General features: G+C 72.4%; 116 protein-coding genes, 3 tRNA genes and 5 pseudogenes (2 of these 124 cut by a window edge). 76 read left to right on the forward strand and 48 right to left on the reverse strand.

What is annotated here, in order from left to right:
* The 6 genes and pseudogenes from KRR39_RS22230 to KRR39_RS25345 form a co-directional block, all read left to right on the forward strand.
* A protein-coding gene (locus KRR39_RS22230) for a glycosyltransferase family 4 protein (RefSeq protein WP_216939540.1) crosses the window boundary here: on the forward strand, positions 1–120 show its 3' end. It extends 1,146 nt beyond the left edge of the window; the window shows 120 of its 1,266 coding nt (coding positions 1,147–1,266); its start codon lies off the left edge, out of view; the stop codon is at positions 118–120.
* Complete coding sequence (locus tag KRR39_RS22235; protein ID WP_216939541.1) at positions 117–1,445, forward strand: protein kinase family protein; 1,329 nt, start codon at positions 117–119, stop codon at positions 1,443–1,445. The genes KRR39_RS22230 and KRR39_RS22235 overlap by 4 nt, the downstream gene beginning before the upstream one ends.
* Positions 1,442–4,684: an ABC transporter transmembrane domain-containing protein gene (locus KRR39_RS22240; protein ID WP_216939542.1), complete on the forward strand. Its 3,243-nt coding sequence runs from the start codon at positions 1,442–1,444 to the stop codon at positions 4,682–4,684. Before KRR39_RS22235 ends, KRR39_RS22240 begins: the two co-directional genes overlap by 4 nt.
* A 665-nt stretch (positions 4,685–5,349) precedes the next feature.
* Positions 5,350–6,162 (forward strand): phosphotransferase family protein, encoded by an 813-nt coding sequence (locus KRR39_RS22245; RefSeq protein ID WP_216939543.1) that lies wholly within the window; start codon positions 5,350–5,352, stop codon positions 6,160–6,162.
* A 130-nt stretch (positions 6,163–6,292) separates the two neighbouring features.
* Positions 6,293–8,734, forward strand: a pseudogene (locus tag KRR39_RS25340) (alpha-mannosidase); the annotation flags it as partial.
* A gap of 268 nt (positions 8,735–9,002) precedes the next feature.
* Positions 9,003–9,215 (forward strand): glycosyl hydrolase-related protein, encoded by a 213-nt coding sequence (locus tag KRR39_RS25345; RefSeq protein WP_254185782.1) that lies wholly within the window; start codon positions 9,003–9,005, stop codon positions 9,213–9,215.
* On the opposite strand, the gene KRR39_RS22255 is transcribed toward KRR39_RS25345, so the two are convergent.
* Entirely contained in the window at positions 9,212–9,970 is a 759-nt protein-coding gene (locus tag KRR39_RS22255; RefSeq protein WP_216939544.1) for a DeoR/GlpR family DNA-binding transcription regulator, read from the reverse strand. The two genes, KRR39_RS25345 and KRR39_RS22255, sit on opposite strands and share 4 nt — an antisense overlap.
* 240 nt (positions 9,971–10,210) lie before the next feature.
* Between KRR39_RS22255 and KRR39_RS22260 the strand changes: the two genes are divergently transcribed.
* The 7 genes from KRR39_RS22260 to KRR39_RS22290 all read left to right on the forward strand — a co-directional run bounded on the left by KRR39_RS22260 (position 10,211) and on the right by KRR39_RS22290 (position 18,162).
* Entirely contained in the window at positions 10,211–11,764 is a 1,554-nt protein-coding gene (locus tag KRR39_RS22260) for a sugar ABC transporter ATP-binding protein (RefSeq protein ID WP_216939545.1), read from the forward strand.
* A 267-nt stretch (positions 11,765–12,031) separates the two neighbouring features.
* The gene (locus tag KRR39_RS22265) at positions 12,032–12,781 is read left to right on the forward strand and encodes an ABC transporter permease (RefSeq protein WP_302053607.1); all 750 of its coding nucleotides are present in this window, start codon (positions 12,032–12,034) and stop codon (positions 12,779–12,781) included.
* 81 nt (positions 12,782–12,862) lie between these two features.
* A complete protein-coding gene (locus tag KRR39_RS22270; protein WP_436972009.1) occupies positions 12,863–13,909 on the forward strand; it encodes a substrate-binding domain-containing protein in 1,047 nt (348 codons plus the stop codon).
* Positions 13,910–14,000: 91 nt separating this feature from the next.
* Positions 14,001–15,023 carry an NAD(P)-dependent alcohol dehydrogenase gene (locus tag KRR39_RS22275; protein WP_216939547.1) on the forward strand — a complete coding sequence of 341 codons (1,023 nt, stop codon included), beginning with the start codon at positions 14,001–14,003 and terminating at the stop codon, positions 15,021–15,023.
* Between the two features lie 34 nt (positions 15,024–15,057).
* Positions 15,058–16,785, forward strand: a complete 1,728-nt coding sequence (locus KRR39_RS22280; protein WP_216939548.1) for a dihydroxyacetone kinase family protein — start codon at positions 15,058–15,060, stop codon at positions 16,783–16,785.
* Between the two features lie 34 nt (positions 16,786–16,819).
* Positions 16,820–17,362 carry a ribose-5-phosphate isomerase gene (locus KRR39_RS22285; protein WP_216939549.1) on the forward strand — a complete coding sequence of 181 codons (543 nt, stop codon included), beginning with the start codon at positions 16,820–16,822 and terminating at the stop codon, positions 17,360–17,362.
* Between the two features lie 29 nt (positions 17,363–17,391).
* Entirely contained in the window at positions 17,392–18,162 is a 771-nt protein-coding gene (locus KRR39_RS22290) for an SDR family oxidoreductase (RefSeq protein ID WP_216939550.1), read from the forward strand.
* 64 nt (positions 18,163–18,226) lie between these two features.
* On the opposite strand, the gene KRR39_RS22295 is transcribed toward KRR39_RS22290, so the two are convergent.
* Both KRR39_RS22295 and KRR39_RS22300 read right to left on the reverse strand, forming a co-directional pair.
* Positions 18,227–18,820, reverse strand: a complete 594-nt coding sequence (locus KRR39_RS22295; RefSeq protein ID WP_216939551.1) for a malonic semialdehyde reductase — start codon at positions 18,818–18,820, stop codon at positions 18,227–18,229.
* A gap of 165 nt (positions 18,821–18,985) precedes the next feature.
* Positions 18,986–19,062, reverse strand: a tRNA-Asp gene (locus KRR39_RS22300).
* 272 nt (positions 19,063–19,334) lie between these two features.
* Here KRR39_RS22300 and KRR39_RS22305 point away from each other — a divergent pair.
* The 3 genes and pseudogenes from KRR39_RS22305 (at position 19,335) to KRR39_RS25350 (ending at position 20,914) form a co-directional block, all read left to right on the forward strand.
* Positions 19,335–20,063, forward strand: a complete 729-nt coding sequence (locus tag KRR39_RS22305; RefSeq protein WP_216939552.1) for a GDSL-type esterase/lipase family protein — start codon at positions 19,335–19,337, stop codon at positions 20,061–20,063.
* Between the two features lie 265 nt (positions 20,064–20,328).
* Positions 20,329–20,688, forward strand: a pseudogene (locus KRR39_RS26400) (SGNH/GDSL hydrolase family protein); the annotation flags it as partial.
* A 28-nt stretch (positions 20,689–20,716) separates the two neighbouring features.
* A complete protein-coding gene (locus tag KRR39_RS25350) occupies positions 20,717–20,914 on the forward strand; it encodes an SGNH/GDSL hydrolase family protein (protein WP_254185352.1) in 198 nt (65 codons plus the stop codon).
* A gap of 94 nt (positions 20,915–21,008) precedes the next feature.
* Here KRR39_RS25350 and KRR39_RS22315 read toward each other — a convergent pair.
* Positions 21,009–21,081 (reverse strand) — tRNA-Glu (locus tag KRR39_RS22315).
* Between the two features lie 107 nt (positions 21,082–21,188).
* Between KRR39_RS22315 and KRR39_RS22320 the strand changes: the two genes are divergently transcribed.
* Complete coding sequence (locus tag KRR39_RS22320; RefSeq protein ID WP_216939554.1) at positions 21,189–21,539, forward strand: metallopeptidase family protein; 351 nt, start codon at positions 21,189–21,191, stop codon at positions 21,537–21,539.
* On the opposite strand, the gene KRR39_RS22325 is transcribed toward KRR39_RS22320, so the two are convergent.
* The 6 genes from KRR39_RS22325 to KRR39_RS22350 are packed head-to-tail and all read right to left on the reverse strand — an operon-like array spanning position 21,530 to position 25,247.
* Positions 21,530–21,865 carry a fluoride efflux transporter FluC gene (locus KRR39_RS22325; protein ID WP_254185353.1) on the reverse strand — a complete coding sequence of 112 codons (336 nt, stop codon included), beginning with the start codon at positions 21,863–21,865 and terminating at the stop codon, positions 21,530–21,532. The two genes, KRR39_RS22320 and KRR39_RS22325, sit on opposite strands and share 10 nt — an antisense overlap.
* On the reverse strand, positions 21,862–22,287 hold the full coding sequence (locus tag KRR39_RS22330) for a FluC/FEX family fluoride channel (RefSeq protein WP_216939555.1): 426 nt from the start codon (positions 22,285–22,287) through the stop codon (positions 21,862–21,864). Before KRR39_RS22330 ends, KRR39_RS22325 begins: the two co-directional genes overlap by 4 nt.
* Positions 22,284–23,210, reverse strand: a complete 927-nt coding sequence (locus tag KRR39_RS22335; protein WP_216939556.1) for an ATP-binding protein — start codon at positions 23,208–23,210, stop codon at positions 22,284–22,286. The genes KRR39_RS22330 and KRR39_RS22335 overlap by 4 nt, the downstream gene beginning before the upstream one ends.
* Positions 23,207–23,872: an ion channel gene (locus KRR39_RS22340; RefSeq protein WP_216939557.1), complete on the reverse strand. Its 666-nt coding sequence runs from the start codon at positions 23,870–23,872 to the stop codon at positions 23,207–23,209. Before KRR39_RS22340 ends, KRR39_RS22335 begins: the two co-directional genes overlap by 4 nt.
* Positions 23,873–23,881: 9 nt before the next feature.
* On the reverse strand, positions 23,882–24,439 hold the full coding sequence (locus KRR39_RS22345; RefSeq protein ID WP_216939558.1) for a GNAT family N-acetyltransferase: 558 nt from the start codon (positions 24,437–24,439) through the stop codon (positions 23,882–23,884).
* Entirely contained in the window at positions 24,429–25,247 is an 819-nt protein-coding gene (locus KRR39_RS22350) for a DUF1206 domain-containing protein (RefSeq protein WP_216939559.1), read from the reverse strand. Before KRR39_RS22350 ends, KRR39_RS22345 begins: the two co-directional genes overlap by 11 nt.
* Before the next feature lie 105 nt (positions 25,248–25,352).
* Between KRR39_RS22350 and KRR39_RS22355 the strand changes: the two genes are divergently transcribed.
* Complete coding sequence (locus KRR39_RS22355) at positions 25,353–27,032, forward strand: alkaline phosphatase D family protein (RefSeq protein ID WP_254185354.1); 1,680 nt, start codon at positions 25,353–25,355, stop codon at positions 27,030–27,032.
* An 18-nt stretch (positions 27,033–27,050) separates the two neighbouring features.
* Here the strand turns inward: KRR39_RS22355 and KRR39_RS22360 are convergent, their stop codons facing one another.
* A complete protein-coding gene (locus tag KRR39_RS22360; protein ID WP_216939560.1) occupies positions 27,051–28,424 on the reverse strand; it encodes a mycothione reductase in 1,374 nt (457 codons plus the stop codon).
* Between the two features lie 191 nt (positions 28,425–28,615).
* Here KRR39_RS22360 and KRR39_RS22365 point away from each other — a divergent pair, with 191 nt between their 5' ends.
* A complete protein-coding gene (locus tag KRR39_RS22365; RefSeq protein ID WP_216939561.1) occupies positions 28,616–30,109 on the forward strand; it encodes an NAD(P)/FAD-dependent oxidoreductase in 1,494 nt (497 codons plus the stop codon).
* Positions 30,110–30,162: 53 nt separating this feature from the next.
* On the opposite strand, the gene KRR39_RS22370 is transcribed toward KRR39_RS22365, so the two are convergent.
* Positions 30,163–30,594 carry a DUF5709 domain-containing protein gene (locus tag KRR39_RS22370; protein ID WP_216939562.1) on the reverse strand — a complete coding sequence of 144 codons (432 nt, stop codon included), beginning with the start codon at positions 30,592–30,594 and terminating at the stop codon, positions 30,163–30,165.
* Between the two features lie 46 nt (positions 30,595–30,640).
* Positions 30,641–31,765, reverse strand: coding sequence for a glutamate--cysteine ligase (locus tag KRR39_RS22375; protein WP_216939563.1), 1,125 nt, complete (start codon positions 31,763–31,765; stop codon positions 30,641–30,643).
* A 48-nt stretch (positions 31,766–31,813) separates the two neighbouring features.
* On the opposite strand from KRR39_RS22375, the gene KRR39_RS22380 reads away from it, so the two are divergent.
* The 3 genes from KRR39_RS22380 to KRR39_RS22390 all read left to right on the forward strand — a co-directional run bounded on the left by KRR39_RS22380 (position 31,814) and on the right by KRR39_RS22390 (position 36,000).
* On the forward strand, positions 31,814–32,701 hold the full coding sequence (locus tag KRR39_RS22380) for a DNA-methyltransferase (protein ID WP_216939564.1): 888 nt from the start codon (positions 31,814–31,816) through the stop codon (positions 32,699–32,701).
* 79 nt (positions 32,702–32,780) lie between these two features.
* The gene (locus KRR39_RS22385; protein ID WP_216939565.1) at positions 32,781–34,832 is read left to right on the forward strand and encodes an EAL domain-containing protein; all 2,052 of its coding nucleotides are present in this window, start codon (positions 32,781–32,783) and stop codon (positions 34,830–34,832) included.
* A 94-nt stretch (positions 34,833–34,926) separates the two neighbouring features.
* Positions 34,927–36,000, forward strand: coding sequence for an NAD(P)H-binding protein (locus KRR39_RS22390; RefSeq protein ID WP_216939566.1), 1,074 nt, complete (start codon positions 34,927–34,929; stop codon positions 35,998–36,000).
* A 36-nt stretch (positions 36,001–36,036) separates the two neighbouring features.
* On the opposite strand, the gene KRR39_RS22395 is transcribed toward KRR39_RS22390, so the two are convergent.
* The gene (locus tag KRR39_RS22395; protein WP_216939567.1) at positions 36,037–36,546 is read right to left on the reverse strand and encodes a PaaI family thioesterase; all 510 of its coding nucleotides are present in this window, start codon (positions 36,544–36,546) and stop codon (positions 36,037–36,039) included.
* Positions 36,547–36,622: 76 nt separating this feature from the next.
* Between KRR39_RS22395 and KRR39_RS22400 the strand changes: the two genes are divergently transcribed.
* The 4 genes from KRR39_RS22400 (at position 36,623) to KRR39_RS22415 (ending at position 39,388) form a co-directional block, all read left to right on the forward strand.
* Positions 36,623–37,183, forward strand: coding sequence for a CGNR zinc finger domain-containing protein (locus KRR39_RS22400; protein WP_216939568.1), 561 nt, complete (start codon positions 36,623–36,625; stop codon positions 37,181–37,183).
* A 46-nt stretch (positions 37,184–37,229) separates the two neighbouring features.
* A complete protein-coding gene (locus KRR39_RS22405; protein ID WP_216939569.1) occupies positions 37,230–38,153 on the forward strand; it encodes an AEC family transporter in 924 nt (307 codons plus the stop codon).
* Between the two features lie 293 nt (positions 38,154–38,446).
* The gene (locus KRR39_RS22410; RefSeq protein WP_216939570.1) at positions 38,447–38,758 is read left to right on the forward strand and encodes a hypothetical protein; all 312 of its coding nucleotides are present in this window, start codon (positions 38,447–38,449) and stop codon (positions 38,756–38,758) included.
* Positions 38,759–38,863: 105 nt separating this feature from the next.
* Entirely contained in the window at positions 38,864–39,388 is a 525-nt protein-coding gene (locus KRR39_RS22415) for an LURP-one-related/scramblase family protein (RefSeq protein WP_216939571.1), read from the forward strand.
* 16 nt (positions 39,389–39,404) lie between these two features.
* Here KRR39_RS22415 and KRR39_RS22420 read toward each other — a convergent pair.
* Positions 39,405–39,477 (reverse strand) — tRNA-Lys (locus tag KRR39_RS22420).
* Between the two features lie 224 nt (positions 39,478–39,701).
* On the opposite strand from KRR39_RS22420, the gene KRR39_RS22425 reads away from it, so the two are divergent.
* The gene (locus tag KRR39_RS22425; RefSeq protein ID WP_302053525.1) at positions 39,702–40,061 is read left to right on the forward strand and encodes an HU family DNA-binding protein; all 360 of its coding nucleotides are present in this window, start codon (positions 39,702–39,704) and stop codon (positions 40,059–40,061) included.
* A gap of 55 nt (positions 40,062–40,116) precedes the next feature.
* Here KRR39_RS22425 and KRR39_RS22430 read toward each other — a convergent pair whose 3' ends face one another.
* Positions 40,117–40,548, reverse strand: a complete 432-nt coding sequence (locus KRR39_RS22430; RefSeq protein WP_216939573.1) for an SsgA family sporulation/cell division regulator — start codon at positions 40,546–40,548, stop codon at positions 40,117–40,119.
* Between the two features lie 238 nt (positions 40,549–40,786).
* Positions 40,787–41,527 carry a hypothetical protein gene (locus KRR39_RS22435; protein WP_216939574.1) on the reverse strand — a complete coding sequence of 247 codons (741 nt, stop codon included), beginning with the start codon at positions 41,525–41,527 and terminating at the stop codon, positions 40,787–40,789.
* Positions 41,528–41,987: 460 nt separating this feature from the next.
* On the opposite strand from KRR39_RS22435, the gene cspE reads away from it, so the two are divergent.
* Entirely contained in the window at positions 41,988–42,191 is a 204-nt protein-coding gene (cspE, locus tag KRR39_RS22440; protein WP_135078682.1) for a transcription antiterminator/RNA stability regulator CspE, read from the forward strand.
* Between the two features lie 171 nt (positions 42,192–42,362).
* Entirely contained in the window at positions 42,363–42,584 is a 222-nt protein-coding gene (locus KRR39_RS22445) for a hypothetical protein (protein WP_254185355.1), read from the forward strand.
* A 33-nt stretch (positions 42,585–42,617) separates the two neighbouring features.
* Here the strand turns inward: KRR39_RS22445 and KRR39_RS22450 are convergent, their stop codons facing one another.
* From KRR39_RS22450 to KRR39_RS22460, 3 genes are read right to left on the reverse strand one after another with little or no spacing between them, the layout of a single operon-like run.
* The gene (locus KRR39_RS22450) at positions 42,618–44,888 is read right to left on the reverse strand and encodes a heavy metal translocating P-type ATPase (protein ID WP_216939575.1); all 2,271 of its coding nucleotides are present in this window, start codon (positions 44,886–44,888) and stop codon (positions 42,618–42,620) included.
* Complete coding sequence (locus tag KRR39_RS22455; protein ID WP_216939576.1) at positions 44,888–45,088, reverse strand: heavy-metal-associated domain-containing protein; 201 nt, start codon at positions 45,086–45,088, stop codon at positions 44,888–44,890. The genes KRR39_RS22450 and KRR39_RS22455 overlap by 1 nt, the downstream gene beginning before the upstream one ends.
* A 28-nt stretch (positions 45,089–45,116) precedes the next feature.
* A complete protein-coding gene (locus KRR39_RS22460) occupies positions 45,117–45,407 on the reverse strand; it encodes a metal-sensitive transcriptional regulator (RefSeq protein ID WP_216939577.1) in 291 nt (96 codons plus the stop codon).
* A gap of 136 nt (positions 45,408–45,543) precedes the next feature.
* On the opposite strand from KRR39_RS22460, the gene KRR39_RS22465 reads away from it, so the two are divergent.
* The 3 genes from KRR39_RS22465 to KRR39_RS22470 are packed head-to-tail and all read left to right on the forward strand — an operon-like array spanning position 45,544 to position 47,173.
* On the forward strand, positions 45,544–46,161 hold the full coding sequence (locus KRR39_RS22465) for a DUF47 domain-containing protein (protein ID WP_216939578.1): 618 nt from the start codon (positions 45,544–45,546) through the stop codon (positions 46,159–46,161).
* A 2-nt stretch (positions 46,162–46,163) separates the two neighbouring features.
* The gene (locus tag KRR39_RS26610; RefSeq protein ID WP_436972010.1) at positions 46,164–46,298 is read left to right on the forward strand and encodes a hypothetical protein; all 135 of its coding nucleotides are present in this window, start codon (positions 46,164–46,166) and stop codon (positions 46,296–46,298) included.
* Positions 46,298–47,173, forward strand: coding sequence for an inorganic phosphate transporter (locus KRR39_RS22470; RefSeq protein ID WP_436972066.1), 876 nt, complete (start codon positions 46,298–46,300; stop codon positions 47,171–47,173). Before KRR39_RS26610 ends, KRR39_RS22470 begins: the two co-directional genes overlap by 1 nt.
* Positions 47,174–47,577: 404 nt before the next feature.
* Here the strand turns inward: KRR39_RS22470 and pstB are convergent, their stop codons facing one another.
* The 6 genes and pseudogenes from pstB to KRR39_RS25360 form a co-directional block, all read right to left on the reverse strand.
* Complete coding sequence (gene pstB / locus KRR39_RS22475) at positions 47,578–48,357, reverse strand: phosphate ABC transporter ATP-binding protein PstB (RefSeq protein WP_216939579.1); 780 nt, start codon at positions 48,355–48,357, stop codon at positions 47,578–47,580.
* 24 nt (positions 48,358–48,381) lie between these two features.
* Positions 48,382–49,509 carry a phosphate ABC transporter permease PstA gene (gene pstA, locus KRR39_RS22480; protein ID WP_216939580.1) on the reverse strand — a complete coding sequence of 376 codons (1,128 nt, stop codon included), beginning with the start codon at positions 49,507–49,509 and terminating at the stop codon, positions 48,382–48,384.
* Positions 49,506–50,447 (reverse strand): phosphate ABC transporter permease subunit PstC, encoded by a 942-nt coding sequence (pstC, locus tag KRR39_RS22485; protein ID WP_216939581.1) that lies wholly within the window; start codon positions 50,445–50,447, stop codon positions 49,506–49,508. Before pstC ends, pstA begins: the two co-directional genes overlap by 4 nt.
* 106 nt (positions 50,448–50,553) lie before the next feature.
* A complete protein-coding gene (pstS, locus tag KRR39_RS22490) occupies positions 50,554–51,666 on the reverse strand; it encodes a phosphate ABC transporter substrate-binding protein PstS (RefSeq protein WP_216939582.1) in 1,113 nt (370 codons plus the stop codon).
* A gap of 144 nt (positions 51,667–51,810) precedes the next feature.
* The gene (locus tag KRR39_RS25355) at positions 51,811–52,389 is read right to left on the reverse strand and encodes a SixA phosphatase family protein (protein ID WP_367303764.1); all 579 of its coding nucleotides are present in this window, start codon (positions 52,387–52,389) and stop codon (positions 51,811–51,813) included.
* A pseudogene (locus KRR39_RS25360) lies at positions 52,350–52,718 on the reverse strand (NUDIX hydrolase); the annotation flags it as partial. The gene KRR39_RS25355 and the pseudogene KRR39_RS25360, both read right to left, overlap by 40 nt.
* 44 nt (positions 52,719–52,762) lie before the next feature.
* Here KRR39_RS25360 and KRR39_RS22500 point away from each other — a divergent pair.
* Positions 52,763–53,839: a hypothetical protein gene (locus KRR39_RS22500; protein WP_216939583.1), complete on the forward strand. Its 1,077-nt coding sequence runs from the start codon at positions 52,763–52,765 to the stop codon at positions 53,837–53,839.
* Between the two features lie 68 nt (positions 53,840–53,907).
* Here the strand turns inward: KRR39_RS22500 and KRR39_RS22505 are convergent, their stop codons facing one another.
* Both KRR39_RS22505 and KRR39_RS22510 read right to left on the reverse strand, forming a co-directional pair.
* Entirely contained in the window at positions 53,908–54,891 is a 984-nt protein-coding gene (locus KRR39_RS22505) for a hypothetical protein (RefSeq protein ID WP_216939584.1), read from the reverse strand.
* Positions 54,892–55,006: 115 nt separating this feature from the next.
* Complete coding sequence (locus tag KRR39_RS22510; protein WP_216939585.1) at positions 55,007–57,247, reverse strand: RNA degradosome polyphosphate kinase; 2,241 nt, start codon at positions 57,245–57,247, stop codon at positions 55,007–55,009.
* Positions 57,248–57,335: 88 nt separating this feature from the next.
* Between KRR39_RS22510 and KRR39_RS22515 the strand changes: the two genes are divergently transcribed.
* On the forward strand, positions 57,336–58,397 hold the full coding sequence (locus KRR39_RS22515; RefSeq protein WP_216939586.1) for an alpha/beta hydrolase: 1,062 nt from the start codon (positions 57,336–57,338) through the stop codon (positions 58,395–58,397).
* On the opposite strand, the gene mshD is transcribed toward KRR39_RS22515, so the two are convergent.
* Positions 58,398–59,318, reverse strand: a complete 921-nt coding sequence (gene mshD, locus KRR39_RS22520) for a mycothiol synthase (protein ID WP_216939587.1) — start codon at positions 59,316–59,318, stop codon at positions 58,398–58,400. It lies immediately after the preceding gene.
* 39 nt (positions 59,319–59,357) lie between these two features.
* Between mshD and KRR39_RS22525 the strand changes: the two genes are divergently transcribed.
* Positions 59,358–59,615, forward strand: coding sequence for a hypothetical protein (locus KRR39_RS22525; protein ID WP_216939588.1), 258 nt, complete (start codon positions 59,358–59,360; stop codon positions 59,613–59,615).
* 3 nt (positions 59,616–59,618) lie between these two features.
* Here the strand turns inward: KRR39_RS22525 and KRR39_RS22530 are convergent, their stop codons facing one another.
* Positions 59,619–60,329, reverse strand: a complete 711-nt coding sequence (locus tag KRR39_RS22530; protein ID WP_216939589.1) for a response regulator transcription factor — start codon at positions 60,327–60,329, stop codon at positions 59,619–59,621.
* Positions 60,330–60,427: 98 nt separating this feature from the next.
* Between KRR39_RS22530 and KRR39_RS22535 the strand changes: the two genes are divergently transcribed.
* The 5 genes from KRR39_RS22535 to KRR39_RS22555 all read left to right on the forward strand — a co-directional run bounded on the left by KRR39_RS22535 (position 60,428) and on the right by KRR39_RS22555 (position 63,377).
* Positions 60,428–60,730 (forward strand): MoaD/ThiS family protein, encoded by a 303-nt coding sequence (locus tag KRR39_RS22535; protein WP_216939590.1) that lies wholly within the window; start codon positions 60,428–60,430, stop codon positions 60,728–60,730.
* A 216-nt stretch (positions 60,731–60,946) separates the two neighbouring features.
* A complete protein-coding gene (locus KRR39_RS22540) occupies positions 60,947–61,390 on the forward strand; it encodes a thioredoxin family protein (protein ID WP_216939591.1) in 444 nt (147 codons plus the stop codon).
* A 293-nt stretch (positions 61,391–61,683) separates the two neighbouring features.
* Positions 61,684–62,163 (forward strand): DUF4395 domain-containing protein, encoded by a 480-nt coding sequence (locus KRR39_RS22545; RefSeq protein ID WP_216939592.1) that lies wholly within the window; start codon positions 61,684–61,686, stop codon positions 62,161–62,163.
* A gap of 57 nt (positions 62,164–62,220) precedes the next feature.
* On the forward strand, positions 62,221–63,081 hold the full coding sequence (locus KRR39_RS22550) for a sulfurtransferase (RefSeq protein ID WP_216939593.1): 861 nt from the start codon (positions 62,221–62,223) through the stop codon (positions 63,079–63,081).
* Positions 63,081–63,377, forward strand: a complete 297-nt coding sequence (locus tag KRR39_RS22555) for a DUF1416 domain-containing protein (protein ID WP_216939594.1) — start codon at positions 63,081–63,083, stop codon at positions 63,375–63,377. The genes KRR39_RS22550 and KRR39_RS22555 overlap by 1 nt, the downstream gene beginning before the upstream one ends.
* A gap of 97 nt (positions 63,378–63,474) precedes the next feature.
* On the opposite strand, the gene KRR39_RS22560 is transcribed toward KRR39_RS22555, so the two are convergent.
* Entirely contained in the window at positions 63,475–64,431 is a 957-nt protein-coding gene (locus KRR39_RS22560; protein ID WP_216939595.1) for an SDR family NAD(P)-dependent oxidoreductase, read from the reverse strand.
* A gap of 637 nt (positions 64,432–65,068) precedes the next feature.
* Here KRR39_RS22560 and KRR39_RS22565 point away from each other — a divergent pair.
* Positions 65,069–65,617, forward strand: coding sequence for an NADase-type glycan-binding domain-containing protein (locus KRR39_RS22565; RefSeq protein WP_436972011.1), 549 nt, complete (start codon positions 65,069–65,071; stop codon positions 65,615–65,617).
* Positions 65,618–65,623: 6 nt separating this feature from the next.
* Here KRR39_RS22565 and dtd read toward each other — a convergent pair whose 3' ends face one another.
* Positions 65,624–66,055 (reverse strand): D-aminoacyl-tRNA deacylase, encoded by a 432-nt coding sequence (gene dtd / locus KRR39_RS22570; protein WP_216939597.1) that lies wholly within the window; start codon positions 66,053–66,055, stop codon positions 65,624–65,626.
* A gap of 59 nt (positions 66,056–66,114) precedes the next feature.
* Between dtd and KRR39_RS22575 the strand changes: the two genes are divergently transcribed.
* Positions 66,115–66,954, forward strand: a complete 840-nt coding sequence (locus KRR39_RS22575; protein WP_216939598.1) for a beta-keto acid cleavage family enzyme — start codon at positions 66,115–66,117, stop codon at positions 66,952–66,954.
* Here KRR39_RS22575 and KRR39_RS22580 read toward each other — a convergent pair.
* Positions 66,951–67,313 (reverse strand): DsrE family protein, encoded by a 363-nt coding sequence (locus KRR39_RS22580; protein ID WP_216939599.1) that lies wholly within the window; start codon positions 67,311–67,313, stop codon positions 66,951–66,953. The two genes, KRR39_RS22575 and KRR39_RS22580, sit on opposite strands and share 4 nt — an antisense overlap.
* Positions 67,314–67,442: 129 nt before the next feature.
* Here KRR39_RS22580 and KRR39_RS22585 point away from each other — a divergent pair, with 129 nt between their 5' ends.
* Genes KRR39_RS22585 through KRR39_RS22600 form a run of 4 tightly spaced genes read left to right on the forward strand, consistent with a single transcriptional unit; the run spans position 67,443 to position 69,889 of the window.
* Positions 67,443–67,937, forward strand: coding sequence for a heme-binding beta-barrel domain-containing protein (locus tag KRR39_RS22585; RefSeq protein ID WP_216939600.1), 495 nt, complete (start codon positions 67,443–67,445; stop codon positions 67,935–67,937).
* A 57-nt stretch (positions 67,938–67,994) separates the two neighbouring features.
* Positions 67,995–68,438, forward strand: a complete 444-nt coding sequence (locus KRR39_RS22590; protein ID WP_216939601.1) for a Fur family transcriptional regulator — start codon at positions 67,995–67,997, stop codon at positions 68,436–68,438.
* Positions 68,439–68,498: 60 nt separating this feature from the next.
* The gene (gene ygfZ, locus KRR39_RS22595) at positions 68,499–69,464 is read left to right on the forward strand and encodes a CAF17-like 4Fe-4S cluster assembly/insertion protein YgfZ (protein WP_254185356.1); all 966 of its coding nucleotides are present in this window, start codon (positions 68,499–68,501) and stop codon (positions 69,462–69,464) included.
* Complete coding sequence (locus KRR39_RS22600; protein ID WP_216939603.1) at positions 69,461–69,889, forward strand: VanZ family protein; 429 nt, start codon at positions 69,461–69,463, stop codon at positions 69,887–69,889. Before ygfZ ends, KRR39_RS22600 begins: the two co-directional genes overlap by 4 nt.
* 579 nt (positions 69,890–70,468) lie before the next feature.
* Here the strand turns inward: KRR39_RS22600 and KRR39_RS22605 are convergent.
* Positions 70,469–70,672: a hypothetical protein gene (locus KRR39_RS22605; protein ID WP_216939604.1), complete on the reverse strand. Its 204-nt coding sequence runs from the start codon at positions 70,670–70,672 to the stop codon at positions 70,469–70,471.
* 164 nt (positions 70,673–70,836) lie between these two features.
* Between KRR39_RS22605 and KRR39_RS22610 the strand changes: the two genes are divergently transcribed.
* The 4 genes and pseudogenes from KRR39_RS22610 to KRR39_RS22620 all read left to right on the forward strand — a co-directional run bounded on the left by KRR39_RS22610 (position 70,837) and on the right by KRR39_RS22620 (position 73,612).
* Positions 70,837–71,487, forward strand: coding sequence for a hypothetical protein (locus KRR39_RS22610; RefSeq protein ID WP_216939605.1), 651 nt, complete (start codon positions 70,837–70,839; stop codon positions 71,485–71,487).
* Positions 71,488–71,602: 115 nt separating this feature from the next.
* A pseudogene (locus tag KRR39_RS26405) lies at positions 71,603–71,773 on the forward strand (GDP-mannose 4,6-dehydratase); the annotation flags it as partial.
* Positions 71,774–71,891: 118 nt separating this feature from the next.
* A pseudogene (locus KRR39_RS22615) lies at positions 71,892–72,647 on the forward strand (GDP-mannose 4,6-dehydratase); the annotation flags it as partial.
* A complete protein-coding gene (locus KRR39_RS22620; RefSeq protein ID WP_216939606.1) occupies positions 72,644–73,612 on the forward strand; it encodes a GDP-L-fucose synthase family protein in 969 nt (322 codons plus the stop codon). The pseudogene KRR39_RS22615 and the gene KRR39_RS22620, both read left to right, overlap by 4 nt.
* A 2-nt stretch (positions 73,613–73,614) precedes the next feature.
* Here the strand turns inward: KRR39_RS22620 and manA are convergent, their stop codons facing one another.
* From manA to cysD, 3 genes are read right to left on the reverse strand one after another with little or no spacing between them, the layout of a single operon-like run.
* Complete coding sequence (gene manA, locus KRR39_RS22625) at positions 73,615–74,859, reverse strand: mannose-6-phosphate isomerase, class I (protein WP_216939607.1); 1,245 nt, start codon at positions 74,857–74,859, stop codon at positions 73,615–73,617.
* A 35-nt stretch (positions 74,860–74,894) separates the two neighbouring features.
* Entirely contained in the window at positions 74,895–76,145 is a 1,251-nt protein-coding gene (locus KRR39_RS22630; protein WP_216939608.1) for a sulfate adenylyltransferase subunit 1, read from the reverse strand.
* Positions 76,145–77,059, reverse strand: coding sequence for a sulfate adenylyltransferase subunit CysD (gene cysD, locus KRR39_RS22635; RefSeq protein WP_216939609.1), 915 nt, complete (start codon positions 77,057–77,059; stop codon positions 76,145–76,147). Before cysD ends, KRR39_RS22630 begins: the two co-directional genes overlap by 1 nt.
* 132 nt (positions 77,060–77,191) lie before the next feature.
* Between cysD and KRR39_RS22640 the strand changes: the two genes are divergently transcribed.
* A complete protein-coding gene (locus KRR39_RS22640; RefSeq protein WP_216939610.1) occupies positions 77,192–78,505 on the forward strand; it encodes a UDP-glucose dehydrogenase family protein in 1,314 nt (437 codons plus the stop codon).
* Between the two features lie 12 nt (positions 78,506–78,517).
* Here the strand turns inward: KRR39_RS22640 and KRR39_RS22645 are convergent, their stop codons facing one another.
* Both KRR39_RS22645 and rfbB read right to left on the reverse strand, forming a co-directional pair.
* A complete protein-coding gene (locus KRR39_RS22645) occupies positions 78,518–79,267 on the reverse strand; it encodes a hypothetical protein (RefSeq protein WP_216939611.1) in 750 nt (249 codons plus the stop codon).
* Positions 79,268–79,273: 6 nt separating this feature from the next.
* The gene (gene rfbB / locus KRR39_RS22650; RefSeq protein WP_216939612.1) at positions 79,274–80,263 is read right to left on the reverse strand and encodes a dTDP-glucose 4,6-dehydratase; all 990 of its coding nucleotides are present in this window, start codon (positions 80,261–80,263) and stop codon (positions 79,274–79,276) included.
* Between the two features lie 20 nt (positions 80,264–80,283).
* Here rfbB and rfbA point away from each other — a divergent pair, with 20 nt between their 5' ends.
* Entirely contained in the window at positions 80,284–81,150 is an 867-nt protein-coding gene (rfbA, locus tag KRR39_RS22655) for a glucose-1-phosphate thymidylyltransferase RfbA (RefSeq protein ID WP_216939613.1), read from the forward strand.
* 15 nt (positions 81,151–81,165) lie between these two features.
* Here the strand turns inward: rfbA and galE are convergent, their stop codons facing one another.
* Entirely contained in the window at positions 81,166–82,170 is a 1,005-nt protein-coding gene (gene galE, locus KRR39_RS22660) for a UDP-glucose 4-epimerase GalE (protein WP_216939614.1), read from the reverse strand.
* Positions 82,171–82,333: 163 nt separating this feature from the next.
* A complete protein-coding gene (gene rfbD, locus KRR39_RS22665; RefSeq protein WP_216939615.1) occupies positions 82,334–83,197 on the reverse strand; it encodes a dTDP-4-dehydrorhamnose reductase in 864 nt (287 codons plus the stop codon).
* 31 nt (positions 83,198–83,228) lie between these two features.
* On the opposite strand from rfbD, the gene KRR39_RS22670 reads away from it, so the two are divergent.
* Positions 83,229–83,846: a dTDP-4-dehydrorhamnose 3,5-epimerase family protein gene (locus tag KRR39_RS22670; protein ID WP_254185357.1), complete on the forward strand. Its 618-nt coding sequence runs from the start codon at positions 83,229–83,231 to the stop codon at positions 83,844–83,846.
* 58 nt (positions 83,847–83,904) lie between these two features.
* Here KRR39_RS22670 and KRR39_RS22675 read toward each other — a convergent pair whose 3' ends face one another.
* Together KRR39_RS22675 and cysC are read right to left on the reverse strand one after the other, a co-directional pair.
* On the reverse strand, positions 83,905–84,891 hold the full coding sequence (locus KRR39_RS22675; protein WP_216939617.1) for a sulfite exporter TauE/SafE family protein: 987 nt from the start codon (positions 84,889–84,891) through the stop codon (positions 83,905–83,907).
* On the reverse strand, positions 84,888–86,168 hold the full coding sequence (gene cysC, locus KRR39_RS22680; RefSeq protein ID WP_216939618.1) for an adenylyl-sulfate kinase: 1,281 nt from the start codon (positions 86,166–86,168) through the stop codon (positions 84,888–84,890). Before cysC ends, KRR39_RS22675 begins: the two co-directional genes overlap by 4 nt.
* A gap of 125 nt (positions 86,169–86,293) precedes the next feature.
* Here cysC and KRR39_RS22685 point away from each other — a divergent pair, with 125 nt between their 5' ends.
* From KRR39_RS22685 to KRR39_RS22730, 10 genes are all read left to right on the forward strand, one after another.
* Entirely contained in the window at positions 86,294–87,253 is a 960-nt protein-coding gene (locus KRR39_RS22685) for an asparaginase (protein WP_216939619.1), read from the forward strand.
* Between the two features lie 355 nt (positions 87,254–87,608).
* Positions 87,609–88,223 carry a hypothetical protein gene (locus tag KRR39_RS22690; protein WP_216939620.1) on the forward strand — a complete coding sequence of 205 codons (615 nt, stop codon included), beginning with the start codon at positions 87,609–87,611 and terminating at the stop codon, positions 88,221–88,223.
* 64 nt (positions 88,224–88,287) lie between these two features.
* Positions 88,288–90,012: a DUF4012 domain-containing protein gene (locus tag KRR39_RS22695; protein ID WP_216939621.1), complete on the forward strand. Its 1,725-nt coding sequence runs from the start codon at positions 88,288–88,290 to the stop codon at positions 90,010–90,012.
* Positions 90,013–90,118: 106 nt separating this feature from the next.
* Positions 90,119–90,505, forward strand: coding sequence for a helix-turn-helix domain-containing protein (locus tag KRR39_RS22700; protein ID WP_216939622.1), 387 nt, complete (start codon positions 90,119–90,121; stop codon positions 90,503–90,505).
* Position 90,506: 1 nt separating this feature from the next.
* Positions 90,507–91,019: a hypothetical protein gene (locus KRR39_RS22705; RefSeq protein WP_216939623.1), complete on the forward strand. Its 513-nt coding sequence runs from the start codon at positions 90,507–90,509 to the stop codon at positions 91,017–91,019.
* 159 nt (positions 91,020–91,178) lie between these two features.
* The gene (locus KRR39_RS22710; RefSeq protein WP_216939624.1) at positions 91,179–91,469 is read left to right on the forward strand and encodes a DUF2516 family protein; all 291 of its coding nucleotides are present in this window, start codon (positions 91,179–91,181) and stop codon (positions 91,467–91,469) included.
* A gap of 111 nt (positions 91,470–91,580) precedes the next feature.
* Positions 91,581–93,053, forward strand: coding sequence for a sugar transferase (locus KRR39_RS22715; RefSeq protein WP_216939625.1), 1,473 nt, complete (start codon positions 91,581–91,583; stop codon positions 93,051–93,053).
* Between the two features lie 54 nt (positions 93,054–93,107).
* Positions 93,108–94,112 (forward strand): DNA topoisomerase IB, encoded by a 1,005-nt coding sequence (locus KRR39_RS22720; protein ID WP_216939626.1) that lies wholly within the window; start codon positions 93,108–93,110, stop codon positions 94,110–94,112.
* A gap of 94 nt (positions 94,113–94,206) precedes the next feature.
* Positions 94,207–95,196 carry an ATP-binding cassette domain-containing protein gene (locus KRR39_RS22725; protein ID WP_216939627.1) on the forward strand — a complete coding sequence of 330 codons (990 nt, stop codon included), beginning with the start codon at positions 94,207–94,209 and terminating at the stop codon, positions 95,194–95,196.
* The gene (locus KRR39_RS22730) at positions 95,193–96,038 is read left to right on the forward strand and encodes an ABC transporter permease (RefSeq protein WP_216939628.1); all 846 of its coding nucleotides are present in this window, start codon (positions 95,193–95,195) and stop codon (positions 96,036–96,038) included. Before KRR39_RS22725 ends, KRR39_RS22730 begins: the two co-directional genes overlap by 4 nt.
* A gap of 12 nt (positions 96,039–96,050) precedes the next feature.
* Here the strand turns inward: KRR39_RS22730 and KRR39_RS22735 are convergent, their stop codons facing one another.
* Positions 96,051–96,806 carry an SDR family NAD(P)-dependent oxidoreductase gene (locus KRR39_RS22735; protein WP_216939629.1) on the reverse strand — a complete coding sequence of 252 codons (756 nt, stop codon included), beginning with the start codon at positions 96,804–96,806 and terminating at the stop codon, positions 96,051–96,053.
* Positions 96,806–97,990 carry an acyl-CoA dehydrogenase family protein gene (locus KRR39_RS22740; RefSeq protein WP_216939630.1) on the reverse strand — a complete coding sequence of 395 codons (1,185 nt, stop codon included), beginning with the start codon at positions 97,988–97,990 and terminating at the stop codon, positions 96,806–96,808. Before KRR39_RS22740 ends, KRR39_RS22735 begins: the two co-directional genes overlap by 1 nt.
* A gap of 78 nt (positions 97,991–98,068) precedes the next feature.
* Between KRR39_RS22740 and KRR39_RS22745 the strand changes: the two genes are divergently transcribed.
* From KRR39_RS22745 to KRR39_RS22765, 5 genes are all read left to right on the forward strand, one after another.
* Positions 98,069–98,644, forward strand: coding sequence for a TetR/AcrR family transcriptional regulator (locus KRR39_RS22745; protein WP_216939631.1), 576 nt, complete (start codon positions 98,069–98,071; stop codon positions 98,642–98,644).
* Positions 98,645–98,833: 189 nt separating this feature from the next.
* Positions 98,834–99,562, forward strand: coding sequence for a (Fe-S)-binding protein (locus tag KRR39_RS22750; protein ID WP_216939632.1), 729 nt, complete (start codon positions 98,834–98,836; stop codon positions 99,560–99,562).
* Complete coding sequence (locus KRR39_RS22755) at positions 99,559–101,070, forward strand: lactate utilization protein B (RefSeq protein ID WP_216939633.1); 1,512 nt, start codon at positions 99,559–99,561, stop codon at positions 101,068–101,070. Before KRR39_RS22750 ends, KRR39_RS22755 begins: the two co-directional genes overlap by 4 nt.
* Positions 101,063–101,674, forward strand: a complete 612-nt coding sequence (locus tag KRR39_RS22760) for a LutC/YkgG family protein (protein WP_216939634.1) — start codon at positions 101,063–101,065, stop codon at positions 101,672–101,674. Before KRR39_RS22755 ends, KRR39_RS22760 begins: the two co-directional genes overlap by 8 nt.
* Positions 101,675–101,683: 9 nt before the next feature.
* Positions 101,684–102,076, forward strand: coding sequence for a VOC family protein (locus tag KRR39_RS22765; RefSeq protein ID WP_216939635.1), 393 nt, complete (start codon positions 101,684–101,686; stop codon positions 102,074–102,076).
* Between the two features lie 4 nt (positions 102,077–102,080).
* Here the strand turns inward: KRR39_RS22765 and KRR39_RS22770 are convergent, their stop codons facing one another.
* Complete coding sequence (locus KRR39_RS22770; protein ID WP_216939636.1) at positions 102,081–102,518, reverse strand: hypothetical protein; 438 nt, start codon at positions 102,516–102,518, stop codon at positions 102,081–102,083.
* A 113-nt stretch (positions 102,519–102,631) separates the two neighbouring features.
* A complete protein-coding gene (locus KRR39_RS22775; RefSeq protein WP_216939637.1) occupies positions 102,632–103,216 on the reverse strand; it encodes a TetR/AcrR family transcriptional regulator in 585 nt (194 codons plus the stop codon).
* 125 nt (positions 103,217–103,341) lie between these two features.
* Between KRR39_RS22775 and lipP1 the strand changes: the two genes are divergently transcribed.
* From lipP1 to KRR39_RS22800, 6 genes are all read left to right on the forward strand, one after another.
* Positions 103,342–104,262, forward strand: a complete 921-nt coding sequence (lipP1, locus tag KRR39_RS22780) for a LipP1 family hormone-sensitive lipase (protein ID WP_216939638.1) — start codon at positions 103,342–103,344, stop codon at positions 104,260–104,262.
* On the forward strand, positions 104,259–105,761 hold the full coding sequence (locus KRR39_RS22785) for a long-chain-fatty-acid--CoA ligase (protein ID WP_216939639.1): 1,503 nt from the start codon (positions 104,259–104,261) through the stop codon (positions 105,759–105,761). Before lipP1 ends, KRR39_RS22785 begins: the two co-directional genes overlap by 4 nt.
* A complete protein-coding gene (locus KRR39_RS25370; protein WP_254185358.1) occupies positions 105,758–106,198 on the forward strand; it encodes a hypothetical protein in 441 nt (146 codons plus the stop codon). The genes KRR39_RS22785 and KRR39_RS25370 overlap by 4 nt, the downstream gene beginning before the upstream one ends.
* A complete protein-coding gene (locus KRR39_RS25375) occupies positions 106,140–106,781 on the forward strand; it encodes a zinc-binding dehydrogenase (RefSeq protein ID WP_254185785.1) in 642 nt (213 codons plus the stop codon). Before KRR39_RS25370 ends, KRR39_RS25375 begins: the two co-directional genes overlap by 59 nt.
* A gap of 121 nt (positions 106,782–106,902) precedes the next feature.
* Complete coding sequence (locus KRR39_RS22795) at positions 106,903–107,085, forward strand: hypothetical protein (RefSeq protein WP_216939640.1); 183 nt, start codon at positions 106,903–106,905, stop codon at positions 107,083–107,085.
* Positions 107,082–107,228 (forward strand): hypothetical protein, encoded by a 147-nt coding sequence (locus KRR39_RS22800; RefSeq protein ID WP_216939641.1) that lies wholly within the window; start codon positions 107,082–107,084, stop codon positions 107,226–107,228. Before KRR39_RS22795 ends, KRR39_RS22800 begins: the two co-directional genes overlap by 4 nt.
* 118 nt (positions 107,229–107,346) lie before the next feature.
* Here KRR39_RS22800 and KRR39_RS22805 read toward each other — a convergent pair whose 3' ends face one another.
* Complete coding sequence (locus KRR39_RS22805) at positions 107,347–108,777, reverse strand: LLM class flavin-dependent oxidoreductase (protein WP_216939642.1); 1,431 nt, start codon at positions 108,775–108,777, stop codon at positions 107,347–107,349.
* Positions 108,778–108,880: 103 nt separating this feature from the next.
* Here KRR39_RS22805 and KRR39_RS22810 point away from each other — a divergent pair, with 103 nt between their 5' ends.
* Both KRR39_RS22810 and KRR39_RS22815 read left to right on the forward strand, forming a co-directional pair.
* Positions 108,881–110,176: an MFS transporter gene (locus KRR39_RS22810; protein ID WP_216939643.1), complete on the forward strand. Its 1,296-nt coding sequence runs from the start codon at positions 108,881–108,883 to the stop codon at positions 110,174–110,176.
* Positions 110,173–111,011: the 5' portion of a M20 family metallopeptidase gene (locus KRR39_RS22815; protein ID WP_216939644.1), read on the forward strand. Its footprint extends 271 nt past the window's final position; 839 of the gene's 1,110 nt are visible here — the first part of the coding sequence; its start codon is at positions 110,173–110,175; its stop codon lies beyond the right edge, outside the window. Before KRR39_RS22810 ends, KRR39_RS22815 begins: the two co-directional genes overlap by 4 nt.

A 111,011-nucleotide genomic window follows, 5' to 3' on the forward strand; every position in this document is an offset into this window, starting at 1 on the left:
ACCAGGCTGGGCGCGGCCGCCCGGCAGACGGTGGAGCGGGGCTACGACACCGACGAGGCCGCCTCCTGCCTCGAACGGGTGCTCAGGGCCGGCGCCCCGGTCCCGGAGGCCGCCCGATGACCACCGCGCCACGCGGTCTCGCCGGGCCGGCCGCCGCCCTGGGACCGGCACGACCCGAGGCGGACCGGTTCGCGGAGATCCTGCGCCCGCGGGTGATGGGTCCACGGCTGGCCGACGCGCTCGGCGGCCGGGTGCGCACCTGCCACGTGCTGGATGCGAAGTACGAGCCGGGCGTCCGGGCGACCGTGCTCTACGAGCACGACGGGGCCTGGGTCCGCGGCGACCTCGTCGCCGAGGGCGACGTCGGGGTCGGCCGGGCTCTCGTCGTGGCGCCCGGGCTCCGGATCAGCGTCTTCCCGGAGGACCCGGACCTGCCGAGGCTGCCACGGGTCATGGACCCCGCCCACCTGGGGCCGGCCCTGGCCGACGCCCTGCGGGGCACGGCGCTGCCGGACGCTCCGCACGGCGTCCGGTGCCGCACCGCGCCGATCCGCTACCGGCCGGGCAGACGCGTCACCCTGCGGGTCGACCTCGTCGGTGCGGCCGGTGCGGCCGGTGCGTACGTCGCGAAGGTCTACCACGACGCCCGGAAGGCGGCCGCCGTCGTCGCGGAGGCGCCGGCCCTGGCGGAGCACGCCGGCACGTGCGACGTGCTCCGGATCCCCGCCACGGTCGCCCACCTGCCCGCGGACGGCGTGGTGGTCCAGGCAGCCGTGGCCGGCCGACCGCTCGAGGCGCTGCTGGGCCGGTCCCTCGCCACGCCCGGCGGGGTGGCGGCGGCGACGGAGGCCACGGTGCGCACCGCCCGCGCGCTGGCCGACCTGCACCGGATGCCGCCCGACACCGGGCGGGCGCGGTCGGCCGACGCCGAGGTGGAGCGGTTCGCCCACCGTGCGCTGGGCGTCGCCGGTGCCGATCCCCGGACGGGCGCCGCGCTCGTGCGGCTCGCGGACCGGCTGCGGACCGCCCGGGAGCAGGTGCCGGGCGCCGTCCCGGGCACCGTGCACGGGGACTTCAAGCCGAGCCAGGTGCTGCTGGGTCGCCGGCACGTGCTGCTGATGGACCTGGACCACCTGGCGGTGGCGGACCAGGCTATGGACGTGGGCACGTTCCTCGCCTCGCTCCGCCAGCTCCCGCTGCGGAGCTCGGGCGCGGACCCGTGCCGCCTGGGTGAGGTGCTCCCGGTTCTGCGAGCAGCGTTCCTGGCGTCGTACCTCGAGGCCCGGGGGTGCGAGGTCTCGCCTGCCCGGATCGGCTGGCAGGAGGCGGTAGCGCTGGAGCGCAAGGCGCTGCGGGCCTGGGCGCGGGCGCCCGGTTCGCCGGTCGCGCTCGTCCTGGCGGGAGAGGCGGAGGCCTGCCTGGACGGCCTCACGGAGACGCCATGAGCCACGTCGCGACGACTCCTGGAAGCGACCGCGCGGGCGACCTGCGGCGCACGCTGCGCATCTTCCAGCAGTTCACCGGCAGCAGGAAGCCCTACGTCGTGGGCTTCCTGCTGCTGACGATCGAGTCCGCCACCGCGGTCGTCGAACCCTGGCCGATCTCCTACCTGGTCGACTTCCTGCAGGGGAACAAGCCCCCGCTCACCACGCCGGGCTCCTCGGCGGGACTCCTCTCGGAGCGGGTCACCACCATCTTGGTGCTCACGGTCGCGATCCTGCTGCTGGCCGCGGCGAACAGCGCCGCGGACTCGCTGACCGAGGTCAGCCTGGCTCGCGCCGGTCGGTCGCTGGGCTACCGGATCCGGGTCGCGATGTACTCCCACCTGCAGCGGCTCCCGCTGGCCTACCACGACAAGCGGCGCACCGGAGACGTGCTCACCCGGGTGACCGGCGACGTCCTGGTCCTCGAGGACTTCGTGGTGAAGTCGGTCAGCAACATCGTGGGCAGCCTGATGGTCCTGGTCGGCAGCTTCGCCTTCCTGCTCTACCGGTCGTGGCAGGTGGCGGTCGTCGCGATCGTGGTGATCCCGCTGCTCGCCGTGGTGTCGAACCACTACTCGCGCCGGATCAAGGTCGCGGCCAAGACGCAGCGCACCCGGGAGGGCGAGCTCGCCTCGACGACGCAGGAGATGCTCACCTCGATCCGGCTGGTGCAGAGCTACGGGCGGGGCGTCGTCGACCTGGCCCGGTTCTCCGGCCAGACCGAGCAGAGCATGCAGGCGTCCCTGACGTCCGCGAACATCCAGGCGCGGTTCAGCTTCGCCATCGCGCTGCTGGAGGCGCTGTGCATCTCGGCGGTCATCTGGCTGGGGGTGTGGCTGGTCGACCACGACGCCATCACCGTCGGCACCCTCGTGCTGTTCGTCCTGCTGCTGCAGAACATGTTCCGGCCGGCCCGCAAGATCGTCGGTGAGTGGTACAAGGTCGGCAAGGTCTTCGCCAGCGTCGACAGGATCGTGGACCTCCTGGACCGGGAGGTGGTCGTCCAGGACGCCGTGGACGCCGTGGTGGCCCCGCCGCTCAGCGGCCGCCTCGCGTTCCGGCACGTCGGCTTCACCTACCCCGTCGAGCGCGAGGACGGGACCAGGAGCGCCGGTCGCGCGACGGTGCTGAAGGACGTCGACTTCGAGGTCTCGCCGGGCGAGGTGGTGGCCCTGGTGGGCCCGAGCGGCGCCGGCAAGAGCACCATCGCCGGGCTGGTGCCGCGGCTGTACGACACCGACGAGGGCGAGGTCCTCGTGGACGGTCGGCCGGTGCGGTCCCTGACCCTGGAGTCGCTCCGGGCGCAGGTGAGCGTGGTCCTGCAGGACACCGTGCTGCTGACCGGCACCGTGGCCGAGAACATCGGCTACGGGGTCGTCGAGGCCGACGACCGGGACATCGAGGCGGCGGCCCGGCTGGCCAACGCCCACGACTTCATCATGGCGATGCCCGAGGGCTACGCCACCCAGCTGGGCGAGCGGGCAGCCACCCTGTCCGGGGGCCAGCGCCAGCGTCTGGCCATCGCCCGGGCGTTCATCCGCAAGGCGCCGATCCTGATCCTCGACGAGCCGACGACGGGGCTCGACCGCGAGTCGGCCGACGTCGTGGTGCAAGCCCTGCGCAGCCTGATGAGCGAGGCGACGACCATCGTCGTCTCGCACGACCCCGCGCTGGTCGCGTGCGCGGACCGCGTCCTGCGGGTCTCCGACGGCCGGGTCGTCGAGGACGAACGCCGCGAGCCGCCGCCGGACCTCCTGCAGCCGCCGGTCGCGAAGCCGGTCGGGCAGCCGGTCGGGCAGCCGGTCGGGACCACCCCGGCGCCGTACGTCGACCGGCCGGCCGCCGACCCGCTGCTGCGCCCGCTGCTGGCCCGGCTCCCCGGCGTCGCACGGGCGCTCGACGTCGACCTCGTCGCGGACCGCATCCGGCGGGACCTGCTGCGTGAGGGCGCGCAGATCGAGCGGATCACGGCGGAGAAGCACTGGATGGCCGCGGACGGCACCTTCGGGCTCCGGTACCTCGTGCGGGCCGGCGCCGAGCGCGGCGACGAGCCCGACGAGCTCCAGGTGAGCGGTCGCGTGCACCGGGACCCGGCGTCCGCGCGGGCGTCCCTGGTCGACCTGTCCACGTCGCGGGCGGGGCCGTGGCGACGCCCCACCGCGGTGGTGGAGAAGGCGGGGCTCGCGCTGACCGGGTTCCCCGTGGACGCGGACCTCCCCACGCTGGCCCGTGCCATGGGGGCGGGGGCGTTGCGGGGGTTCGCCCCCACCCGGACCGGCGCGGGGCCGTCGGTGGAGGTGGCCCACCGCCCGCGGGAGGGCGCGTGCACGCTGCGGTACCGGTTCGTCTCGGGGCGCGGCCCGTCGCACGGCCAGCCCCGGCGCACGCTCTACGGCAAGGTCTACCCGGACGACAGCGGGGCGCGGGTCGACGGGTACCTGCGCGCACTGGTGCGGGACCGCGGCAGACGGCTGCCGTTCCCGGCGCGGTTCCCGACGTCGGTCGCCTACGTCCGGGGCATGCGCCTGCTGGTCACGGCCGAGCTCGCGGGCGAGGCGGTCGTGCCGCGGCTGCTCAAGGCCGCCCTGGCGCCGACCGGCGACTCGACCGCGCCGGCCGGCACTGCCCTGCACGCCGCCGTCCGGGACTCGGGCCGCGCGCTCGCGTCGCTGCACGCGGCACACGTGGCCAAGGCGCCGGTGCGGCTGCCGCGGGACGAGCTGGCCACCCTGCGCCGCGACCTCGACCTGGTCGCGGGGGTCTGGCCGGACGTGGCGGCCCGGGTCGTCAGCGGCGACTGGGCGTCGAGGGACGCGCCTGAGCCCGCGCAGCTCGTCCTGTCGCACGGGGACTTCACGCCGTCGCAGGTGCTGCTGTGCCCGGGGCGCACGCCGGCCGTGCTCGACCTCGACACGCTCTGCTGGGCCGACCCGGCGCAGGACCTCGGCCGCTACCTCGCCCACCTCCTGCTGCTGGCCGGCAGGTACGGCGACCCGGCCCCGGGCGACACGCTCGAGCGCCTGGCCCAGGAGCTGGTGGGCGGGTACCTCGAGGCGTCCGGCGGCACCGGGCCGTCCCCGGACCCGGAGCGCATCACGTTCTTCATGACCACGTCGCTGGCCCGGGCGGCCCTCAACTCCTGCCGCCAGCTCAAGAGCCACCGCCTCGAGCTCGCCCTGTCCCTGCTCGACGACATCTAGGCAAGGAGCACCGCCCGTGACCACCACCTACGACGCGACCTCGGTCGTCGCATCCCTCGCCGCCTTCGGCCGGCTGCCCGAGTGGCTGGCCGCCGGGATGGACGCGCCGCGGCTCTGCGCGGGCCTGGCCCGCCGGGTGCCCGAGCTCCGCGACGGACGGCTCCGGCTGCTCGCCTGCTCGCCCGAGCGGTTGCGCGCCAAGGACGACGAGTGGCGGGCGCGCTACACGGTCGTGGTCGCGGAGCCGGGAGGTGCGCCGCGCGACGTCGTCCTCGTCGGCAACCTGTGGCCGCCCGGACGGCAGCCGACGCCGACGGAGGGCGACCCCGAGGTCCCCTTCGGCGATCCCGGGTGGCGGTGCGCGCTGCCCGATCCGAGGCTCGACCTGCAGGTGCAGACCGCGGACGACGCGCTCCCCGCCCTGCCGCAGCTGGCCGACCCGACCCGGGCGGCACGACTGCTGGAGCCGGTCCTGCGGGACGCGGGCTACCGGGACGCCACGATCGCCACCTGCGACCCGGTCGTCGTGCGCTACAAGCCCGGGAGCCGCTGCACGGTCGTGGTCGGCCTGACCTACGCCGACCGGTCGACCGACCCGGTGCCGCCGGACCGGGTCGTCGTCAAGACCCACCACGGCGACAAGGGGGGAGTCCGCGTGGGAGGCGATGAACGCGCTCTGGCAGCCCCCACGACCGTGGGCCGCGGCCGTGCGGCTGGCCGAGCCGCTGGGATACCTCGCGGACGAGCGGATCCTGGTGCAGGGCCCGGTGCCGGGGGACCGGCTCCTCAAGGACCTGGCCCGGGAGGCGATCGTCGAGACCGGCGACCGGCTCGACGCGTTCCGGGTGCAGCTGACGGCCACCGCGCGAGGGCTCGCCGCGGTGCACCGGTCGGGTGCGTCGTACGGGCGGACGGACACGCTCGAGGAGGAGCTGGACAAGGTGCGCGAGGTCGTCGAGAGGCTGGCGACCAGCGTGCCCGAGCTGGCCGCCGCCGCACGACCGCTCGTCAGCCGCCTCACCGAGCTGGCCGCGGACACCGACCCGGACCCGGTCGTGCCGTCGCACCACGACTTCCGGCCGGCCCAGGTGCTGCTCGACGGGGACGACGTCGCGTTCGTCGACTTCGACGGCGCCTGCATGGCCGAGCCCGCGCTCGACGTCGGCAGGTTCCGCGCCAAGCTGCGGGACACCGGCATCTCCGCGTTCGGTCCCGACGCCCCGGTGCCGTCCCCGGAGTGGGTCGAGGCGAACCTGGCGCTCGTCGACGACTTCTGCGAGCAATTCCTGGCCGACTACCAGAGATGGACGCCGGTCTCGCGCGACCGCGTGCTGCTGTGGGAGACCTGCGACCTGCTCACGACCCTGCTGCACGCCTGGACCAAGGTGCGGGTGGCCCGCGTCGAGCAACGGCTCACCCTGCTCGTGCACCAGATCGGCACCGGCGGACTCCTGGACCGGGACGCGCCACGGTCCTGAGGCCGCGCCACCGACGTGCGAGGGTGGCGGCGTGCACCGCAACCTCTACGACCCGGTCCTCCGCATCGAGCGCACCCTGAGCCGGATCCGCTCGGCGACGTACGTCGACCGGCATCCCGTCGCGGTCGAGGTGCAGCACCTCGCCGGCGAGCCCGAGCCGTTCGCCGACGTCGTACGACGCCCGTTCGAGCCGTGCGAGGTCGGCCTGGCCTGGGGGCCCGCCTGGTCCACCAGCTGGTTCCACCTGACCGGCGACGTGCCGGCGTCCCTGCGCGGCCGGACCGTCGAGCTGCACGTCGACCTGGGCTTCACCGCCGCGACGCCCGGCTTCCAGGCCGAGGGGCTGGCCTACGCCGCGGACGGCCGGGTCCTCAAGGGCATCGAGCCGCGCACGTCCTACGTCCCGGTGACCGGCGACCGCGTCGACGTCTACGTCGAGGCGGCCGCCAACCCCACGGTCTTCGTCGCGGGCTTCCCGCGGACCCCGCTGGGCGACGTGCTGACCGCTCCCCGTGACCCGCTCTACCGGCTGGCCCGGGCCGAGCTGGTCGCCGTCGAGACCGAGGTGCGCGCGCTCGGCCACGACGTCGAGGTGCTGCTCGGCACGGTCACCTCGATGCTCGAGGGCGACCCGCGCCGCGCCCGGGTGCTCACCGCGCTCCAGGCGATGGCCGACGGGCTCGACGTGAACGACCTGGCCGGGGGCGCCGCCGCGGCCCGCGGACGGCTCGCCGACGTCCTCGCCGCACCCGCCAACGCCAGCGCCCCGCTCGTCTCGGCCGCCGGCCACGCGCACATCGACTCGGCCTGGCTGTGGCCGGTCCGCGAGACCATCCGCAAGTGCGCGCGCACCTTCGCGAACGTCCTCGCGCTGGCAGAGGAGCACGAGGACCTGCGGTTCGCCTGCTCGTCGGCGCAGCAGTACGCCTGGATGCAGCAGCACCACCCCGACCTCTTCGAGCGGATCCGGGCCGGCGTGGAGTCCGGCCACTTCGTGCCCGTCGGCGGCATGTGGGTCGAGTCCGACACGAACCTGCCCGGCGGCGAGGCGCTGGTCCGACAGCTCGTGCACGGCACCCGGTTCTTCGCCGAGGAGCTCGGCGTCGAGACCGACGAGGTGTGGCTGCCCGACTCGTTCGGCTACACCGGCTCGCTGCCGCAGATCGCCCGGCTGGCCGGGAAGAAGTGGTTCCTCAGCCAGAAGATGTCCTGGAACCAGACCGACGACTTCCCGCACCACACGTTCTGGTGGGAGGGCATCGACGGCACCCGGGTGTTCACGCACTTCCCGCCCACGGACACCTACAACGCCGAGGTGACGCCGGCCGAGCTCGCCCGGGGGATGTCGGAGTTCCGGGAGGCCGGCCCGGCCTCCCGCTCGCTGCTGCTCTTCGGGTACGGCGACGGGGGCGGCGGCCCGACCCGGGAGATGGTCGAGCGGGCGCACCGGTTCGCCGACCTCGAGGGCATGCCCCGGGTCCGGCTCGAGTCGCCGGCGGAGTTCTTCGTCGGCGCCCAGGAGGAGTACGCCGACGCGCCGGTGTGGTCCGGGGAGATGTACCTGGAGTACCACCGCGGCGTCTACACCTCGCAGATCGCGATGAAGCAGGGCAACCGCCGCACCGAGCACCTGCTCCGCGAGGCCGAGCTGTGGTGCACCCTGGCCACCCTGCGCACCGGGGCGGCCTACCCCTACGACGAGCTCGAGCGGCTCTGGCGCTCGACGCTGCTGCTGCAGTTCCACGACATCCTGCCGGGCAGCTCGATCGCGTGGGTGCACCGCGAGGCCCGCGCGACCTACGCCGAGCTGGCCGGCGCGCTCGAGACGGTCATCGGCACGGCGCTGCGCGCGCTGGCCGGCGACGGCTCGGTGCCGGTGGCCTTCAACGCCTCCCCGTTCGCCGTCGACGGGGTGCCCGCGCTGGGCGGCGGTCCGGTCGCGCCCGCGGGTGCGGCGACCACGCTGACCGCGGGCGAGGCCGGCACGATCCTGCAGAACGAGCACCTCCGCGTCGAGGTGGACGCCCGCGGCCTGGTCGTCTCCGTCCTCGACCTGGCCGCCGGCCGCGAGGTGCTGACCTCCCCGGCGAACCTGCTCCAGCTGCACCCCGACACCCCGAACCGGTTCGACGCCTGGGACGTCGAGGCCTATGCCACGCACCGCGTCACGTCCCTGCACGACGCGGTCTGCCTGGACAGCCGGCTGCTCGACGACGGGACGGCCGAGCTGCACGTCGTACGCACCGAGGGGCCGTCCACGTTCGACCAGTGGGTGCGGCTGGCGCCGGGCAGCCGCCGGGTCGACTTCGAGACGACGGTGGACTGGCAGCACGACGAGACGCTGCTCAAGGTGGCGTTCCCGCTCGACGTGCACGCGGACCGCTCCACCTCGGAGATCGGCTACGGCCACGTGCACCGCGCGACGCACACGAACACCGGCTGGGACGCGGCGCGCTTCGAGATCTGCGCGCACCGGTGGATCCACGTCGGCGAGCCGGGGTACGGCGTCGCGCTGGTCAACGCCGGCACCTACGGCCACGACGTCGCGCGCTCCCGCAGCGGCGAGCGCCGCGGCCCGAGCCCGACCACGGTGCGGCTCACGCTGGCCCGCAGCCCGCGCTTCCCGGACCCGGACACCGACCGCGGCACGCACACGTTCCGCTACGGGCTGGTCGCTGGTGCGGAGCTTCCGGCCGCGGTCGAGGAGGGCTACCGGTTCCACCTGCCCACCCGGTCGGTCCTCGGCGCCCGACCCGTCGAGCCGGTGGTCCGGGTCGTCGCGGGGCACGCGGTGGTCGAGGCCGTGGAAGCTGGCCGAGGACCGCAGCGGCGACGTCGTGGTGCGCGTCTACGAGCCGTACGGCGGTCGCAGCGACGTGCTGCTGCGGCCGGGGTTCGACGTCGCGGACGTCCGGGTCACCGACCTGCACGAGCACGACGACGAGGTGGCCGCGACGCTGTGCCCGGTCGACGTACGGGAGGACGGGGTGGCCCTGCGGCTCGGACCCTTCCAGATCGTCACCCTCCGCTGGGTGCGCCGACCGGTCGCCTAGAGCAGCTCCACGTGGTCGCGGTACGGGTCGAGGCGGGCGTCGGAGACGTCGAGCTCGGTCACCATCAGGTCGATCCCGTCCCAGGGCAGGCATCGCGCCGCGGCGCCGGTCCCGAGCTTCTGTGAGTCGGCCGCCATCACGACGTGGTCGGAGAGCTCGGCCATCAGCCGCTTGATCTCGCACTCCTCCGCGCTGAACTCGCTCGTCCCGAAGGAGGGGTCGACGGCTGCGCTGGAGAGGAAGGCCCGGGCGAACGAGAACTGCTTGAGTGCGGCTGACGCGACGGGGCCGATGAGGCTGCCGGCGTTCGGGTCCTTCTGCCCACCGGTCAGGTAGGCGTGCACCCGGAGGTTGCGCGTCAGGGTCAGGAAGGTCTCGATCCCGTCGGTCACGACCGAGAGGTTCTCCGCGTGCGGCATCGAGCCGGCCAGCACCGAGATCGTGGAGGAGGCGTCCATGCAGATCCCGACGCCGCCGGAGGGCACCAGCGCGGCGAGCTTGCGGGCGATCTCCTGCTTGGCCCGCCCGGCCCGGTGCTCGCGGGCCTCGAAGTTGGCCGCACCGCTCACTGCACCGCCACGGACCCGACGCACCAGGCCGTCGTCCTCCATCGCCTGGAGGTCGCGCCGGATGGTCATGGTGCTGACCTTGAACCGCGAGGCCAGGTCCTCGATGCGCAGGCTGCCCCCTGAGCTGAGCAGCTCGGCGAGTGCCTGCCGTCTCCCCTCGAGGTCGACGGTGCTCCGAACCACCATGGGCGCTCCCTGCGGGCGTGTTGTGTGTTGTGAACATTGACATGAAACCACAAGCCTGGCTCGGGCGACAGTGCAGGAAGTCCCCAGGTCAGCGGGTCTCCAGGAGGCCGAGCAGCAGCAATCTGCCGGGTTTCGGGGTGGGATTATCGAGCGAACCTCTTGACGGCGAACGTTGGTACGTGTGAACTTCTCACCAATGAACATGTGACGTGCGCCGCACGTCGGAGGAGAGGAGAGGCCGTGACCGCAGCACTCGAGTGTCATGAGCTGACCAAGTCGTTCGGCGGGGTACCCGTGCTGCGCGGGGTCTCGCTCTCCCTCCAGCCGGGCACCGTCACGGCGCTCGCCGGTGAGAACGGCGCCGGCAAGTCCACGATGATGAAGATCGCCTCCGGGCAGGTGCGGGCGGACTCCGGGCGGATCCTGATCGGCGGGCAGCCGATGGCTCACGCCGACGCCCATGCGGCCCACCGCCAAGGGGTGGCGATCGTGCCGCAGGAGCTGGCACCGATCCTGGACATGAAGGTCTACGAGAACCTGTTCCTCGGGCGGGAGATCCGCACCCGGGTCGGGCTGCTGGACCGCCGCGCGATGGTCCGCGAGGCCAAGGAGCTTCTCGAGGTATTCGGGGTCGACATCGACCCCCAGGCCTCCATGCGGAGCCTGGCCGTCGGACTGCGCCAGCTGGTCGAGATCGCCAAGAACTCCAGCGGGGGTGCCAAGGTGCTGCTGCTCGACGAGCCCACCTCGGCCATCTCCGAGCGCGAGGTCGGGCGGCTGTACGACGTCGTCAACACCTTGCGCGACCAGGGAGTGGCGATGCTCTACACCACGCACAAGATGGAGGAGATCCGGGCTCTCGCCGACCAGGTCGTCGTGCTGCGCGACGGGCGGCTCGTGATGGACCGTCCTCTCGAGGAGGTCGGCGACGACGACATCATCGAGGCGATGATCGGCCGCGAGCTCGAGGACCTCTTCCCCGACGTCCAGCCGGCCGGCGTCGAGCCGGGGCTGGAGGTCTCCGGGCTGCAGGTCCTCGGGTCCCCGCAGCCTGTCGACCTGTCCGTCCGTCGCGGCGAGATCCTCGGCCTCGCCGGGCTGGTGGGCGCCGGCCGCACCGAGCTGCTGGAGGCCGTGTTCGGCGTGCGACGCAGCACGGCGGGAGAGGTGAGCGTGGCCGGCAGGCCGGTGCGCCGCAACTCGCCGGCCGGCTCCATCGCGCGCGGCATGGCCCTGGTCCCGGAGGACCGCAAGGGCGCCGGCGCAGTGCTGAGCATGAGCGTCCTGGACAACGGGTCGTTGCCCCGGCTGAGCAGCTTCACCGTGGGCGGCTGGCTGCGGCAACGGGCCCGCGGGCGGGCCGTGGGGGAGGCCATGGCTTCGGTCAACCTGCGGAGCCGGGGGATGTCCCAGCAGGTTGGCACGCTCTCGGGCGGCAACCAGCAGAAGGTCGTCCTGGCCCGCTGGCTCACCGAGCACGTCGACGTCCTGCTCCTGGACGAGCCCACCCGTGGGGTCGACGTCGGTGCGCGCAGCGAGATCTACCGGATCATCACCGAGCTCGCCGCCGCGGGCATGGCCGTGGTGATGGCCTCCTCCGACATGCCGGAGGTGCTCAGCCTCTCCCACCGCGTCCTGGTGATGAGGGAAGGCGGCGTCGCCGGTGAGCTGGACCGCCAGGCACTGTCCGCGCCCCACGTGCAGGAGACCGTGTTCCGCCTCGCGGCCGGCCTCGAGACCTCCCCCGCCACCGCCCCTTCCCGTGCCGCCACCCTCCAGGAGGAAGACCGATGACCACCCAGACAGCCCCCGAGCAGGGGACGGCCAGCTCCGGCGCGGACCGGGGCGGTCCCGCCCAGCGGTTCAGCGCCGAGTGGTTCCGCGACCAGCTCATCCGGCACGCCATGGTGGTGGTGATGGTGCTGATCATCGCCTACTTCAGCTACCGCAGCGCCCGGTTCAGCACGCCGGACAACCTGCAGACGATCGCCATCGCCGCGGCCCCGTTCGCCCTCATCGCGCTCGGCCAGACGCTGGTGATCCTCACCGGGGGGGATCGACCTGTCGGTCGGCAGCGTCATCGCCGTGAGCGCCATGGCCTCCGCCGCCGTGGTCAAGGGCCACCCGGACCAGCTCTGGCTCAGCGTCCTGGTGGCCCTCCTGGTCGGACTCGCCGCCGGTGCCGTCAACGGGTTCCTGGTCGCCAGGATCAACGTCCCGCCGTTCATCGCGACGCTCGGGATGCTGACCACCGCCTCTGGGCTGGCCTACGTGATCGGCCACGGCGCACCCATCAACGGGCTCCCGAGCGACTTCGGGAAGATCGCCAACAACCAGGTCCTCGGGCTGCAGATCCCGGTGATCGTGATGATCGTCGGCATCTTGGCCCTGGCCCTGGTGATGGCTCGCACGTCGTACGGCATGCGCATCTACGCCGTCGGCGGCAACCCGGTCGCCGCCCAGATCGCCGGGGTCAAGACCGGTCGCATCCTGTTCAGCGTGTACGCCATCAGCGGGCTGCTGGCCGGCCTCTCGGGCGTGATGCTGGCCTCCCGGGTGATCTCCGGTCCGCCCAACCTCGGGCAGGGCTACGAGCTGGACGCGATCGCGGCGGTCGTCATCGGCGGCGCCAGCCTGCTCGGTGGGCGCGGCAGCATCTGGGGCACCGCGCTCGGCCTGCTGCTGATCCAGACCCTCAACAACGGCCTCGACATCCTGATCGTCCCCGCCTACTGGCAGAGCGTCATCAAGGGCGTCCTCATCGTCGCCGCCGTGGCGGTGGACGTCTGGTCCGCCAAGCGTCGCGTCTAGCCGCACCAAGCGGCGCCTGTCTCGCCACTCCTCTCTCGTCACTCCTCCGCGCCACCCACTCACAACCAGATGGAGAATGCTGTGCTCAACCGTCCCCTGCGAAACCTCGCACTGCTCGCCACGGGCCTCACCATGATGCTCACCGCCGCCTGCGGCGCCGGTGACCCCAGCGCCGACGCCGGATCCGGCGGCAAGGACCGTCTGCGGGTCGGCGTCAGCGTCTACGACATGTCCTCGTTCATCACCGCCGGCAAGGCGGGCGTGGAGGCCTACGCGAAGGCCAACGACATCGACATCCTGTGGAACTCCGCCAACCTGGACGTGAGCACCCAGGCCAACCAGGTGGACCAGTTCGTCAACGCCGGCGTCGACGCGATCATCGTCGTCCCCGTGCAGGCGGACTCGCTCGGCCCGCAGGTGGCTGCCGCGAAGGCCAAGGACATCCCGTTCCTCGCCGTCAACGCCGGCCTCAACAGCGACGCGCTCGCCGGCACCGTGCTGCCCGACGACGTGAAGGCGGGCGAGCAGGAAATGCAGATGATGGCCGACGAGCTGGGCGGCAAGGGCAACATCGTCGTCCTGCAGGGCCCGCTGGGCCAGTCCGGGGAGCTCGACCGGACCAAGGGCATCGAGAACATCCTGGCCAAGAACCCGGGGATGAAGATCCTCGCCAAGGACACCGCCAACTGGAAGCGCGACGAGGCGGTCAACAAGATGAAGAACTGGATCTCCAGCTTCGGTGACCAGATCGACGGGGTCGTGGCGGAGAACGACGACATGGGTCTGGGTGCCCTCCAGGCCACCCGCGAGGCCAAGGTGAAGCTGCCGATCGTGGGCGTGGACGGCATCGAGGACGGTCTCAAGGCCGTCAAGAACGGCGACTTCATCGGCACCAACCTGCAGCACGGAACCGTGGAGCTCGCGGCCGGTGTCGCCGTCGCCGCCAAGATCGCCCGCAAGGAGCAGGTCGACGTGAACCCGGTCTACCTGATGCCCGAGGTGACCAGCAAGAACGTCGACCAGTTCATGGAGCACGTGGTCACCGACCCCGACGGCTTCCTCGAGCAGCTGCCCGCCCTGATCGACAAGAACCTCCAGTCCGGCGACATCGCGAACGAGAACGGCTGACAGTGCCTCCGGGGCCGGCCGAGCGGACTCGGCCGGCCCCACCCTCGCCCCGTGACCTCGGTCCGGGCCGACCACTTCTGAAGGGATTCCCATGAGCACCATGCGAGCCTGCGTCCTGAGGTCGCCGGGCGACCTCGTCATCGAGGAGCGGCCCGTCCCCGACCCCGCACGCCACGAGGTCCAGGTCCGGGTCACGGCCGTGGGCGTCTGCGGTTCGGACGTGCACTACTTCCAGCACGGTCGCATCGGTGACTTCGTCGTCGAGAGCCCGATGGTGCTCGGGCACGAGTCGGCCGGCGTCGTCATCGGGGTCGGCGCGGACGTCGACCCGTCCCGCATCGGCCAGCGCGTCTCGCTCGAGCCGGGGGTGCCGGACCTGACCTGCGCGCAGTGCCGGGCCGGGAAGTACAACCTGTGTCCCGGGATGCGCTTCTTCGCCACCCCGCCGATCGACGGCTCGCTCGCCGAGGTGGTGACCCTGCACGCCGGCTTCGCCTACCCGGTGCCCGACTCGATCAGTGACGACGCCGCGGCCCTGCTCGAGCCTCTCTCGGTGGGGGTCTGGGCGAACCAGAAGGCCCACGTCGGGCCGGGCAGCCGGGTCCTGGTCACCGGGGCCGGCGCCATCGGGTTGGTTGCGGCCCAGTGCGCCCTCGCCTTCGGAGCCCAGGAGGTGGTGGTGGCCGACATCAACCCGCACCGGCTGGAGCTCGCCCGCGAGCTCGGTGCCACCGCGGTGCTGGACTCCGGTTCCGGGAGCGTGGCCGACAGCGGCTTCGAGCCGGACGTCCTTCTCGAGTGCTCCGGACACTCCGGGGTCACCGACGAGGGCCTCAGGTCGTTGGCCCGCGCCGGGCGTGCGGTCCTCGTGGGCATGGGCGGCGACGAGCTCGCCGTTCCGTTGGGGGTGATCCAGAGCCGGGAGATCCAGCTGACCGGCACCTTCCGCTACGCCAACACGTGGCCGACGGCGATCGGGCTCGCCGCCTCCGGGCGCGTCTCGCTCGATCGGCTCGTCACGGGCCACTTCCCGCTCAAGAGTTCCGAGGACGCCTTGCTCGCGGCCACCGTCGACGCTCGCGCAGTGAAGTCGATCATCAACCCTCAGCACTGACCCCGGCGCCTCCCGCCGGCAGAAAGGACCTTCGATGACGCGTCTGTACGACGATCCCCATCGGTTCACCGATGACATGCTGGAAGGTTTCCTGGACGTTCACCGAGGGTCCGTCGTGGGCGTGCCGGGAGGCGTCGTACGTGCGCACCAGACCCCGGCCGACAAGGTCGCCGTGGTCGTGGGCGGCGGGTCCGGTCACTACCCGGCGTTCTGCGGGGTCGTGGGGCACGGGTTCGCCGACGGCGCGGTCGTGGGCAACATCTTCACCTCCCCCTCGGCCGAGGACGCCTACGAGGTGGGGCGGGCCGCCGCGTCCGGGGCCGGGCTGCTCTTCAGCACCGGCAACTACGCAGGCGACGTCATGAACTTCACCTTGGCCCAGAAGCGGCTGGCCGACGAGGGCGTCGACACTCGCGTGGTGTTCGTCACCGACGACGTCGCCAGCGCGCCGGTGGAGGAGAAGCACAAGCGACGCGGGATCGCCGGTGACTTCGTGGTCTTCAAGGTAGCCGGTGCGGCTGCCGAGGAGAGGTACGACCTCGACGGTGTCGAGCGGGTCGCGCGTCTCGCGAACGACCGGACCCGCACGCTTGGCGTCGCCTTCGCGGGCTGCACGATGCCGGGCGCAGACGAGCCGCTCTTCACGGTCCCCGACCGGCGGATGGGCGTCGGTCTCGGCATCCACGGCGAGCCCGGTGTCGGCGAGGACGAGCTGCCTCGAGCAGCGGTCCTCGCCCAGCGCCTGGTGGAGGGCGTGCTTGCGGAGCGACCGCCTGGCTCGGGCCCCAAGGTCGGGGCGATCCTGAACGGACTGGGGACCACCAAGTACGAAGAGCTGTTCGTGGTCTGGCGCACGGTCTCCCGGCTGCTCGCCGAGCAAGGACTGGAGGTCGTGGAGCCGGAGGTCGGCGAGCTGGTCACCAGCCTGGACATGGCGGGATGCTCACTCACCCTGGTCTACCTCGACGACGAGCTCGAGCGCCTGTGGCGAGCCCCGGCGCAGACCCCCGCCTACCGCAAGGGGGCGGCCCAGCCGTCGGCCGCGCCGCTCCGCTCGACCCAGCACACCACCTTGCCCGACGCGCCGGCGGCGACGCTGGTGCCCGGGTCAGAGGCCTCCCAGCGGTGCGCCCGCGTGGTCGTGGCGGCGCTCGAGGCCATGCAGGGCGAGCTGGTGGGGCACGAGGAGGAGCTCGGTCGGATCGACGCCGTCGCCGGAGACGGCGACCACGGTCGCGGCATGGCCAAGGGGATCAGCGCGGCCGTCGACGCGGCACGCGAGGCCGTTGCCCGCGGCTCGGGAGCGGCAACCGTGCTGGGTGCGGCCGGAGACAGCTGGGCCGCCCGCGCGGGTGGGACGTCGGGCGTTCTCTGGGGAGCGGCGTTGCGCAGTTTCGGCGCGCGTCTCAGCGACCAGGCGCAGCCTGCGCCGGCGGACGTGGCCGCGGCAGCTCGAGCCGGGCTCGAGGCGATCCAGCGTCTCGGCGAGGCGAAGCCGGGCGACAAGACGATGGTGGACGCGTTCCTGCCCTTCGTGGACGCGCTCGACGAGTCGCTCCGCGACGGCGTCGGTCTCGCCGAGGCCTGGACCGGCGCGGCCGACCTCAGCGCCGAGGCAGCAGTGGCCACGGCCGCTCTCCGGCCCCGGCTGGGCCGGGCCCGGCCGCTGGCCGAGCGCAGCGTCGGCACGCCGGACGCGGGAGCGACGTCGTTCGCCCTGTGCGTCCGCGCGGTGGCACCCTTCCTGGCCACGACACCGTGACCCGGTCACAACCAGAACGAGGAAGGTCTTCTTGATGACTGCCAAGTGGCGGATCGCGGTCGGGAGCGACGATGCCGGTCTCGCGTACAAGGAGGTGCTCAAAGGAGTCCTCCGGGACGACGCGCGGGTCCTCGAGGTCGTGGACGTCGGCGTGGGCGAGGACGATCAGACGCCGTACCCGCACGTCGCGGTGGCGGCGGCCCGGCTGGTGGCCGAGGAACGCGTCGACCGGGCCCTGTTGGTCTGCGGCACGGGACTGGGAGTGGCCATCAGTGCCAACAAGGTGGCGGGTGTGCGGGCCGTGACCGCTCACGACAGCTTCTCCGTGGAGCGGTCGGTGCTCAGCAACAACGCCCAGGTCCTGTGCTTCGGACAGCGGGTGATCGGCCTGGGCCTCGCGCGCCGGCTGGCCCTCGAGTGGCTGGACTACCGCTTCGACGAGTCATCGGGCTCGGCGACGAAGGTTCGCGCGCTCTCGGCGTACGAGCTCGGCAACGGCGACGCGGACCGCGCAGACACGCTGCGCGACGACGAGGAGCTGGCCAGAACCCCGCGTCCCGATGGCGTGCGTGGGTGACCGAAGTGACGACAGGTGAGGAGCGCTCGATGAAGGACGTGTCAGGCAGCATCGATCTCGACTTCGGGCTCACGGGCTCGGTGGCGGTGATCACCGGAGGGGCATCGGGCATCGGAGCGTCGATCGCTCGCACCTTCGCCGCCAAGGGGGCGCTCGTCGCCGTCCTGGACCTGGACGGATCGGCTGCCGCCGCCGTGGCGAGCGAGCTGGGGGACGGAAGCCTCGGCGTCGCCTGCGACGTCACGGTGGAGTCCTCCGTGACGGCCGCGGTGGAGCAGGTGATGGAGAGGTTCGGCCGGATCGACGTCCTGGTCAACAGCGCCGGGGTCGCGATCCTCGGGCCCGCGGAGGAGCTGTCCGTGACCGCGTTCGACACCACCTTGGCGGTCAACCTGCGCGGTACCTTCCTGGTCTGCCAGGCCGTGGGCCGTCACATGCTCCGCGCCGGCCGCGGCAAGATCGTGAACCTGGCCTCCCAGGCGGCCACGGTCGCCCTGGACCAGCACGCGGCGTACTGCGCCTCGAAGTTCGCGGTCGTGGGGCTCTCGAAGGTGCTCGCCTCGGAGTGGGCCGGGCGCGGTGTCACGGTCAACACGCTCTCGCCGACCGTCGTGATGACCGATCTGGGACGCAAGGCGTGGGCCGGCCCGAAGGGCGATGCCCTCAAGAGCCAGATCCCCACGGGCCGGTTCGCGGAGCCCGAGGAGATCGCGGCCTCCGCGCTGTTCCTGGCGTCCAACGCCTCCGACATGATCAACGGCGCCGACCTGCTGGTGGACGGCGGCTACACCATCCGCTGACCGCGCTGACCGCGCTGACCGCGCTGACCGCGCTGACCCCGCTGACCCCGCTGGCCCCGCCCGCTCATGCCTCGAGGATGACCTCGTCGTGGTCGAGGCGGGGGAGCCGGTCGAACCAGGCGTTCTCGGCGGGGCGACCGATGTTGACCACCAGCAGCGACTTGAGGTTGCGGCCGGCGAAGAACTCCTCGTCGATGCCGGCGGCGTCGAAGCCCCCCATCGGTCCGGCGGCGAGACCCGCGGCGCGGACGCCCAGCAGGAAGTAGCCGATCTGCAGCGTGGCGTTGAACGTCGCCGCCTGCTCGCGCGCGGCGTCGTCGGCGAACACGTCGCGGGCACCCGGGAAGTGCGGGAAGGTCCGGGCGAGGTGGTCGTGGAAGTCGGTGTCGGCGGCCAGCACGGCCACCAGGGGCGCACCGGCGGTCTTGTCGCGGTTGCCGTCGGCCATGTGCTTGAGCAGCCGCTCGCGCGGCTCGCCGTCCCGGACCAGCAGCACGCGCAGCGGCTGGGTGTTCATCGCGGTGGGGGCGTACTTCACGAGGTCGTAGATCGCCGCGACCTGCTCGTCGGTGACCGGCTCGTCGGTGAAGGCGTTCGCGGTGCGGGCCTCGCGGAAGAGCAGGTCCTGGGCCTCGGGGGACAGCGTCAAGGAAGTCATGCACACCAGAACTATGATTGACGCTTCAACATTCCTGGTGAGGTGCGTGAGGCGGGTCACCTGCGGGCGGGAGTGGTCAGGCTCGACCAGCCGGAGGCGGGTTCGCCCCGTCGGTTAAATGCAGCTCGCCCCGGACGACTGGGTCGTCCGGGGCGAGCTGAGGTCTGGCGACCCCGACGGGACTCGAACCCGCGGCCTCCGCCGTGACAGGGCGGCGCGCTAACCAACTGCGCTACGGGGCCTTGCTGTGCTGCTGCTCATTGCTGGGCGGTGGAAAGGCTAACCCATCCCTGCCCGCCGCTCCGAATCGAGTGCCTTCCAGCGGGATTCGAACCTGCGCGCACCCGCGCCAGGAGGCGTCGTACGAGCCTAGCCCACCCCCTCCGGAGGCAGGTGGGCACCCCGGCACGAGGGCCCACCCGACCGGGTGGGCCGACCCGGGCCGGCCGGTATCCTCCGCCCATGAGGCTTCGGGGGGATCATCGCCGTCCTCCTCGCGTTCGTGCTGGGGGCCGTGCTGAGTGCCTCGGCCGTCCTCCTCACCAGGCCCACCGCGACCGGTCCGGGCGCCAGGACCGGCCCGAGCGTCACGACCGCCACCCCCAGCCCGACCGCCACCCCCAGCCCGACCGCCCCGAGCCCCTCGTCGGCTCGGATGCTCTACCTGGTCGGTGACTCGATCACGGTCGGGCTCGGGATAGCCCCGGAGCTCCGGCCGCGCGACGCCTGGCCCGCACGTGCCCGGAACCTGATCTGCGGCTACGGCTGCACCCAGACCCGGGCCGTCGGACACACCGGCCAGTGCCTCGCGAAACCGCGCTGCTACTACCCGCAGACCCTGCTGGACACCTTCGGGCCCGAGGTGCTCGACGCCCAGCCCGCACCGAGCGAGGTGGTCGTCGAGATCGGCGTGAACGACCTGGCGCACCTCTCCGACGCCGGGTACCAGGCCGGCTACCGCGAGCTGGTCGCCCGGGGCGCCGCCCGCGGGATCCCGGTGTACGTCGCGACGATCCCCCCGACGAACACGAACTGGCCGTGGCACTCCGCCATCCAGGCCCAGCGGCTCCGGATCAACGACTGGATCCGCAGGCAGTGGCCGACCACGCACGTCGAGTTCGCCCGGAGCCTCGAGGGCACGGACCAGGCCCTGGACCCGCGGTACGACTCCGGTGACGGGATCCACCCGAACGCGTTCGGTGCCATGCGCATGGCGGACGCCACCGTGGGGCTGGGGCTCTAGGCCGTCGGGACGGGCCGACCAGGGCCGGACCGCACCGGTGCGTCGCGCACCTGAGGTCCAGCACCCCACGGGATTCGAACGGTTTGTACCCGGGCCGGGCACTGGGGTGAGCCGAAGCGACCAGATCCGGCCGGTATCGTCCCGCATATGAAGCTTCGGGGGGATCACAGCGGCCGTGCTCGGGTTCCTGCTGGGAACGATGCTGGGTGGTTCGGCCACCCTCACCACCACCGGCTCGCCGGCCAAGGCGCCGCGGATGCTCTACATGGTCGGTGACTCCCTCACCGCCGGCCGCGGGATCGCGCCGGCGTCCCGGCTGCGCGACCGGTGGCCGTCACGCGCGCGGAACCTGCTCTGCGGCTACCGCTGCACCCAGACCCGGGCCATCGGTCACCCGGGCCAGTGCCTCGCGACCCCAGGGTGCATCTACCCGCAGACCCTGCTGGAGACCTTCGGCCCCGAGGTGCTCCGCGCCCGACCCGCACCCAGCGCGGTGATCGTCGAGATCGGCGTCAACGACCTGGCGCACCTCACCGACGCCCAGTACCGGGCCGACTACCGCAAGCTCGTGAAGAGGGGCGCCGCCCGGGGGATCCGCGTCTACGTCGCGACGATTCCCCCCGACGAACCTCAACTGGCCGTGGCACCCGGTGATGCAGGACCAGCGGCTCCGGGTCAACGACTGGATCCGCAGCGAGTGGCCGACCACCCACATCGACTTCGCCCGGCGGCTCGAGGGCGCCGACCACACGCTGGACCCGCAGTACGACTCCGGTGACGGGATCCACCCCAACGCGTTCGGGGCGATGCGGATGGCGGACGCCACGGCGGGCAAGGGCCTGCTGCGCTGAGCTGCACGACGCGGGCCGGCTGTCAGGCCCGGGTGCGTCCACGAAGCCCGGGCCCCGGCCCGCGGTTCGCAGGTCAGAGGCCCTGTTGGATCAGCACCCCCAACGGGATTCGAACCCGTGCTACCGCCGTGAAAGGGCGGGGTCCTAGGCCGCTAGACGATGGGGGCAAGCTCCCTCGAAGAGGCCGTCAGGCACGACTGCCGTCGGGGACCGTCACAGCATAGGGCCCGCTCCGCAGCGCCACAAAATTCGCCGCACCGGACACAATGGGGCCGTGATCGACATGTCCCGCGCCCGCTTCGAGGAGCTGGTGACCGACGCGATGGACACCGTGCCGGCCGAGCTGGCGGCGCTGGTGGACAACTGCGTGGTGCTCGTCGAGGACGACCCGCCGGCCGGCGACCCGGACCTGCTGGGGGTGTACGACGGCACGCCGCTGACCGAGCGCGGGCAGGGCTACACGATGGCGCTGCCGGACCGGATCACGATCTTCCGCGCCCCCACGCTGGCGATGTGCGAGAGCGAGGAGCAGGTCGTCGACGAGGTCCGGATCACCGTCGTGCACGAGATCGCGCACCACTTCGGCATCGACGACGACCGGCTGCACGACCTCGGCTACGCCTGAGCGGCGCCGACCCAGAAGCCCACGGCACACAGCGCCAGGGCCGGTACGACGGTCAGCAGCACGTTCACCGCTCCCAGCCGCGCACCGCGGTCGTGGGTCTGCACGGCGAAGGAGGAGAACGTCGTCAGCCCTCCGCAGAAGCCGGTGCCGAGCAGGGCGAGCCCGTCGCCGCTCAGGGCGAGGCCGGCGAACCAGCCCAGCAGCAGCGAGCCGGCCCAGTTGACCAGGATCGTGCCGCGGGGCAGGCGGCCGTCGAGCAGGTTCCCCGCGACGTACCGCAGCGGGGCGCCGACGGCCGCCCCGATCGCCACCAGCAGCCAGCTCACTGGTCGCCCTCCTCGCCCAGGAACTCCACCCGGGCCACCACCGAGCTGAGCCGGTCCGCGAGGGCGACGGCGACCAGGCCGACCGCCACGCTGCCGACGACGTAGGCGGTGGCCGTGACCACGTGGCCCCCCGCGACCAGGGCCCGGGCCTGCTCGGCGAACGTGGACAGCGTGGTGAACCCGCCCAGCACCCCCGGGCCGAGCAGCGGGGGCAGGACGGGGTGCAGCCGGAGCACGGGGATCGCCGGCAGCGTCGCGAGGACCGCGCAGCCGACCACGTTGATCGCGAAGATCGTCCACGGGAACCCGTCGGACGGGTCCGGGAAGGCCAGCGTCAGGGCGTAGCGCAGCACCGCGCCGATCGCGCCGCCCACGGCGACGGCGCCCACCAGGGACGGTCGCAGGGCGGACCGGGGGGTCACCGCGGGTCGGCCTCGACGCTCAGGGATCCGGACCAGGGCACCGGCTGCTCGCCGGCGGCCTGGCGGGTGAACTCGCCGAGGTACCAGGTCCGCAGCGCCAGCTGCTGGGCGGTCGGCTCGAGGGTGAGCAGCCGCTGCTCGCGGCAGAAGACGTCGGCCTCCTCGAGCAGCTCGCGCAGCCGCCCCATCGTCTCGCCGGCGGTGACCGGGACGCGGTACACCAGGTCCACGCGCTGCTCGCCGGCGGCGATGGCCGCGTCGAGACGGTCCAAGCCGACCGCCTGCCGGCGCTCCTGCTCGACCTGCAGGGTCAGCGCGGACAGCTCGCTCGCGAGCGGGTAGACCCGGCCGTGGTTGAGCGCCAGCAGCCGCAGCTCGCGGCGCAGCTCCTCGTACCAGCCGCGGTAGTGCGCGAAGACCTGCACCGGCATCGAGAGCAGGTGCACCGCGAGCCGCTCGGCGGGCTCGCCGGCCCCGGCCAGCCGCTGCTCGACGTAGCCGCCCAGGTCGAAGACCTCCCCGACGGGCGCCGGGCCCTCCCCGACGTCCTCGCCGGCCGGCTCGAACCAGACGACCTTGCCCCGCGGGGTCACCTCGGCGCCCCAGCTCGTGGAGTACGTCGCCACGATGCCCAGGCCGCGCCCGACCGTCGCGAGCAGCCGGTCGTCGTCGTTCATGTCGCGGATCCGCGGCGGTGCAGGCGAGGTGTCGTGCACCTCCACGCGCGGGTGCGCGACGGTGCCGCCGACGCGGACCGTGATCGGCGGGTCGGCGTGCAGGATCGCGTTGGTGACCAGCTCGGAGACGCCGAGCTCGGCGGCGTCCCCGAGGTCGGAGCGGCCGATCGCGGACAGCGCCTCGATCACCCAGACGCGCGCCCGGCGGACCGAGCGCGGCTCGGGCTCGAGCACCAGCACGCTCACGACTGCCTCCCGGCGGCCCGCTGGCCCCGGAGCGCGACCAGCCGGGTCACCACCATCGCGATGTAGAACACCCCGGCCACCTGCTCGATCATGACCACGCTGCGGGCATGGCCCGAGATCGGCGTGATGTCCGAGAGACCGGTGCTGGAGAGCGTGGTGAAGGACAGGAACAGCAGCTCCATCCAGGTCCGGGTGCCCTGGCCGCCGGTGCTGAACCCGCCCGGGTCGAGCGCCTGGACCACGACGAAGAGGTAGGCGAAGGCCCAGGCCAGCAGGGTGAACACCGCGGGGATCGCGAACAGCTCGTCGGTGGTGACCCGGTCGTCGCGGAGCATGTAGGCCAGCATGCTCAGCGCGGCGTACAGGTAGAGCAGCATCTCGAACACCGCGGACCACACGAACAGGCCGGGGTCACCGCTGACCGCCGAGACGGCCAGCAGCACCGCCGACGGCGCCGCGACCAGCAGCGCGACCCAGGTCAGGAACGGGGTGACCCGCAGGGTGAGCACCACCAGCGCGAGGACCAGCAGCCCGAACAGCGCGAACGCCGCGCGCCCGGCGTACGTCTCCTCCATGAACGGGTAGAGCACGACGCCGGCGAGCTGGACCACGAGCAGGACCAGGCACGGCGTACGTCGCAGGAAGTCGAGCCACCTCGGCATGTCGGCAGGCTATCGGGGCACGGTCGGGTCGGCCGGTGCCCGGGGGGCCTCGCGGGTCCGGAACAGCTCGAGCTCGGTGTCGTAGTAGCGGGAGGTGCGGCCCAGCGGGGTCATCGCGAGGCGGTCGCAGACCGCGAGGGAGGGCGCGTTGTCCGGGCGCACGACTGCGTGCACCTCGTCCAGGCCGCGGTCGAAGCCCCAGCGGAGCGCGCCGCGGGCCGCCTCGGTGGCGTAGCCGTGGCCCCAGGCGTCGGGGTGGAAGTGCCAGCCGACCTCGAACTCGCCGGCGCCGTCGGGCAGCGGGACCAGGAGCACCGTGCCGAGCACCCGCCTGTCCTCGCGGCGCTGGACCGCCCAGCGGCCCTCCACCTCGCTCTCCAGGTTCCGCTCGGCCCAGCGGGTGATCCGGGCCTCCGCCTCGTCGAGGGAGAGCAGCGCCTGCGGGGCGGCGCCCAGCCAGCGGGCCACCTCCCACCGACGGTAGAGGTCGAAGAACGCCGGGCCGTCGGCCAGCGACCAGCTGCGCAGCACCAGACGGTCGGTGCCGAAGCCGGCGTCAGCGGTCAAGGTGTCGCGCCCAGGCAAAGCAGAAGACGCCGTAGCAGGCGAAGCCGATCGCGATGACCACCAGGACCGGGCCGCCGAACGGCTGCTGGAGCACCTTGTGCAGGGCCTGGTCGAGGCCGGCGGACTTCTGCGCGTCGTGGGTGAACGCGGCGAAGAGGAACAGCACGCCGATCACCGCGAGCGCCACGCCCTTGGCGATGTAGCCCACCTTGCCGGCCAGCACGTACGCCTTGCCGTCCTTGCCGGTCTTGCCCTGGGTGTCGAGCTTGGAGAGGAACTTCTCCTTCCAGCCCCGGTAGACCAGGAACCCGGCGGTCACGAGCACCCCGACGCCGATCAGGCCGACGAGCACCTGTCCGGCGGGGAGCTTCATCACCTGGGCGGTCATGCCCTCGGTGCCGCCGCCGCTCGAGGAGGCCCCGATGGCGGTCTTGAAGCAGCTGTAGGCGAGGTAGCCGTAGAGCACCACCTTGCCCCCGGAGATGGATCGCTTGAGGACAAGCTTGCCGCCGTCCTCGTCGGTGTGGCCCCAGATCGCCTCCAGCGCCTGCCACGCCACCAGGGCCAGGAACCCGACCGCGGCGACGTACAGGAAGAACAGGCCGATGCTGTTCTGGGCGAGCTCCTGCATGGCGCCCTTGTTCGATGCCTGGCCCCCGCCGCCCCCGATGACCAGCTGCAGGGTCAGCCAGGCGAGGACCAGGTGCACGACCCCGTAGGACACCAGTCCCACCCGGACCGCCCGGTCCATCCACTCGCTGTTGTCTGCACGACGTCCTGCTTGCTCCGCGTGTGTCGATGCGTTCATGTTCGCCCTCCCGGCTTCCGGGGGGAACGTACCCGCTTTCGGGTCGGGTCACGCTTTGCCGGGCCGCCGGTTCGATCCACCTGTCCGCCGGGTAGAACGGACCCCGTGAGCACACCTCCCCTGGTCCTCGGCCCGCTCGTCCGGTATGTCGACGAGACGTCGACCTCGCTGTGGGTGCAGACCCGTGACGCCGCGCTGGTGACCGTCCGGGCCGACGACCGTTCCTGGGACGCCCGGACGTTCCGCGTGCACGGCCACCACTACGCCCTCGTCGAGATCGAGGGCCTCGCCCCGGGCACCATCGCGCCGTACACCGTCGAGCTCGACGGGCAGCAGGTGTGGCCGCCGGCCGAGGGGGAGGAGGGCAGCGACTTCCCGCCGAGCGTGCTGACCACGCTCAAGCCGAACAAGCCGCTCCGGATGGCCTTCGGGTCGTGCCGCACCAGCGTCGGGCACGACGAGGCCGGCAACACCACGCACGGCGTCGACGCGCTGCGCAGCCTCGCGCTGAGGATGGCGACCGACCGGGACGCCCGCTGGCCGGACCTGGTGCTGTTCCTCGGCGACCAGGTCTACGCCGACGAGACCACCGAGGAGATGCAGCGGTTCATCGAGTCCCGCCGCGACATCGAGCAGCCGCCCGGCAAGGAGCTCAAGGACTACGAGGAGTACTCCCACCTCTACGAGCTGGCCTGGAGCGACCCGCTGAACCGGTGGCTGCTCTCCACGCTGCCGAGCTCGATGATCTTCGACGACCACGACGTCCGCGACGACTGGAACACCTCCTACGCCTGGAAGCAGGAGATCGAGAAGACCTCCTGGTGGCACGAGCGGATCGTGTCCGGGCTGGTGTCCTACTGGGTGCACCAGCACCTCGGGAACCTCTCCCCGGAGGAGCGCGCCGCCGACGACATCTGGCAGGAGGTGCTGCGGCACCAGTCCGCCGGCGACGAGCTCGACCTCACCGAGCGGCTCCGCGACCTCGCCGAGCGGGTCGACCAGAAGCCCGAGACCTACCGGTGGAGCTACTCCCGCGAGATCTCCGGGAACCGGCTGGTGGTGATCGACTCCCGGGCCGCCCGGGTGCTCGAGCCGGACCGCCGCGACCTGCTCGACGACGCCGAGATGGCCTGGCTCGACGAGCAGATGCGCGGCGACGTGAAGCACCTGTTCATCGGTACATCGCTGCCGTTCCTGCTGCCGCCCGGCCTGCACTACCTCGAGGCCTGGAGCGAGGCGGTCGGCAACGGGGCGTGGGGCAAGCGGTCCGCGGCGCTCGGCGAGAAGCTCCGCCAGGCCGTCGACCTCGAGCACTGGGGCGCGTTCCAGAAGGCGTTCCAGCGGGTCGCGCAGATGGCCGTCGAGGTGGCGGACGGCCGGCGCGGCGCGGCCCCGCAGACGGTGACGTTCCTGTCCGGGGACGTGCACCACTCCTACCTCTCGGAGGTGCAGCGCGAGCACCCGCCCGGCAGCAGCAGGATCATCCAGGCGGTCTGCTCGCCGATCCGCAACCCGCTGCCGCGGAAGATGCGCTTCGCCACCGCGGTCCTGGCCTACGCCGTGGCCGGTCCGATCGGCAAGGTGGTCGCCCGGTCCGCGAAGGTGCCGGATGCGCCGTTCTCGTGGAAGAACCTGGCGGGTCCGTGGTTCGACAACTCGATCGCGATCGTCGAGGACCGCGCGGACGGCCTCGACGTGCGCTGGCACACCGGCACCGTCGTCGGCGGCGACCACCTGCACCCGCGCCTGGACACCGTCGCCGACGTCCTGGTCGAGCCCCGCTGACCGGCGGGGCCCCAGGGGTCAGCCGGGCGGCGCGGGCAGGGCGAGGAGCAGGTTCTCCACGACCTCCATCAGGGCCGGGTGGATCCAGTACTGCCCCCGGGCGACGTCGTGCGCGGTCTGCCCGAAGCTCATCGCCTGCACCAGCGGTTGCAGCAGGTTCGAGGCCTGGGCCCCCAGGATGTGCGCGCCCAGGATCAGCCCGGTGTCCGGGTCGGCGATCAGCTTGGCGAAGCCGGTGGTGTCCTCCATGGCCCAGCCGTAGGCGGTGTCGCCGTAGCGCTGCTGTGCGACCACGTGCCGCACGCCCCGCTCGCCGGCCTGCCGCTCGGTGAGCCCGACGCTGGCGACCTGCGGGTTGGAGAACACCGCGCTCGGCACCACGTCGTGCCGGGACTCCCAGAGGTCGTCGGGGTGCAGCAGGTTGTGCTGGACCACCCGGGCCTCGAGGTTCGAGACGTGCTTGAGCTGGAAGTGGTTCGCGATGTCGCCGAGCGCCCAGATGCCCTCGACGCCGGTGCGCTGGTGCCGGTCGACCACCACGACGCCGTCCTCGTCGACCTCGACGCCGGTCCGGTCCAGGTCCAGGCCGTCGGAGTTCGGCTGCCGCCCGGCCGCGACCAGCACCGCGTCCACCTCGACGGTGCTGCCGTCCGAGAGCTGGGCGCGGACCCCTCCGTCGTACGCCTCGGCCTTGGTCACCACGGTCTCCAGGCGGACGTCCCAGCGGGCCCGGGCGACCTCGGTGAACGCCGCCGAGAGGTCGTCGTCCTCGGCACGCAGCAACCCGTTCGACCGGTTCACGATCGTCACCTGGGTGCCGAACGAGCCGAACACGTGCGCGAACTCCGCGGCCACGAACCCGCCGCCGATGATCAGCATCCGGGCGGGCAGCCTCTCGAGCCGCATCACGGTGTCGCTGGTGTGGAAGCCGACCCCCGCCAGGCCCTCGATCTCCGGTACGACGGGCCGGGCACCCGCGGCGATGACGACCTGGTCCGCGGTGATCGTCTCGCCCGTGCCGGTGTCGAGGGTGCGGACGTCGACGAACCGGGCGTGCCCCTCGTACAGCGTCACGTTCTCGTTCGAGTCGGCCCGCCAGCGGCGCCCGCCGATCGAGATCGGGTCGATCCGGCCGAAGATCCGGTCCCGCACCTCGGGCCAGCGCACCCCGTCGAACCGGGTCTCCACGCCGAGGCTGCCGCCCTGCGCCGCGGACAGCGCGATGTCCGCGGGGTAGACGAACATCTTGGTGGGGATGCAGCCGACGTTCAGGCAGGTGCCGCCGAACGTGCCCTTCTCGAGGAGGGCGACCCGGCGGTCCGCGAACCGCTCGTCGACGATCGAGTTGCCGGAGCCGGTGCCGATGATGGCCAGGTCGTAGTGGGTGCTCACCTCCCCATCCTGCCCGCTGTGATCCTGGTGACACGTCGGGCCCGGTCCCAGGCGGGGCGCGCCGCGGAACTGTGAGCCAGGACATGTCGCGGGGTGCAAGCAGACCGACCGGGGATGCGTTGTGTGAGCAGAAGGCCGAAAATGGGTACGCAGTGCCCGTCCGGCGGATCCACCCAGGGAGAGGCCAGTCCATGGCGAACGTCAGCACCCCCAGCAGCGACCGTCACCAGGTGGTGGTGATCGGGTCCGGCTTCGGCGGGCTGTTCGGCACGAAGGCGCTGAAGAACGCCGACGTCGACGTGACCATGGTGGCCAAGACCACGCACCACCTCTTCCAGCCGCTGCTCTACCAGGTGGCGACCGGCATCCTCTCCGAGGGCGAGATCGCCCCGCCGACCCGGGAGGTGCTCTCCGGGCAGAAGAACGCCCGGGTGATCCTGGGCGAGGTCACCGACATCGACCTCGCCGCGCGCACGGTCACCTCGAAGGTGCTGAACCGGGTCACCGTGACGCCGTACGACTCGCTGCTGGTGGCGGCCGGGGCCGGCCAGTCCTACTTCGGCAACGACCAGTTCGCCGAGTTCGCCCCGGGCATGAAGAGCATCGACGACGCCCTTGAGCTGCGCGGTCGGATCTTCGGCGCGTTCGAGCTCGCCGAGATCTCCGACAGCGAGGAGGAGATCGAGCGGCTGCTCACCTTCGTCGTGGTCGGCGCGGGCCCGACCGGCGTGGAGATGGCCGGCCAGATCGCCGAGCTCGCGCACCGCACGCTGCGCCACGACTTCCGGCGGATCAACACCCGCGCCGCCAAGGTCATCCTGCTCGACGCCGCGCCGCAGGTGCTGCCGCCGTTCGGCGCGAAGCTCGGCGAGAAGACCAAGGTCGCCCTGGAGAAGCTCGGCGTCGAGGTCCAGCTCGGCGCCATGGTCGTCGACGTGGACGAGTGGGGCATCGACGTCCAGGACAAGGACGGCACCCGCCGGCGCATCGAGGCGACCACCAAGGTGTGGGCCGCGGGCGTGCAGGCCAGCCCGCTCGGCAAGCTGCTCGCCGAGCAGTCCGGCGCCCCGGTCGACCGGGCCGGCCGGATCGGCGTGAACCCCGACCTGACGCTGCCGGGGCACCCGGAGGTCTTCGTGGTCGGCGACATGATCAGCCTCGACCACCTTCCCGGCGTCGCCCAGGTGGCGATCCAGGGCGCGAAGTACGCCGCCAAGGAGATCAAGGCCCGGCTCTCGGACGGGCAGGCGCCCCAGGAGCCGTTCAAGTACTTCGACAAGGGCAGCATGGCGACGATCTCGCGGTTCCGCGCGGTCGCGCTGGTGGGCAGGATCCGGATCACTGGCTTCGTCGCCTGGCTGATGTGGCTCGCCGTCCACCTCGTCTACATGACCGGGTTCAAGAACCGGGTCGGCGCGCTGGCGCACTGGGCGGTCAGCTTCCTCGGCCGCGGCCGCTCGGAGCGGACCGCGACCGAGCAGCAGATCTTCGCCCGCGCCGCGCTGCAGCGGCTCAAGGGTGGTGCCTCCGACCTGGTCAGCAGCCCGGGCGACTACGAGGCGACCCAGAACCTCCTGGAGGCGTCCCGCCGCGCGGAACTCGAGGCGCAGGCCGCTGAGGAGGCCCGGCTCACCGACTCCGGCGAGCGGGGCGTCCACCACGAGGAGACCGCCCCCGCCCACTGACCCGGCGCGTCTGGCGGCCCGCCGACCGCTGACCCGGCGCGTCTGGCGGCGCCTCAGTCCTCGATGACGTGGACCGCGGCCTCTTCGGCGCTCGCGCCGGCGCCGTCGATGCCGACGTCCTCGCCGATCATCTCGGAGTCCACGTCCGGGCCGAGGCCCTCGTCCTCGTCGACCAGCCGGCCGGCGCGCTCGGTGCCGACCTCGCCGCCGACGTCCTCGCGGTCCAGCTCCGCCTCGGCGTAGGGGTCCGGCTCGGGCTCCTCCTGCGCGATGCGCTGGTCGAGCGTCTCGCCGACCTCCTCCTCGTAGGGCGTGTTGCCGAAGCCCTCGGCCACCGACCACTTCTCGGGCGGTGAGTAGCCCTCGTCGAGGGGCTCGGTGAGGCCCCGGTCGCTGACCAGGCTGTCGCCGTCGCCCTGCGGCTGGTCCTCGTCGTCGACGCTGTAGTCGTTGTAGGTCTCGTTCTCGCCGCTGTTCTCGCTCATGTCCCAGGCTTACCCGGACGACTCAAGCGCAACCCCACCGGGGCCCTCAGGAGAGGTCGAGCTCGCGGACCACGGAGTCGACCACCGCGACGAGGTCGCCGCCGGTCTCGGCCGCCACCCGCCGCATCCGCTGGTACGACGCCCCGGCCCGGGTGATCTCGTCGACCGAGCGCAGCTCGTCCGCGCAGCCGAGCCGGGCCGCGACGGGCTCGAGCCGGGTGAGCAGGTCGGCGAGGTCGTCGGTGACCAGCCGCTCGTTCGCGGCGGCGTCCAGGATGATCACCGCGTCGAGGCCGTAGCGCGCGGACCGCCACTTGTTCTCCTGGACGTGCCAGGGCGGCATCGTGGGCAGCGTCTCGCCGGCCGAGAGCCGGTCGGTCAGGTCGACGACCAGGCAGTGCGTGAGCGCGGTCAGCGCGGCCAGCTCGCGGAGGTTGGAGACGCCGTCGCAGATCCGGACCTCGACGGTGCCGAGCTTCGGGGAGGGCCGCACGTCCCACCGGATGTCGTTGAGGTAGTCGATCACCCCGGTCCGGAAGTGGTCCTCGACGAACGACTCGTACTCCTCCCACGTCTCGAACTGGAAGGGCAGCCCGGCAGTCGGGAGCTGCTGGAACATCATCGCCCGGTTGCTCGCGTAGCCGGTGTCGGTCCCCGACCACATGGGGGAGGAGGCGGAGAGCGCCTGCAGGTGCGGGAAGTAGTTGAGCAGCGAGGACACCACCGGCATCACGTGGTCGCGGTGCTGGACGCCGACGTGCACGTGCACCCCCCAGATCAGCATCTGCCGGCCCCACCACTGGGTCCGCTCGATCAGCTCCTCGTAGCGGGCGCCGGGGGTGAGCAGCTGGCTCGACCACTGTGCGAACGGGTGGGTGCCCGCGGAGTACAGGTCGACGCCCAGCTCGTCGGCGACCGGCCGCACCAGCCGCAGCGTCGAGGCCAGGTCCTCCATCGCCTCGGGCACCGACCGGGTGATCCCGGTGACCACCTCGACGGTGTTGCGGAGCAGCTCCTTGTGCAGCTGGGGCTGCTCGCCCAGGGACTCGCGGACCCGGTCGAACAGCTGGCTGGCGTTGTTGGACAGGTCGCGCGTGGACTTGTCGACCAGAGCGAACTCCCACTCGACGCCCAGCGTCGGCCCGGCCGATGCGGCGTACTCGATGGTCACGGTCCATCGAATCACAGGTGCCGGGCCGTCGGCTGCGAGGATGTCCCGGTGATCGATCTCGCGACCTCCGCCGACGTGGTGGTCCACGGCGACAACGCCGCGGTGCTGGCCAAGCTCCCGGACGAGTCGTTCCAGCTCGTCTACATCGACCCGCCGTTCAACACGGGTGGCCGACGGGACCGCCGTACCCTCCGGACGGTGCAGGACGGCAGCGGCGAGGAGGCCGGCGGCGACCGCACCGGCTTCGGCGGCCGGCGCTACCGCAGCGAGGAGACCGGGCGGATGTCCTACCCGGACACCTTCACCGACTACGCCGGCTTCCTGGCGCCGCGGCTGGAGGAGGCCCGGCGGCTGCTCACCGAGTCCGGCACGCTCTACGTGCACCTCGACCAGCGCGAGTCGCACTACTGCAAGGTGCTGCTCGACCAGATCTTCGGGCGGGACTGCTTCCTCAACGAGATCATCTGGGCCTACGACTTCGGCGGCCGCGGCAAGACCCGGTGGCCCGCCAAGCACGACACGATCCTGGTCTACGTCAAGCGCCGGGGCGCGCACCTGTTCGACCAGGACCAGATCGAGCGGGTGCCCTACCTCGCCCCCGGGCTGGTCGGGCCCGAGAAGGCGCTCCGCGGCAAGCTGCCGACCGACGTGTGGTGGCACACGATCGTGCCCACCGGCGGCAAGGAGAAGACCGGCTACCCGACCCAGAAGCCGGAGGGCGTGCTGCGCCGGGTGCTGCAGCCGTCGTCGCGGCCGGGGGACTGGGTGCTGGACTTCTTCGCCGGCAGCGGTACGACGGGCGCGGTGGCCGCCGCAATGGGCCGCCGGTTCGTGCTGGTCGACGAGAACCCGGAGGCGGTCGAGGTGATGCGGGCCCGGCTGCCGGCCGGCACCACCTACCTCGACGCCGAGGGCGGCCCGCTCCCCGGAGCCTGACGGTGACGGCCGGGTGGACCACCTCCGGCAATGCGGGCAATCCCAGGACCAGCCCGCGCGGGTGTCCTACTGTCGAAGGGTGACGGGGAGCGAAACCGGCGCGAGCACGGGGCTGGTCTCGCCTCCCGACCTCCCGCCCGAGGTGCTGGCTGCGGTCGCGCCGCACCTCGCGCGCGTCGTGGACGACTTCTACGCACGCCTCGCGCTGCGGCCCGAGCTCAAGGCGGTCGTCGGGCGGCTGACCCCCGACGAGTTCGACCACCTGCGGCACCGTCAGGCCCTGCACCTGCGGCACCTGCTCACCCCCCGGCTGGACGCCGACGACCTGCGCGGCCGGGCCCGCGAGGTCGGCCGGATCCACGCCATGACCGGCGTCGAGCTCGACTGGTACGTCGACGGGATGACCGAGAACCGGCACGGCGTCTGGCAGGCGATCGTCGAGCACTGCCCCGGCCTCGACCTGATCGCGGTGCACGAGGTGGTCGTCGAGCGGTTCCTGGCGGACCTGCACGGCGCGATGCTGGGGTACCGCGACCTCGACGAGGTCGAGAACCGGGTGCTCCTCGAGGTGCTCGACGTGTGCGCCGAGGCGGCCACCGTCCCGGACCTGTCCCGCGGTCTGGTCACCGCGCTGGCCGGGCTCGACGGCGTGGTGGCCTGCCTGTTCGCGCGCGCCGACGACGCCGGCCGGATGGAGACCGAGGCCGGCGCGGGCAGCGGGCTGGCGACCTTCCTGGCCGAGGCCGCCCGCGAGGAGTGGGCGCCGGTCTCCACCAGCGAGCGGCTCTCCTCCGGACAGGGGCCGATCGGGCGGGCGTGGCGGTCGGGGATGGTGGAGCGCAGCGACTCGTTGTCGACCGACGCCTCGGCGCGGCCCTGGCGGGCGCTGGCCGCCCGGATCGGCTGGCGCTCCAGCGCCGCCGTGCCGCTCGTCGACCCGAGCGGGCGGACCCGCGCATTGGTCTCCCTGCAGTCCGGCTGGACCGGCGCCTTCGGCGCACGCGGCCGGGCGACCCTGCTGCAGCAGGTCAAGCAGGTCGCGGAGCGGGCCCTGACCGACCTGGAGGAGCGGCCGACGACGGCCAGCGGGGTGCGCGCGTTCGCCCAGCGGGCCGGCCACCTGGCGCTGCTGGAGGCCGGTGCGGTCGAGATGCTGTTCCAGCCGGTGGTCAGCCTGCCGTCCGGGCGGCTGGTCAAGCTCGAGGCGCTGGCCAGGCTGCGCGACGCCGGGGCGCGGGTCAGCCCGGCCGAGTTCCTGCCGTCCTTCGGTGACGGCGAGCTGTTCACGCTGTTCGAGGTCGGCCTGCGCGAGTCCCTGAGGGCGCTGCGGGAGTGGCAGGACGCCGGCCTGGTCACCGGGGTCTCGGTGAACCTGCCGGTCGCCGCGGTGACCGACGACGGCTACGCCAAGGTGGTGGCGGACCTGCTCGCGACGTACGACGTGTGTCCGGAACGCCTCACGCTCGAGCTGCTGGAGACCGGCGCGCTGGACCGGCAGACGCCGGGCCGGCCGCTGTCCCTGGACCACTTCCGGGACCTCGGGGTGCGGTTGGCCCAGGACGACCTCGGCTCCGGGTACAGCTCGCTGCTGCGGCTCCAGCACTTCGACTTCGACGAGGCCAAGATCGACCAGAGCCTGGTCCGCGGCACCGACCTGGCGCCCGGGACCGCGCTGCACTTCATCCGGCCGATGACCGACATCGCGCACAGCCTCGGGATCCACGTGGTGATCGAGGGGCTGGAGCACGTCGGCCTCATCGACGCGGCCGTCCAGCTCGGCGTCGACGCCGGGCAGGGGTACGGCATCGCCCGGCCGATGCCCGCCTCGGAGGTGGTCGCCTGGGCGGCCGGCTTCCGGATCTCCGTCGACCCCGTCGTGCCGAGCACCCCGATGGGCGCGCTGGCCGGGCACGTCGCGTGGGAGCACCGGATGACCGCGACCGGCGGCCGCTACGCCGGCGACGACCGGCTCGACCTGGCCGGCTGCCCGCTCACCGCCTACACGCGCGCGGACGGCGCGGACGTCACGCGGGCGCACGAGGCGGTGCACGCCGCGGCGGTCGGGCAGCGCGGGAGCTTCCTGCACCGCACCGCCTGGGAGCGGCTGATCGCCCTCGTCGCCCCCCGATAGTCCGTGACGGACTTGCTGTTCCAGGGGCCCTGGGAGGACAAGTTCGTCACGGACTATCGGGTCGGGGTTGCAGGGGGGTTGACATGCTGGCCCGATGCGCATCCTCGTCGCCGGCGCCACCGGCTACATCGGCTCCCGGATGGTCCCCGAGCTGCTCCGGCGCGGGCACGACGTGGTCGCCGCGTCGTCCTCGGTCCCGGCCCCCGAGCGGTTCGCCTGGGGGGACGCCGTGGACTTCGTGCGGATGGACGCCACGGACGCCGCGCAGGTCGCGGCCGCCACGGCGGGCGTCGACGCGGTCTGCTTCCTGGTGCACGGCCTGTCCAGCCGCAGCTTCCGCGACCGGGACCGGGTCGCCGCCGAGACCGTGCGCGACGCCGTGGACGCCCAGCGCGTCGGCCGGGTCGTGTACCTCTCCGGGCTGGTGCCCGAGGTCCCCGAGGACGAGCTCTCCCCGCACATCGCGTCCCGCCTCGAGGTCGAGCGGATCCTGCTGGGCAGCACCGCGAAGACCCTGTCGATGCGGGCGGGCGTCGTGATCGGGGCCGGGTCCACGTCCTTCGAGATCGTCCGGCAGACCGCCTCCGGGCTGCTGGTGCAGCCGGTGCCGCTGTGGATGCGCTCGCGGGTGCAGCCGATCGGGGTGGCCGACGTGCTGCGCGCGATCGCCGACGCCCTCGAGGGCGACGCCGTCGGGGACGTCGACGTCGGCGGCCCGGACGTGATCAGCTACCCCGACCTGCTGGCGCTGTACGCCGACGTGGCCGGCCTGACCCGGCTGCAGGTGCCGGCGCTCCTCGCCCCCGTGACCGCGGTGTCCCTCGGGGCCGGGCTGGTCTCCGCGGCGCCGTACTGGACGGCGGCCGCGCTGGTCCGCAGCCTCCGGCACGACATGGTCTGCCGGCCCGGCCAGCCGGACCCGGACAAGGTCGACCTCACCGACGCGCTGCCGCTGCGCGAGGCGATGCAGGAGGCGGTGCTCGCCGACGGGCCCGGGGGGCGCGCCTCCGGCCGGGAGAGCAGCGACCCGTCCTGGGTCCGCTCCTCGTGGGCCGAGCGCGCCGTCGTCGCCACCCGGCTGCCCGGGTCGATGCTGCTCAGCTCCGCGATGCACGTCGCGGACCATCGCCTCCGCGGCCTGCGGGCCCTCCTCCCCGGCCAGCGGTGACCTCGACCCGGGCCCGAGGCGACCTCGACCCGGGGCTCAGGCCAGGTCGAACAGCAGGCAGGCGCTGGTCGCGGTCGCCAGCAGCCGACCGGCACCGTCGGTGATCGACGCCTCCGCGTGCGCGACCCGGCGGCCGCGGTGCACCACCCGGCCCTCGCAGGTGACCCGGCCGGTGGTCGCGCTCATGCCGCGCAAGAACTTCACGTCCAGGTCGAGGCTGGTGTAGCCGACCCCCACCGGCAGCGTGCTGTGCACGGCGCACCCGGTGGCCGAGTCGAGGAGGGTCGCGAACACGCCGCCGTGCACCGACCCGATCGGGTTGTAGTGGTGCTCGGCCGGCTCCAGGGAGAACACCACGCGACCCTCCTCGACGTGGTCCAGGTCGAAGCCCACCGTCGTGGCGATCGGCGCGGCGGGCAGCCGGCCGTCCCGGACCGCCTCGAGCATCGCCAGCCCGCTGTCGCGCCCGAGCCGGGCAGCACTGATCGACGGGTCCTCCCACGTCGTGGTCCGCTCGCGACGGGCTTCCTCGGGCGTGGTGGTCATGGTGGTTCCTCTCGTCGACACAGGTGTCACGGGGTTGTCTCTGTCCCATGGTGACAGAGGCAACTATGCTTCGCCTATGTCGGCCACGTCACGCTTCCTCGTCGAGCCGGCGCCGGGTGGGCTGGCCCTGGTCCAGGAGCTGGTCAACACCCGCCCGGTCCCGCCGTACGGCGTCCGGGACCTGCTCGGCACCGTCGCCGATGCCCGGCGCTGGACGACGGAGGCCGTCGGGTCGTGGAAGGTGCACTCCGCCGCGACCGGCGGCGTCGGCCGCGTGACCTCGGTCGAGCTGGTCGGCCTGCGCCGCCTGCGACGGGACCTGGAGCGGCACCTGCTCGGCGAGGGCGTCCCGCGTCCCGTGCCGACCACGCTGACGGCCGGCCCGGACGACCTGCTGCGGCTCCAGCCGCCCGGGAGCGGCGTGCGCTGGCTGGCCTCCGCGGTGTGGGGCGAGGTGCTCCTCGCCCAGCGCGACGGCCGGTGGGACCGGCTCAAGGTGTGCCGCAACCCGCTGTGCCCGTGCGCGTTCTTCGACCGGTCGCGCAACAACAGCCGCGTGTGGCACGACGTCCGCACGTGCGGCAACGTCGCCAACCTGCGGTCCTCGCGGGCCCGGCGGAGGGCCGCGACCAGCTGAGCGGGCGGCGGCCTGCGAGAATCGGGGTCCGTCGAGGGAGGTCCGCGTGCAGGGGGTGTTCGAGGGCTTCGCCACCATCGGCGCGATCATCGCCCTCGGGGTGCTGCTGGCCCAGCTCGGCGTGCTGGACCTGGCCGGCCAGCAGGTGCTCTCCCGGCTGTCCTTCTTCGTGGCCAGCCCGGCCCTGATGGTGACCGTCCTCGGCCGGGCCGACGTCACGAGCGTGCTGTCGAAGAACCTCGTCGCGACGGCGGCCGGCGTCCTGGTGTGCGGGGTGCTCTACCTGCTCGCGGCCCGGCTCGTCTGGCACCACCCGCCGGCCGAGACGACCATCGGCACGCTCTCGGCCACCTACGTCAACGCCGGGAACCTCGGCCTGCCGATCGCGGCGTACGTCCTCGGTGACGCCGCGCTCGTCGCCCCCACGCTGCTGATGCAGCTGCTGGTCCTGCAACCGGTCGCCCTCGCGGTGCTCGACAACGCGGTGTCCGCACGCCGGTTCTCGTGGGTCCGGGCGTTCAGCCGGCCGCTGACCAACCCGCTCACGCTGGGGTCGCTGCTCGGCCTCGCCCTGGCGGTCACGGGTGTCTCGCTGCCGATGGCGGTGCAGGACCCGCTGGAGCTCGTGGGCGGCATGGCGGTGCCGTCGATGCTGATCGCCTACGGCATCTCGCTGCGGCTGGGTCCCCGGCCGGGGCACGGCACGTCGGCGGTCGAGATCGGCTTCATCACGGTGCTCAAGCTGGTCGTCCAGCCCGCTGCGGCGTACGGCGTGGCGCGGCTCGTGCTCGGCCTCGACGGCACCGCCCTGCTGGCGGTCACGGTGCTCGCGGCCCTGCCGACGGCGCAGAACATCTTCGTGCACGCGACCCGCTACGGCCGCGGGGTCGTGCTCGCGCGGGACTCGATCTTCGTGACCACGGTGCTGTCGGTGCCGGCGATCGCCCTGGTCGCCGCGCTGCTCGGCTGACCTGGGCGAGCACGGAGGAACCGACCCCGAACCATGACGGGGGATGCATGGTCGGGGTCGGCCCGAGGGAAGAGTACAACGCCCCGTGGTTGCCTCGTGCGTCGATCGGGCCGCGACACACACCGGCGTGTGGACGTGGACTGGACCGGTCAATCCGGCACAATTCCGGTGGACCCGACCGGTCGCGCCGCTGGCCTCGTTCCGCCGGTCTGTCCAGTCCTGTCCAGGACATCTGTTTCGCCCGGCGAGGTGTCGGGTACGTAGCCGACACGCGAACTACCGAGGACGGCGAGATGACGGCGAGCACCCCCCACGGCGAGTCGGTGGTTGCTGCGATGTGCGCGGCACTGGAGCGCTACCCGTGGCGCCGCCTGACGCCGGGGCTGTTCGCCCGGCTCGCGCTGGCCGCCAACGACCGGCACGTGGTGCACCTGCTGCTCGAGGGCGTCGCGGGCACCGAGGTCGGCACCTGGGAGAACCTCGAGCCGGTCCACCTCGAGGACGACCGCGTCGACCGGCTCGTGGACTTCCTGGCCGGCCAGCACTGGACCGCCCAGCCCCTCGTCGTCGTGTGCGGCCTCCTGCACGGTGCCCTCCAGGACTGAGGTACGTCGCATCACCCGCCGCAGGTGAGCCGCGGTCGGCTCCCACGCCGGACACTCGAGCCGAGCGCACGAGGGTGCGAACGAGTCGGCAGGGGCGTGAGGACGATGCGAGGCAGGCGACAGGAGCGCCACGAGGACGACTGGGTGCACTACAAGATGCGCCAGCGCCTGGTGTCGATCGGTGACGACTTCTGGATCGAGGACGACGCCGGCGAGCGGGTCTTCAAGGTGGACGGCAAGGCGCTGCGCCTGCGCAAGACGCTCGTCCTGGAGGACGTGGACGGGCACAAGCTCGCCAAGATCCAGGAGAAGATGCTCCGCATCAAGGACGCCATGGAGGTCGAGGACGCCGACGGGCACCGGATGGCCATGGTCAAGAAGGCGCTGATCAGCCCGCTCAGGGAGCGCTGGTCCGTCGAGGTCGAGGACGGCCCGGACCTCCACATCAAGGGCAACATCGTCGACCACGAGTACACGTTCACCGCCGAGGACACCCCGGTGGCCTCGGTCTCCAAGCAGTGGTTCCGGGTGGCCGACACCTACGGCGTGGCGGTCGAGCCCGGGCAGGACCCGGTCGTCGTGCTGGCCGCCACGGTCGCGCTCGACATGATGGCCCACGAGCACCGCTGAGCCCCGCACACAGGGGTGGGCCCCGTGGGGATCGAACCCACAACCCGCGGATTAAAAGTCCGCTGCTCTGCCAGTTGAGCTAGAGGCCCGGGGACGCACCTGCACCGGGAGGAACCCCCGGACCGCGTCCGCGTGGTGCCTGCCGGCTCGCACCCGCCGGCACAGGGTATCCGAGTGGGGTGCCGCGACCGCCGTGTGCGGCCTCGCCCTCCCCGGAGCGCCGTGGGCAGCGGGCCCCGGGCGCTTCCCGGGACCTCGCCACGGTGGTCGCGACGTACCGCCCGCCTCACCCGTTCGTGGGGGCATGCCTACGATGACGGCCGACAACCGCCCCATCCCTCTGCAGGAAAGGCATTCAGTGAACAAGAGAGAGTTCGTCGACGCCATCATCGAGAAGACCGGCTGGTCGCGGCGCGAGTCCGAGCTCGCCCTCGCCACCGTGCTCGACACCATCAGCGACTCGGTCGCGAACGGTGACAAGGTGACGCTGCCCGGCTTCGGCACCTTCGAGAAGCGCGAGCGGGCGGCGCGTGAGGGCCGCAACCCGCAGACCGGTGCGGTGGTCAAGATCAAGAAGACCAACGTGCCCGCGTTCAAGGCCGGTGCCACCCTGAAGACGTACGTCGCGGCCTCGAAGAAGGACCAGGCCGCGTTCCGCAAGAACCGGGGCTGACCCGGGTTCGCCGTACCCGGGGCCGCGCACCGATCGGTGGGGCCCCGGGGCGGCGTCAGGGCGTGGGCAGCAGGGCCGCGATGCTGGCGTCCACGTCGACGTGCGCCGACTCGCTGCCGGGTGCCACGAGCGCCACCACCCGGTCGGTGAAGCGGGCCAGGTCCCCGGACCGCAGCTGGACGAGCGCGGCACCCTCGGGCGAGCACAGCTCGATGAGGACCACGGCGCGGCCGTTCGTGTCGAGGGACGGCCAGACGTGCACGTCCCCGTCGCCGGTCGGCTCGCCGAGCCCGTCGATAAGGAGGTCGCGGCCGAACACCCAGACCACGGGCCCGGTGGGGGTGCTGAGCACCATCGTCGCGGCGTACGGGTCGGAGGGGTGGTACTGCAGCTCGGCACCCAGGAGGGTGGTGAGGTCGTCGGATCCGATCAGCTCGGCCTCCACGGTGTGGGAGACGAAGGTGTGGTCGGCGGAAGAGTCCCGCATGGGTGCGCGGCCTTTCGTGTGGAGGCAAGTCGTCTAGGGGTAAGCCGTCCAATCCTGGCTCGCGATCGGGCCATGCCCGAGGGGCAGAGGTGCCGTTTCCGGGTGGCGCATCGGTACCAGCCCGGAATGTCGGTTCGGCACCGTCTTGCGTCGGTAGGGTGACCCGTCGGCCGCTCCGGCCGGCCGGTCGCCGTGCCTCGGGGTCTCCTGCAGGCTCCGCGAGAGCGTCACGACGCTGTCAGCCGATCTGCGCGGTCCCGCCGGCGCTGCAGCCCGCCAGCGCGTGGGGCCGGGTCGGCAGCGCCTCCTGCGGTACGTCGACCCCGTCGGCGTCGAGCACCCGGAACTGCTCGGCGTAGGTCGTGCCGGCCGGCTGGGGGCCCTTCACCCACGACTGCAGGTGGACGTACCCGTCCTGCGCCGCGGTCTCGAACCACGGGCCCGCGACCCCGTCGACCCAGAACCGCTGCTGCACCTTCGCGACGAGCGGGGACACGACCAGCCAGCTGGACTGCTCGAACCGGTCGAGCACCTTCGTCGTGCCGGCGCAGCTCCAGCTGGACCGGCCGGTGGACAGGAACCTCACCGGCTCGGCGGCCGAGGCCGTGGGCAGCGCGGACTGCGCCGGGCTGTCCGGGCCGAACTGGTCGCACATCCGTACGTCGCCGGCGGCGTTGCGCAGGACCAGGACCGGGTTGCTGCCGTCGAGCCGGAGCTGCCGGACGCCGTACAGCACGTCGACCCGGGCCGCGTCGGAGGCGAAGCCGGCGGTGAGGCAGGCGGTGACGTCGGCCTGCGCGACGGTGCCGTCGTCGACGACCAGCACCGAGGCGTCCTGGGACGGCACCGCGGCGACCGGGGAGGCGGCCGGGTCGTGGCGCAGGGACAGCGCCTTGAGGTAGCCGGCACCCAGGACGAGCGCGGCCACCAGCACGGCGGCGCCGGCCACGGGCAGGACGCGGTGGACGAGCTTCCTCATGAGGCACCCCTCGGAGAGGTCGGGCCGACCGCGGTGCCCCCACCGCGGGCCGGTCTCACCCCGGACCGGCGACCCACGCAGATGTCGGTGCTCGGCAGTCGCCGGGCACCGAGGCCGAGTCTACGGGCGGACGGGGTGCGACACGCCGGTTTCGCGCACCTCGTCCACCTCGCCAGGCGGCCTCGGGAGCCGGGTCCCAGGCGTCGATGCGGACGCCCCGGCACGGGGCCGCCGGGACCGGGTCACACTGGTTCGGCTCCCGGCTCGGTTTCCGGGCCGATGATTGGTAGGGTTCGGAACGCAACAGATGCAAGTTCCAGCAGGTACGCCCGCGGAGTTTGTGATCCGACGGCGTTTTCTCTTGTATGAGCGTTAGCTTTTCGAGGGGGCTCGGCGTTTCACCGCATCTGTCAGGGGCCGCCGAGGTGGCGGTTCCTACCCCCGTATGAGGAGTAACAGCATGGCTCAGGGCACCGTCAAGTGGTTCAACGCCGAGAAGGGCTTCGGCTTCATTGCGCAGGAGGACGGCGGCGACGACGTCTTCGTGCACTACTCGGCCATCCAGTCGCAGGGCTACAAGTCCCTCGACGAGAACCAGAAGGTCGAATTCGACGTCACGCAGGGCCCCAAGGGCCCGCAGGCGGAGAACGTTCGCGCTCTCTGATCTAGGTCAGCGCAGCACAGGAGAACACGCCTGACCCTTCAGGCACCCATGAGGGCCCCGACGGAACCACGTCGGGGCCCTCGTGTTTGTCCCAAATGACTATGGGTAGAAATTTGAGCGTCGCCCACAATGAGGTCAGCAGAAAAACGGTTGGGTCGACAAGGAGTCGCGATGCGCAAGGGAGGAGCCGGCGTGATGGATGACCAGCTGAACGTCCCGCTCGAGGACGCCGAGCTGCTCGCCGAGGTCGAGCTGACGACCAACCTGATCATCGCCGCGAGTGAGGCCGACGCCGCGCTGCCGCAGGAAGTGGTGGACCGGTTGCTCGGTGTCGAGGCGGAGCCGGCCGAGGGCCGGCACGCCTTCCCGACGCAGCAGATCCGCAGCGTCTGAGCTGCGTTCCAGGCTCCGCCCGGACCCGCCTGCTCAGCTCCGGCGGTCCGGCGTGAACCTGCGCAGCCGCAACGAGTTCCCGACCACGCAGACGCTCGACGCGGCCATCGCCGCGCCCGCGATCATCGGGTCGAGCAGCCCGAGGGCGGCCACCGGCAGCCCCACGACGTTGTAGGCGAACGCCCAGAACAGGTTCTGCCGCACGGTCCTCAGCGTCCGGCGGGACAGCTCGATGGCGTCCGCCGCGGCCCGCAGGTCCCCGTGCGTGAGGGTCAGGTCGCTGGCCTCGATCGCGGCCGCCGTGCCGGTCCCCATCGCCACGCCGAGGTCCGCCTCGACCAGGGCGGCCGCGTCGTTGACGCCGTCCCCGACCATCGCCACCACCCGCCCCTGCGCGCGCAGGCCGGCGATGGTCGCCGCCTTGTCGGCCGGCATCACCTCGGCGATCACCTCGTCGATGCCGACCTCGGCCGCGACGGCCCGGGCGGTGGTGGTGTGGTCGCCGGTCAACAGGATCGGGTGCAGCCCGAGACCCCGCAGCCGTCGTACGGCGTCCGCGCTGGTGGCCTTGACGGTGTCGCCCACGTCGAACACCGCGGCGGGACGGCCGTCGAGCTCGACGAGCACGGCGGTGCGGCCGGCCTCCCGGGCGGAGCAGACTGCCTGGGCCAGCGCGAAGGGCAGTGTCTCGGACCGGGTGCCGCCGTCGGCGTCGGCCGAGGGCAGCGCCACGTCGGCCGGGGCGCGACCGACCCGCACCCGGCGGCCGTCGACGACGCCGGAGACCCCGATGCCCTCGTGGTTGGCGAAGTCGGTGACCGTCGGCGGCCGGGACTGCCACGGCTGCGGACCGGTGCGGGCGGCGTACTCCGCCACCGCCCGGCCCACCGGGTGCTCGGAGGACGCCTCGAGCGCGCCGGCCAGGCGGACCGCCTCGGCGTGGTGGGTGACCACGTCGTGCACGCCCATCACCCCGGTGGTGACGGTGCCGGTCTTGTCCAGCACGATCGTGTCGATGCGGCGGGTGGACTCCAGCACCCCGGCCTCCCGGATCACGATGCCGAGCTGGGCGGCGCGGCCGGTGCCGACGAGCAGTGCGGTCGGGGTCGCCAGGCCGAGCGCGCAGGGGCAGGCGATCACCAGCACCGCGACCGCGGCGGTGAACCCGCCGGCGGGGTCGCCGAGCAGGGCCCAGGCCGCGAAGGTGGCGACCGCGAGGCCGAGCACCACCGGCACGAAGACCGCGGACACCCGGTCGGCGAGCCGCTGCACCGGCGCCTTGGTGGCCTGGGCGTGCCGGACCAGGTCGGCGATCCGGGCGACCGCGGTGTCCCGGCCGACCCGGGTGACCTCGACGACCAGCCGCCCCGAGGTGTTCAGGGTGGCGCCGACGACCTCGTCGCCGGGGGACTTGTCGACCGGGACGCTCTCCCCGGTCAGCATCGACTCGTCGACGCCGGAGCGGCCCTCGAGGACGACCCCGTCGGTCGCGACCTGCTCACCGGGCCGGACCAGGAACCGCATGCCCGGCCGGAGCAGGCCGACCTCGACCAGCCGCTCGGCGCCGTCCTCGTCGAGCAGGGTGGCCTCGTGGGCGCCCAGGGCCAGCAGCTCGCGCAGCGCGGAGCCGGCGCGCTGCTTGGCCCGCGACTCGCTCCAGCGGCCGAGCAGCAGGAAGGTGGTGACGGTCGCCGCGACCTCGACGTAGGTGTGCATGCCGCCGGTCAGCGCCTGCACCAGTGACCAGCCGTAGGCGACCAGCGTCCCGAGCGAGACCAGCGTGTCCATCGTGCTCGCGCCGTGCCGGGCGTTGAGCGCCGCGGCCCGGTGGAACGGCCACCCGGCCCACAGCACCACCGGGGTGGCCAGCGCGAGCGCGGTGAGGCGTACGGCGGTCGTGTCGGGCACGCCGGGCAGCATGGTCAGCGCGACGACCAGCAGGCTGAGCGGCGCGGCGACCAGCAGCCGGCGCCGGTAGTCCGCGGCCAGGGCCCGCTCGTCGTCGGTGGCGGCGGTCGAGGACGCGTCGGTCGAGACCGCCGCGGTGTAGCCGGTCTGCTGCACCGTGCGGACCAGGTCCTCGACGCCGACGTCCCCGGTGTAGTCCACCGACGCGGAGGCGGTGGCCAGGTTGACGGTGGCGGTGACGCCGTCGATCCGGTTCAGCTTCTTCTCGACCCGGCCGACGCACGACGCGCACGTCATCCCGCCGACCAGGAGGTCGACGTGCCCGCCGCTCGAGCCGCTCGAGCCGCTCGCCCGTCGCGAGGAGCCGGGGGGCGGGGCGTCCCGCAGGGAGGCCATCAGGCCACCGCGTAGCCGGCCTCGTCGACCGCCGTACGCACCTGCTCGTCGCTCACGCCGACGCCGCGGACCAGCACGGTCCCCGCCTCGACGCTCACCTCCACGGACTCGACACCGGACACGGCGGAGACCTCCTCGGTGACGGCCGCGGCACAGTGCGCGCAGGTCATCCCGGTCACGGTGTAGGTGTTCTCGGTCACGCCGGTCTCCTCGTCGTACGTCGTCGGATCAGGTGCGGAGCAGCCGCGCGATGGCCGCGGAGGCCTCGGCGACCTTGGCGTCGGCCTCGGTCCCGCCGGAGGCGACCGCGTCACGCACGCAGTGGCCGAGGTGGTCCTGCACGAGGCCGACCGCCACGCCCTGCAGCGCCTTGTTCACGGCGGATACCTGGGTCAGGATGTCGATGCAGTAGGTGTCCTCGTCGACGAGCCGTTGCAGTCCCCGGACCTGGCCCTCGATGCGCCGCAGCCGCGCCAGGTAGGCGGCCTTGTTGTCGTGGTATCCGTGTGTCTCGGCCATGCCCCGACCATATACCCCCCACGGGTATCGACCAACCCTGAGTTGCGTGATGGAGGCGGTGTGCGCCTAGCATGTGTCACGGTTTGTTCACACCTGTGATCAGGCTTGTCGAGAGTCCGTATTCCAGGAGTTCGCCGTGGCTTTGCGCTTCCGCCCTGCCGACACCACGTTCTACGACCTGTTCACCCAGGCCGCCAACCACCTCGTCGACGGCGCGGCCCTGCTGGCCGAGATGCTCGGCGAGGGCAACGACCGCGAGGGCATCGCGCAGCGGATGCGCGACGCCGAGCACGCGGCGGACGAGACCACGCACGCGATCATCCGGCGGGTGAACAGCACGTTCGTCACGCCGTTCGACCGCGAGGACATCTACTCGCTGGCCTCCAGCCTCGACGACGTCATGGACTTCATGGAGGAGGCCGTCGACCTGACCCTGCTCTACGAGGTCGTGAAGCTGCCCTCCGAGCTGGCCAACCAGGTCGAGGTGATCCAGCGGTGCGCCGAGCTCACCGCCGAGTCGATGCCGCGCCTGCGGACGATGGCGGACCTCGAGGAGTACTGGATCGAGATCAACCGCCTGGAGAACCTCGGTGACAAGTCCTACCGACGGATCCTCGCCAAGCTGTTCAGCGGCAAGTACGAGGCCCTCGAGGTCATGAAGCTCAAGGACGTGGTCGACTCGCTCGAGGCGGCGATCGACGCGTTCGAGACGGTGGCGAACATCGTCGAGCAGCTCGTCGTCAAGGAGTCCTGAGGGTGGACCTCGCGATCGTCATCGCGGTCGTCGCCGTCGCCCTCGTCTTCGACTACACGAACGGGTTCCACGACGCCGCCAACGCCATCGCCACCGCGGTCTCGACCCGGGCGCTGACCCCCGGATCGCGCTCGTGATGGCCGCGATCATGAACTTCGTGGGCGCCTTCCTCGGCCAGAAGGTGGCGCAGACGGTCAGCGAGGTCATCGACCTCTCGCACGTCTCGTCCCCGAGCCACGGCCTGGTCATCGTGCTGGCCGGGCTGATCGGCGCCATCGGCTGGAACCTCGTCACCTGGTACTTCGGGCTGCCGTCGTCGTCGTCGCACGCGCTGATCGGCGGGCTCGTCGGGTCGGCGCTGGTGGCCGGCGGCGTCATCCGCTGGGCCACGATCGTCGACAAGGTGCTCATCCCGATGATCGCCTCCCCGCTGGTCGGCTTCGGCCTGGCCTTCCTGGTGATGCTCTCGATCATGTGGATCTTCCGGCGCCGCAACCCGCACCGGGTCTCCCGCGGCTTCCGCCTGGCCCAGACGGTCTCCGCGGCCGCCCTGGCGCTGGGCCACGGCCTCCAGGACGCGCAGAAGACGATGGGCGTGATCTTCCTGGCGCTGGTCACCGGGAACTACATCTCCCCGGACTCCGACCTGCCGCTCTGGGTGATCTTCTCGGCCGCCTTCGCGATCTCGGCCGGCACCTACTCCGGTGGCTTCCGGATCATGCGCACCCTCGGCCGCAAGATCATCCACCTCGACCCGCCGCGGGCCTTCTCGGCCGAGTCGGTGGGTGCGCTGGTGCTCTACACGACCGCGTTCGTCTGGCACGCGCCGGTCTCCACCACGCACATCATCACCTCGGCGATCATGGGCTCCGGCGCCACTAAGAGGCTGTCCGCGGTCCGCTGGGGCGTCGCGAAGAACATCCTGGTCGCCTGGGTCTCCACCTTCCCGGCCGCCGGCATCTTCGCCGCGGTGGTCTACCTGATCCTGAAGTTCGTCTTCCAGCTCCCCTGACCCGGCGGCTCTGGCGCGAGCGCGCCCGACCCGGCGGCTCTGGCGGCGCGAGCGCGCCCGACCCGGCGGCTCTGGCGGCGCGAGCGCGCCCGACCCGGCGGCTCTGGCGGCGCGAGCGCGCCCGACCCGGCGGCTCTGGCGCGAGCGCGGCCGACCCGGCGGCTCTGGCGCGAGCGCCATGCACGGACGGACCGTGTCCACCCCCGTAGGAGACACGGCCCGCCACGCACTGCCCCCCGGCACTGTCCGACCCCCCGGACAGGAACGAGACGGGCCACCCCGACCGTCATGACGCAGAAATCGGACATTTCTCCCAGGTGCCCCGAGAACGGTGACGAGGGGTCACCCGGGGCACGGACGACCGACCCGCCGGAAGGTGCCGGGCCTGGCGCGGGGGCGGGGGATCAGCCGAAGCGGCCGGAGATGTAGGCCTCGGTGGCCGGCTGCTCGGGGTTGCTGAAGATCTTCCGGGTCGGGTTCATCTCCACCAGCCGGCCGGGCTTGCCGGCGGCCGAGAGGTTGAAGAACCCGGTGTCCTCCGAGACCCGCGCGGCCTGCTGCATGTTGTGGGTGACGATCACGATCGTGTAGTCGCTCTTGAGCTCGTGGATCAGGTCCTCGATCGCGGAGGTCGAGATCGGGTCGAGCGCGGAGCACGGCTCGTCCATCAGCAGCACCTGCGGCTCGACGGCGATCGCGCGCGCGATGCAGAGCCGCTGCTGCTGGCCGCCGGACAGGCTGGCGCCGGGCTTGTTCAGCCGGTCCTTGACCTCGGTCCAGAGGTTCGCGCCGCGCAGCGACCGCTCGACGATCTCCTCGGCCGTCTTCTTCGGCATCTTCTTGGCGTTCAGCCGCGAGCCGGCCAGCACGTTCTCGGCGATCGTCATCGTCGGGAACGGGTTCGGCCGCTGGAACACCATCCCGACCTGGCGGCGCACCTCGACCGGGTCGACCTCGGCGCCGTACAGGTCCTGCCCGTCGATCACGATCTTGCCCTCGACGCGGGCGCCGGGGATCACCTCGTGCATCCGGTTCAGCGAGCGCAGGAACGTGGACTTGCCGCAACCGGACGGACCGATCAGGGCGGTCACCGAACGCGCGGCGATGCTCATCGTGACACCCTCGACGGCCTTGAAGTCGCCGTAGTAGATGTCGAGGTCGGAGACGTCGATGCTCTTGGCCATGGTTCTCTCTTTCGAACGGGGAGGTCAGCGGCCGGACTTGGGGGCGAAGTAGCGCCCCACCGCCCGGGCGAGCAGGTTGAGGGCCATCACGATCACGATCAGCACGAGCGCCGCTCCCCAGGCGCGCTCCTGGCCGTACTCGGCCGGGACGCCCGGCTGCGTGTAGGAGTAGTAGATGAACACCGGCAGCGTCATCATCCGCTCGGCGAACAGGTTGGTGTTCACCGAGTCGGTGGAGCCGGCGATGATCAGCAGCGGCGCGGTCTCGCCGATCACGCGGGCGATGGCCAGCGTGACGCCGGTGATGATGCCGGCCAGCGAGGTGGGCAGCACGACCTTGGTGATCGTGCGCCACTTCGGCACGCCGAGGGCGTACGCCGCCTCGCGCAGGTCGTGCGGGACCAGCTTGAGCATCTCCTCGCAGGAGCGCACCACGATCGGGATCATCAGCAGCGAGAGGGCCACCGCCCCACCGAAGCCCATCCGGACGCCCTCGCCGAAGAACAGCACGAACAGCGCGTAGGCGAACAGGCCGGCGACGATCGACGGGATGCCGGTCATCACGTCGACCAGGAAGGTGATCGTGCGGGCAGCGCGGGAGCTGTTGCCGTACTCCACCAGGTAGATCGCGCTCATCAGGCCGATCGGGACGGAGATCACGGTGGCGGCCAGCGTGATCAGCAGGGTGCCCAGGATGGCGTGGTAGATCCCGCCGCCGGGGCCGATCACGTTGCGCATCGAGAAGGTCAGGAACTCGGCGCTGACCACCGGGGCGCCCTCGGCGAGCACCTTCCAGACCAGCGCGACGAGCGGCACGAGCGCGACCGCGAACGCCGCCCAGACCAGCGTCGTGACCAGCCGGTCCTTCGCGGCCCGGGCGTTCTCCACGACCCGGGACCACGACGGCAGCACCACGGCGTACAGCAGGACCGCGACGATCGCCCAGCCCACCACGCTCCAGCCGAGCAGCAGGGCCAGGATCGCCGAGGTCGACGCGGCCACGGCGGCGACCAGCCAGGGTGCCCACTGGGGCAGCCGCGGGCGGCGCAGCGCGAGGTGCGCGGAGCCGGCCGGCGCGGTGGCGGTCGGAGGGGTCACGGTCGGGGCCTCGGTCGGGGTCGGCGGGTGGGTCGTCTTCGCGCGGGGGCTCATGCCATCCTCCGTTCGCGCCGGCCCACGATGGAGCGGGCGGCGAAGTTCACGGCGAAGGTGATCACGAACAGCACCAGGCCGCTGGCGATGAGGGCGTTGACCCGCAGGCCGGTCGCCTCGGGGAAGCCGAGCGCGATGTTCGCGGCGATCGTGGACGGGTTCGTGGTGCTGATCAGGTTGAAGGTGATCACGCCGCTCGCCGACAGCACCATGGCCACGGCCATCGTCTCGCCGAGGGCGCGGCCCAGGCCCAGCATCACGGCCGAGACGATGCCGGAGCGGGCGTAGGGGAACACCGCCAGCCGGAGCATCTCCCAGCGGGTCGCGCCCAGGGCGAGCGCGGCCTCCTGGTGCAGCGTCGGCGTCTGGGCGAAGATCTCCCGGGTGATCGCGGTGATGATCGGCAGCACCATGATCGCCAGCACGATCGCGGCGGTCAGGATGGTGCGGCCGGTCGCCGACGCGGGCCCGGCGAAGAACGGGATGAAGCCCAGGTGGTCGGCGAGCCAGGCGTAGACCGGGGCCAGCTTCGGGCCGAGGAACGCCAGGCCCCACAGGCCGTAGACGACGCTGGGTACGGCGGCCAGCAGGTCGACGACGTACCCGAGCGGGGTGGCGAGCCGGCGCGGGGCGTAGTGCGAGATCACCAGCGCGACACCGAGGGCGAGCGGGGTGGCGATCAGCAGGGCGAGCACGGCCGCGAGCAGCGTGCCGAACAGCAGCGGCCACACGTAGGCCACGAAGTTGGCGGCTCCGGCCAGGTCGTCCGGGCCGGCGCTGAAGGCGGGGATGCCCTCGACGGTCAGGAAGATCGCGACGCCGGCCAGCGCGACCAGGATGACGTAGCCGGCCGCCCGGGTGGCGCCGGCGAAGATGCGGTCACCGGGGCGCTGCTTGACCTTGCGAGCTTCCGTCGGCGGTGCTGCGGTGGCGGTCACTGTCTCGTCCTTCGTCTCTCGGGTGCTGCCGGTCCTACCGACGTCGGGGTCCGTGCCTCCGGCAAGTCGCCGGCGACGCGGACCCCGAGCGGGTGGATCGTGCGGATCAGCCGGCCTTGATGGTGTCGACCTGCTTGGTGGCCTCGTCGCTGAGCGTGCTCGACAGCGGCGCCGAGCCGGCTGCCTTGGCCGCGGCGGCCTGGCCGTCGGTGCCGACCAGGTAGGACAGGTAGCCCTTGACCAGGTCCGCGGTCTTGGCGTCGGAGTACGTCGGGCACGCGATCACGTAGGACACCAGGACGATCGGGTACGCGCCGGACTCGGTGGTCTTGCGGTCCACGTCGATGGCGATGTCGCCGGCCGGGCGGCCCTTGACGCGGGGCGAGACGTCGACGGTCTTGGCGGCCGACTCGGCCGACGGGGTGACGTACGCGCTGCCGACCTTCACCTGGGCGACGCCGAGGTCACCGGCCTGGCTCTCGTCGGCGAAGCCGATCGAGCCGGCGCCGTTCTTGACCGACTCGATGACGCCGGAGGTGCCGTTGGCGCCCTCGCCGGACTTCAGCGGCCAGACACCGTCGGGCTCGTTGGTCCAGGTGTCGGGAGCGACCGCGGAGAGGTACTGGGTGAAGTTGTCCTGGGTGCCCGAGTCGTCCGAGCGGTGCACGGGGGTGACGGCCGTGGAGGGCAGCTTGACGCCGGAGTTGTCGGCCGCGATCGCCGGGTCGTTCCACTTGGTGATCTTGCCGGCGAAGATGCCGGCGAGCGCCTCGGGGGACAGCTTCAGGTCGCTGACGCCGTCGAGGTTGTAGACCACGGCGATCGGGCTGACGTAGGCCGGGACCTCGAACGCCTCGGTGCCGCCGCAGGTCTTCTTGGAGGAGGCGAGCTCGGTGTCGGCCATGTAGGAGTCCGACCCGGCGAAGGAGACGCCGCCGGCGAGGAACTGCTCGCGGCCGCCGCCGGAGCCCACCGGGTCGTAGTTGACGGTGGCGCCGCTGTTGGCGGTCTGGAAGGCGGCGGTCCAGGCACCCTGGGCGGCCTCCTGGGCGCTCGAGCCGGCGCCGTTCAGGGTGCCGCTGAGCGTGGTGCCGCCCGCGGCCGTGGTGTCGCTGGACGAGGGCTGCTCGTTGCCGGCGGCGCACGCCGTCAGGCTGAGGCCGAGGGCGAGGACCGCGACGGACGGTGCTGCGGTCCGGCGGAAGGACGAGAGCTTCACTTCTGGCTCCTGTGATCTGTTCAGGACATGACTGGTCGAGACCGAAGTTAGGCAGCGCAGGTGAAGCGACCGGCCGTCTCCGGTGAACGGAAGGTGAACGCCAGCAACCGGTTTGGTCACCGCTCGTCGGACGTGAGACGGCGGTCACGTGAACGACGGTGTGTCGCCGCGCGACAGGCCGTTCCTCAGGCGGTGTGCTGCTCCACGGCGACCACCCGGCCGCGGCGGTGGTGGACCACCACCATCGCCCCCCGCGTCGAGCTTCGGGTCGGGGACGCCGAGGGCCGCGTAGACGTGCGGCAGCACCGGTCGGTGGGTGCAGACGACGGCCGGTTCACCGGCCTCGATCAGCCCGTGCACCAGGGCCTCGACGGCGTCCGGGTCGACCTCCTCCTCGGACAGCTCCCGACTGGTCTCCACGTCCACGTCGAGCACGTCGGCGTACGGGCCGACGGTCTGCCGGCAGCGGGTGCTGGTCGAGCTGACCACCCGCTGCACGCCGTAGGCGCCCAGGACCGGCACCACCTGCTCGGCCTGCAGCTCGCCGTCGGGGTGCAGCGGGCGCAGGCGGTCCTCGTCGGTCCAGGCCTTCCGGGGGTCGCCTTGCCGTGCCGGAGCACGACGATCGGGTTGCTCCGCTTGCGCAGGCCGGCCGCCTCGGCGAGCGTCTCGCGGTCGCGGCGGTAGGACAGCATCCGGCCGGCCTTCTCGACCGGCACCCACTCGAGGCCGTCGATCTCCGCGTTGAACCGGAAGCCCGACACGTCGTCGTGGCCGACGACTCGGGCCACCCAGTAGTGCACGAGCTTGTGCTTGGTCGACCCGTTGCGGACGTCGTACTCCTGGGTGCTCAGCGGCGGCCCCAGGCGTACGTCGAGACCGGTCTCCTCCGCCACCTCGCGGACGGCCGCCGTCGTGGTGTGCTCGCCGGGATCGAGCTTGCCCTTGGGGAACGACCAGTCGTCGTACTTCGGCCGGTGCACCAGCAGCACCTCGGGGCCCTTGCGCACGACCACCGCCCCCGCTGCGACGATGAGGTCTGCCTCGGTCATGCAATCAGGTTATGGCCTCGGGACCCGCGGAAGGTGAACGCCAGGTGTACACACGTGTCGTGGTCTACGTCGCAGGCCTGCTGGTCGTCGCGGCGCTCGCCGGCGTGGTGGCCTGGCGGCTGCTGGGCGCGACCTCGACCTACGAGAGCGCGATCGACACCCTGCCCCGCACGACCTTGCGGGCGACGTACACCGACTGGGCGCAGGTCCGCGACAGCGCCGGCGGTACGACGCTGGGCAGCGTGTCCTCGAAGGCCGACGTGCAGGCGTTCCTTACCCGGGCCTACGACCTCGACCTCACCTCCGGCTCCGCGCTCGCCGAGTCGACGTACGCGATGCGCGAGGCCTACGGCTTCTCGCCCATCGACGCGAGCTGGGAGGCGTTCGGCCAGGGCCGCGACGGGCAGGTCGACGTGGTGCGGGTGGCCGACGGCGTCGACCTCGACGGGGTCGAGCGGGCGCTGCGGCGGCTGGGGTACACGCCCCCGCGCGGCGGCTCCGGCACCGGCGGGGTGTGGGTCGGCGGGCCGGACCTGGTCGCCCAGATCGACGCCGACCTCACGCCGGTGCAGCAGAACGTCGCGGTGTTCCCCGACGAGCACCTGGTGCTGATGTCGGACAACGCGGCCTACCTGTCGACGGCGACGGCGGTCGCGAAAGGCTCGGCCGACGGGCTCGGCCACGTCGCCGGCGTCCACGGCCTGGCCGCGGCGGCCCACGAGCCGGTGGCCGCGACGCAGTGGGTCTCGACGTTCGCCTGCGAGGACCTGAGCATGGGCGCGGCCGACGACGGCGACCGGGCCGAGGGCGAGCGGCTGGTCGCCAGGGCCGGCGACGCGGGACCCTTCGAAGGCCTGGTGATGGCCCTGCAGCCCGACCGGTCGCTGGTGGTCGGCCTGCACTTCGAGAACGCCGACCAGGCGGACCGCAACCTGCAGACCCGGGTCGACCTCGCCTCGGGTCCCGCCCCGGGGCAGGGCGGCTCGTTCGCGGACCGGTTCGAGATCGCGTCCGGGAAGGCCGACGGCCAGGACGTGGTGATCACGACCAAGCCCACCGGCCGCACCGCCTCGGTGCTGTCCGACCTCGCCTCGGGCCCGGTCCTCTTCGCCACCTGCTGACCCCCGTGGCGATAGTCCGTGACGAACTTGTCGTCCCGGACCCGTCTCGGGAACAAGTTCGTCACGGACTATCGCCAGTGGGGCGGCGGCACCAACGTCCAGGTACGTCGACCGGGTGGCACCCGGCGCGCCCGGGCGTAGGCGGCGTGGATCCGCCCGGTCACCCGCAGGACCTGCGACAGGTCCGGGCCGGTGACCCGGAACACCTCGAGGTCGTGCGCCCGGAAGCGCGCCTCCCGGTCGACGTCGGCGCTGTGCCGCAGGGCGTCGCGGTGGTCCTCCCCGTCGTACTCGCCGACGACCCCGGCCACCGGGTCGAGCAGGTCGGGGTACCCCAGCAGCCGGCCGTCGAGGTCGAACAGCGGCGGGTTCACCACGGGGCGGGGACGCCGCGCGTCGAGCTGCCAGACGAGCCGCAGCCGGGTCTCCTGGGGCGAGCGGCTCAACGCGTCGCCGAGAGCGACCGCCTCGCGCGCCTGCGGCACGCCCGTCCAGGCCGGGTGCGCGTCGACGTACTCCCGGACCCGGGCCAGCGAGGCGCAGGACGCGGCGAGCATCATGTCCAGCGCGACCACCGCCTCCCGGGTGCTCGCCGCGAACCGCATGGCGTCGAAGGTGGCCCGCAGGACGGTCGTGCAGGGAACGCCGTCGACCAGCACGATCTCGTCGTCGAGCAGGATGTCGCGCAGCAGGTCGTCGCCGGGCAGCCTCCGGATCTGGTGCAGCGGCCCGCAGTTCAACGGCACCGGGAGCGGCGTCCGGCCGTCCCGACGGAGGCCGTCGAAAAACGCGGCCCGGTGCATCCGGCAGGCCGCCCAGCCGGTGACCGCGCCGCCGTGCAGCCGCATCGACTGCTCCAGGATCCGCTGCTCGGGCACGGTCGCGTCGACGTCCGCGGGCACGAACAGTCCCCGGCTCGTCGTACGCCAGTGCGGCCCGCGGGCCTCGCCCGGGGTGGGGCCGGTGCGTCCGGACGGGTCGGCCGGCACGGGGCGCACCAGCCCGGTGGGCGGCCGGCAGACCGGGTCCCACCGATGACGTGGAAGCTGCATCCCCCCAACGTGCCGGGAGATGCGGCCCTAGAAGCGGTTGTCCACAGCCCTGCTCGTCCAGCCCGATAGTCCGTGACGAACTTGCTGCGGACATGCCCTCCGGACTACAAGAACGTCACGGATTATCGGGGGAGGTGGGGTCTTGGGTGGGCGCGGTGGCCCGGTGGGTACGGCGCCGGCGCTTCTGGGCCACCAGCACCTCCTGCAGGTCGCGCAGCGGGTTGCCGCCCTCGTCCACGTGGTGCCGGGTCCACTCGCCGTCCGGGCCGAGCCACCAGGACGCCGTGCGGTCGTCGAAGGAGAGGTCGAGCAGCCGGCCGACCTCGTCGATCTGCTCCTGGCCGGGCAGGTCGACCAGGCACTCGACGCGCCGGTCGAGGTTGCGGTGCATCAGGTCGGCCGACCCGATCCACACCGAGGGCGACCCGCCGTTCTCGAACCAGAAGACCCGGCTGTGCTCCAGGAACCGGCCGAGCACCGAGCGCACCCGCATGTTCTCCGAGAGGCCCGGGACCCCCGGACGCGCGGAGCAGATGCCGCGGGTGAGCAGGTCGACCGGGACGCCGGCCATCGAGGCACGGTAGAGCTCGTCGATGATCGACTCGTCGACGATGGAGTTCGCCTTGATCCGGATGCGGGCGGGACGGCCGGCCGCGTGGTGCTCCACCTCGCCGCGGATCCGGGCCAGCAGCCCGTCGCGCACGGAGTCCGGGGCGACCAGCAGGTGCTCGTAGGACGCGTTGCGCGAGAAGCCGGACAGGTTGTTGAACAGGTGCGCGACGTCCTCGCCGATCCCCTCGTGCGAGGTGAGCAGGCCGTAGTCCTCGTACATCCGCGCGGTCTTCGGGTTGTAGTTGCCGGTGCCGATGTGCACGTAGCGGCGGATGCCCTCGGGCTCGTCGCGGACCACCAGCGCGAGCTTGCAGTGGGTCTTGAGCCCGACCTGCCCGTAGACCACGTGGCAGCCGGCGTGCTCGAGCTTGCGGGCCCAGCGGATGTTGGCCTGCTCGTCGAAGCGGGCCTTGAGCTCCACCAGCACGAGCACCTGCTTGCCGGCCTCGGCGGCGTCGACGAGCGCCTCGATGATCGGGGAGTCACCGGAGGTGCGGTAGAGCGTCTGCTTGATCGCCAGCACGTGCGGGTCGTCGGCGGCCTGCTCGATGAACCGTTGCACCGAGGTGGCGAACGAGTCGTAGGGGTGGTGCAGCAGCACGTCGCTGCGCCGGACGGCCTTGAAGACGTCGACGGGCGAGGCGGACTCCACCTCCGCGAGCTGGCTGTGCGTGGAGGGCACGAACGCGCGGTACTTCAGCTCGGCCCGGTCGATGTCGGCGATGTCGTGCAGCCCGGTGAGGTCGAGCGGTCCGGGCAGCCGGACCACCTCGCCGGGGGTGATGTCGAGCTCGGAGACCAGCAGCTCGAGGATGTGGTCGTCGATGGACTCCTCCACCTCGAGCCGGACCGAGGGCCCGAACCGGCGGCGCAGCAGCTCCTTCTCGAGGGCCGCGAGCAGGTTCTCGGCGTCGTCCTCCTCCACCTCGAGGTCCTCGTTGCGGGTCACCCGGAACGTGTGCACGCCGAGCACGTCCATGCCGGGGAACAGCCGCTTCATGTGGTCGGCGATGACGTCCTCGAGCGGCACGAACCGCTGGTCGCCGACCGGCACGAACCGCGAGAAGATCGGCGGCACCTTGACCCGGGCGAAGTGCTCCTTGCCGGTCTTCGGGTTGCGCACCAGGACGGCGAGGTTCAGCGAGAGCCCGGAGATGTAGGGGAACGGGTGCGCCGGGTCGACCGCCAGCGGGGTCAGCACCGGGAACACCCGGTCCTTGAAGAGCTTCTTGCACTGCTTCTGCTCCTCGCGGGTGAGGTCGGCCCAGCGCAGCAGCTCGATGTCCTCGGCGGCGAGGGCGGGCACGATCTCCTCCCGGAACAGCCGCGCCTGGCGCTCCATCAGCGCCGACGTGGTGCTCCAGATCTGCTCCAGCACCTCCCGCGGCAGCAGCCCGGACGCGGCGGGTACGGCGACCCCGGCGGCGATCCGGCGCTTGAGGCCGGCCACCCGGACCATGAAGAACTCGTCGAGGTTCGAGGCGAAGATCGCCAGGAACCGGACCCGCTCCAGCAGCGGCAGCGTGTCGTCCTCGGCGAGCTCGAGGACCCGGGTGTTGAAGTGCAGCCAGGACACCTCGCGGTCCAGGAACCGTGCGGGCGGGAGGTCCGGTGCGGAGGCGTCGTACGGCGGCTCGATGTCGAAGGGCTCGGAGGGCACCGCGCGCAGGTCGGTGGGTCCGTCCTGGGCGGGGCCACCGACGTGCGCGGCCAGCGAGCTGCCGGTGGTGGAGTCGGCGGTCATGTCGTCATCGTGTCACCACCAGGTGAACGGGAGGTAGCCAAAGTGCGGGCCTCGGGGTGGTTTGCGACGGGGCGGGTAGTTTGCGGGCATGCCCAGCCCCTCGCCCTCCCTCCGCGACCGGATCGACGCGGGGGTCCTCGCCGCGGTGCTGCGCCTGCCGTCCCGGCTGCAGCGGGTCCTCGCCGGCCGGCCGGTGCTCCGCGACGGCCAGACCCTGGACACCGAGACCCAGCTATTGCTCCGGCTGCAGCGGATCACCCGCGACCCGGGGCTGTCGGGCAGCACCATCGCGGACATCCGCCGGGACACGGACCGGCAGACCTGGCTGGCCGGCGGACGGCAGCCGATCGGGGCGGTCCGGGACCTCGAGGTGCCCGGCGCCGACGGCCCGATCCGGGCCCGGCTCTACACCCCGCGCTCCCGGGTGGCCGGCTCCGAGCCCGCGCCGCTGCTGTTCTTCGCGCACGGCGGCGGGATGGTGTTCGGCGACCTGGACTCCCACGACGCGACCTGCCGGCTGCTCGCCGAGCGGGCCGACGCGCTGGTGCTGGCGGTGGACTACCGGCTGGCCCCCGAGCACCCGTTCCCCGCGGCCGTCGAGGACTGCTGGGCGGCGTTCTCGTACGTCGCCGGGCACGCCGCGACGTACGGCGCCGACGCCGGGCGGATCGCGGTCGGCGGCGACTCGGCCGGCGGCACGCTCGCTGCGGTCACCGCGATCCGGGCCGCCGAGGAGGGGGTGCCGCTGGCGTTCCAGCTGCTGGTCTACCCGGCGACGAACCTCGTCGACGACAGCGAGAGCCGGCGGCTGTTCGGCGAGGGCTTCTTCCTGACCAGCGAGTTCATGGAGCTGGCCCACTCCTCCTACGTGACCGGCGCCCACGAGCTCGCGGACCCGCGGGTGTCGGTGGCGTTCACCGAGCGGCTCCCGGACGGCCTGGCCCCGGCGCTGGTCGTCACCGCGGGGTTCGACCCGCTGCGCGACGAGGGCGAGGCCTACGCCCGGCAGCTCGCGGATGCCGGGGTGCGGGTCGAGCTGCGCCGCCACCCGGGGCAGGTGCACGGGTTCTTCAACGTGGTGGGCGTGGGCCGGTCGAGCCGCGCGGCGGTGGCCGAGGCCGCCGCGAAGCTCAAGGCCGCGCTCCACTAGTCAGTCGCGGGCGTACATCACGTGGGTGTCCGCGGCGGCGTGCGTGAAGCCGAGCCGCTCGTAGACCGCGACGGCCGGGGCGTTGTCCGCCTCGACGTACAGGATCACCTCGCCGGGGCCGCGGCCCGCCAGGTGGTGCAGGCCGGCCAGCGTCAGGTGCTTGCCGAGGCCGCCGCCCTGCGCGTCCGGCGCGATCCCGACGACGTACACCTCGCCGAACGGCGGCGCGCCCTCCGCGTGCACCTTGGTCCAGTGGAAGCCGAGCAGGTCGTCGCCGCGCCAGGCGAGGAGGAAGCCGGCCGGGTCGAACCACGGCTCGGCGATCCGGTCGTCGAGGTCCGCGCGGGTCATCCGGCCCTGCTCGGGGTGGTGGGCGAACGCGGCGGCGTTCACCGCGAGGAACGCCTCCTCGTCGGCCCCCACCCGGAACGCCCGTACGTCGATCCCGTCGGCCGGCGCGCCGAGGTCGGGGAGCCCGGACAGCGGCCGGCGCATCACCCACAGGTCGCGCACCCGGGCCAGCCCGAACCGCGGGGCGAGTGCGGCGGCCGCGGGGTGGTTGCCGTGCGACCAGGCGGTCAGCCGGCCGGTGCCCGGGACGGCCGCCGCCGCGAGCGCCGCACCGAGACCCGTGCCGCGCGCCGTCGGCGCGACCACCAGGTCGAGCGCCTCGTCGTGCAGCCAGGCGAGCCCCAGCGCGGGAGCGTCGCCGGGGCCGTCGGCGGGAGCCGCCAGCCAGAGCGCCGATCCCTCGAGGCCGCGGTGCCGCAGCGCGAGCAGGGCCGCCTCGTCGAGGGGCGCGGACCCGTCCGCGGCGGTGGCCGCGTCGACGAGGCGACGGACCTCCGCGGCCGGACCTGCGGGATTGTCCCACCGGAAGTCGGATCGCGCGACGCGCAGAACGGTGCTGGCGGGAGTCATGCCGCAACTTTATGCTCGACGCGACGAGAGGGGCCTGTGATGCAGGTGTTGCTCATTTTGGTGGCGGCAGTGCTCGCACCGCTGCTCGGTCTCGCGCTGCTGCTGTGGCTCGCGCACCTCGAGGACACGCTGCCCCAGGACGTGCAGCGCGCCCGGCACCGGCCGGAGCCCGCCCCGATCCTCGCGATCCTGGTGCGCGGGGCACCGGTGCGGCCGCCGGTGAGCGTCCCGGTCCAGCGCACCGCCCCGGAGTCCGAGCGGTTGCCCGACGTGGTGCCCGGCACCGCGGTGGCCTGAGGGTCAGGCGTTCTCGCGCTCCTGCGCGGGCTCCTTGGGCGGCAGCACGAACCGGTAGCCGACGTTGCGCACGGTGCCGATCAGGGTCTCGTTCTCGGGGCCGAGCTTCGCGCGCAGCCGGCGCACGTGCACGTCCACGGTGCGGGTGCCGCCGAAGTAGTCGTAGCCCCACACCTCCTGGAGCAGCTGCTCGCGGGTGAACACCCGGCCGGGGTGCTGGACGAGGTACTTCAGCAGCTCGAACTCCTTGAAGGTGAGGTCGAGCGGTCGGCCGCCCAGCTTCGCGGTGTACGTCGAGTCGTCGACGGTCACCTCGCCGGAGCGGATCACGTGCGACTCCGGGTCGTCGGCGTCGCGCTGCGCGGCGAGCCGTCCGACGGCGAGGCGCAGCCTGGCCTCGAGCTCGGCCGGGCCGCAGGTGGAGAGCAGCACGTCGTCCATGCCCCAGTCCGCCGCGACGACCGACAGGCCGCCCTCGGTGACGATCATCAGCACCGGGGCGTCGGAGCCCGTGGTCCGGATGAGCCGGCACAGGTCCCGCGCGTGGGCGAGCTCCTTGCGGCCGTCGACCAGGACCACGTCCACGTCGGGCGCGTCGAGCAGCGCGCTCCCCTCGGCAGGCAGGATCTTCACCTGGTGGGTGAGCAGGGCGAGCGAGGGAAGCACGTCAGCCGAAGGCTGGGTCGTGCTGGTCAGCAGCAGCAGGGTGCTCATGGCACCTCCCGGTCAAGGGGTCTCGCCGACTCGCCGTTGAGCCGCTGAAGCGCCGGACGGGCCCGAGCCGTCTTGCGCGATACGAGAGGATACCGAACATGAGCGACCGATCGGACCGCAGCGTCTCACCGGAGAGCAACGTCACCGTCCGCTACTGGGCTGCCGCGCGGGCCGCGGCGGGCGTCGAGTCCGACGAGGTGGCCGTGTCCGCGGGTACGACGCTGGCCGACGTGCTGGCCGCCGTACGCACGCTGCACGCCGACCGCGACCGGCTCGCCGACGTGCTGTCGGTCTGCTCGGTGCTCGTCGGCGACCGTCCGGTGGGGTCCCGCGAACCCGGCGACGTGAGCGTCGTGGCGGGGGACACCGTGGAGCTGCTGCCGCCGTTCGCCGGCGGCTGACCGGGGCTGTCCAAAGGCAGCGATCTTTACCGTGAAATCCCGCTTTCGCTTGATATACAAGGGTTATCGACCTGCGCGCCTCCGGGCAGCGCGGTCCCGCAGCCGCCTCGGAGCGGTCCGCCACCTCCCAGGTGGATCGCTCCGGGGCCCTGTTGTCCCGGTCACGTCCCGGACGACGGCGGAATCAACCCGGCCTCCGCCCGGTTGGGAGACGACATGAGCCAAGGTGCGTGGGTCCTCGTCGTCGCGCTGGTCCTGGCCACCGGGTTCGGTCTCTGGCGGGCGGCGCGCGACGGGCGCTTCCGCGGCACCCACCGGCTGCCCGCGGTCCCCGCGGCTGCGGCCGCGGACGTCGAGCCGGGGGTCCTCGACGGCCTCGGCCACTCGCTGGGGGAGCGGGCCACGCTGCTCCAGTTCTCGTCCGCCTTCTGCGCGCCCTGCCGCGCGACCCGCCGGATCCTCGGCGAGGTCGCCACCCTGGTGCCCGGCGTCGCGCACGTCGAGATCGACGCGGAGCAGCACCTCGAGCTGGTGCGCCGGCTGGGCATCGTCCGGACGCCGACCACCCTGGTGCTCGACGCGCAGGGCGTCGAGGTCTCCCGGGCCAGCGGTGCGCCATCCAAGGACGCCGTGCTCGCCACCCTCGCCGGCGCCGTCTGAGCGTCCACATGGCGGACGGTGTGACCACATCGCGAGACGGCTGTTTCCGGACCGGTCGGCGCTCTGCGTACTGTGGCGTCATGTCCTCGACCATGCTCACCAAGCGCCGCGCAGTGGACCACTGCCGCGTGCGCTCGGCGCTGTGTCGAATGTCCTGACGGACGTCGCCCACCTCTCTTTTGTCGACTGATCTACTCGACTAAGATTCGAGGTCGTGCCGGTTCTCCCGGCCGCACCGACGTGTCCGTGCCTCTGCCCCGCAGTCCAGGCCGATCCCCTCGCAGGAGACCCACGTGTCCACCACCACCCGCACCGCCGAGACCTCGGTCGGCACGCGCACCCGGATCGACCCGCGCGGCCCGCGGTTCGCGGCGACGCTGACCACGGTGCTCCTCGCCGTCGCGCTGGTGCTCGCCCCGTCGGCCGCCACGATCACGCTGCTCGCCGTCCAGACCGTGGTGTTCGCGATCGGCGCGTTCCTCGGCATCCAGCACACGCCCTACGCCTGGCTGTTCAAGACGCTCGTGCGTCCCCGCCTCGGCCGACCCGCCGAGCTGGAGGACGCCGCGCCGCCGCGGTTCGCCCAGGCCGTCGGCCTCGGCTTCGCGGTCGTCGCGCTGGCCGGGTACGTCGCCGGCGTCGACCTGCTCGGCGCGGTGGCGACCGGCTTCGCCCTCGCGGCGGCCTTCCTCAACGCGGCCTTCGGTTTCTGTCTCGGTTGCGAGGTGTACCTCCTCCTCCAGCGCGCCCGCCCCGCCCGCACGACCCCCTGACCTCACAGCACTCATCAAGACAACCGCCCGGACCGACCGGGCAACGAAAGGAACGCCATGAGCCGCGACACCGCACTCGTGAACGCCGACTGGGTCGAGCAGCATCTCGACGACCCGAGCATCGTCCTGGTCGAGGTCGACGAGGACACCACGGCCTACGACAAGGGCCACATCCGCAACGCCATCAAGCTCGACTGGACCACGGACCTCCAGGACCAGGTCCGCCGCGACTTCGTCGACAAGGCGCAGTTCGAGGAGCTCCTGTCGAACAAGGGCGTCGCGAACGACCAGACAGTGGTGCTGTACGGCGGCAACAACAACTGGTTCGCCGCCTACGCCTACTGGTACTTCAAGCTGTACGGCCACCAGGACGTCAAGCTCCTCGACGGCGGCCGCAAGAAGTGGGAGCTCGACTCCCGCGAGCTGACCGACGACACCGTCACCCGCGAGAAGACCAGCTACACGGCAGGCGAGCAGGACCTCTCGATCCGCGCGTTCCGCGACGAGACCGTCGAGGCCATCGGTGTGAAGAACCTGGTCGACGTACGCAGCCCCGACGAGTACGCCGGCCGGCTGCTCGCCCCGGCCCACCTGCCCCAGGAGCAGGCGCAGCGCGCCGGCCACGTGCCGACCTCGATCAACGTCCCGTGGAGCAAGAACGCCAACGACGACGGGACCTTCAAGTCCGACGAGGAGCTCACGGCGCTCTACGCGGACGCCGGGATCGACGACGGCAAGGACATCATCGCCCTGTGCCGCATCGGCGAGCGCTCGTCGCTGACCTGGTTCGTGCTCAAGGAGCTCCTCGGGCACGAGAACGTCAAGAACTACGACGGTTCGTGGACCGAGTACGGCTCCCTCGTCGGCGTCCCGATCGCGCTCGGCGACGAGCCGGGCTCCGCCGAGGGTGGGCGCTGATGTGCGGCGCGACCACCGGCGGCGTCTCGCTGGACGGCGTCAACGTCGCCAAGGAGTCGGTGATCCAGGGCGTCGTCACGCGTGACGACCAGCCGGTCGGCAACGCCTACGTGCGGCTGCTCGACAAGACCGGCGAGTTCACCGCCGAGGTGCCGACGTCCGCGACCGGTCACTTCCGGTTCTTCGCCGCTCCGGGCGAGTGGACGCTGCGCACCCTGGCCCCGAAGGCCGACGTGGTCGACAACAAGGTGGTCGCCCAGCAGGGCGTCGTCGCCGAGGTCGCCGTAGCGATCTGACGCACCCACCGGGTGGTCGAGCCTGTCGAGACCGCTCCGGAACCCCAGGACCCCCGGGCTGCCACAGCCCGGGGGTCCTTCCGTTCCACGGCGAGGGTCAGGCCGCCACCATGCTCTGCCGCCCGACCTCCCACCGGACCTGCCGGGGCAGCCCCTCCTCGATCCTCACGGCGGGCACCCAGCCCAGCATGTCCTCGGCCAGCCAGCCGGCTCCACCCGTCCGGGCCACGTCGCCGGCAAGGTCGGGCACGTGCGCGACCTTCAGCGGGTGGCCGAGCTCCCGCTCGATGATGGCGAGCACGGCGTTGATGGTGACGGTCTGGCCACCGGCGACGTTCAGGACCGTGCCCGGCGCGACGCCCCGGGTGCCCGCGGCCACGGTCGCCGCCACCACGTCCTCCACGAACGTGAAGTCGCGGACCTGGGTCCCGTCGCCGGTCACCGTCAGCTGGCCGCCGGCGAGCCCGGTGCGGATGAACCGCGAGAAGGCCATGTCCGGACGCTGACGCGGGCCGTAGACGCTGAAGTACCGCAGCGAGACCGTCGGGGTCCCGTAGTTCGCGGCGTACAGGCCGCACAGGTGCTCCGCGGCCAGCTTGGTCACGCCGTACGGGCTGTACGGCTGCGGCCGGACGCTCTCGTCGCACGGGTAGACGGCCTGGTTGCCGTAGACCGACGAGCTCGACGCGTAGACGATCCGGCCGACGGAGGCGTGGCGCGCCGCCTCCAGGAGCGCCTGGGTGGCCGCGACGTTGTGCTCCAGGTAGCGGTGGAAGTCGTGCGCCCACGAGGACGTGACCCCCGGCTGCCCCGCCAGGTGGTAGACGACGTCGGTGCCGTCGAGCCGCGCCAAGGCCTCGGGCGCCGAGGCGTCCGCCTCCAGGAACTCGAAGTTGCCGTAGGCCATCGCGGCCGCCAGGTTCGAGCGCTTCTGGGCGACGTCGTAGTAGTCCGTCATCCGGTCGACGCCGAGGACGTCGTGTCCCTGGCGCACCAGGTGGTCGACGAGGTGGCTGCCGATGAATCCGGCCGCACCCGTCACGAGATACTTCATGGTGACGATCCCCTTCGTCAGGTCCCTCGGCAGTGGCGCTGGGTGCCCCTTCGCAGACGCGCGGGCGTAGTTGCCTGCACCGCTAGTACAGCCCGCCCTCGGCCCCTCCGAACAGAGCAGAAGTCCGGTATGCCGGTGCGGACTCAAGTCCCCGGTGAGGAATCGGGCGAACGGTCGATCTCCCGCTGCCCGACGTCCGCGCCAGGGTGCGCTATCCGACCGGTCCTCGCCGCACTTGGCGGCTGGGCGCGCTTGTCCGTAGGGTCGTTGCTCATGTCCGACCCGAACAGACCCCGTGAGGTGCCCCCCGAGCTCCCGCCGGAGTACGCCGAGGCGTACCGACGCGGCTACGAGAGCGCGGTGCAGCAGGCCGGGGGGAGTGAGCTCGACCAGCCGGGGTCCGCGGGTGCGCACCGCGCCGAGCCCGAGCAGCCGCTGTTCGACGAGGGGTTCTTCGACGAGGACCCGGACCAGGACTCCCGTGTCCCGCGGCAGCGCCCGGCCTGGCTCGTCCCGGCACTGCTCGCCGGCCTGGCGGTCGTGCTCCTGCTCGGCGCCTACGGCATCGGCCGGGTGGTCTCCGGGAACCTCGCCGGCACCGACGTGAAGCCGGCCGAGCCGGACGGCGTGGTGATCGGTGAGGACGGCTCGACCGGGGGGAGCGGCTCCGCCCAGCCGTCGAAGAAGCCCGGGGGGCACGCCGTACGCCGGCACCACCGACACGGCCCCGATCGGTGGCGCCTCGGCCACCTGCCAGTCGGGGAACGGGGTCGACTCGGCGGGCAACCTGGTCAGCTACTCGCCCGGGAACGTCTACGACGAGGACATGACCACCGCCTGGCGCTGCGACGGCGACGGGACCGGTCAGCAGCTGACCGTCGACCTCGCCGGGAAGACGAAGATCGGCGAGGTCGGGCTGGTCCCCGGCTACGCGAAGACCGACGTGCGCAGCGGCACCGACCGCTACGCCGAGAACGACCGGATCACCCGGGTCCGCTGGGTCTTCGACGACGGTACGACGGTCGAGCAGACCTTCGACCCCGCCCCGTCGAACCGGTCGATGCAGTCGATGCGGATCCCGGTGACGAAGGCCCAGAAGGTCGTCGTCGAGGTGCTGGACTCCGAGCGGGGAGACCGCAACACGATCGCGGTCAGCGAGCTGCGGATCGGTGCGGTCGCCCGCTGAGCCGCCTCAGGGCTCCGGAGCGTCGAGCACCAGGGTCATCGGGCCGTCGTTGACGAGGCTGACCTGCATGTCGGCCCCGAACGCGCCGCGGGCGACGGTGGCGCCGAGCCGCTCGAGCTCGGCGCACACCTGCTCGTAGACCGGCTCGGACACCTCGCCCGGGGCGGCGGCGTTCCAGGTCGGGCGCCGGCCCTTGCGCGCGTCGCCGTACAGCGTGAACTGGCTGACCACCAGGACGGGCGCGGCGACGTCGGAGGCGGACCGCTCCTCGCGGAGCAGCCGCAGGTCCCAGATCTTGCGGGCCGTCCAACTCACCTGGGCGGGGCCGTCGGTGTGCGTGACGCCGAGCAGGACCAGCAGCCCCTCGTCGATCGCGCCGACGATCTTCCCGTCCACGGCCACGGACGCCTCAAGGACTCGCTGGATCACGACACGCATGAGCAGATCTTCCTGTTCCGGTTCGACGGGGTCGCGGTGAGTCTGCCAGCATGACCGCCATGACTGTGCCCACCGACCGACTCCTGATCACCGTCGCGCCGACCGGCGCGGAGACGGCCAAGGACGACGTCCCCCAGCTGCCCACGACGCTCGAGGAGCTCGTCGAGACCGCCCGGCGCTGCGAGGCGGCGGGCGCCGCGATGGTGCACGTGCACATCCGCGACGACGCGCACCGGCCGACGCTCGACCTCGGCCGGCTGACCGCGACGGTGGAGGCGCTGCGGGAGGCCACGGACCTCGTCGTGCAGCTGTCCACCGGCGGCTCCGTGCACGACCCGCTCGAGCGGCGCCTCAAGGTGCTCGACGCGGAGCCGGACGCGTGCAGCCTCACGATGGGCACCACCAACTTCGGCGACGACGTCTTCAGCAACCCGTGGCCGTTCATCACCGAGCTCTACCAGCTCTCGCAGGAGCGCGAGGTGGTGCCCGAGTTCGAGCTGTTCGACCTCGGCCACGTGGCCTCGCTGCGCCGGCTGCTGGCGACGTACGGGCTCCCGTACGGCGGCCGGGTGCACGTCGACCTGGTGATGGGCGTCCCCGGCGGCATGCCCGGCACCGCCGACGCCCTGGTGGCAGCCGTCGGCGCCCTGCCCGCGGAGGTCACGTCCTGGTCGGCCACCGGCATCGGCCGCTCCACGCTGGCGGTGGCGCTCGCCTCGCTGTCCAAGGGCGGCCACCTCCGGGTCGGCATGGAGGACGTGCTGACCCTCGCCAAGGGCGTCCCGGTGGAGCACAACGTGCAGCTCGTGGACCGGGTCGTGGAGCTGGGGCGGCTGGCCCAGCGGGTCCCGATGACCACCAACGAGGCGCGCGAGCTGCTGCAGGTCAGGCCGCGCTAGTAGACCAGCGCCTGCGCACCGTCGGCCAGCGCCTCCTCGACGAACGCGGCGGCGCCGGCGATGGCGATCCCGGGCAGCACGTCGCCCTGACCGAGGCCGCGACGGGCGGCGCACTGGGTGCACAGCGTCACCGTGCCGGCGTCCAGGACGATCGCGAGCAGGTCGGAGAGCGGGGTGGCGTGCGGCAGCGAGAACTCCTCCGCGCGCCCCGGCGTCGCGAACCAGGCGGCCTCGCCGGTGAGCCACAGGCTGACCGCCGCGCCGGAGGCGACCCCGGCCGCGGCCACCGTGAAGGCCTGGTTGCACCGCTCCGGGTCGGCGTCGCCGACCGTCACCTTCACCACCAGGCTCCGTGTCATGCCCCGACCCTATATAGACTCCCCGGCATGGAAGCCGTCTTCATCTCGCTCATGGCCATCGTGGTGCTGCTCACCGGCTACGTCGCCCTCGTGGTGCTCTACAAGCTGTTCAAGACCCAGAGCTGACCCGTGCCGTTCGAGCTGCCGGACAACCTGCACCCCGACTGCGCCCCGATCGCCTGGCTGCTGGGCACCTGGCGCGGCAACGGGCACGGTGACTACCCGACGATCGACGCGTTCCAGTTCGGCCAGGAGTGCATCTTCACCCACGACGGCCGGCCGTTCTTCCACTACATGAGCCGCGCCTGGATCGTGGACGAGCAGGGCGAGAAGGTCCGCGACGCGGCCATCGAGACCGGGTTCCTGCGGCCCAAGGCGGACGGCACCCTCGAGTGGCTGCTCACCCACAACACCGGGTTCGCCGAGGTCTACCACGGCACCTCCGAGGGCGCGAAGATCGAGGTGAGCACCGACGCCGTGGTGCGCACCGAGACCGCCAAGGAGTACGTCGGGGGCCACCGGATGTACGGCCTCGTCGAGGGCGACCTGCTCTGGGCCTACGACATGGCGGCGATGGGCCAGAAGCTCCAGCCGCACCTGTGGGGACGGCTCGTCCGCCAGTAGCGGCGGCCCGGTCCCACCGGGTGTCCCGCCGCCTACGCGCTACCTACACTGGGGGCGATGACCCACCACGCGCACGAGCACCCGCCCCCCGCCGGGGACTGGCAGGCCACGCTGCGCTCGAAGGGCTACCGGCTCACCCCGCAGCGCGAGCTGGTGCTCCGCGCGGTCGAGCGGCTCGGGCACGCCACCCCGGACGAGATCCTGGGCGCCGTGCGCGAGGAGTCGCAGGCGGTCAACGTCTCCACCGTCTACCGGACCCTGGAGCTGCTCGAGGAGCTCGGGCTGGTGCGGCACGCGCACATCTCCGACCGGGCGCCGACCTACCACTCCGCGGCCGCCCCCGAGCACGTCCACCTGGTGTGCCGGGAGTGCCACGGCATCACCGAGGTGTCGCCGGCCGTCGTGGAGCCGCTGGTCGCGTCCGTGCGGTCGACGTACGGCTTCGAGACGGACGTCGGCCACCTCACGGTGTTCGGCACCTGCGGGCGCTGCGCCTCCTGAGGCGGGAAGGATCGGTGCCCCCCGATGGGTTCAGCCAGTGTGTCGACGAGAGGTGACGACGTGTCCACGAGTCCCAGCCCCCTGCTCGGTCTGCCCGGAGCGGTGGCCGGCAACGGCGTCGACGCCCCGGTCGCGGCCCACTACGGGTCCTTCACCGGTGAGCAGCGCACCCTGGAGGCCGGCGACGGCTTCGTCGACCTCTCGCACCGCGAGGTGGTCCGGGTCAGCGGCCCGGACCGGCTCACCTGGCTGCACTCGCTGACCTCCCAGGCCCTGGACCGGCTGCAGCCGCGGGTGCCGACGGCCACGCTCGTGCTCAGCCCCCAGGGCCACGTCGAGCACGCGCTGTACGGCGTCGACGACGGCGAGTCCTTCACCGCGCACGTGGAGCCGGGCGAGGCGGCCGCGCTGGTCGCCTGGCTCGACCGGATGCGGTTCATGATGCGCGTCGAGGTGGCCGACGTGACCGACGAGCTCGCGGTGACGTGGCGGCCGTCGGCCCGGATCGACGCGGCGCCGTACTCCGGCTACGACCTGGTCCCGCGCGCCGAGCTCCCGGCGTACGCCGCAGCGGCCGGTCCCGCGGCGGGCACCTGGGCGTTCGAGGCGTTGCGGATCGCGCGCGGGGAGCCCCGGCTCGGTCTCGACACCGACCACCGGACGATCCCCAACGAGGCCGGCTGGATCGGCACCGCGGTGCACCTCGACAAGGGCTGCTACCGCGGCCAGGAGACGGTCGCGCGGGTGCACACGCTGGGCAAGCCGCCGCGTCGGCTGACCCTGCTGCACCTCGACGGCTCCGACAACCGGCTGCCCGCGCGCGGCGCCGACCTGGTGCTCGGCGAGAAGGTGGTCGGGTTCGTCGGCACCAGCGCCCGGCACCACGAGCTGGGCCCGATCGCGCTCGCACTGGTCAAGCGCAGCGTCCCGGTGGACGCGACCCTCGTGGCCGACGGGCTCGCCGCCGGCCAGGAGGTCGTCGTCGACCCCGACGTGGGGCTGCACGTCCGCCCGTCCCTGCGGTGACCCGGAGCGCCCGGGTCGCCGGGCTGCTCCTGTCGGTCTACCTCGTGCTGCTCCTCGTCGCCCTGCTCGCCCCGGAGTCCGGCCGGCAGACCGAGGCGGTGTACTGGCTCCAGCACCTGCTGGCCCGGGTCGGCGTCGACGGTCCCCAGGTCACCTACGACCGGCTCGAGGTGGTGGGCAACGCGCTGATCGTCGTACCGGTGGCGCTGCTGGGCTCGGAGATCCGCCCCGCCTGGAGCTGGCGGGACTGGACGGCGCTGGCCTTCCTCGGGTCCCTCGCCGTCGAGACGGTGCAGGGTCTCCTGCTCCCCGACCGGCAGGCCGCCTTCAGTGACGTGGTGGCGAACACCGTCGGTGCGCTCGCCGGGGCGCTGCTCTTCCGTCTCCTTCGCCCTATGCTGCGGGCCAAGGGCTCCGAACGGTAGGACGGGCAAGGGGGCGGGCACGGTGACCACGAAGCGACCGGGTCGCACGCAGAAGATCGCCAGCGACCTGACGCCGTTGACCGCGTCCCAGCCGGACATCGACGCCCGCATCGGCTGGCTGCTGGCGATGTCGCGCCTGCACCACCCGGACGAGTCCTACCAGGACGGCCGCCGGTTCGCCGAGGCGCTCGGCGACGCCGGGACCCCGGTCAGCCGCAGCCTGCTGAGCCGCTGGGAGTCGGGGGAGATCCCGATCTCCTACGAGGCGATGACCGGCTACGAGCAGGTGCTCGGCCTGCCGGTCGGGCAGATCTCGTCGATCACCGGCTACATCCGGGCCTCGATCCCGGCCGTCCGGGCGCGGGTGGTCCGTCCCAAGCTCGACCCGACGTCCGCGGCGTTCGCCGACCGGCTGGACGACCTGATCGACCTCGCCGAGCACGGCCCGGTCCTGGCCCGTGACTGGCAGGAGCTGGGCTGGCACCTCACCGCGGCTCCGATGATCCACCTGCGGCGGGGCACCTGGGAGATCCTCGCCCAGCGGCTCGTCAGCCAGCTGCCGCGCTCCATCAAGGTCTGCTACCGGCAGCTCAGCACCGCCGCGATGAACATGGCGGCGGTGCCCCGCGCCCAGGACTTCATGGCGGAGGCGATCGCGCGGTACACCTCGGTCCCGGGCGTCCAGGTGATCACCAGCCCGGTCGGCCTGCTCGACCGGCTGCCCACCCGGCAGGCGGCCCGCCTGGTGCTGGAGTTCTTCGACCACCCGGAGAACGGCCTCACCTACGGCACCGGGATCTGGCTGGCCACCCAGAAGATCGTCCGCGGGGACTTCGACCAGGCCGAGCGCACCCAGCTCGACATGCTGATCCTCAAGGCCTGGCGCCGCAACCCGCAGCAGGCCAGTGCCGACCTCGCCGAGCTGATCGCCGAGCTGCCCCCCCGGCATGCGGGCCACCCTGGTCCAGGCGGCCGACAAGGCAGGGCGGCGCAAGCTCGGCTACGTCGTGACGCACGGCGAGGAGATCCTCGCGGCCAAGGCGGAGCAGTTCTCCGCCGAGCTGGCGGCCGGGGCGCGGGCGCGTGCCCCGCAGGAGCCGGCGTACGACGAGGACCGGATGCTGCCGCGGCTGATCCGCGAGGCGCTGTTCCACCGGGACTCCGAGCGCCGGCACCTCGCGGCGATGCTGATCGCCTCGTCCCCGTTCGACTCCGGCGTCACCGACGAGCTGCTGGCGCGGCTGGCCGGCCGCGCCTACCCGGACTGGATGCGGGCACGGTTCGCCACCCTGGTCCGCTACCTCAGCGCGGACACCCACCGGATGCGGATGCTGACGCTCGTCGACGACCCCTCCGACGAGGTCGCCGCGCCGGCCATCCAGGGACTGGGGCACCTGAGCCTCAACGCGATGTCCGACCTGGCCGTGCGCAACTCCCTCGGTCCGGTCTGGTCGCACCGCGAGCGCGCCAAGATGTACGTCCTCGGGATGACCGGTTCCCCGGGCCTGCAGGCGATCACCAAGAGCAGGGACGCCGTCGACTGGCAGAAGGCGGCCGCCCGCTGGTGGATCGACCAGGGGCCCGCGATCCGGGAGTGACCGGATGCCGGGGCGGGGCCTGCGGCCGGGCACGGCGGTCGCGTAGGGTGGCACGTCGGTCGGCCACGACCGACCGGCCGTCGTGGGGCATTCGAACGAGGATGGGTTGAGAGCTGTGAAGCGTGCACTGATCACCGGGATCACCGGGCAGGACGGGTCCTACCTGGCCGAGCTGCTCCTCGGCAAGGGGTACGAGGTCCACGGCCTGATCCGGCGGGCGTCGACGTTCAACACCTCGCGCCTGGACCACCTCTACCAGGACCCGCACGACACCGGCGCCCGGCTCTTCCTGCACTACGGCGACCTGTCCGACGGCGCCCGGCTGGTGACGCTGATGCACGAGATCGCCCCCCGACGAGGTCTACAACCTCGGCGCCCAGTCGCACGTCCGGGTCAGCTTCGACGAGCCCGAGCACACCGGCGACACGACCGGCATCGGCGCCATGCGGCTCCTCGAGGCGGTGCGCCTCGCCGGCGTGAAGTGCCGCTACTACCAGGCCTCCAGCTCGGAGATGTTCGGCGCGACGCCGCCTCCGCAGAACGAGGACACGCCGTTCTACCCGCGTTCGCCGTACGGCGCCGCCAAGGTCTACGCCTACTGGGTCACCAGGAACTACCGCGAGGGCTACGGCATCTACGCGGTCAACGGCATCCTGTTCAACCACGAGTCCCCCCGCCGTGGCGAGACCTTCGTGACCCGCAAGGTCACCCGCGCGGTCGCCCGGATCCAGGCCGGCCTCGACGACTACGTCTACATGGGCAACCTCGACTCGATCCGTGACTGGGGCTACGCCCCGGAGTACGTCGAGGGCATGTGGCGGATGCTGCAGGCCGACAAGCCCGACGACTACGTCCTCGCGACGGGCGGCAACTTCACGGTCCGCGACTTCGTCGTCACCGCCTTCGAGCACGCCGGGCTGGACTGGGAGAAGCACGTCCGCTTCGACGAGCGCTACCTGCGCCCGACCGAGGTCGACGCCCTGGTCGGCGACGCGAGCAAGGCCGAGCGGGACCTGGGCTGGAAGGCGCAGGTCGACACCGAGCGTCTCGCCCGGATCATGGTCGACGCGGACATCGAGGCCCTCAAGCACGAGGGCCGTCCGTGGATCGACCAGCCGGACCTCGAGGGCTGGCCGCAGCTCAAGCTCCCGCGCGCATGAGCGAGGGTTTCCGCGCCGGACCGCTCGACCGGGACGCGACGTTCTACGTGGCGGGCCACCGCGGGCTGGTCGGGTCGGCCATCTGGCGCACCCTCGAGGCCGCGGGCTTCACCGGCCTGGTGGGCGCGACGTCCGCCGAGCTCGACCTCACGGACCGGGCCGCGGTCTTCGAGCACCTGGCCCGCATCAGGCCGCGCTACCTCGTCCTCGCGGCCGCGAAGGTCGGCGGGATCATGGCCAACTCGACGTACCCCGTCGACTTCCTGAGCAACAACCTGCAGATCCAGGTCAACGTCATGGACGCCGCCCTGGAGCACGGCGTCGAGCGTCTGCTGTTCCTGGGCTCGTCCTGCATCTACCCGCAGCTGGCCGCGCAGCCGATCCACGAGGACTCGCTGCTCACCGGCCACCTCGAGCCCACCAACGACGCCTACGCGATCGCCAAGATCGCCGGCATCCTGCAGGTCCAGGCGGTGCGTCGCCAGTACGGCCTGCCCTGGATCTCCGCGATGCCGACGAACCTCTACGGTCCCGGCGACAACTTCTCCCCGCAGGGCTCCCACCTGCTGCCCGCGCTGGTGCGTCGCTACGACGAGGCGGTCCGCGACGGCCTCGACGAGGTGACCAACTGGGGTACCGGTACGCCGCGCCGCGAGCTGATGCACGTCGACGACATGGCCGAGGCGTGCCTGCACCTGCTCGAGAACTACGACGGGCCGCAGCAGGTCAACGTCGGCACCGGTCGGGACGCGACGATCCGGGAGATCGCCGAGGTGGTCGCCGAGGTCACCGGGTTCCAGGGCCGGACGCTCTGGGACACCACCAAGCCCGACGGCATGCCGCAGAAGCTGCTCGATGTCAGCAAGCTCGCCGGCGAGGGCTGGACCGCGCGGGTCGGCCTGCGGGACGGCATCGCGGCCACGGTCGCGTGGTACCGCGAGCACGCCGGCGACCTGCGCGAGTAGCCCTAGGCGGGCGTGCGGGCGATCGCGAAGCGGCCGGTCCCGGACAGCCGGGCCAGGCCGTCGTTGTCCTCGACGAACACCGACTCGCCGGGGGTGAGGGTCTCCTCGGCCTTCCCGGCCGCGACCCGGACCTCGCCCTCCAGGCACAGCACGATCATCGGGCGGACGTCCTCGGCGGCCGGCTCCTGGCCGTCGATCGATCCCACCACCAGCTCGAACTCCGAGACCGGCGGGGAGAGCACCGTGCCCTCGGCGTCCCGCAGCGGGCTGCCCACCCACAGGGGCGGCGGGATCGGCGTGAAGTTGGTGATCTCGAGGAGCTCGGGGATGTCCACGTGCTTGGGCGTCAGGCCGGCCCGCAGCACGTTGTCCGAGGCCGCCATGATCTCCACCCCGAAGCCGGACGTGTAGGCGTGGATCACGCCCGCGTCGATGAACATCGCCTCGCCGGCGGCCAGCACCACGTGGTTGAGCAGCAGCGTCACGAGCACGCCGGCGTCGTCGGGGTAGCGGTCCACCAGCGGCGGCGTCTGGGCGAACACCCGGAGGCTCTCGCGCTCCAGGCTGCTCGGCTCCACGGCCACCGGCCGCATCCGGGGCTGCGGACGGTGCCAGCGGGCCTCGGCGTCGGCGGCCGCCGTACGCAGCTCCTGGAGCCGCCCCTGCAGCTTGGTCCCGGACGTCGCCAGCAGGGCGGTGACCACGCGCCGCAGCGTCTGGAAGGGCGTGGGCGTGTTCTCGAGCTGGTCGGCGATCTCGTCGAGCCAGGGCAGGCCGAGCTCCCGCAGGATCGCGACGGTCTTCGCGATCTCCCGGAAGCCGGCCATCCCCTCGAACCGGGTCAGCGCGAAGATCAGCTCCGGCTTGTGCGAGGCGTCCTGGTAGGACCGCTCGGGCGCGTCCATCGCGATGCCGGCGGCGTTCTGCTCGGCGTAGCGGATCCGGGCCCGCTCGCTGGTGGGGTGCACCTGCAGCGAGAGCGGCTCGGCGGCGGCCAGCAGCTTCATCAGGAACGGCAGCCGGGGGCCGAACGTGTCGACCGTGCGCAGCCCCAGGCTGGACACCGGTGAGTCCTGGATGACGGCGTCGAGCCCACGCCCGTCCTCGACGCGCGAGGGGTCGGCCGGGTGTGCGCCGAACCACATCTCCGCCATCGGCTCGTCGCCGACCGGCAGGTCGCACAGCCGGGGGATGTGGGTCCGTGAGCCCCAGGCGTAGGCACGCACCGGGTTGGTCAGGCGGTGCATGGTCGTCCCCCGCGGCTCGTCAGGCGTCCCGGCGATCAGGAGCCGGAGTTGATCATCCCGGCGCCGACGGTGACCCCGGTGGCCTCGTCGATCAGGATGAAGGAGCCCGTGGTGCGGTTCTTGGAGTAGGGGTCGCACAGCAGCGGGACCGTCGTGCGCAGCTGCACGCGACCGATCTCGTTGAGGCCGAGCTCCTTGGTCTCCTTGTCCCGGTGCAGGGTGTTCACGTCGAGGCGGTACTGGATGTCCTTGACCAGCGCACGACCCGACCGGGTGGTGTGCTTGATCGCGAGCTTCTGGCGCGGACGCAGCGGCTCGTTGGTCATCCAGCAGATCATCGCGTCGATGTCCTGGCTGGGCTTCGGGGCGTTCTGCGGGCGGCAGATCATGTCGCCGCGCGAGACGTCGACGTCGTCCTCGAGGCGGACGGTCACCGACATCGGCGGGAACGCCTCCTCGATCTCCTGGTCGAACAGGTCGATGCCGGCGATCTTGCTGGTCATGCCGGACGGCAGCACCAGCACGTCGTCACCCGGCTTGAGCACCCCGCCCGCCACACGGCCGGCGTACCCGCGGTAGTCGTGGTAGGCGTCCGACTTGGGCCGGACGACGTACTGCACGGGGAACCGGGTGTCGACGAGGTCGCGGTCGGAGGCGACGTGCACGTTCTCGAGGTGGTGCATCAGCGACTGGCCGGAGTACCAGTCCATGTGCTCGCTGCGGGTCACCACGTTGTCGCCCTTGAGGGCCGAGATCGGGATGATCTCGAGGTCCGGGATGTTGAGCTTGGCCGCGAACGACGTGAACTCGGCGTGGATCCGGTCGAAGACCGCCTCGTCGTAGTCGACGAGGTCCATCTTGTTGACCGCGAGCACGAGGTGCGGGACCCGGAGCAGCGACAGCAGCACGGCGTGCCGGCGGGACTGCTCGGTCAGGCCCTGGCGGGCGTCGACGAGCACCAGGCCGAGGTCGGCTGTCGAGGCGCCGGTGACCATGTTCCGGGTGTACTGCACGTGCCCGGGGGTGTCGGCGATGATGAACTTGCGCTTGGGCGTGGCGAAGTAGCGGTAGGCCACGTCGATGGTGATGCCCTGCTCGCGCTCGGAGCGCAGGCCGTCGGTCAGCAGCGACAGGTCGGTGTAGTCGTCACCACGGGACTTCGAGGTGGCCTCGACGGCCGCGAGCTGGTCCTCGAAGATGCCCTTGGCGTCGAGCAGCAGACGCCCGATGAGGGTGGACTTGCCGTCGTCGACGGAGCCGGCGGTGGCGAAACGAAGCAGGTCCATCAGAAGTAGCCCTCTTTCTTGCGGTCTTCCATGGCCGAGTCGGAGAACCGGTCGTCGCCCCGGGTGGCGCCGCGCTCGGTGACCCGGGCGAGGGCGATCTCCTCGATGATCTCGGCGGTGGTGGCGGCGCCGCTCTCGACGCAGCCGGTCTGGGTCATGTCACCCACGGTCCGGAAGCGCACCGTCAGCTCCTCGACGGTCTCGCCGCCCTTGGGCTGCACGTGCTCGGACTCCGAGAGCAGCATGCCGTCGCGGCGGATCACCCGGCGCTGGTGCGAGAAGTAGATCGCGGGGATCTCGATCTCCTCGCGGTGGATGTAGTCCCAGATGTCGAGCTCGGTCCAGTTGGACAGCGGGAAGATCCGCATGTGCTCGCCGCCGTGGATCCGGCCGTTGTAGAGCGACCAGAGCTCGGGCCGCTGGAGCTTGGGGTCCCACTGGCCGAACTCGTCGCGGTGGGAGTAGACGCGCTCCTTGGCGCGGGCCTTCTCCTCGTCGCGGCGCCCGCCACCGAAGGCGGCGGTGAAGCCCTCCTCCTCGATGACGTTGAGCAGCGTGCCGATCTGGAGACGGTTGCGCGAGGTCTTGCCGTCGTCGACGACGATGCCGTTGGCGATCGCCTCGTCGACCGAGGCGATGACCATCCGGACGCCCAGGCGGTTCACCCAGTTGTCGCGGGTCGACAGGACCTCGGGGAAGTCGACTCCGGTGTCCACCTGCAGCACCGGGAACGGGATCTTGGCTGGGTGGAACGCCTTCTCCGCCAGTCGCAGCATGACGATGGAGTCCTTGCCGCCCGAGAACATCAGGACGGGCTTCTCGAACTCGGCCGCGACCTCGCGGAAGATGTGGATCGACTCCGCCTCCAGCTCGTCGAGCTGGCTCAGGCGGTAGTCCGCATGGGTGGATGACATCGTCTGGAGGGACCTCTCGTCGGGGAGCAGCCGTCACTCTACCGAGTGGGAGGGGCGTGGCCACGTCGGCGCCACCTGGTGAGGTGACGGTTCTCTCGGCGGGGGGTCCCACCAGCATCTAGACTTCCCCGAATGCGCATCTCTGTCTTCGGCTGTGGCTACCTCGGCGCCGTCCACGCCGCCTGCATGGTCAAGCTCGGCCACGAGGTCGTCGGCATCGACGTCATCGAGGCCCAGGTCACCGCCCTCGCGGAGGGCCGGGCGCCGTTCCACGAGCCCGGCCTGCCCGAGCTGCTCGAGGAGGCGCTCGCGACCGGTCGGCTGCGGTTCTCCACCGACGCGGCCGAGGCGGCCGGTGCCGAGGTGCACTTCGTGTGCGTCGGCACCCCCCAGAAGCGCGGCGAGAACGCCGCCGACCTGCGCTACGTCCAGGCCGCCGTCGACGACCTGATCCCGCACCTGAGCCCCGGTGACGTGGTCGTGGGCAAGTCCACGGTCCCGGTCGGCACCGCCGAGAACATCGCCGCCCGGCTGTGGAAGGACGCCCCCGAGGTCACCCTGCTGTGGAACCCCGAGTTCCTGCGCGAGGGCCACGCGGTCGACGACACCCTGCGCCCCGACCGCTTCGTGTACGGCGTCCAGGCCGGCGAGGCGGACGCACGTGCCGTCGCCCGGCTCGACGAGGTGTACGCCGTGGCGCTGGCCGACGGCACGCCCAAGCTGGTGACCGACCTGGCCACCGCGCAGCTCGTCAAGGTCGCCGCCAACTCGTTCCTGGCCACCAAGATCTCCTTCATCAACGCGATGGCCGAGCTGTGCGAGGCCACCGGCGCCGACGTCACCCAGCTCGCCGACGCGATCGGGCTCGACGACCGGATCGGCCGGCGGTTCCTCGACGCCGGTCTCGGCTTCGGCGGCGGCTGCCTGCCCAAGGACATCCGGGCGTTCATGGCCCGCGCCGGTGAGCTCGGCGCCGACCAGGCCCTGTCCTTCCTGCGCGAGGTGGACGCGATCAACATGCGCCGCCGGGTGCGGATGGTCGACCTGGCCCGCGAGGAGCTCGGCGGCTCGATCGTGCAGCGCAGGATCGCCGTCCTGGGGGCGGCCTTCAAGCCGCACAGCGACGACGTACGCGACTCGCCCGCCCTGAGCGTGGCCGCCCAGATGCAGCTGCAGGGCGCCTCCGTCACCGTCACCGACCCGTGGGCCGTGCCGAACGCACGCAAGAAGTGGCCCGACCTGACCTTCGTCGACAACGTCGAGGACGCGCTGCGCGGCGCCGAGCTGGTCCTCGTGGGCACCGAGTGGCCGGAGTACGTCGCCCTCGACCCGGAGAAGGTCAGCCGGCTCGTCAAGGACCGCCGGATCATCGACGGACGCAACTGCCTGGACCCGACCGCCTGGCGCGACGCGGGCTGGACCTACCGTGCCCTCGGACGCCCGTAGCCGCGGTCGTCGCTAGCGGCGCGACCGTCCGCCGAACAGGCCGATCACGATCAGCGCCGCACCCACGACGGCGACCGGGAGCAGGGTGCTGACGACCCCGGACCACTCGGACCGGAGCACCTCGGCACCGGCGACGACGAGCGGGTCGTTGCTCGCCGAGCGGACCACCGACGGGAGCAGCCGGAACAGCAGCGCCGACGCGCCGCAGGCGAGCAGCACCGTGATCCCGACCGAGCGGACCGTGCGCAGCCGCGGCGAGACGACGAGCGCGACCAGCAGGAGGGCACCGGCGACCAGGCCGCCGACCGTCCAGATCCGGTGGCTCAGGTCGCGCGCCTCGGTGAGCCGGTCGAGGTACCGCGACGGCACGGACACCTCGGCGCTCCCGGTGGCCCCGGCGACCCGGCCGGCGATCGCGGACTGGCCGTTGGCCCGGAGCTCGCGGACGACCTGGGACCGCAGCCCGGACAGCGAGACGCTTCCGTCGGCACCCACCTGCACGCTCTCCAGGGCCTTGCGGGTCGCGGGTGAGTCCGCCGCAGCGTCGACCCGGGAGCGTACGGCGGCCGGCAGCCGGTCGTAGCCCGGCACGGCGCGGGTCAGCAGCTCCTGGCGCAGGTCGTCCTGGCCCAGGGCCCGGCCGAGCAGCTCGCCGGCCCGGCTCTGGTCGAGGAGCAGTTGGTCGGCGACGTAGCTCGTGAGCGCGGCGGTGCCGGCGAGGAACGCGAGCAGGAGGGCGAGGCCCGAGACGAAGCGGCGCACGGCGTCCTAGCGGGTGAGCGCCGCGCGACGCTTGAGCGGCTCCCACCAGTCGCGACGGGTGCGGTACCACTCGACGGTGTCCGCGAGGCCCTGCTCGAACGAGACCTGCGGTTGGTAGCCGAGCTCGTCGCTGATCTTGGAGATGTCGACCGAGTAGCGACGGTCGTGGCCGAGCCGGTCCGTCACCCGCTCGACGAGGTCCCAGCCGGTGCCGGTCGCCTCGAGGAGCAGGCCGGTGAGGTCCTTGTTGGTGAGCTCGGTGCCGCCGCCGATGTTGTAGACCTCGCCGGGGCGCCCGCCGGTGAGCACCAGCCAGATGCCGCGGCAGTGGTCGTCGACGTGCAGCCAGTCCCGGACGTTCGCCCCGTCGCCGTACAGCGGGACCGACGCGCCGTCGATCAGGTTGGTCACGAAGAGCGGGATGACCTTCTCGGGGAACTGGAACGGGCCGTAGTTGTTCGAGCAGCGCGTCACGCACACCGGGAGGCCGTGGGTGCGGAAGTAGGCGCGGGCCAGCAGGTCCGAGGAGGCCTTGGACGCGGAGTACGGCGAGTTCGGCTCGAGCGGCTGGTCCTCGGCCCAGGAGCCGGTGTCGATGGAGCCGTAGACCTCGTCGGTGGAGACGTGCACGAACTTGTCGACTCCGTGGTGCAGGGCCACGTCGAGCAGGGTCTGGGTGCCCACCACGTTGGTCATCACGAAGTCGGCGGCGCCGAGGATCGAGCGGTCGACGTGCGACTCGGCGGCGAAGTGCACGATCGCGTCCACGTCGGCCACGAGCTCCTGCGCCAGCGCCCGGTCGAGGATGTCGCCCTCGACGAAGGTCAGCCGGGGGTCCTCGGAGACGGGTGCGAGGTTCGCCAGGTTGCCGGCGTAGGTCAGCTTGTCCAGCACGACGACGGAGTCCGGCTCGGACCCGCCCCAGGCACCGCGGAGGGCCTGTCGCACGAAATGCGAGCCGATGAAGCCCGCGCCGCCGGTCACGAGAAGTCTCATGGTCCGGCAGACTAACCGACATGCGCGGAATCATCCTGGCCGGTGGCACCGGCACACGGCTCCACCCGATCACCATGGGCATCAGCAAGCAGCTGGTCCCGGTCTACGACAAGCCGATGATCTACTACCCGCTGACCACGCTGATGCTGGCTGGCATCCGCGACATCCTGCTGATCACGACCCCGTTCGACGCGCCGCAGTTCGAGCGGCTGCTCGGCGACGGGTCGCAGTACGGCATCAACCTCACCTACGCCCAGCAGCCCGCCCCGGACGGTCTCGCCCAGGCGTTCACGATCGGCGCGGACTTCATCGGCAGCCAGACCAGCGCGCTGGTCCTCGGTGACAACCTGTTCTACGGGCCGGGCTTCGGCCGCAAGCTCGAGCGGTTCCAGGACGTCGACGGCGCCGCGGTGTTCGCCTACTACGTGTCCGACCCCTCGGCGTACGGCGTCGTGGAGTTCGACGAGAGCGGCCGCGCCCTGTCGCTGGAGGAGAAGCCGGCCCGGCCGCGCAGCAACTACGCGATCCCGGGGCTCTACTTCTACGACAACGACGTCATCGAGATCGCCCGCGACCTGAAGCCGTCGGCCCGGGGCGAGTACGAGATCACGGACGTCAACCAGGCCTACCTCGACCAGGGGCGGCTCAACGTCGAGGTGCTCGAGCGCGGCTTCGCCTGGCTGGACACCGGCACCTTCGACTCGCTCAACGACGCCAGCAACTTCATCCAGACCGTCGAGCACCGGCAGGGCCTCAAGATCGGCTGCCCGGAGGAGGTCGCCTGGCGGGAGGGGTTCCTCACCGACGACGAGCTCCGCCAGCGCGGCGAGGCGCTCGCCAAGTCCGGGTACGGCGCCTACCTGCTGCAGCTGCTCGAGGCGCGCTGACCGGCGGGTCGGGTCTCAGGCGTAGCCGAGGACCTCTTCGCGGCGCGCGTTCCACGCCAGCGCGGAGGTGATCCCGTCGGCCAGCGAGAGCGTCGAGCGCCAGCCGAGGACCTCGGCGGCCTTGTCCACGTTGGCGAACGCGCCAACGGCGTCCCCGGGGCGCGGCGGTGCGTCCACCGTCGGCACGGCGCGGCCGAAGACCTGCTCGAACGTGCTCAGCAGCTCGCGGACGGTGACGCCCTCGCCGGTGCCGATGTTGATCACGCTGCTCGTCGTACCCAGGCTGGCGAGGGCATCGTCGAACTGCTCGACGGCCGCGACGTGGGCCTGCGCCAGGTCCCACACGTGTACGTAGTCCCGTAGGCCGGTCCCGTCCCTCGTCGGGTGGTCCGTGCCGGTCACCGCGAAGGCCTCGCGCCGGCCGGTCGCGGCCAGGACCAGCTGGCCCAGGACGTGCGAGGGGGTGCGGGCGTAGACGCCGGACTCCAGGTCGGGGTCGGAGCCGATCGGGTTGAAGTAGCGAAGGATGAGCGCCCGCAGCTCGGTGGCCTCGGCCATGTCCTGGAGAATCTGTTCCATCATCCACTTGGTCCGCGCATACGGCGAACCCGGGTCGAGCGGGGCCTGCTCGTCCACCTCGAAGTCGTCGACCGTGCCATACAGCGACGCCGAGCTCGAGAAGACCACCCGCGGCTTGCCCAGTGCCACCAGCTCGTCGAACAGCTCCAGGGACTTGGCGACGTTGTCGCGGTAGTAGAGCACCGGCTGCGCCACCGACTCCGGCACGACGATCCGTGCGGCCATGTGGATCGTGCAGTCGAGGTCGGGGTGCTCGTCGACGACGCGGCGCAGCAGCGCGCGGTCGGCGACGTCGCCCTCGTAGAACGCGCGGTCCTTGACGAACGCCCGGGGCCCGGTGAGCAGGGAGTCGAGGATGACCGGGGTGTGGCCGGCCGCCTCGAGCGCCTTCGCTGTGGTGGATCCGATGTAGCCGGCGCCGCCGGTGACGAGAACCTTCATGCGGCAAGACCATAGTGGGCGCCGTCGCGCTCCGCACGACGCCATGCCCTTCGAGTTCGGGTCGGAGACCGAGGAGCTGCAGTTCACGGCGCCACCCGGAGCCACACACCGATGCGTCTCTCCCACAGTGACGGCCGCGCTGCAGCCGGCGAGGGTGGGAGTGTCAGGCCAGCACCGCGGTGGCCGCCTCGGCCCAGCGGGACTCCCAGTCGCCGATCGGCTCGAGCCCGAGCCGGACCAGGGCGTCGTGCCCCAGCACCGAGTACGCCGGGCGGGGCGCGGGCCGCACGAACTTGTCGCTCGTGGTCGGCATGACCGTCGACGACTCGAGGCCGGCGGCCACGACCACGCGCTGTGCGAAGTCGAACCAGGTCCCCCGTCCCGACGAGGTGGCGTGGTAGGTCCCTGCGGGCGCGTCGGCCTCGACCAGCGCGAGCACCAGGCCGGCGACGTCGACGGTCCAGGTGGGCTGGCCGACCTGGTCGTCCACGACGCTCACCTCGCCGCGCTCCCGTGCGACCCGGGCGATCGTCTTGGGGAAGCAGCCTCCGTGGGCGCCGTACAACCAGGCGGTGCGGACGATCAGGTGCCCGTCCGGCAGCTCCGTGCGCACGGCCTCCTCGCCGCTCGCCTTGGTGCGGCCGTAGGCCGAGCGGGGCGTCGCCGGGGCGTCCTCCTCGTACGGCGAGGTGGCCGACCCGTCGAACACGTAGTCGGTGCTGATCTGCACCAGGCGGGCGCCGTGCTCGCGGGCGGCGCGGGCCAGCGCACCGGGCGCCGTGCCGTTGATCGCCCGCGCCTGGTCCTCGTGCTCCTCGGCGTCGTCCACCGCGGTCCAGGCGGCCGCGTTGACCACCACGTCGTGGCCGGCGACGGCGCGGTCGAGGGCGGCCTCGTCAGTGACGTCCAGGGTGTCCCGTCCGGCCGCGGTCACCTCGTGCCCCTGGGAACGCAGCAGGTCCACGAGGTCTGTTCCGAGCATGCCGGCCGCACCGGTGACGAGCCACTTCCACGAGGTTCCTTCCATCGACGGGGTGGACCGTCCGTACCCTACGCAGGTGGAGACAAGAGAGCTGAGCATCGCCGGCGCCTTCGAGATGACCCCGAACATCATCGGCGACTCGCGGGGTGCGTTCCTCGAGTGGTTCCGTGCCGACCGGTTCGCCGAGCTGACCGGCCACGACTTCTCCCTCGTGCAGGCCAACTGCTCGGTGTCGTCGGCCGGTGCGCTGCGCGGCGTGCACTTCGCCGACGTGCCGCCGAGCCAGGCGAAGTACGTCACCTGTCCCGCGGGCGCCCTGGTGGACGTGGTCGTCGACCTCCGGGTGGGGTCACCGACGTTCGGGCACACCGAGATGATCCGGCTGGACGACGAGAACCGGAAGGCGGTCTACCTCGCCGAGGGCCTCGGCCACGCGTTCCTCGCGCTGGAGGACCGGACCGTGATCCAGTACCTCTGCTCGGCGCCCTACGCGCCCGGACGGGAGCACGGCGTGCACCCGCTCGACCCGGCGCTCGGCATCGCCTGGCCGACCACGGACCGCGCCGGCCGGCCGCTCGAGCTGCTGCTGTCGGAGAAGGACGCCCAGGCGCCGACCCTCGCCGAGGCGGAGCGGTCCGGGCTGCTGCCGTCGTACGACGAGGCCCTGGCCTACGTCGCCTCGCTGCGCTGCTGACCCGGCCGCTCGAGCCGCCCCGGCTGGTCGAGCCTGTCGAGACCACTCCCGACGACGCCTACCGCGGCTCGGGCTGCTCCACGGCACCCGCGTCCGGCCGCGCCGGGACGCCGTCGGGGTCGTCGACCGGCCGCCAGGCCGCGGCGTTGTTGTCGAAGGCCGGCAGCCCGCGCGACTGCCGGACGAACCCCCAGACCAGCGGGCCGAGCAGCAGGAGTGCCGCACCGATCAGGCCGACGATCTCCGGGGGGACCCCGAGCATGTTCAGCCCGGTCAGCGACAGCACGATCACGATGCCGCGCCGGATCACCGACTGGGAGACCCAGTTCGCCAGCCGGGCGCCGAGGAAGGTGCCCGGTGAGCCGCCCAGGATCAGCGGGATCAGCACCGCCCACTCGACGCCGCTGACCAGCACGTGGCTGATCGCCGCGGACAGCACCAGAGGGACCGCCTGGACCAGGTCGGTGCCGACCAGGCGCACCGCGGACAGCGTCGGGTAGAGCAGCAGCAGCGCCACCATGATCAGCGAGCCGGAGCCGACGGACGTGATGCCGACGAGCAGGCCGCCGACCGCGCCGACGAGCAGGGTCAGGGCCGGCTTGAGCTTCGGATCGTCCTGCCGCAGCGTGTTGCCGGCGGTGACGTACCGCAGCTGGATGTACATCCGCAGTGCGTAGGTGGACGCGGTGAACAGCAGCGCCACGCCCAGGGCCTGCTTCAGGAAGTCCTCCTGGGCCTCGACGTCGCCGATGGCGTTGACGATGAACGCGCCGGCGAAGGCGGTGGGCACCGAGGCGCACATCAGCAGCCCGGCCAGCTTGAGGTTGGGTCGGCCGACCTTCCAGTGCACGGCCGCGCCCACGGACTTGTTGACCGAGGCGGCGACCAGGTCGTTGGCCACCGCGACCGTCGGGTTGATGCCCAGGAAGATCAGCGCCGGGGTCATCAGGGCGCCGCCGCCCATCCCGGTCAGCCCGACGACGATCCCGACGCCGAAGCTGACCAGCAGCACCGACAGTGCGCTGGTGGTGAGGAGGTCCGTCACGATGCACCTTCCGTGGGGGTGGTCCCGGCCGCTACCGGAGCCAGGAAGCCGGCGTCGTACAGGTGGGTCAGCACGTCGTCGAGACAGTCCTCGATGGTCCGACCCGTGGTGTCCACGCGTACGGCGGCGTCGTCGGGCTCCTCGTAGGGCGAGGAGATGCCGGTGAACTCGGGGATCTCGCCGCGCCGCGCCTTGGCGTACAGGCCCTTGCGGTCGCGTCGCTCGCACTCCTCGAGCGGGGTGGCCACGTGCACCAGGACGAACGCGCCGCCGGCCTCGTCCACCATCGCCCGGACCTGCCGGCGGGTCTCGTCGAACGGCGCGATCGGGCTGCAGATCGCGATCCCGCCGTGCCGGCTGATCTCCGCCGCGACCCAGCCGATCCGGCGGATGTTGGTCTCGCGGTCGGCCCTGGAGAAGGTCAGCCCGGCCGACAGGTTCCGCCGGACCACGTCCCCGTCGAGGCTGGTGACGGTGCGGTCGCCCCGCTCCAGGACGACGTCGTGCAGCGCCCGGGCCAAGGTCGACTTGCCGCTGCCGGACAGCCCGGTGAAGAACAGCACCAGGCCCTGCTCGTCGGGTCCCGGGCGGTCGGCGTCGACGACGTCCGCGACCACGTCGGGCAGCTCGCCCTCGCCCGGGACGCCGAGCACGTCGCCCGGTGCGTAGGCCGCCACGACCCGCTGACCGAGCCGGTGATCGGACTCCGCGTCATCACGGGAGGCGAGCGGGACGGCCACCACGGAGGCGTCGTCGAGCAGGTCGGCGGCGGCCAGCGTGGCGCGCAGCAGCCCCGGGGCCGAGAGCCCCTCGGGCGTGCCGGTGCCGGTCAGCGCGAGCAGCAGCACCGGTCGTCCGGCGGCGCTGTCCCGGATGGTGTCCAGGTCCGCGGCGGTCAGCGGTCCGGCGACCGGCACGGTCAGCGTCCCGGCGTCGTGGGTCTCGGCCACCTGGGCGGGGGAGAGGTACAGCCGGCGGAACGCGCCGAACTGGTGGTGGGTGAGCGGGGTGACGGCTCCGCTGATCCCGGTGCGGTCGCCCGCGTCGTACGTCGACCCGACGGAGACCCGGGCGAGCGGCAGGCCCTCGGGGTCGACGAGCTCGAGCGCCCCCGCGTCCGCGGCCGCGGCGGCGACCACGGTCGGCACGGTGAGCGTGACGAGGCCGCCCGGCCCCTCGAAGCCGGCCAGCCCGAAGGCGCCGTGCGCCAGCAGCTCCAGGTCGTCGAGCTCGCGGGGGGTGGGGCAGTGCTGGGGTACGGCTGGCTGGTCGGGCACAGGGCAAGGATGCCGCACGCGTGCCGTGCGCCCGCGACAGGCTCGGCCCCGACCGGCACGGGGCCGGGTCGGGGTGACGGGAGGCCCGGGTCGACCTGGCGCCCGGCGTGGATAGGGTCGGCGGCATGCCGCAACCTGTCGTCGTCGCCGAGATCGTCCGCTCCGGGTTCGTGGAGGGGCACCACTACGGCTCCGTCGCCGCGCTGGAAGCGGACGGCCGGGTCGCCTGGTCGGTCGGGAACGTGGAGAGCGCGATCCTGCCGCGGTCGTGCAACAAGCCGCTGCAGGCCGTCGGCATGCTCCGGGCCGGCCTGGACCTCGACGGGGACCTGCTGGCGCTGGCGTCGGCCTCGCACTCCGGCGAGCCCTTCCACCTCGAGGGCGTGTGCCGGATCCTCGCCGGCGCCGGGCTCGACGAGACCGCCCTGCAGACCCCGCCGGACTACCCGATCGACGACCAGGCGCGCGAGGAGTACCTCCGGTCCGGCGCCGCGAGGTCCTCGATCGCGATGAACTGCAGCGGCAAGCACGCCGCGATGCTGGCGACCTGCGTGGCCAACGGCTGGGACACCGCGACCTACCTCGACGCCGCGCACCCGCTGCAGGTGGCGATCGCCGAGGCGTTCGCGGACCTGACCGGCGAGAAGGTCGAGGTCGTCGCGGTCGACGGCTGCGGCGCCCCGCTGCTCTCGACCTCGCTGACCGGCCTGGCCCGGGCGTTCCGGGCGTTGTCCCTGGCCACCGAGGGGCCGGAGAAGCGGGTCGCCGACGCGATCCGCGCGTTCCCCGAGTTCACCTCCGGCACCCGCCGGGACGAGGCCGCGCTGCTGCGGGCGATCCCGGGGTCGATCGGCAAGGCGGGCGCCGAGTCCTGCCACGTCGTCGCCCTCGCGGACGGCCGCGCGGTGGCACTCAAGACCGACGACGGTGCGGCCCGGGTCCGCCCGGTGCTGATGGCGGCCGCGCTCGAGCGGCTCGGCGTCACCGGGGAGTCCTGGGTCGACGGCGCCGCGGTACGACGGACCGGCGTCGTGGAGCTGCTCGGCGGCGGTCGGCCGGTCGGCGAGATCCGCGCCACGTTCTAACGCGCGCGGTCCGGAGGTAACTAGGCGAATGCACCAATATGACTAGGTGCGCATAGCCCAGATGGGCCAACTAAATGGTCGGTCCGGTGCATTTGTCCGTTGCCTCTGGTAACGGGAGGTCTACGTTGATAGGATCATCTCGGATCAGTGGCCGGGGGGCCACAGCTGGCACGGTCCGGACAGCTTCAAGGGGTTCTGAGGTCGCTCCCGGTCACACCGGGAGGCGGCGGTTGCGGGGATGAGTCACCCCCGCGGGCCGACGGCTCGACCGACGGGTGATTGAGAAGGTCCGGTCTCGTGTCTGGGGGGTCCAGCACAGGCCGCACACCATTCCCAGACTCCGGGGGCTCCTTCCATGCGCAACTCCACTCTCTCCAGGACGGTCACCGCCGGTTTCGTCGGCGCGCTGTTCACCCTTTCGCCCCTGGCGGTCACGAGCGCGAACGCCGCTCCGCCGGCCGACTGCCCGTCGTACCCTAACCAGGTCACGACGAGCGTCACCGTCACCGCGACGCCGGCGTCGCCCTCGGTGGGACAGACCTTCACCGCCACCGCCACCGTCGTCGCGGACAACGCGCCGGTGTCGTCCGGCACGGTGACCTTCGGCTACGCGGGCGACTCCGCGACGCACGCGCTCTCCGGCGGCGTCGCGTCGACCACGTTCACCGCGCACCAGGGCAGGTTCCCCGTGTCCGCGAGCTACGGCGGCAGCTGCCAGTCTGGTGGCGTCGCGCTCGGCACCGGCGGTGGCCGGTTCCCGGTGGTCGCGGGCGTTTCCGGCATCGGCGGTGGCGACACCCCCAGCGGCTCGGAAGTCGCCGGTGTGTCCGGCACGCGGGCCTCGGGGGTCGCGGGTCTGGCCGGGACCGGCCTGAACGCGCAGACGGAGCTGTACGGCGTGCTGGGCCTCGGCCTGGTCGCCGTGGGTGGTCTCACCCTCCTGGTGCACCGCCGTCGGGTCCAGGCCTGAGCAGCTCTGCCCCTCCCTGTGACGTCTGCTCGACGTGAGCGGACGTAGCAAGGTGCCTCGGCGGTTGCCGGCCCTCCTCGGTCTGCTGGTGCTGCTCCTGGTGGGCTTCACCGGCTGGCAGGCGCTCCAGGCCAAGACCGAGCTCGAGAAGGTCGCCGGGGACTTCGACGCCCTGGGCGGCCAGATCGCTTCCGGCGACCTCCCGGCCGCGCGGGCAACGTTGGCCGAGGCGCAGACGAACGCCCGCGCCTCGGTGCGGCACACCCGGGGCCCCGGGTGGTGGGTCGCCGCGAGGCTCCCGCAGCTGGGGCCCAACGTCGAGGCGATCCGCACGGTCGCCGGGACCACCCAGAGGCTCGCCGACGGGGTGCTGCCGGACGTGGTGTCCACCGCCGCGACGCTCAGCCCGGACAGCCTGCGCCCGGTCGACGGTCGGATCGACCTCGCTCCGATCGCGGCCAGCGAGCCGGCCGTGGTCCGCGCCGCCAGCCGGCTGGCGACCGAGTCCGACCGGGTCCAGCGGATCGACCCCACCCCGCTGGTGACCCAGATCGCGGCTCCCGTGGAGGAGCTGCAGACGCGGATCGCCGACGCCGCGGACCTCGCCGACCGCGCCTCGCGGGCCGTGCGGCTGCTGCCGCCGATGCTGGGCGGCGACGGCCGGCGGACCTACCTGTTCCTGTTCCAGAACAACGCGGAGGTCCGCGCCACCGGTGGCATCCCGGGAGCGTTCGCGACGATCACCGCGGACCGCGGCAGGCTGACGCTCGGCCGGCAGGACGATGCGAGGACGATCGGCGAGTTCCGCCGGCCGCCGACACCGCTCACCGCCGAGGAGCGGGCCGTGTTCGGCCCCGGGCTCGGGCTGTTCCCCCAGGACGTGAACTTCACCCCGGACTTCCCGCGCTCCGCGCAGCTGGTGTCGGGGATGTACCGCGCGACCAACCGCCGCACGGTCGACGGGGTCGTCTCGGTCGATCCCGTCGCACTGTCGTACCTCCTGCGCGGCACCGGGCCGGTCCGCGCAAGTGGCCGCGAGCTCACCGCCGACAACGCCGTGCAGCTGCTGCTCAGCCAGGTGTACGCCGACATCGCCGACCCGGACCGGCAGAACGTATTCTTCGACGCCGCGGCCCGCAGCGTCTTCGACGCGGTCTCGTCGGGCACGGGCGACCCGCGGACGCTGCTCGAGGGCTTGGTCACCTCCGCCTCGGAGCGTCGGCTGCTGGTCTGGTCGGCCCATCCCGGAGAGCAGCGGCTGCTCGCCCCCACCGCGCTCGGCGGCGGCCTCGCCGCCCATGACCCGCACGCGCCGCAGGTCGGCGTCTACCTGAACGCCGCGCTGCCCTACAAGCTCGACTACTACCTCGACCACGAGGTCGCGGTCCGGTCCGTCTCGTGCGTCGGGGACCGTCAGCAGCTCACCACCACGGTCACCCTGCGCTCGACGGTGCCCAAGGACCTCTCCTCGCTGTCGGAGTACGTGGCCCCCCGCGCGGTGCCGCTCTTCGGCGCCGGCACCATCGCCACCACCGTCTACTTCTTCGCTCCCGAGGGCGGGTCGTTGCGCTGGCTGTCCGTCGACGGCGAGCGGGAGAAGGTCGTCCGCCAGTCGTTGGACGGCCGCACGGTCTTCGCCCGCACGATCACGCTCAAGCGCGGCCAGCAGCGGTCCCTCACCGTCGACGTGCTGGCCGGCCCCGGGCAGACCGGCACCCCCGAGGTGCGGACCACGCCCGGCGTGCGGAGCACCGGGCTGGGCGCGATCCAGACGTCTGCCTGCTCCTAGCGCGCACTCCTGACGCAGGTTTCGCCCAGGTAAACAAGCCAGTCTGTGGCCTCACTCACGCCCTCTCGGCTTGCATGTGCTAGCAAGAGTTAGCACTATGGAGGGCATGGCCAAGTTCGGAGTCGGCAAGACCGTCGAGACACTCGGGGACTATCTCCGGGAACAACGTCTCGCGGCGTCGCTGTCCCTGCGGCAGCTCGCCGAGCAGACCGGCGTGTCGAACCCGTACCTCAGCCAGATCGAACGAGGGCTCCGCAAGCCCTCCGCCGAGGTGCTCCAACAGCTCGCCAAAGGGTTGCGCATCTCCGCGGAGACGCTCTACGTCCGCGCCGGGATCCTCAACCTCGACGACAGCGAAGTCCGCTCCGTCGAGCTGGCGATCCTCGCCGACAGCGGGCTGACCGAGCGACAGAAGCAGTCGCTGCTGGACGTGTACCAGTCGTTCCGGGCAGCGAACCCCCACCCGAGCAGCACCAGCACAGGAGGAAACTGACATGGCGAAGACCATCAGCACCACCAAGGCCAACCCGATCCGTCCGTTCTACGCCGCCGTGGGTGGTGTCGACGTCGCCGTCGCGTTCGCGCGCACCGGCCTCTCCGACGTGCAGACCCGCCTCGCCAAGGTCGAGCTCGAGCCCAAGGCGCTCGTCGGCCAGGTGCAGGCCGAGGCCAAGGCCGTGCCGTCCCGCGTCGAGGCGCGCATCAACGAGCTCGTCGCCGAGCTCAACGGCACCGTGGACGACCTGAACAAGCAGTACGTCGACCTCGCCTTGCGCGGCAAGAACCTCGTCGGCCGGATCCGTCGCCAGCAGGCCACCCAGGACCTGAAGGCCGAGACCCGGAAGACCACCACCAAGGCGAAGACCACCACCACGCAGGCCAAGAAGGCCACGTCCACGGTGAAGTCCTCGGCCAAGGCCACCGGCACCACGGCGAAGAAGACCACCACCGCCGCGAAGAAGGCCACCACCGCTGCTGCCGCCAAGACCGGCACGACCGGCGTCTGAAGGACTGCGGGCGGTCCTAGCCGGCTCGTCGCACCCGGCGAGCACGACGAGGGCCAGCCGACGCTCTTCTGAGCGCCTCGGCCCCGCACCCGCAGCATCCCGACGGGCCCCGACCACACGGTCGGGGCCCGTCGGCGCGTGCCGGGCTATCCTGGTGACGTGCTCGCCGTCTTCCAGATCCAGAACGCCTTCGTGCTGGCCATCTCGCTGGTGGTCTTCCTCCTGCAGGCCTGGGCGTTCGTGGACGCGGTGTCCCATCGGGCGGAGGCCTTCGTCGCCGCCGACAAGCTCACCAAGCCGACCTGGCTGATCATCTTGGGCGTCGCCCTCGGCGCGCACATGCTGATCTGGAGCCCGTTCAGCTTCCTGAACCTCATCGGGGCGGTGGCCGGCATCGTGTACATCGTGGACGCCCGGCCCGCCCTGCGCGCCGTCACCGGCCGACACTGAGGTCGTGGGGCGGGTCTTCCCTCGACGGCTCACTCGGGTTACTCCCACACATATCAGGCATTTCGTTTATCCTTGAACCATTCACGAAGCGTGTGGGCGTAGGGGGGTCGCGTGGCAGTCTCGGACGACCCGCGGGTCGCGCTGCCCCGTGCGTTCGACCGTGAGCGGACCCGGGGCGACATCCGGCTGGTGCTCGCCATCACCGCGATCCTCGACGTCATGGTCATCGTGCTGGCGATCATCCTCGCCTGGGACCTGCGGGTCGCCTTCGACGTGTTCGCCACCGAGCTGGTTGGCGCCGACGACCTGATCGTGCAGGCGACCCCCTGGGTCATCAGCGCCTGGTTCCTGATGCTGATCGCGCAGGGCGCCTACTCCGCGCGGCACTTCGGGGCGGGTGCGGCGGAGTACCGCTCCGTGGCGCTCGCCTCGCTGTTCGCCGCCGCGCTCGTGAGCACCGCCTGCTACCTCCTGCAGGTGCCGCTCTCCCGCGGATTCCTCCTGCTCTCGTTCCTCCTGGGCGGCCCGCTGCTGCTCGTCGAGCGGTTCGCGCTGCGCAAGGTCGTGCACCGGATGCGGAGGAGCGGCCGGCTGCTGCACCGCGTCATCGCGGTCGGCGGGCCCTCCGGCATCGGCGAGGTCGTCGACTCGCTGCGCCGGGCGCAGTACGTCGGCTACGAGGTCGTCGGGGCCTGCGTCCCCGAGGGCATGACCGTCGAGGAGGACCGTTTCCCGGTGCCGGTGCTGGGCACCGTCGGCGACACCCGCCGGCTCTGCAACGAGTGGGGCGCCGACACGGTCCTGGTCGCACGGGGTGGCTACGGAACCTCGCACGACCTGCGCCGCATCGCCTGGGACCTGGAGGGCTCCAGCATCGACCTCGTCGTGGTGCCCAGCCTCACCGACGTGGCCGGCCCGCGCATCCACATGCGCCCGGTGGCCGGCCTCCCGCTGCTGCACCTCGAGCAGCCGCAGGCGGGCGAGGCCGGCGGCATCTCCAAGCGGGCCTTCGACGTCCTGTTCGCCGGGCTGGCGCTGCTGCTCCTGGCCCCGCTGCTCGCGGTCGTCGCGGTCCTGGTCAAGGCGCAGGACGGCGGGCCGGTGCTGTTCCGCCAGTCCCGGGTCGGGCGAGGTGGCCAACCCTTCGGGATGCTGAAGTTCCGCTCGATGGTGGTCGACGCCGAGCAGAGGCTGGGCGAGCTGTACGAGCAGAACGAGGGCGACGGCCTGCTGTTCAAGATCAAGGCCGACCCGCGGATCACCCCGCTGGGCAGGTTCCTGCGCCGCTACTCGGTCGACGAGATCCCGCAGCTGGTCAACGTGCTGCGCGGCGAGATGAGCCTCGTCGGGCCGCGACCCCCGCTGTCCTCCGAGGTGGACCGGTACGCGATCGACGTACACCGGAGGCTGCTGGTGCGGCCCGGCCTGACCGGGCTGTGGCAGGTCTCCGGCCGGTCCGGGTTGAGCTGGGACGAGTCGGTGCGGCTCGACCTGTACTACGTGGACAACTGGTCGATGACCACCGACCTGGTGATCATCGCGAAGACCGTGCGCGCCGTGATCCGGTCCACCGGCGCGTACTGAGCCGGCCCGGGGACGAGCACCGTTTGGGGCGGGACCGCGCGGGAACCTCCTGCCATGGTCCGCCTCCGCACCGTCACCCCCGGCACCCGGGGGTGGACGCGCCGCCGCGTCGGCAAGAACTTCTCCTACGTCGACCACACCGGCGCCCGGCTGCCGGCCGAGGACGTCGCCCGGATCAAGGCGCTGGTGATCCCGCCCGCGTGGGAGGACGTCTGGATCTGCCCCGTCCCGAACGGCCACATCCAGGCGGTCGGCGTCGACGCCGCGGGCCGCAAGCAGTACCTCTACCACCCGGACTGGCGCACCCGGCGCGACCAGCTCAAGTTCGAGCGCGTGACCGAGGTGGCCCGTCGGCTCTCCACGACCCGCGCCGCCGTCCTGGAGCATCTCGCGCTCGACGGGATGCCCCTGGAGCGGGCCGCCGCGACCGCCGTACGCCTGCTGGACCTGGGCTACTTCCGGATCGGCTCGGACGTCTACGCCGGGGACAACGGCAGCTTCGGGCTCACCACCCTCGAGCGCCGGCACGTCACCCGCGCGCGGGACAAGCTGGTGTTCTGCTTCGTCGGCAAGTCGGGGGTCGAGCACTGCATCGAGATCGACGACCCGCTGTCGGTCGCGGCCGTGGAGACGATGCGCCGGCGGCGGAGCAAGGACGCCCGGCTGCTCGCCTACAAGGAGGACCGCAGCTGGCTGGTGCTGGACGCCGCGCGGGTCAACGAGTACCTCGCCACCTCGACGGGCGGCGAGATGACCGCCAAGGACTTCCGGACCTGGCACGCGACCGTGCTGGCCGCGGCCGCCCTGGCGTCGAGCGAGGAGCCCGGGGACACCCAGGCCTCCCGCAAGCGGGCGGTGCGGCAGGCGATGGTCGAGGTGTCGGAGTACCTCGGCAACACCCCGGCGATCGCCAGGTCGTCCTACGTCGACCCGCGCGTGGTGGACCTCTACGAGGGCGGTACGACGATCGCGTCGACCGTGCGGGCGCGGCACAAGACCCCCGAGCTGCGGCAGGCTGCGATGGAGCGCGCGGTGCTGAGGATGCTGGAGAAGGCCTGACCCGATGAGTTCGGGACGGCGACCTGGTCTGCCCTGGCGTGAACACTTCCGCTGAACCTCCCTCACTGTCGGTGCCGTGTGATGGAGTGCTCCCGTGAGCACGCAGCTGGCCGTCGAGGCCGTCGATCTCGTCAAGAAGTTCGGTGACACCGTCGCGGTCGACGGGGTGAGCTTCGTGGTGCCCGAGGGCACGGTGCTCGGCCTGCTCGGCCCGAACGGCGCCGGCAAGACCACCACCGTGCGGATGCTGACCACGCTCAGCGTCCCGACCAGCGGCACGGGCCGGGTCGCCGGGCACGACATCCTCACCGCGCCCGACCAGGTGCGCCGGTCCATGGGCCTCACCGGCCAGGCCGCCACCGTCGACGAGCTGCTCACCGCCCGGGAGAACCTCTGGCTGATCGGCCGGCTCGCCGGCCTGCCCCGACGCTCGATCCGCCCGATCGGCGACGACCTGCTGGAGCGGTTCTCCCTCACCGAGGCAGCGGACCGGACCGTGAAGACCTACTCCGGCGGCATGCGGCGGCGGCTGGACCTCGCGGTCAGCCTGATCGCGGCGCCCCCGGTGCTGTTCCTCGACGAGCCCACCACCGGGCTCGACCCGCGCTCGCGCAACGACCTGTGGGACGTGCTGCGCGGCCTGGTGGCCGAGGGCACCACGCTGCTGCTGACCACCCAGTACCTCGAGGAGGCCGACCAGCTCTGCGACGACATCGTGGTCATCGACAAGGGCCGGGTCATCGCGGCCGGGACGCCGACCCAGCTCAAGGACCAGGCCGGCCGGGCGAGCGTGGTGCTCACGCTGACCGACGCCGGTGACCTCGCGCGCGCCGAGGGGCTGCTGCGGTCGGAGATCGGGGACGTGTACGTCGAGCCCGGCCCGCGCCGCATCACCGCGCCGGCGAACGGTCTCGACGACATGACCCGGATCGGCCGGCTGCTCGGCGACCACGGCCTGGCCGTCGACGACCTGGGCCTCAAGCGCCCCAGCCTCGACGACGTCTTCCTGCACCTCACCGGCCACCGCGCCGAGTCCGAGGACCCGGACGACTCCACCTCCGACCCCGAGAGCGTTCTGCGATGACCACCACCCTCACGTCCCGAACCACCGGCAGCACGCGGCCGGTGCTGACCCCGCCGTCCCTGGCCGTGTCGGCCGCCATCGTGGTGCGCCGCAACCTGATCCACATCAAGCGGATGCCCGAGCTGCTCCTGGACGTGACGATCCAGCCGGTGATGTTCGTGCTGCTGTTCGCGTTCGTGTTCGGCAGCTCGATCGCGGTGCCCGGCAGCAACTACCGCGAGTTCCTGGTGCCCGGGATCATGGCGCAGACCATCGTGTTCTCCTCGTTCATCGTCGCCATCGGGCTGACCAACGACCTGGAGAAGGGCATCGTGGACCGGCTCCGGTCGCTGCCGATCTCCGGGTCCGCGCTGCTGGTGGGCCGGTCCGTGTCCAGCCTGATCCACTCCAGCATCGGCATCACGGTGATGGCGCTGACCGGGCTGCTGATCGGGTGGCGGATCCGCGACGGCTTCCTGCACGGGGTCGCCGCCTTCGCCCTGATCCTGCTGTTCGGCTTCGCGATGATCTGGATCGGCATCTGGGTCGGCTCGATGCTGCGCTCGGTGGAGGCCGTCAACGGGTTCATGTTCACCGTGATGTTCCCGCTGACCTTCATCGCCAACACCTTCGCGCCCACCGCCCAGATGCCCACCTGGCTCCGGTTCCTCGCCGAGTGGAACCCGGTCTCGGCGCTCACCCAGGCGACCCGCGAGCTGTGGGGCAACGGGCCGCCCGCGCCGGCGAGCGCCTCCTGGGCGCTGCAGCACGCCCCGCTCGTGACCGTCGTGTGGGCGGTGCTGATCACGGCCGTCTTCGCACCCCTCGCGCTGGCCGCCTTCCGGCGCCGGGCGCGCGACTGAGGCGGCGATCCGTCAGCGGGGCGCCATCCGCAGGGCGCCGTCCATCCGGATGACCTCGCCGTTGAGGTAGTCGTGGTCGATGACCATCAGCGCGAGGGAGGCGTACTCCTCGGGGCGCGCGAGCCGCTGCGGGAACGGAACGCCGGCCGCGAGGCCGGCGCGGAACTCGTCGGAGACGGTCGCCAGCATCGGCGTCTCGACGATGCCCGGGGCGATCGTGCAGACCCGGATGCCGTACTGCGCCAGGTCCCGCGCGGCCGGCAGCGTGAGGCCGACGATGCCGCCCTTGGACGAGGCGTAGGCAGCCTGGCCGACCTGACCGTCGTACGCGGCGATCGAGGCGGTGTTGACGATCACGCCGCGCTGGCCCTGCGCGTCCGGCTCGGTCCGGGCGATCTGCTCCGAGGCCAGCGCGAGCACGTTGAAGGTGCCGACCAGGTTCACCGAGACGACGGCGGCGAAGAGCGCGAGGTCGTGCACGCCCTTCTTGCCGAGGATCCGGGCGGACGGGCCGATGCCGGCGCAGTTCACGACCGTGCGCAGCGGTCCGGCGGCCGCGGCCTGCTCGACGGCGACCCGGACCTGCTCGGGGTCGGTGACGTCGGTGGCGACGTAGGTGACGCCGGCGACGTCCGGCGCCCGGTCGATGCCGGACTGCAGGTCGAGGGCGAAGACCCGGGCGCCCCGGGCGGCGAGGGCCGCGGCGGTGGCCGCGCCGAGCCCGGAGGCGCCGCCCGTGACGAGGGCGGAGGTGTCGTCGAGCTGCATCAGTTCTCCTTGCCGTGGGGGGCGGTCGTGATCGGCGCGCTCGAGGGCTGGGCCAGGGCGCGGCCGATCACCATCCGCTGGATCTGGTTGGTGCCTTCGAAGATCTGCATGACCTTGGCCTCGCGCATGTAGCGCTCGACCGGGAAGTCGCGGGTGTAGCCGTAGCCGCCGTGCACCTGCACCGCGTCGGTGGTGACCTTCATGGCGTTGTCGGTCGCGACCATCTTCGCGACCGACGCCTCGGTGCTGAACGGCAGGCCCTGGTCCTTGAGGCGCGCCGCGGCGAGGTACGTCGCCCGGGCCGACCCGACCGCGGCGGCCATGTCGGCGAGCAGGAACGCGAGGCCCTGGTGGTCGATGATCTTCTTGCCGAAGGTCTCACGGGTCTTGGCGTAGGCCACCGCGTCGTCCAGGGCTCCCTGGGCCAGGCCGGTCGCGACCGCCGCGATGCCGAGCCGGCCCGAGTCGAGGCCGGCGAGCGCGATCTTGAGGCCGTCGCCCTCGGCGCCGAGCAGCCGGTCGGCGGGGACGCGGGCGCCCTCGAACCGGACGGTCGCGGTGACCGAGCCGGTCAGCCCCATCTTGTGCTCCGGCGGGTCGGCCAGCACGCCCTCGGTGTCGGCCGGGACCAGGAAGCAGGAGATGCCGTTGCGCTCGTCGGAGGTCCGCGCCATCACCTTGTAGAAGTCCGCGACGCCGCCGTGGGTGACCCACGCCTTGGTGCCGTCGAGCACGTAGTCGTCGCCGTCGCGACGGGCACGGGTGCGCATCGCGGCCGGGTCGGAGCCGGCGTGCGCCTCGGAGAGGCAGTAGGCCCCCAGCTGCTCCCCGCCGAGCATCTCGGGCAGCAGCTTGTTCTTCTGCTCCTCGCTGCCGCGGGTGACCAGGCCGAAGCAGCTCAGCGCGTGCACGGAGACGCCGACCGCGACGCTGGCCCAGACCCGGGCGATCTCCTCGACGACCTGCAGGTAGACCTCGTAGGGCTGACCGCCGCCGCCGTACTCCTCGGCGTAGGGCAGCCCGAGCACGCCGACCCGGCCGAGCATCGTGAAGATGTCGCGCGGGAAGGTCTCGCTGGCCTCGTCGCCGGCGACGCGCGGGTGCAGCTCGCGGTCGGCGAGCTCGCGCACCAGCCGCACCAGGTCGGCGGCCTCGTCGGTCGGCAGGACACGGGATGCGGGCACGGGGACTCCTTGGTGACGCGAAAATGATACTGACAAGCAGGCTACAGTATCATTCCAGCCGTCACCGGAGGAGGCCGCATGGCCCGCACGCAGCGCACCCGCCGCCAGCTCGACCTGCTCGACCGGCTCGTGCACCTGATGGCGGCCGAGGGCTTCGCCCGGTTCACGCTGGACGACCTCGCGCTGCGGATGCGCTGCTCGAAGACCACGCTCTACGCGCTGGCCGACAGCAAGCAGGGACTCGTCGTCGAGGTGGTCAAGCAGTACTTCCGCACCGCGGTCGACCGGGTCGAGGAGCGGGTCGCCGCCCGGGAGGAGCCGGCCGAGCGGATCGCGGCGTACCTCTCCGCCGTCGCCGACCAGCTCCAGCCCCTGTCGCGGGCGTTCATGGACGACCTGACCGCGCTGCCGGCGGCGGCGGCGGTCTACCGGCAGAACACCGCGGCCGCGGCGGACCGGATCCGCGCGCTGGTCGCCGCCGGGGTCCGCGAGGGAGCCTTCCGGCCGGTGCACGCCGCGTTCGTGGGGGAGATGGTGGCCGCGACGATGTTCGAGATCCAGCGCGGCGAGCTGTTCGAGCGCCTCGAGCTGACCGACAGCGAGGCCTACGCCGAGCTCCTGACCCTGGTAACCGACCTCCTGACCGGCAGCTGACCCGCAGCTGACCCCCCAGCTGTAACGCGGGGTTATGGACGCTCCACCCACGGCACACCTCGGGTCCAGCGTCCATAACCCCGCGTTACAAGGGGCGCGGCCGCGGGCCCGGCTGTGCGTCGGGAGGCCGGGGGGGCTACGTTGCTGGGACGACGTCAGCGCCTGACAGGTCGGCGGGAGGGAGTCCGGATGAAGGTCGCACTGATGGTCACGTGCGTGAACGACGCGATGTTCCCCGAGACCGGCAAGGCGGTCGTCCGGCTGCTGCGCCGGCTCGGCGTCGACGTCGAGTTCCCCGCCGCGCAGACCTGCTGCGCGCAGCCGATGGTGAACACCGGCTACCTCGACGAGGCGGTGCCCGTCGTCCGCACCTTCACCGAGGCGTTCGCGGGGTACGACGCGGTGGTCACGCCGAGCGGCTCGTGCGCCGGGTCGGCCCGGCACCAGCACGCGCTCGTCGCGCGGCGCTCAGGCGACCCGGCCCTGCAGGCCGCGGTGGCCGCGACGTCGCCGACGGTCTACGAGCTCTCGGAGTTCCTCGTCGACGTGCTCGGGGTCGAGGACGTCGGCGCGTACTACCCGCACACCGTGACCTACCACCCGACCTGCCACTCGCTGCGGATGCTCGGCGTCGGCGACCGGCCCACCCGGCTGCTCAGGGCGGTCCGGGGGCTGCGGCTCGTCGAGCTGCCCGGGGCCGACCAGTGCTGCGGCTTCGGCGGCACGTTCGCGGTCAAGAACTCCGACACGTCGGTGGCGATGGGCTCCGACAAGGCCCGGCACGTCCGGGAGACCGGCGCCGAGGTGCTGGTCGCCGGGGACAACTCCTGCCTGATGCACGTCGGCGGGCTGCTCTCCCGGCAGCAGAGCGGGGTCCGGGTCGTGCACCTGGCCGAGATCCTGGCGGCGACGTCATGAGCGGGCCCGACCGAGCGGCGGCGACGTTCGTGGGGATGCCGGCCTTCCCGGAGGCGGCCCGGGCCGCGCTGGCCGACACCCAGCTGCGCAGCAACCTCGCGCACGCCACCTCGACGATCCGCGCCAAGCGCGCCAAGGTGGTCGCCGAGCTCGACGACTGGGAGCAGCTGCGGCTGGCCGGTGCGGCGATCAAGGACAACACCCTGCTGCACCTCGACGAGCACCTGCTCCGGCTCGAGGCGTCGCTGACCGCCGCGGGCGCCACCGTGCACTGGGCCCGGGACGCGGCCGAGGCTTGCGACGTCGTCGCCGCGGTCGCCGAGTCGCACGGGGTCGACGAGGTGGTCAAGGTCAAGTCGATGGCCACCGCGGAGATCGACCTCAACGAGCACCTCGCCGCACGCGGCATCGCGGCCTGGGAGACCGACCTGGCCGAGCTGATCGTGCAGCTCGGCGATGACCTGCCCAGCCACATCCTGGTGCCTGCCATCCACCGCAACCGGGCCGAGATCCGGGAGATCTTCCTCGAGAACATGGCGGCCGCCGGCCGGCCCGCACCGGCCGACCTCTCCGACGAGCCGGCCAAGCTGGCCGAGGCGGCCCGGCTGCACCTGCGCGAGAAGTTCCTGCGCGCGAAGGTCGGCGTCTCCGGCGCGAACTTCGCGGTCGCCGACTCCGGCACGCTGGTCGTCGTGGAGTCCGAGGGCAACGGCCGGATGTGCCTGACGCTGCCCGAGGTGCTCGTCTCGGTCGTCGGCATCGAGAAGGTGCTGCCCACCTGGGCGGACCTCGACGTGTTCCTGCAGCTGCTGCCGCGGTCCTCGACCGGCGAGCGGATGAACCCCTACACCTCGACCTGGTCCGGGGTCACGCCCGGCGACGGGCCGCAGGAGGTGCACGTGGTGCTCCTCGACAACGGCCGCACCCGCGCGCTCGCCGACGAGGTCGGCCGGCAGGCGCTGCGCTGCATCCGCTGCTCGGCGTGCCTGAACGTCTGCCCGGTCTACGAGCGCACCGGCGGGCACGCCTACGGCTCGGTCTACCCGGGCCCGATCGGCGCGATCCTCAACCCGCTGCTCAAGGGCGTCGGCGTCGACGCGCAGACCGACTCGCTGCCCTACGCCTCCTCGCTGTGCGGCGCCTGCTTCGAGGTCTGCCCGGTCCGCATCGACATCCCCTCGGTGCTGGTGGACCTGCGGGCCCAGGTCGTCGACGCCCACCGCGGCGGGGTGCCCAAGCCCGAGGCGCTGGCCATGAAGGCGGCCGCGCTCACGTTCGGCTCGGGCGCCCGGCTTGGTGCGGCGGAGAAGGCGTCCGGGCTGGTCGGCCGGCTGCTCGGCGGTGCGGGACGCCGGGCGGGTCGACGTACCCTGCCGGGCGGACGCGGGATGCTGGGGCGGCTGCCCGGACCGGGCGCCGCCTGGACGAACGCCCGCGACCTGCCGCTGCCGCCGGCCGAGTCGTTCCGGGCCTGGTGGCGGCGCACGTCGGGAGGACGCGATGACTGAGGCCCGCGAGGCGGTCCTCGCGAACGTACGACGCGCGCTGGCCGCCGCGGACACCTCACCGGTGACCGTCCCGCGCAGCTACCGGGACGCGGGCACGCCCGACCCCGCGGCGATGCTGGACCTGTTCGTGGAGCGGGTCGCGGACTACCGGGCCACGGTCGTGCGCTGCGCGGCGGGCGACGTCGAGGCCCGGATCGCCGCGGCGCTCCCCGACGGGGCCCGGGTGCTGGTGCCGGACGGCCTGCCCTGGCAGGTCCCGGGGGCGGTCGCCGACAGCGGCCCGACGGGGCTGTCCTCGGCGGAGCTCGACGGGCTCGACGCGGTGGTCACCGCCGCCACGGTGGGGATCGCGACGACCGGCACGATCGTGCTGTCGCACGGGCCGGCCGAGGGCCGCCGGGCGGTCAGCCTGGTGCCCGACCTGCACGTGTGCGTCGTCCGCGCCGACCAGGTCGTCGCCGACGTGCCCGAGGCCGTCGCGCTGCTGGACCCGGGCCGGCCGACCACCTGGATCAGCGGACCGTCGGCGACCAGCGACATCGAGCTGGACCGGGTCGAGGGCGTGCACGGCCCGCGCACCCTGCACGTGCTCGTGGTGTCCTAGCCTGGCCCGATGCGCTCAGGGATCGTGCTGGTCACGCTGGTGGTCGACGACTACGACGAGGCGATCGGGTGGTTCACCGGCGCGCTCGGGTTCGAGCTCGTCGAGGACAGCCCCCGGGGGCCGGGCAAGCGCTGGGTCGTGGTGGCGCCGCCCGGTGCCGAGGGGGCCGCGCTGCTGCTGGCCCGAGGGGACGGGGAGCAGCAGCGCGACCGGATCGGCGACCAGACCGGCGGACGGGTCGGTTTCTTCCTGCACACCGCGGACTTCGCGGCCGCCCTGGAGCGGATGCGGGGAGCCGGGGTGCGCTTCCTGGAGGAGCCGCGGCACGAGGCCTACGGGAGCGTGGTGGTCTTCGAGGACCTCTACGGCAACCGCTGGGACCTCATGCAGCCGTCCGCCTGACCGGTCAGGCGGCCGGCGGGGTCCCGGGCGCGCCCGGGCCGTCGCCGTCGTGGTCCCCGCCGCCGTGGCCGCCGTGACCGGACCGGGTGCCGGTGACTGCGTAGCCCTTGCCGACCTGGACGATCACCTCGTCGCCCGCCTTGGTCACCACGTGCGCCTCGTAGACGCCGTCCGAGTCGGTCTCGACCCGCTGGATCGTCGCGCCGGGGTACTTCGCGAGCGCCGCCGCCCTCACCTTGGCGGCCGTGGTGCCGGTGAGCAGCTTCTCGTCCGAGCGCATGCTCCGGCTCGGGTCGGGGGTGCCGCCCGCGCGACCGTAGGTCCCGGTGGACGTGTCGGCGCTGGCGGAGCCGCTGGCGCCGAGGGCGACCCCGGCCCCGAGCCCGGCGAGCAGCAGCGCCCCCGCGGCGACGGCCTTGGTGGTGCGGTTGGTCTTGTTCACGTGGTCTCTCCCTGGTCGGCGCTCCGGCCGAGCGCGGTCCGCTCACGGTCCGCCGGCCCTCTGGCGAAGGACTGTCGTCACCCTGTCGTGACGCTGTGAGCGGCGCCGACCGGTCAGGCGCCGACCATCCGCAGCGCCAGCGCCGCGTAGTGCTCGCCGACCTCCTCGTGCGTCAGCGCCCCGTCGTCGTCGTACCAGCGGGAGACGTCGATCCCCAGCGACAGCAAGGCGAGCGTGGTCATCCGGGGATCGGGCACGTCGAACACGCCGGCCCGCACCCCGTCCTCGACGAGCGCGCGCACCTCGGCCTCGATCGTCCGTCGTACGGCGGCCACCTCGGCGCGGTGCGGCTCGCTCAGCGCGGCGAGCTCGTAGTTCACGATCCGCGCGGTGGTGTGGTGGCGGGCGTGGTGCGCCGCGAACGTCCGGGCGAACGCCGCGAGCCGGTCCACCGGCCCGTCGACGGCGGCGACCGTGTCCCGGACCAGGCGCAGGGTCCGCTCGTGGCCGCGGCTGGAGATCAGGTGCAGCAGGTCCTCCTTGGACCGGTGGTGCACGTAGACCGCGGCCGGGCTCAGGCCGGCGGCGGCCGCGATGTCGCGGGTCGTGGTGCCGTGGAAGCCGCGCGCGGCGAACGACGCGACCGCCGCGTCCAGCAGCCGGGCCTGGGTGGGGGAGTCGGCTGTGACCTGGCTCATACGCGCCTCCGGCGGATCGGTGTTGACGCGGGCACTTCTGGGGAGAAACCTAAGACCGACCGCCCGAGGTAAGCAAGCGCTTAGTGGCAGCGCCCCGATCCCCACCCCGACCCGAGGAGAACCCCTTGCCCGTCGACCCCGAGATCGCCGGAGTCCTGCAGCTGCTCGCTGCGGTGGACCAGCCGGTGCACGAGATGACCCCGCGGCAGGCCCGCGACTCGTTCGCCGCGCTCGTGGTGGGCGGTCGTCAGCCCGCGCACGTCGTCCCGGTGCGGTCGGTCGAGGACGTCACCGTGACCGGCGGGGCCGGCGACCTGGCGGCCCGCGTCTACCGGCCTGAGGAGACCGGCCCGCTGCCCACGGTCGTGCTGTTCCACGGCGGCGGGTGGGTGATCGGCGACCTCGAGACCCACGACAACATGGCCCGCACGATCGCCCGCGACTCCCGCGCGGTCGTCGTGTCGGTGGACTACCGGCTCGCCCCCGAGGCGCCGTTCCCGGCCGCCGTCGAGGACGCGCTGGCCGCGACCCGCTGGGCGGCCGCGCACCTCGACGAGCTCGGCGGCTCCTCCGTCCTGGCCGTCGCCGGCGACAGTGCCGGCGGCAACCTGGCGGCGGTGGTCGCCCAGGAGCTGCGCACCGAGGTCGCCGCGCAGCTGCTCGTCTACCCGGCCACGGACATGCTCGGCGCGCACCCCTCGCGCACCGAGAACGGCACCGGCTACTTCCTCGAGACGGCCACGATGGAGTGGTTCTTCGGGCACTACGCCGGCCACGTCACCGACGTCGACGCCCGGCTGTCCCCGGCGCTGGCCGAGGACCTGTCCGGGCTGCCCCCGGCCGTCGTGGTCACCGCCGAGTTCGACCCGCTGCGCGACGAGGGCGAGGCGTACGCCGCCGCGCTGGTGGCCGCGGGCACCCGCGTCGAGGCCCGCCGCTACGACGGGATGGTCCACGGCTTCTTCGACATGGGCCCGGCCTCGGCGGCCGCCCGCGCCGCCGTCGCGGAGACCTGCGCGCTGTTCGGGAAGGTGCTGCACGCATGACGCTGCTCTCCCTCGCCAGCGTGCTGGCCGAGTCCGCCCGGCGTGCCCCGGACCGGCTCGCGGTCGTCCAGGGTGACCTGCGGGTCGGGTACGGCGACCTGTGGCGGCAGGCCCGGCAGCACGCCACCGCCTTGCAGGAGCAGGGGATCGGGCCCGGTGACCGGGTCGCGCTGCTCGCCCCCAACGTCGTGGACTTCGTCCGCGCCTACTACGGCATCCTCGCCGCCGGCGCGGTCGTCGTGCCCGTCCCGACGCTGCTGAACGCCGAGGAGGCGGCGTACATCCTGCGGCACTCGGGCGCGAGCTTCCTGCTGCACGACGCGTCGTTCGCCGCCGTCGGCACGCAGGCCGCCGAGGCCGTCGGCGTGCCGGCCCGCGACATCGCGTCGCTGGGCGCCGCCGACCTCGAGCCGGTGCGCACGCACGTCGCGCGCGAGGCCGAGGACGTGGCGGTGATCTTCTACACCAGCGGCACGACCGGACGTCCCAAGGGTGCCCTGCTGACGCACCTCAACCTGGTGATGAACTCGACCGTCAACGCGTTCGACGCCAACCCGATCCGTCGCGACGACGTGGTGATGGGCTGCCTGCCGCTGTTCCACACCTTCGGGCAGACGGTGTCGATGAACTCCACGTTCCGGGTCGGCGCGACGCTGCTGCTCCAGCCGCGCTTCGACCCCGACGCGGCGATCGCGCTGATGCACCACGAGCGCGCGACGCTGTTCTTCGGCGTCCCGACGATGTACGTCCAGCTGCTCGACGCCGTCCCGCGGGCCGCCGCGCTGCCGGAGCTGCGCGACTGCGTCTCCGGTGGCGCGTCGCTGCCGGTGGTGGTGCTCGAGCGTTTCGAGAAGGCCTTCTCCACCACGGTCTTCGAGGGCTACGGCCTCTCGGAGACCTCGCCGACCGCGTCGGTGAACCAGCCGTGGTTCGGCACCCGGGCCGGCACGGTCGGGCACCCGATCTGGGGCGTCGAGGTCGAGGTGGCCGACGAGACCGTCGACGACCGGATCGTGCTGCTGCCGCCCGGCGGCCGCGGCGAGATCGTGATCCGCGGGCACAACGTGTTCGCGGGGTACCTCGACGACCCGGCCGCCACCGCCGACGCGATCGTCGACGGCTGGTTCCGGACCGGCGACATCGGCACGATCGACGACGACGGCTTCATCAGCATCGTGGACCGCAAGAAGGACCTGATCATCCGCGGCGGCTTCAACGTCTACCCGCGCGAGGTCGAGGAGGTGCTGATGCGGCACCCCGCGGTCGCCCAGGTCGCGGTGATCGGGGTGCCCGACGACGAGAAGGGCGAGGAGATCTGCGCCGTCGTCGTGCCCGCCTTCCCGGTCGACGCGGACGAGCTGGTCGCCTGGTCGCGCGAGCAGCTCGGCCGGCACAAGTACCCACGGCGTGTCGAGGTCCTCGACGCGCTCCCCACCGGACCGAGCCACAAGGTCCTCAAGCGCGAGCTGCGCACCCAGTACTCGAAGGGCACCTCATGACCACCGCCACCCAGATCCGCCTCGCCCGTCGCCCCGAGGGCGAGCCGGACGACGCGACGTACGCGATCACCCACGACGAGGTGCCCACGCCGGGCCCCGGCGAGCTGCTGCTCCGCGTGGTCTACCTCTCGCTGGACCCCTACATGCGCGGCCGGATGAGCGCCGCGAAGTCCTACGCCGCGCCGGTCGAGGTCGGCGACGTGCTGGTCGGCGGGACGGTGTGCCAGGTGGAGACCTCGAACCACCCGGACTACGCCGCCGGCGACTACGTGCTGTCCTACTCCGGCTGGCAGACCCACGCGGTCAGCGACGGCTCCGGGCTGCGCAGGCTCGACCCGTCCGTCGCCCCCCCTGTCGACGGCGCTCGGCGTGCTGGGCATGCCCGGCTTCACGGCGTACGCCGGCCTGCTGGAGATCGGCAAGCCGCAGGCCGGTGAGACCGTCGTGGTCGCGGCCGCCACCGGGCCGGTCGGGTCGGCCGTCGGCCAGATCGCCCGGATCAAGGGCGCGCGGGCGGTGGGCATCGCCGGCGGCCCGGACAAGTGCCGGGCGCTGACCGAGGAGTTCGGCTTCGACGTCGCGGTCGACCACCGGTCCCCGACGTTCGCCGCCGACCTGAAGGCAGCGGTGCCGGACGGCATCGACGTGTACTTCGAGAACGTCGGAGGGCACGTCGCCACCGAGGTGTTCAAGCGGATGAACCTCTACGGGCGGGTCCCGGTCTGCGGGCTGGTCGCGAGCTACAACGCGACGTCCGCCCCCGAGGGCCCGGACCGGCTGCCCGGCTTCATGGGCCTGGTGCTGCGGCAGAGCCTGACCGTGCGCGGGTTCATCCAGGGCGAGTTCACGAAGTCGCACGGCCGCGACTTCGTGCGCGAGATGTCCGGCTGGGTGGCCGACGGGTCGGTGCGGTACCGCGAGGACGTCGTGCGCGGGCTGGAGAACGCGCCCGAGGCGTTCCGCGGCCTGCTCACCGGCCGCAACTTCGGCAAGCTCGTGATCCAGGTCAGCGACGAGTAGCCACGCGGACGTGCACTCGAGTGCATCCGTCCGCCGGCCGGCCGCTCGCGCGCGGCACCGCCACCCTGCTGCGGTCGACGTCGCGGTCCGGGCTGCGTCGTGCCGTGCGCCGGGATGGGTGGTGCGCGAAGCCCGGGGTCGCTACGCCCTGCCGGGTGCCGAGCTCCTCCGCCGCGCCGAGGCGATGCCCGGCAGGTACCGCACCCGCTGTCTCCGGGTCGCCGGCCTGGCGGACGGTGCTGCCGCCAACCCGTTCGAGTCCGTGCTCCGCGCTGTCGCCTGGAGGTTCCCGGCCTCGCGGTGACCCCGCAGGTGTGGGTCGACCCGATCAGCCGCCCCGACCTCGTCGACGGGGCGTCGGGAGTCGTCCTCGAGGCGGACTGCTTCGAGCTCCACGGGCGGGTGCTGCGCTTCTCCTGGGAGCACGTCATGTTCGAGCCGCAGTAGGTGCGGCAGGTCCTGCTCGCCGCCGTGGAACCGGTGGGACGGGCACATGAGGACACCGTCCGGAGCCGCAGAGGTTGAGCCCCACCTATGGGCCCGGCAGGTGCCCGTCGCACGGGTGTCAGATGCCGATGCCGAGCCGGTTCAGCGGGCCGACGAGCTGGGCCTCCTCGTAGGCCAGGTGCCCCAGCAGCACGTCGGACAGGGTGCCCACCGCCCGCCGGACGCCGTCGACCCCGCCGCCGGTCGCGACCAGGTCGACCAGCGCCCGGTCCACGTCCTCGAGCACCGCCGCGACGTCGTGGTGCTCGCGCTCCAGACGCTCCACGACCGGCGCCAGGGCCGGGTCGGCGTGCACCAGCCGCGGGAACATCGTGGTGTCCTCGATGGTGTGGTGGGTGGTCACCACCCGGCAGTAGCTCTCGCAGTAGGTGCCGAGAGTCCAGCTGTTCTGCCGCATCGTCATCGTGTTGATCATCGACCGGGCCGCGCCGACGTCGACGTGCCCGCGCGCCACCTGCTCCACGAGGTCCTGGACCTGCGCGAGCTCGGCGCGCAGGTGGTCGTGGATCGCGACGAGGTGGTCGCCGTCGCCACCGGAGGGCGCCGCCACCTCGACCCGCTCGGGGATCTCGGGGGCGGGCGGCGCGGGGGCCGCGGCCGCAGCGGGCGCGAGCCGCTCGGCCTCCACCAGCTCCCGGACCGCCGGCGCGACCTCCTCGGCGAACCGGTGCAGGTCGGTGCGGTCCTCGACGTCGGCCATCAGCACGAACCCGCTGATGCCCTCGTCGAGCGCCAGGCCGGCGAGCTGCTCGACCCACACCGAGGGCGGCCCCTGCAGGAAGCCGGAGCCGGTGAACGACCCCTGCACGTTGAACATCCGCCGCACGTCCTGCGGTGAGCGGCCGGCGTCGAGCGCCGCCCGGTCGATCCGCTCGTTCATGCCGGCCAGCTCCTCGGGGGCGGCGTACCCCAGGCTGGGCAGCCAGCCGTCGGCGAGCCGTCCGGTGAGCTCGAGCATCCGCGGCTTGTAGGCGCCGAGCCACAGCCCGATCGGGTGCACCGGGAGCGGCCCCGGCCTGGCGCCGTCCAGCCGGTAGTGCTCCCCCTCGAGCCGCGGCGTGCGCCCCGGGGCCCACAGCGCCCGGATCACGCCGATCGCCTCCTCGAGCGCGTCCACGGCCTGCCGCGGGGTACGACGGACGCCGCCCATCGCCACGATCCCGTCCCAGAAGGCGCCGGCCCCGAGGCCGAGCTCGACGCGGCCGCCGCTGAGCACGTCGAGGGACGCGGCGCTGCGGGCCAGCACCGCCGGCGGCCGCAGCGGCAGGTTCGCGACGTTCGGGAAGACCGTCACCCGCTCGGTGCGAGCCGCGACGTGGGTCAGCAGCGTCCACGCGTCCAGGTGGGCCGGCTGGTAGGGGTGGTCCTGCACGCTGACCGAGTCCAGCCCGAGGAGGTCGGCCTCCAGCGCGGCGGTGACCACGAGGTCGGCCCGGCCGGCGAGCGGCGGGAGGAAGACGCCGAAGTGCAGCTCGTGCCCGTAGTCCATGACGTCATCCTGCCGTCCGTCCGGGAGACGGACCCGCCGGTCCCGGTTTCGCGGCCGTCCAGGTGGGCAGGTGTGAGCCACCTCTCACTCGGTAGGAGCCCCCATGACCAGCGCCACGACACCGGAGCAGACCAAGCACAAGCTCCCCGTCCGCACCCTCATCGCTGCCAGCGTCGGCAACGCCGTCGAGTGGTACGACTGGACCGTCTTCGCGACGTTCTCGATCTACTTCGCCACCCAGATCTTCTCCGACGCCAACGAGTCGGCCGCGTTCGTCGGCACCTTCGCGACGTACGCCGTGGCGTTCTTCTTCCGGCCGCTCGGCGGGATGCTGCTCGGCCGGTACGCCGACCTGCGCGGCCGCAAGCAGGCGATGCTGCTGACGATCGCGCTGATGGCCGGCGGGTCGTTCGTGATCGCGATCCTGCCGACCTTCGACCAGGTCGGCTGGCTCGCGCCGATCCTGCTGCTCGCGGCGCGCATCGCCCAGGGCATGTCGCTCGGCGGTGAGGTCTCGAACGCCTCGGCCTACCTCGCGGAGATCGCGCCCGCCGAGCGTCGCGGCCGGTACTCCTCGTTCTTCTACACCTCCACCGGTACGGCGGTCCTCCTCGCGTCGCTGCTCGGCGCCCTGCTGGCCAGCAACCTCAGCGACGACCAGCTCGCGAGCTGGGGCTGGCGCGTGCCGTTCTTCGTCGGCGGCCTGCTCGGGCTCGTCGGGGTCTGGCTGCGGCGCGACATGGCCGAGACCGAGCAGTTCGAGGAGAACAAGGCCAAGGCGGAGGCGATCAAGAACCCGCTGATGATGACGCTGCGCGAGCACCCCCGCGCGGTGGCGCAGCTGATGGGCTTCACGCTGCTCTCCACGCTCTGCTACTACACGTTCTTCTCGGCGCTGACGCCCTTCGCGGTCAAGCAGCAGAAGCTCGACGACGGGATGGTCTTCTGGGCGCTGTCGATCGCGACCGCGCTGTTCGTGGTGCTGCAGTACCCCTTTGGCTGGACCGCCGACCGCTTCGGCCGCAAGCCGCAGATGCTCATCTGGTCCGGCCTGATCGCGGTCGGCATCGTCCCGATGTCGCACCTCATCGTGCCCGGCGCGAGCTTCGGGTCGGTGCTGCTGGTGTTCTGCTTCGGCCTCGGGCTCTACGCGATCTTCGCCTCCATCGCCCCCGCGATCATGAGCGAGCTGTTCCCCACCGAGCTGCGCGGGCTGGGCATCGGCGCCTGGTACAACCTCACCGTCGCGGTCTTCGGCGGCACCGCGCCGCTGGTGATCCAGTGGCTCGGCGGGGCCGGGCACAGCAACTGGTTCTTCTGGTACGTCGCCGCGGGCGCCGTGGTCGCGTTCCTCGCGATCCTCACGCTGCCGGAGACGAAGGGATCGGTCCTGAAGTGAGCCGGGCCACCGAGCTGCTCGTCGAGCTGGTCCGCCAGGACACGGTGGCCGCGGGGGAGGAGCTGCTCGCGCGACGGTGCGCGGGTCTTCTCGAGGAGGCCGGCCTGCCCGGCACCCTGCTCGAGGTCGGACCCGGCCGCGCCCAGTACGTCGGCCGGGCGGGCTCCGACGCGCCGTTGACGTTCACGGGCCACCTCGACACCGTCCCGGCGACGCCGTCGGACTGGAGCGTGGACCCCTGGTCCGCCTCCGCCGACGGCGACCGGCTCGTGGGACGCGGGACCAGCGACATGAAGTCCGGCGTCGCCGCCCTCGTCGTCGCGGTGGCCGACCACGTCCGTCGTACGCATGCGTGCCGGGGGGTGCAGGTGGTGCTGACGTCGGGGGAGGAGACCGGGTGCGAGGGTGCGGTGCGGATCCCCGCCTCGGCGCTCGCCGCCGGCGGACCGCTCGTGGTCGCCGAGCCGACCGCCAACCGCCTCGTGCCGGCCCACAAGGGCGCGCACTGGATGCGGCTCACCGCCAAGGGCCGGGCCGCCCACGGGTCCGCCCCGGAGCTCGGCGACAACGCGGTGGTCCGGCTGGCCCGCGCCGCCGTCGCGCTGCACGACTTCGACGACTGGCCGAGCCAGGACGGGTTCGGCCGGGTGACCGCCAACGTCGGGCTGCTGCGCGGCGGCGTGCAGCCCAACGTGGTCCCCGACTCGGCCGAGCTGCTGCTGGACGTCCGCACCGTGCCGTCGGCCTCCGGCGACGTCGTCCGCGACCTGGTGCGGTCCCTGGCAGGCGAGGGTGTCGAGGTGGCCGACCACGTGGTGCTGCCGCCGGTGGACAC

The organism is Nocardioides panacis (genome assembly GCF_019039255.1).
GTDB classification, from domain to species: domain Bacteria; phylum Actinomycetota; class Actinomycetes; order Propionibacteriales; family Nocardioidaceae; genus Nocardioides_B; species Nocardioides_B panacis.

Coding starts and splice junctions, on each gene's coding strand:
- KRR39_RS25350 (WP_254185352.1), top strand. CDS start 20,717: ATGCAGGACCAGCGGCTCCGGGTCAACGACTGGATCCGCAGCGAGTGG.
- KRR39_RS22575 (WP_216939598.1), top strand. CDS start 66,115: ATGACTGTGCCCACCGACCGACTCCTGATCACCGTCGCGCCGACCGGC.
- KRR39_RS22425 (WP_302053525.1), top strand. CDS start 39,702: ATGACGGCCGACAACCGCCCCATCCCTCTGCAGGAAAGGCATTCAGTG.
- KRR39_RS22785 (WP_216939639.1), top strand. CDS start 104,259: ATGACGCTGCTCTCCCTCGCCAGCGTGCTGGCCGAGTCCGCCCGGCGT.
- KRR39_RS22430 (WP_216939573.1), bottom strand. CDS start 40,548: ATGCGGGACTCTTCCGCCGACCACACCTTCGTCTCCCACACCGTGGAG.
- KRR39_RS22245 (WP_216939543.1), top strand. CDS start 5,350: ATGAACGCGCTCTGGCAGCCCCCACGACCGTGGGCCGCGGCCGTGCGG.
- KRR39_RS22775 (WP_216939637.1), bottom strand. CDS start 103,216: ATGAGCCAGGTCACAGCCGACTCCCCCACCCAGGCCCGGCTGCTGGAC.
- KRR39_RS25370 (WP_254185358.1), top strand. CDS start 105,758: ATGACCACCGCCACCCAGATCCGCCTCGCCCGTCGCCCCGAGGGCGAG.
- KRR39_RS22460 (WP_216939577.1), bottom strand. CDS start 45,407: ATGGCCGAGACACACGGATACCACGACAACAAGGCCGCCTACCTGGCG.
- KRR39_RS22580 (WP_216939599.1), bottom strand. CDS start 67,313: ATGACACGGAGCCTGGTGGTGAAGGTGACGGTCGGCGACGCCGACCCG.
- KRR39_RS22255 (WP_216939544.1), bottom strand. CDS start 9,970: ATGGTGGTTCGGAGCACCGTCGACCTCGAGGGGAGACGGCAGGCACTC.
- KRR39_RS22505 (WP_216939584.1), bottom strand. CDS start 54,891: ATGCAGCTTCCACGTCATCGGTGGGACCCGGTCTGCCGGCCGCCCACC.
- KRR39_RS22540 (WP_216939591.1), top strand. CDS start 60,947: ATGAGCCAAGGTGCGTGGGTCCTCGTCGTCGCGCTGGTCCTGGCCACC.
- KRR39_RS22810 (WP_216939643.1), top strand. CDS start 108,881: ATGACCAGCGCCACGACACCGGAGCAGACCAAGCACAAGCTCCCCGTC.
- KRR39_RS22350 (WP_216939559.1), bottom strand. CDS start 25,247: ATGAACGCATCGACACACGCGGAGCAAGCAGGACGTCGTGCAGACAAC.
- KRR39_RS22620 (WP_216939606.1), top strand. CDS start 72,644: ATGAGCGAGGGTTTCCGCGCCGGACCGCTCGACCGGGACGCGACGTTC.
- KRR39_RS22610 (WP_216939605.1), top strand. CDS start 70,837: ATGCGGGCCACCCTGGTCCAGGCGGCCGACAAGGCAGGGCGGCGCAAG.
- mshD (WP_216939587.1), bottom strand. CDS start 59,318: ATGACTCCCGCCAGCACCGTTCTGCGCGTCGCGCGATCCGACTTCCGG.
- KRR39_RS22755 (WP_216939633.1), top strand. CDS start 99,559: ATGAGCGGGCCCGACCGAGCGGCGGCGACGTTCGTGGGGATGCCGGCC.
- KRR39_RS22530 (WP_216939589.1), bottom strand. CDS start 60,329: ATGAGCACCCTGCTGCTGCTGACCAGCACGACCCAGCCTTCGGCTGAC.
- KRR39_RS22765 (WP_216939635.1), top strand. CDS start 101,684: ATGCGCTCAGGGATCGTGCTGGTCACGCTGGTGGTCGACGACTACGAC.
- KRR39_RS22525 (WP_216939588.1), top strand. CDS start 59,358: ATGCAGGTGTTGCTCATTTTGGTGGCGGCAGTGCTCGCACCGCTGCTC.
- dtd (WP_216939597.1), bottom strand. CDS start 66,055: ATGCGTGTCGTGATCCAGCGAGTCCTTGAGGCGTCCGTGGCCGTGGAC.
- KRR39_RS22700 (WP_216939622.1), top strand. CDS start 90,119: ATGGCCAAGTTCGGAGTCGGCAAGACCGTCGAGACACTCGGGGACTAT.
- KRR39_RS22240 (WP_216939542.1), top strand. CDS start 1,442: ATGAGCCACGTCGCGACGACTCCTGGAAGCGACCGCGCGGGCGACCTG.
- KRR39_RS22275 (WP_216939547.1), top strand. CDS start 14,001: ATGAGCACCATGCGAGCCTGCGTCCTGAGGTCGCCGGGCGACCTCGTC.
- KRR39_RS22365 (WP_216939561.1), top strand. CDS start 28,616: ATGGCGAACGTCAGCACCCCCAGCAGCGACCGTCACCAGGTGGTGGTG.
- KRR39_RS22630 (WP_216939608.1), bottom strand. CDS start 76,145: ATGGACCTGCTTCGTTTCGCCACCGCCGGCTCCGTCGACGACGGCAAG.
- KRR39_RS22750 (WP_216939632.1), top strand. CDS start 98,834: ATGAAGGTCGCACTGATGGTCACGTGCGTGAACGACGCGATGTTCCCC.
- KRR39_RS22370 (WP_216939562.1), bottom strand. CDS start 30,594: ATGAGCGAGAACAGCGGCGAGAACGAGACCTACAACGACTACAGCGTC.
- KRR39_RS22400 (WP_216939568.1), top strand. CDS start 36,623: ATGTCGGCCACGTCACGCTTCCTCGTCGAGCCGGCGCCGGGTGGGCTG.
- KRR39_RS22590 (WP_216939601.1), top strand. CDS start 67,995: ATGACCCACCACGCGCACGAGCACCCGCCCCCCGCCGGGGACTGGCAG.
- KRR39_RS22280 (WP_216939548.1), top strand. CDS start 15,058: ATGACGCGTCTGTACGACGATCCCCATCGGTTCACCGATGACATGCTG.
- KRR39_RS22705 (WP_216939623.1), top strand. CDS start 90,507: ATGGCGAAGACCATCAGCACCACCAAGGCCAACCCGATCCGTCCGTTC.
- KRR39_RS22515 (WP_216939586.1), top strand. CDS start 57,336: ATGCCCAGCCCCTCGCCCTCCCTCCGCGACCGGATCGACGCGGGGGTC.
- KRR39_RS22410 (WP_216939570.1), top strand. CDS start 38,447: ATGACGGCGAGCACCCCCCACGGCGAGTCGGTGGTTGCTGCGATGTGC.
- KRR39_RS22805 (WP_216939642.1), bottom strand. CDS start 108,777: ATGGACTACGGGCACGAGCTGCACTTCGGCGTCTTCCTCCCGCCGCTC.
- KRR39_RS22450 (WP_216939575.1), bottom strand. CDS start 44,888: ATGGCCTCCCTGCGGGACGCCCCGCCCCCCGGCTCCTCGCGACGGGCG.
- KRR39_RS22395 (WP_216939567.1), bottom strand. CDS start 36,546: ATGACCACCACGCCCGAGGAAGCCCGTCGCGAGCGGACCACGACGTGG.
- manA (WP_216939607.1), bottom strand. CDS start 74,859: ATGCACCGCCTGACCAACCCGGTGCGTGCCTACGCCTGGGGCTCACGG.
- KRR39_RS22445 (WP_254185355.1), top strand. CDS start 42,363: ATGCGCAAGGGAGGAGCCGGCGTGATGGATGACCAGCTGAACGTCCCG.
- KRR39_RS22340 (WP_216939557.1), bottom strand. CDS start 23,872: ATGCCGAGGTGGCTCGACTTCCTGCGACGTACGCCGTGCCTGGTCCTG.
- KRR39_RS22510 (WP_216939585.1), bottom strand. CDS start 57,247: ATGACCGCCGACTCCACCACCGGCAGCTCGCTGGCCGCGCACGTCGGT.
- KRR39_RS25375 (WP_254185785.1), top strand. CDS start 106,140: ATGCCCGGCTTCACGGCGTACGCCGGCCTGCTGGAGATCGGCAAGCCG.
- KRR39_RS22415 (WP_216939571.1), top strand. CDS start 38,864: ATGCGAGGCAGGCGACAGGAGCGCCACGAGGACGACTGGGTGCACTAC.
- pstB (WP_216939579.1), bottom strand. CDS start 48,357: ATGGCCAAGAGCATCGACGTCTCCGACCTCGACATCTACTACGGCGAC.
- KRR39_RS22390 (WP_216939566.1), top strand. CDS start 34,927: ATGCGCATCCTCGTCGCCGGCGCCACCGGCTACATCGGCTCCCGGATG.
- KRR39_RS22730 (WP_216939628.1), top strand. CDS start 95,193: ATGACCACCACCCTCACGTCCCGAACCACCGGCAGCACGCGGCCGGTG.
- KRR39_RS22760 (WP_216939634.1), top strand. CDS start 101,063: ATGACTGAGGCCCGCGAGGCGGTCCTCGCGAACGTACGACGCGCGCTG.
- KRR39_RS22640 (WP_216939610.1), top strand. CDS start 77,192: ATGCGCATCTCTGTCTTCGGCTGTGGCTACCTCGGCGCCGTCCACGCC.
- KRR39_RS22290 (WP_216939550.1), top strand. CDS start 17,392: ATGAAGGACGTGTCAGGCAGCATCGATCTCGACTTCGGGCTCACGGGC.
- cspE (WP_135078682.1), top strand. CDS start 41,988: ATGGCTCAGGGCACCGTCAAGTGGTTCAACGCCGAGAAGGGCTTCGGC.
- KRR39_RS22555 (WP_216939594.1), top strand. CDS start 63,081: ATGTGCGGCGCGACCACCGGCGGCGTCTCGCTGGACGGCGTCAACGTC.
- rfbB (WP_216939612.1), bottom strand. CDS start 80,263: ATGAGACTTCTCGTGACCGGCGGCGCGGGCTTCATCGGCTCGCATTTC.
- KRR39_RS22745 (WP_216939631.1), top strand. CDS start 98,069: ATGGCCCGCACGCAGCGCACCCGCCGCCAGCTCGACCTGCTCGACCGG.
- KRR39_RS22235 (WP_216939541.1), top strand. CDS start 117: ATGACCACCGCGCCACGCGGTCTCGCCGGGCCGGCCGCCGCCCTGGGA.
- KRR39_RS22285 (WP_216939549.1), top strand. CDS start 16,820: ATGACTGCCAAGTGGCGGATCGCGGTCGGGAGCGACGATGCCGGTCTC.
- pstA (WP_216939580.1), bottom strand. CDS start 49,509: ATGAGCCCCCGCGCGAAGACGACCCACCCGCCGACCCCGACCGAGGCC.
- KRR39_RS22470 (WP_436972066.1), top strand. CDS start 46,298: ATGGCCGCGATCATGAACTTCGTGGGCGCCTTCCTCGGCCAGAAGGTG.
- KRR39_RS22535 (WP_216939590.1), top strand. CDS start 60,428: ATGAGCGACCGATCGGACCGCAGCGTCTCACCGGAGAGCAACGTCACC.
- KRR39_RS22560 (WP_216939595.1), bottom strand. CDS start 64,431: ATGAAGTATCTCGTGACGGGTGCGGCCGGATTCATCGGCAGCCACCTC.
- cysD (WP_216939609.1), bottom strand. CDS start 77,059: ATGTCATCCACCCATGCGGACTACCGCCTGAGCCAGCTCGACGAGCTG.
- KRR39_RS22435 (WP_216939574.1), bottom strand. CDS start 41,527: ATGAGGAAGCTCGTCCACCGCGTCCTGCCCGTGGCCGGCGCCGCCGTG.
- KRR39_RS22720 (WP_216939626.1), top strand. CDS start 93,108: ATGGTCCGCCTCCGCACCGTCACCCCCGGCACCCGGGGGTGGACGCGC.
- KRR39_RS22550 (WP_216939593.1), top strand. CDS start 62,221: ATGAGCCGCGACACCGCACTCGTGAACGCCGACTGGGTCGAGCAGCAT.
- rfbA (WP_216939613.1), top strand. CDS start 80,284: ATGCGCGGAATCATCCTGGCCGGTGGCACCGGCACACGGCTCCACCCG.
- rfbD (WP_216939615.1), bottom strand. CDS start 83,197: ATGGAAGGAACCTCGTGGAAGTGGCTCGTCACCGGTGCGGCCGGCATG.
- KRR39_RS22685 (WP_216939619.1), top strand. CDS start 86,294: ATGCCGCAACCTGTCGTCGTCGCCGAGATCGTCCGCTCCGGGTTCGTG.
- KRR39_RS22295 (WP_216939551.1), bottom strand. CDS start 18,820: ATGACTTCCTTGACGCTGTCCCCCGAGGCCCAGGACCTGCTCTTCCGC.
- KRR39_RS22690 (WP_216939620.1), top strand. CDS start 87,609: ATGCGCAACTCCACTCTCTCCAGGACGGTCACCGCCGGTTTCGTCGGC.
- galE (WP_216939614.1), bottom strand. CDS start 82,170: ATGAAGGTTCTCGTCACCGGCGGCGCCGGCTACATCGGATCCACCACA.
- KRR39_RS22735 (WP_216939629.1), bottom strand. CDS start 96,806: ATGCAGCTCGACGACACCTCCGCCCTCGTCACGGGCGGCGCCTCCGGG.